This window comes from Variovorax sp. Varisp36 (assembly GCF_047304235.1).
Taxonomy (GTDB): domain Bacteria; phylum Pseudomonadota; class Gammaproteobacteria; order Burkholderiales; family Burkholderiaceae_C; genus Variovorax.
Genome location: NZ_JBGLYU010000023.1, coordinates 1 through 92,252, shown reverse-complemented (window position 1 = coordinate 92,252; position 92,252 = coordinate 1). Strand labels below are relative to the sequence as shown.

At 66.5% G+C, this 92,252-nt stretch carries 90 protein-coding genes, 2 tRNA genes and 1 pseudogene; 44 read left to right on the top strand and 49 right to left on the bottom strand.

The genetic code is table 11. From position 1 onward, the window contains the following. Nucleotides 1-111 precede the first annotated feature (111 nt). The 6 genes from ACCD11_RS15710 to ACCD11_RS15685 form a co-directional block, all read right to left on the bottom strand. On the bottom strand, nucleotides 112-1,665 hold the full coding sequence (locus ACCD11_RS15710; RefSeq protein ID WP_413314573.1) for a glycine betaine ABC transporter substrate-binding protein: 1,554 nt from the start codon (nucleotides 1,663-1,665) through the stop codon (nucleotides 112-114). A 48-nt stretch (nucleotides 1,666-1,713) separates the two neighbouring features. Beyond that, nucleotides 1,714-4,542, bottom strand: coding sequence for an efflux transporter outer membrane subunit (locus tag ACCD11_RS15705; protein ID WP_413314572.1), 2,829 nt, complete (start codon nucleotides 4,540-4,542; stop codon nucleotides 1,714-1,716). A gap of 15 nt (nucleotides 4,543-4,557) precedes the next feature. Then, nucleotides 4,558-5,676 carry an ABC transporter permease gene (locus ACCD11_RS15700; protein WP_413314570.1) on the bottom strand — a complete coding sequence of 373 codons (1,119 nt, stop codon included), beginning with the start codon at nucleotides 5,674-5,676 and terminating at the stop codon, nucleotides 4,558-4,560. 11 nt (nucleotides 5,677-5,687) lie between these two features. Continuing rightward, nucleotides 5,688-6,818: an ABC transporter permease gene (locus tag ACCD11_RS15695; protein WP_413314568.1), complete on the bottom strand. Its 1,131-nt coding sequence runs from the start codon at nucleotides 6,816-6,818 to the stop codon at nucleotides 5,688-5,690. Beyond that, complete coding sequence (locus ACCD11_RS15690) at nucleotides 6,815-8,581, bottom strand: ATP-binding cassette domain-containing protein (RefSeq protein WP_413314567.1); 1,767 nt, start codon at nucleotides 8,579-8,581, stop codon at nucleotides 6,815-6,817. The genes ACCD11_RS15695 and ACCD11_RS15690 overlap by 4 nt, the downstream gene beginning before the upstream one ends. A 153-nt stretch (nucleotides 8,582-8,734) precedes the next feature. After that, entirely contained in the window at nucleotides 8,735-9,745 is a 1,011-nt protein-coding gene (locus ACCD11_RS15685) for an HlyD family efflux transporter periplasmic adaptor subunit (RefSeq protein WP_413314565.1), read from the bottom strand. Between the two features lie 103 nt (nucleotides 9,746-9,848). Here ACCD11_RS15685 and ACCD11_RS15680 point away from each other — a divergent pair, with 103 nt between their 5' ends. Then, the gene (locus ACCD11_RS15680) at nucleotides 9,849-10,520 is read left to right on the top strand and encodes a TetR/AcrR family transcriptional regulator (RefSeq protein WP_413314564.1); all 672 of its coding nucleotides are present in this window, start codon (nucleotides 9,849-9,851) and stop codon (nucleotides 10,518-10,520) included. Here ACCD11_RS15680 and ACCD11_RS15675 read toward each other — a convergent pair. Genes ACCD11_RS15675 through ACCD11_RS15665 form a run of 3 tightly spaced genes read right to left on the bottom strand, consistent with a single transcriptional unit; the run spans nucleotide 10,498 to nucleotide 13,732 of the window. Continuing rightward, complete coding sequence (locus ACCD11_RS15675) at nucleotides 10,498-11,877, bottom strand: phospholipase D-like domain-containing protein (RefSeq protein WP_413314563.1); 1,380 nt, start codon at nucleotides 11,875-11,877, stop codon at nucleotides 10,498-10,500. The genes ACCD11_RS15680 and ACCD11_RS15675 overlap by 23 nt on opposite strands. Before the next feature lie 30 nt (nucleotides 11,878-11,907). Beyond that, on the bottom strand, nucleotides 11,908-12,582 hold the full coding sequence (locus ACCD11_RS15670) for a glutathione S-transferase family protein (protein ID WP_413314562.1): 675 nt from the start codon (nucleotides 12,580-12,582) through the stop codon (nucleotides 11,908-11,910). Nucleotides 12,583-12,610: 28 nt separating this feature from the next. Then, nucleotides 12,611-13,732 (bottom strand): 5-methyltetrahydropteroyltriglutamate--homocysteine S-methyltransferase, encoded by a 1,122-nt coding sequence (locus tag ACCD11_RS15665; protein WP_413314561.1) that lies wholly within the window; start codon nucleotides 13,730-13,732, stop codon nucleotides 12,611-12,613. A gap of 277 nt (nucleotides 13,733-14,009) precedes the next feature. On the opposite strand from ACCD11_RS15665, the gene ACCD11_RS15660 reads away from it, so the two are divergent. The 5 genes from ACCD11_RS15660 (at nucleotide 14,010) to ACCD11_RS15640 (ending at nucleotide 18,647) form a co-directional block, all read left to right on the top strand. Beyond that, the gene (locus ACCD11_RS15660; protein WP_413314560.1) at nucleotides 14,010-15,182 is read left to right on the top strand and encodes an ABC transporter substrate-binding protein; all 1,173 of its coding nucleotides are present in this window, start codon (nucleotides 14,010-14,012) and stop codon (nucleotides 15,180-15,182) included. Between the two features lie 138 nt (nucleotides 15,183-15,320). Beyond that, a complete protein-coding gene (locus tag ACCD11_RS15655; RefSeq protein WP_413314558.1) occupies nucleotides 15,321-16,193 on the top strand; it encodes a branched-chain amino acid ABC transporter permease in 873 nt (290 codons plus the stop codon). Next, nucleotides 16,194-17,192 (top strand): branched-chain amino acid ABC transporter permease, encoded by a 999-nt coding sequence (locus tag ACCD11_RS15650; protein WP_413314557.1) that lies wholly within the window; start codon nucleotides 16,194-16,196, stop codon nucleotides 17,190-17,192. It abuts the gene before it with no gap. Further along, a complete protein-coding gene (locus tag ACCD11_RS15645) occupies nucleotides 17,189-17,950 on the top strand; it encodes an ABC transporter ATP-binding protein (RefSeq protein ID WP_007830634.1) in 762 nt (253 codons plus the stop codon). Before ACCD11_RS15650 ends, ACCD11_RS15645 begins: the two co-directional genes overlap by 4 nt. Continuing rightward, on the top strand, nucleotides 17,943-18,647 hold the full coding sequence (locus ACCD11_RS15640; protein ID WP_007830636.1) for an ABC transporter ATP-binding protein: 705 nt from the start codon (nucleotides 17,943-17,945) through the stop codon (nucleotides 18,645-18,647). The genes ACCD11_RS15645 and ACCD11_RS15640 overlap by 8 nt, the downstream gene beginning before the upstream one ends. Here ACCD11_RS15640 and ACCD11_RS15635 read toward each other — a convergent pair. The 3 genes and pseudogenes from ACCD11_RS15635 to ACCD11_RS15625 form a co-directional block, all read right to left on the bottom strand. Further along, nucleotides 18,644-19,300 (bottom strand): DsbA family protein, encoded by a 657-nt coding sequence (locus ACCD11_RS15635; RefSeq protein ID WP_413314556.1) that lies wholly within the window; start codon nucleotides 19,298-19,300, stop codon nucleotides 18,644-18,646. The genes ACCD11_RS15640 and ACCD11_RS15635 overlap by 4 nt on opposite strands. Then, nucleotides 19,294-20,187, bottom strand: a pseudogene (locus tag ACCD11_RS15630) (MBL fold metallo-hydrolase); the annotation flags it as partial. The gene ACCD11_RS15635 and the pseudogene ACCD11_RS15630, both read right to left, overlap by 7 nt. Nucleotides 20,188-20,327: 140 nt before the next feature. Continuing rightward, nucleotides 20,328-21,230 carry a LysR family transcriptional regulator gene (locus ACCD11_RS15625; protein WP_413314555.1) on the bottom strand — a complete coding sequence of 301 codons (903 nt, stop codon included), beginning with the start codon at nucleotides 21,228-21,230 and terminating at the stop codon, nucleotides 20,328-20,330. A 100-nt stretch (nucleotides 21,231-21,330) separates the two neighbouring features. Here ACCD11_RS15625 and ACCD11_RS15620 point away from each other — a divergent pair, with 100 nt between their 5' ends. From ACCD11_RS15620 to ACCD11_RS15610, 3 genes are read left to right on the top strand one after another with little or no spacing between them, the layout of a single operon-like run. Continuing rightward, nucleotides 21,331-22,278 (top strand): hydroxymethylglutaryl-CoA lyase, encoded by a 948-nt coding sequence (locus tag ACCD11_RS15620; protein WP_413314554.1) that lies wholly within the window; start codon nucleotides 21,331-21,333, stop codon nucleotides 22,276-22,278. Further along, entirely contained in the window at nucleotides 22,275-23,483 is a 1,209-nt protein-coding gene (locus ACCD11_RS15615) for a CaiB/BaiF CoA transferase family protein (protein WP_413314553.1), read from the top strand. The genes ACCD11_RS15620 and ACCD11_RS15615 overlap by 4 nt, the downstream gene beginning before the upstream one ends. A gap of 41 nt (nucleotides 23,484-23,524) precedes the next feature. Then, nucleotides 23,525-24,535 (top strand): tripartite tricarboxylate transporter substrate binding protein, encoded by a 1,011-nt coding sequence (locus tag ACCD11_RS15610; protein ID WP_413314552.1) that lies wholly within the window; start codon nucleotides 23,525-23,527, stop codon nucleotides 24,533-24,535. Between the two features lie 129 nt (nucleotides 24,536-24,664). On the opposite strand, the gene ACCD11_RS15605 is transcribed toward ACCD11_RS15610, so the two are convergent. The 3 genes from ACCD11_RS15605 to rpoD all read right to left on the bottom strand — a co-directional run bounded on the left by ACCD11_RS15605 (nucleotide 24,665) and on the right by rpoD (nucleotide 29,330). Beyond that, nucleotides 24,665-25,792 (bottom strand): HPP family protein, encoded by a 1,128-nt coding sequence (locus ACCD11_RS15605; protein WP_413314550.1) that lies wholly within the window; start codon nucleotides 25,790-25,792, stop codon nucleotides 24,665-24,667. Between the two features lie 14 nt (nucleotides 25,793-25,806). Further along, entirely contained in the window at nucleotides 25,807-27,042 is a 1,236-nt protein-coding gene (locus tag ACCD11_RS15600; protein ID WP_413314549.1) for a multidrug effflux MFS transporter, read from the bottom strand. A gap of 101 nt (nucleotides 27,043-27,143) precedes the next feature. Beyond that, a complete protein-coding gene (rpoD, locus tag ACCD11_RS15595) occupies nucleotides 27,144-29,330 on the bottom strand; it encodes an RNA polymerase sigma factor RpoD (protein WP_235507900.1) in 2,187 nt (728 codons plus the stop codon). Here rpoD and ACCD11_RS15590 point away from each other — a divergent pair. Further along, nucleotides 29,323-29,655: a hypothetical protein gene (locus ACCD11_RS15590; RefSeq protein ID WP_235507901.1), complete on the top strand. Its 333-nt coding sequence runs from the start codon at nucleotides 29,323-29,325 to the stop codon at nucleotides 29,653-29,655. The two genes, rpoD and ACCD11_RS15590, sit on opposite strands and share 8 nt — an antisense overlap. Nucleotides 29,656-29,778: 123 nt before the next feature. On the opposite strand, the gene dnaG is transcribed toward ACCD11_RS15590, so the two are convergent. After that, on the bottom strand, nucleotides 29,779-31,803 hold the full coding sequence (dnaG, locus tag ACCD11_RS15585) for a DNA primase (protein WP_413314547.1): 2,025 nt from the start codon (nucleotides 31,801-31,803) through the stop codon (nucleotides 29,779-29,781). An 80-nt stretch (nucleotides 31,804-31,883) separates the two neighbouring features. Here dnaG and ACCD11_RS15580 point away from each other — a divergent pair, with 80 nt between their 5' ends. Beyond that, on the top strand, nucleotides 31,884-32,831 hold the full coding sequence (locus tag ACCD11_RS15580) for a YihY/virulence factor BrkB family protein (RefSeq protein WP_007830662.1): 948 nt from the start codon (nucleotides 31,884-31,886) through the stop codon (nucleotides 32,829-32,831). Here ACCD11_RS15580 and ACCD11_RS15575 read toward each other — a convergent pair. Together ACCD11_RS15575 and ACCD11_RS15570 are read right to left on the bottom strand one after the other, a co-directional pair. Then, nucleotides 32,779-33,537 carry a 3-hydroxyacyl-CoA dehydrogenase gene (locus tag ACCD11_RS15575; RefSeq protein ID WP_413314544.1) on the bottom strand — a complete coding sequence of 253 codons (759 nt, stop codon included), beginning with the start codon at nucleotides 33,535-33,537 and terminating at the stop codon, nucleotides 32,779-32,781. The genes ACCD11_RS15580 and ACCD11_RS15575 overlap by 53 nt on opposite strands. Nucleotides 33,538-33,667: 130 nt before the next feature. After that, nucleotides 33,668-34,219 carry a phasin family protein gene (locus ACCD11_RS15570; protein WP_007830664.1) on the bottom strand — a complete coding sequence of 184 codons (552 nt, stop codon included), beginning with the start codon at nucleotides 34,217-34,219 and terminating at the stop codon, nucleotides 33,668-33,670. Nucleotides 34,220-34,405: 186 nt separating this feature from the next. On the opposite strand from ACCD11_RS15570, the gene ACCD11_RS15565 reads away from it, so the two are divergent. Further along, a complete protein-coding gene (locus ACCD11_RS15565) occupies nucleotides 34,406-34,849 on the top strand; it encodes an acyl-CoA thioesterase (protein WP_413314542.1) in 444 nt (147 codons plus the stop codon). Here ACCD11_RS15565 and ACCD11_RS15560 read toward each other — a convergent pair. Both ACCD11_RS15560 and ACCD11_RS15555 read right to left on the bottom strand, forming a co-directional pair. Further along, the gene (locus tag ACCD11_RS15560; RefSeq protein ID WP_007830666.1) at nucleotides 34,839-35,273 is read right to left on the bottom strand and encodes a hypothetical protein; all 435 of its coding nucleotides are present in this window, start codon (nucleotides 35,271-35,273) and stop codon (nucleotides 34,839-34,841) included. The genes ACCD11_RS15565 and ACCD11_RS15560 overlap by 11 nt on opposite strands. A gap of 41 nt (nucleotides 35,274-35,314) precedes the next feature. After that, nucleotides 35,315-35,548, bottom strand: coding sequence for a CsbD family protein (locus ACCD11_RS15555; protein WP_007830667.1), 234 nt, complete (start codon nucleotides 35,546-35,548; stop codon nucleotides 35,315-35,317). Nucleotides 35,549-35,726: 178 nt separating this feature from the next. Here ACCD11_RS15555 and pncB point away from each other — a divergent pair, with 178 nt between their 5' ends. From pncB to ACCD11_RS15530, 5 genes are read left to right on the top strand one after another with little or no spacing between them, the layout of a single operon-like run. Then, the gene (gene pncB / locus ACCD11_RS15550; RefSeq protein ID WP_007830668.1) at nucleotides 35,727-36,947 is read left to right on the top strand and encodes a nicotinate phosphoribosyltransferase; all 1,221 of its coding nucleotides are present in this window, start codon (nucleotides 35,727-35,729) and stop codon (nucleotides 36,945-36,947) included. Between the two features lie 35 nt (nucleotides 36,948-36,982). Then, on the top strand, nucleotides 36,983-38,395 hold the full coding sequence (locus ACCD11_RS15545; RefSeq protein ID WP_413314540.1) for a sodium:proton antiporter: 1,413 nt from the start codon (nucleotides 36,983-36,985) through the stop codon (nucleotides 38,393-38,395). Nucleotides 38,396-38,406: 11 nt separating this feature from the next. Beyond that, nucleotides 38,407-39,393 (top strand): 2-hydroxyacid dehydrogenase, encoded by a 987-nt coding sequence (locus tag ACCD11_RS15540; protein ID WP_413314539.1) that lies wholly within the window; start codon nucleotides 38,407-38,409, stop codon nucleotides 39,391-39,393. A gap of 20 nt (nucleotides 39,394-39,413) precedes the next feature. Further along, on the top strand, nucleotides 39,414-40,781 hold the full coding sequence (locus ACCD11_RS15535; RefSeq protein ID WP_413314538.1) for a DNA recombination protein RmuC: 1,368 nt from the start codon (nucleotides 39,414-39,416) through the stop codon (nucleotides 40,779-40,781). After that, entirely contained in the window at nucleotides 40,778-41,941 is a 1,164-nt protein-coding gene (locus ACCD11_RS15530; RefSeq protein ID WP_413314537.1) for an MFS transporter, read from the top strand. The genes ACCD11_RS15535 and ACCD11_RS15530 overlap by 4 nt, the downstream gene beginning before the upstream one ends. Here the strand turns inward: ACCD11_RS15530 and ACCD11_RS15525 are convergent. From ACCD11_RS15525 to earP, 3 genes are all read right to left on the bottom strand, one after another. Beyond that, nucleotides 41,938-42,801: a TIGR00730 family Rossman fold protein gene (locus ACCD11_RS15525; RefSeq protein ID WP_007830686.1), complete on the bottom strand. Its 864-nt coding sequence runs from the start codon at nucleotides 42,799-42,801 to the stop codon at nucleotides 41,938-41,940. The genes ACCD11_RS15530 and ACCD11_RS15525 overlap by 4 nt on opposite strands. Before the next feature lie 119 nt (nucleotides 42,802-42,920). Further along, entirely contained in the window at nucleotides 42,921-43,475 is a 555-nt protein-coding gene (gene efp, locus ACCD11_RS15520; RefSeq protein WP_007830687.1) for an elongation factor P, read from the bottom strand. 153 nt (nucleotides 43,476-43,628) lie between these two features. Then, nucleotides 43,629-44,717: an elongation factor P maturation arginine rhamnosyltransferase EarP gene (earP, locus tag ACCD11_RS15515; protein WP_413314536.1), complete on the bottom strand. Its 1,089-nt coding sequence runs from the start codon at nucleotides 44,715-44,717 to the stop codon at nucleotides 43,629-43,631. Nucleotides 44,718-44,792: 75 nt separating this feature from the next. Between earP and ACCD11_RS15510 the strand changes: the two genes are divergently transcribed. Beyond that, the gene (locus tag ACCD11_RS15510; protein WP_413314535.1) at nucleotides 44,793-46,217 is read left to right on the top strand and encodes a M20/M25/M40 family metallo-hydrolase; all 1,425 of its coding nucleotides are present in this window, start codon (nucleotides 44,793-44,795) and stop codon (nucleotides 46,215-46,217) included. 51 nt (nucleotides 46,218-46,268) lie between these two features. Here the strand turns inward: ACCD11_RS15510 and ggt are convergent, their stop codons facing one another. Beyond that, nucleotides 46,269-48,326: a gamma-glutamyltransferase gene (gene ggt / locus ACCD11_RS15505; RefSeq protein ID WP_413314534.1), complete on the bottom strand. Its 2,058-nt coding sequence runs from the start codon at nucleotides 48,324-48,326 to the stop codon at nucleotides 46,269-46,271. Nucleotides 48,327-48,467: 141 nt separating this feature from the next. On the opposite strand from ggt, the gene uvrC reads away from it, so the two are divergent. The 3 genes from uvrC to ACCD11_RS15490 are packed head-to-tail and all read left to right on the top strand — an operon-like array spanning nucleotide 48,468 to nucleotide 51,931. Further along, nucleotides 48,468-50,432: an excinuclease ABC subunit UvrC gene (uvrC, locus tag ACCD11_RS15500; RefSeq protein ID WP_413314533.1), complete on the top strand. Its 1,965-nt coding sequence runs from the start codon at nucleotides 48,468-48,470 to the stop codon at nucleotides 50,430-50,432. Nucleotides 50,433-50,480: 48 nt separating this feature from the next. Further along, nucleotides 50,481-51,047, top strand: coding sequence for a CDP-diacylglycerol--glycerol-3-phosphate 3-phosphatidyltransferase (gene pgsA / locus ACCD11_RS15495; RefSeq protein ID WP_007830693.1), 567 nt, complete (start codon nucleotides 50,481-50,483; stop codon nucleotides 51,045-51,047). Then, nucleotides 51,044-51,931, top strand: a complete 888-nt coding sequence (locus ACCD11_RS15490) for a DMT family transporter (protein ID WP_007830697.1) — start codon at nucleotides 51,044-51,046, stop codon at nucleotides 51,929-51,931. Before pgsA ends, ACCD11_RS15490 begins: the two co-directional genes overlap by 4 nt. 18 nt (nucleotides 51,932-51,949) lie before the next feature. Here the strand turns inward: ACCD11_RS15490 and ACCD11_RS15485 are convergent, their stop codons facing one another. After that, on the bottom strand, nucleotides 51,950-52,909 hold the full coding sequence (locus ACCD11_RS15485) for a LysR family transcriptional regulator (protein ID WP_413314532.1): 960 nt from the start codon (nucleotides 52,907-52,909) through the stop codon (nucleotides 51,950-51,952). Between the two features lie 71 nt (nucleotides 52,910-52,980). On the opposite strand from ACCD11_RS15485, the gene ACCD11_RS15480 reads away from it, so the two are divergent. The 6 genes from ACCD11_RS15480 (at nucleotide 52,981) to ACCD11_RS15455 (ending at nucleotide 58,367) form a co-directional block, all read left to right on the top strand. Then, nucleotides 52,981-53,901, top strand: a complete 921-nt coding sequence (locus ACCD11_RS15480; RefSeq protein ID WP_413314531.1) for an alpha/beta fold hydrolase — start codon at nucleotides 52,981-52,983, stop codon at nucleotides 53,899-53,901. Next, complete coding sequence (locus ACCD11_RS15475; protein ID WP_413314530.1) at nucleotides 53,898-54,983, top strand: tartrate dehydrogenase; 1,086 nt, start codon at nucleotides 53,898-53,900, stop codon at nucleotides 54,981-54,983. Before ACCD11_RS15480 ends, ACCD11_RS15475 begins: the two co-directional genes overlap by 4 nt. Before the next feature lie 219 nt (nucleotides 54,984-55,202). Beyond that, nucleotides 55,203-55,475 (top strand): HU family DNA-binding protein, encoded by a 273-nt coding sequence (locus ACCD11_RS15470; protein WP_007830705.1) that lies wholly within the window; start codon nucleotides 55,203-55,205, stop codon nucleotides 55,473-55,475. Between the two features lie 29 nt (nucleotides 55,476-55,504). Next, nucleotides 55,505-55,580 (top strand) — tRNA-Val (locus tag ACCD11_RS15465). Between the two features lie 78 nt (nucleotides 55,581-55,658). Continuing rightward, nucleotides 55,659-57,575: a SurA N-terminal domain-containing protein gene (locus ACCD11_RS15460; protein ID WP_413314529.1), complete on the top strand. Its 1,917-nt coding sequence runs from the start codon at nucleotides 55,659-55,661 to the stop codon at nucleotides 57,573-57,575. Between the two features lie 117 nt (nucleotides 57,576-57,692). Further along, complete coding sequence (locus tag ACCD11_RS15455; protein ID WP_007830713.1) at nucleotides 57,693-58,367, top strand: histidine phosphatase family protein; 675 nt, start codon at nucleotides 57,693-57,695, stop codon at nucleotides 58,365-58,367. Between the two features lie 16 nt (nucleotides 58,368-58,383). Here the strand turns inward: ACCD11_RS15455 and ACCD11_RS15450 are convergent, their stop codons facing one another. Both ACCD11_RS15450 and ACCD11_RS15445 read right to left on the bottom strand, forming a co-directional pair. Then, entirely contained in the window at nucleotides 58,384-58,719 is a 336-nt protein-coding gene (locus ACCD11_RS15450; protein WP_007830714.1) for a hypothetical protein, read from the bottom strand. Between the two features lie 40 nt (nucleotides 58,720-58,759). Then, nucleotides 58,760-59,008, bottom strand: coding sequence for a GlsB/YeaQ/YmgE family stress response membrane protein (locus ACCD11_RS15445; protein ID WP_007830716.1), 249 nt, complete (start codon nucleotides 59,006-59,008; stop codon nucleotides 58,760-58,762). A gap of 275 nt (nucleotides 59,009-59,283) precedes the next feature. Between ACCD11_RS15445 and ACCD11_RS15440 the strand changes: the two genes are divergently transcribed. Further along, nucleotides 59,284-59,359 (top strand) — tRNA-His (locus ACCD11_RS15440). Between the two features lie 289 nt (nucleotides 59,360-59,648). Then, nucleotides 59,649-59,993 (top strand): H-NS family nucleoid-associated regulatory protein, encoded by a 345-nt coding sequence (locus tag ACCD11_RS15435; RefSeq protein ID WP_007830718.1) that lies wholly within the window; start codon nucleotides 59,649-59,651, stop codon nucleotides 59,991-59,993. 85 nt (nucleotides 59,994-60,078) lie between these two features. Here the strand turns inward: ACCD11_RS15435 and ACCD11_RS15430 are convergent, their stop codons facing one another. After that, a complete protein-coding gene (locus ACCD11_RS15430) occupies nucleotides 60,079-61,065 on the bottom strand; it encodes an NADPH:quinone oxidoreductase family protein (RefSeq protein ID WP_007830720.1) in 987 nt (328 codons plus the stop codon). A 127-nt stretch (nucleotides 61,066-61,192) separates the two neighbouring features. Between ACCD11_RS15430 and surE the strand changes: the two genes are divergently transcribed. Genes surE through rlmD form a run of 5 tightly spaced genes read left to right on the top strand, consistent with a single transcriptional unit; the run spans nucleotide 61,193 to nucleotide 66,179 of the window. Further along, nucleotides 61,193-61,951, top strand: a complete 759-nt coding sequence (gene surE, locus ACCD11_RS15425; protein ID WP_413314528.1) for a 5'/3'-nucleotidase SurE — start codon at nucleotides 61,193-61,195, stop codon at nucleotides 61,949-61,951. Between the two features lies 1 nt (nucleotide 61,952). Further along, nucleotides 61,953-62,726, top strand: coding sequence for a protein-L-isoaspartate(D-aspartate) O-methyltransferase (locus tag ACCD11_RS15420; RefSeq protein ID WP_413314527.1), 774 nt, complete (start codon nucleotides 61,953-61,955; stop codon nucleotides 62,724-62,726). An 11-nt stretch (nucleotides 62,727-62,737) separates the two neighbouring features. Then, nucleotides 62,738-63,649: a peptidoglycan DD-metalloendopeptidase family protein gene (locus ACCD11_RS15415; RefSeq protein ID WP_413314526.1), complete on the top strand. Its 912-nt coding sequence runs from the start codon at nucleotides 62,738-62,740 to the stop codon at nucleotides 63,647-63,649. 4 nt (nucleotides 63,650-63,653) lie between these two features. After that, on the top strand, nucleotides 63,654-64,700 hold the full coding sequence (locus ACCD11_RS15410) for a sigma-70 family RNA polymerase sigma factor (RefSeq protein ID WP_413314525.1): 1,047 nt from the start codon (nucleotides 63,654-63,656) through the stop codon (nucleotides 64,698-64,700). A 30-nt stretch (nucleotides 64,701-64,730) separates the two neighbouring features. Next, a complete protein-coding gene (rlmD, locus tag ACCD11_RS15405; RefSeq protein ID WP_413314523.1) occupies nucleotides 64,731-66,179 on the top strand; it encodes a 23S rRNA (uracil(1939)-C(5))-methyltransferase RlmD in 1,449 nt (482 codons plus the stop codon). A 45-nt stretch (nucleotides 66,180-66,224) separates the two neighbouring features. Here rlmD and ACCD11_RS15400 read toward each other — a convergent pair whose 3' ends face one another. Next, the gene (locus tag ACCD11_RS15400; protein WP_007830734.1) at nucleotides 66,225-66,926 is read right to left on the bottom strand and encodes a Bax inhibitor-1/YccA family protein; all 702 of its coding nucleotides are present in this window, start codon (nucleotides 66,924-66,926) and stop codon (nucleotides 66,225-66,227) included. 165 nt (nucleotides 66,927-67,091) lie between these two features. Here ACCD11_RS15400 and ACCD11_RS15395 point away from each other — a divergent pair, with 165 nt between their 5' ends. Continuing rightward, nucleotides 67,092-67,499 carry a GlcG/HbpS family heme-binding protein gene (locus ACCD11_RS15395; protein ID WP_007830736.1) on the top strand — a complete coding sequence of 136 codons (408 nt, stop codon included), beginning with the start codon at nucleotides 67,092-67,094 and terminating at the stop codon, nucleotides 67,497-67,499. Nucleotides 67,500-67,680: 181 nt separating this feature from the next. Here the strand turns inward: ACCD11_RS15395 and hemP are convergent, their stop codons facing one another. From hemP to bfr, 13 genes are all read right to left on the bottom strand, one after another. Further along, complete coding sequence (gene hemP, locus ACCD11_RS15390) at nucleotides 67,681-67,893, bottom strand: hemin uptake protein HemP (RefSeq protein ID WP_007830738.1); 213 nt, start codon at nucleotides 67,891-67,893, stop codon at nucleotides 67,681-67,683. Between the two features lie 93 nt (nucleotides 67,894-67,986). After that, a complete protein-coding gene (locus ACCD11_RS15385; RefSeq protein WP_413314522.1) occupies nucleotides 67,987-68,400 on the bottom strand; it encodes an ExbD/TolR family protein in 414 nt (137 codons plus the stop codon). Nucleotides 68,401-68,405: 5 nt separating this feature from the next. Beyond that, nucleotides 68,406-69,119, bottom strand: a complete 714-nt coding sequence (locus ACCD11_RS15380) for a MotA/TolQ/ExbB proton channel family protein (protein WP_007830742.1) — start codon at nucleotides 69,117-69,119, stop codon at nucleotides 68,406-68,408. Between the two features lie 22 nt (nucleotides 69,120-69,141). Then, nucleotides 69,142-69,780, bottom strand: coding sequence for an energy transducer TonB (locus tag ACCD11_RS15375; RefSeq protein ID WP_413314521.1), 639 nt, complete (start codon nucleotides 69,778-69,780; stop codon nucleotides 69,142-69,144). Between the two features lie 125 nt (nucleotides 69,781-69,905). Further along, nucleotides 69,906-70,178 carry a bacterioferritin-associated ferredoxin gene (locus ACCD11_RS15370; protein ID WP_413314520.1) on the bottom strand — a complete coding sequence of 91 codons (273 nt, stop codon included), beginning with the start codon at nucleotides 70,176-70,178 and terminating at the stop codon, nucleotides 69,906-69,908. 116 nt (nucleotides 70,179-70,294) lie between these two features. Further along, nucleotides 70,295-70,975: a Fe2+-dependent dioxygenase gene (locus ACCD11_RS15365; protein WP_413314519.1), complete on the bottom strand. Its 681-nt coding sequence runs from the start codon at nucleotides 70,973-70,975 to the stop codon at nucleotides 70,295-70,297. A 47-nt stretch (nucleotides 70,976-71,022) separates the two neighbouring features. Beyond that, complete coding sequence (locus ACCD11_RS15360; protein WP_413314518.1) at nucleotides 71,023-73,419, bottom strand: catecholate siderophore receptor Fiu; 2,397 nt, start codon at nucleotides 73,417-73,419, stop codon at nucleotides 71,023-71,025. Nucleotides 73,420-73,650: 231 nt separating this feature from the next. Further along, on the bottom strand, nucleotides 73,651-75,012 hold the full coding sequence (locus tag ACCD11_RS15355; RefSeq protein ID WP_413314517.1) for a sulfite reductase subunit alpha: 1,362 nt from the start codon (nucleotides 75,010-75,012) through the stop codon (nucleotides 73,651-73,653). Further along, on the bottom strand, nucleotides 75,009-76,013 hold the full coding sequence (locus ACCD11_RS15350; RefSeq protein ID WP_413314516.1) for an FAD:protein FMN transferase: 1,005 nt from the start codon (nucleotides 76,011-76,013) through the stop codon (nucleotides 75,009-75,011). The genes ACCD11_RS15355 and ACCD11_RS15350 overlap by 4 nt, the downstream gene beginning before the upstream one ends. 17 nt (nucleotides 76,014-76,030) lie before the next feature. Continuing rightward, complete coding sequence (locus ACCD11_RS15345; RefSeq protein ID WP_413314515.1) at nucleotides 76,031-76,840, bottom strand: DUF4198 domain-containing protein; 810 nt, start codon at nucleotides 76,838-76,840, stop codon at nucleotides 76,031-76,033. Between the two features lie 51 nt (nucleotides 76,841-76,891). After that, a complete protein-coding gene (locus tag ACCD11_RS15340) occupies nucleotides 76,892-77,392 on the bottom strand; it encodes a DUF2271 domain-containing protein (RefSeq protein WP_371127353.1) in 501 nt (166 codons plus the stop codon). A gap of 65 nt (nucleotides 77,393-77,457) precedes the next feature. Next, nucleotides 77,458-78,102, bottom strand: coding sequence for a PepSY-associated TM helix domain-containing protein (locus tag ACCD11_RS15335; protein WP_413314574.1), 645 nt, complete (start codon nucleotides 78,100-78,102; stop codon nucleotides 77,458-77,460). A gap of 124 nt (nucleotides 78,103-78,226) precedes the next feature. Then, nucleotides 78,227-78,703, bottom strand: coding sequence for a bacterioferritin (bfr, locus tag ACCD11_RS15330; protein ID WP_007830763.1), 477 nt, complete (start codon nucleotides 78,701-78,703; stop codon nucleotides 78,227-78,229). Between the two features lie 262 nt (nucleotides 78,704-78,965). Here bfr and ahpC point away from each other — a divergent pair, with 262 nt between their 5' ends. Then, nucleotides 78,966-79,529, top strand: a complete 564-nt coding sequence (ahpC, locus tag ACCD11_RS15325) for an alkyl hydroperoxide reductase subunit C (protein ID WP_007830764.1) — start codon at nucleotides 78,966-78,968, stop codon at nucleotides 79,527-79,529. Between the two features lie 89 nt (nucleotides 79,530-79,618). Then, nucleotides 79,619-81,190 carry an alkyl hydroperoxide reductase subunit F gene (ahpF, locus tag ACCD11_RS15320; protein ID WP_413314514.1) on the top strand — a complete coding sequence of 524 codons (1,572 nt, stop codon included), beginning with the start codon at nucleotides 79,619-79,621 and terminating at the stop codon, nucleotides 81,188-81,190. Between the two features lie 60 nt (nucleotides 81,191-81,250). Here the strand turns inward: ahpF and ACCD11_RS15315 are convergent, their stop codons facing one another. Beyond that, the gene (locus tag ACCD11_RS15315; RefSeq protein WP_007830768.1) at nucleotides 81,251-82,072 is read right to left on the bottom strand and encodes a pyruvate, water dikinase regulatory protein; all 822 of its coding nucleotides are present in this window, start codon (nucleotides 82,070-82,072) and stop codon (nucleotides 81,251-81,253) included. A 184-nt stretch (nucleotides 82,073-82,256) separates the two neighbouring features. Here ACCD11_RS15315 and ppsA point away from each other — a divergent pair, with 184 nt between their 5' ends. From ppsA to dnaB, 7 genes are all read left to right on the top strand, one after another. Next, nucleotides 82,257-84,650 carry a phosphoenolpyruvate synthase gene (gene ppsA / locus ACCD11_RS15310; RefSeq protein WP_007830770.1) on the top strand — a complete coding sequence of 798 codons (2,394 nt, stop codon included), beginning with the start codon at nucleotides 82,257-82,259 and terminating at the stop codon, nucleotides 84,648-84,650. Nucleotides 84,651-84,815: 165 nt separating this feature from the next. Beyond that, nucleotides 84,816-85,292: a hypothetical protein gene (locus ACCD11_RS15305; protein ID WP_413314513.1), complete on the top strand. Its 477-nt coding sequence runs from the start codon at nucleotides 84,816-84,818 to the stop codon at nucleotides 85,290-85,292. A gap of 114 nt (nucleotides 85,293-85,406) precedes the next feature. Continuing rightward, nucleotides 85,407-85,781, top strand: coding sequence for a 30S ribosomal protein S6 (gene rpsF / locus ACCD11_RS15300; RefSeq protein ID WP_007830775.1), 375 nt, complete (start codon nucleotides 85,407-85,409; stop codon nucleotides 85,779-85,781). A gap of 4 nt (nucleotides 85,782-85,785) precedes the next feature. After that, nucleotides 85,786-86,100: a primosomal replication protein N gene (gene priB, locus ACCD11_RS15295; protein ID WP_007830777.1), complete on the top strand. Its 315-nt coding sequence runs from the start codon at nucleotides 85,786-85,788 to the stop codon at nucleotides 86,098-86,100. Nucleotides 86,101-86,121: 21 nt separating this feature from the next. Next, the gene (gene rpsR, locus ACCD11_RS15290) at nucleotides 86,122-86,403 is read left to right on the top strand and encodes a 30S ribosomal protein S18 (RefSeq protein ID WP_007830781.1); all 282 of its coding nucleotides are present in this window, start codon (nucleotides 86,122-86,124) and stop codon (nucleotides 86,401-86,403) included. A 12-nt stretch (nucleotides 86,404-86,415) separates the two neighbouring features. Continuing rightward, nucleotides 86,416-86,868, top strand: coding sequence for a 50S ribosomal protein L9 (gene rplI / locus ACCD11_RS15285; RefSeq protein ID WP_007830783.1), 453 nt, complete (start codon nucleotides 86,416-86,418; stop codon nucleotides 86,866-86,868). Between the two features lie 171 nt (nucleotides 86,869-87,039). After that, a complete protein-coding gene (gene dnaB, locus ACCD11_RS15280; RefSeq protein WP_007830785.1) occupies nucleotides 87,040-88,446 on the top strand; it encodes a replicative DNA helicase in 1,407 nt (468 codons plus the stop codon). Between the two features lie 9 nt (nucleotides 88,447-88,455). Here the strand turns inward: dnaB and ACCD11_RS15275 are convergent, their stop codons facing one another. The 6 genes from ACCD11_RS15275 to ACCD11_RS15250 all read right to left on the bottom strand — a co-directional run. Beyond that, nucleotides 88,456-89,205 (bottom strand): helix-turn-helix transcriptional regulator, encoded by a 750-nt coding sequence (locus ACCD11_RS15275; protein ID WP_413314512.1) that lies wholly within the window; start codon nucleotides 89,203-89,205, stop codon nucleotides 88,456-88,458. Continuing rightward, nucleotides 89,205-89,336, bottom strand: a complete 132-nt coding sequence (locus tag ACCD11_RS15270; RefSeq protein ID WP_413314511.1) for a hypothetical protein — start codon at nucleotides 89,334-89,336, stop codon at nucleotides 89,205-89,207. Before ACCD11_RS15270 ends, ACCD11_RS15275 begins: the two co-directional genes overlap by 1 nt. Further along, nucleotides 89,333-89,782 carry a GyrI-like domain-containing protein gene (locus ACCD11_RS15265; protein WP_413314510.1) on the bottom strand — a complete coding sequence of 150 codons (450 nt, stop codon included), beginning with the start codon at nucleotides 89,780-89,782 and terminating at the stop codon, nucleotides 89,333-89,335. Before ACCD11_RS15265 ends, ACCD11_RS15270 begins: the two co-directional genes overlap by 4 nt. A gap of 11 nt (nucleotides 89,783-89,793) precedes the next feature. Continuing rightward, nucleotides 89,794-90,243 (bottom strand): EVE domain-containing protein, encoded by a 450-nt coding sequence (locus ACCD11_RS15260; RefSeq protein WP_413314508.1) that lies wholly within the window; start codon nucleotides 90,241-90,243, stop codon nucleotides 89,794-89,796. A 7-nt stretch (nucleotides 90,244-90,250) separates the two neighbouring features. Beyond that, a complete protein-coding gene (locus ACCD11_RS15255; protein ID WP_413314507.1) occupies nucleotides 90,251-90,628 on the bottom strand; it encodes a VOC family protein in 378 nt (125 codons plus the stop codon). 147 nt (nucleotides 90,629-90,775) lie between these two features. Beyond that, nucleotides 90,776-92,252: PhoH family protein (locus tag ACCD11_RS15250; RefSeq protein ID WP_413314506.1), on the bottom strand; the 1,477-nt coding region annotated here is incomplete at its 5' end.

The following is a 92,252-nucleotide window of genomic DNA, read 5'->3' as shown; positions in this document are numbered from 1 at the left end:
GCACCGGGTGGCTCCCGCAGCGAAATAAAGGAGGAGCCGAAGGCGGGGGACATTCGCGGAGGGAGCCACCCGGTGCCCTTCGCACACACCCCGAAAGAAAGCCCCCCGAATTCAGGAAGGTGGCGAAGACGGCGGCACACGACGCCGCCGCCGCATCAAGTACTCCACGAGTTCGAACAGGCCCTCGCTCAGCAACGCCAGCGCAGCCGCCGGCAATGCACCCGCAACGAGCAGTTCGCGGTCGTTGAGCGCCAGCCCCGTCACGATGCGCTCGCCGAAGCCGCCCGCACCGATGAAGGCCGCGATGGTCGCCGTGCCGATGGCAATCGAGGTCGCGGTGCGCACGCCCGCCAGCAGCGTGGGCAGTGCCAGCGGCAGCAGCACCAGCCGAAGGCTCTGCGGCGGCGTCATGCCGAGTGCGGTGCCGGCCATCCGCAGGCCGTTGGGCACCTCGGCCAGGCCCGTCACCGTGTTGCGCATGATCGGCAGCAGCGAATAGAGCGTCAGCGCGATCAGCGCGGGCAGCGCGCCGATGGCGCCCAGCATCGAGATCAGCACGGCCAGCAGCGCCAGCGACGGCACTGTCTGCAGCAGGCTCGCGAAACCCAGCACCACCGCGCGCAGCCGCACATGCGCAAACACCAGGATCGCCAGCGGCACGCCGATGAGAATCGCGACGCCGACCGACACCGCCACCAACAGAAGATGCTGCCGCGCGAGCTTCCACAGGTCCGGCCCGAACAGCTTGGCCATGAAGCCGCGCCGCGCTTCCCGCGGCTGCGCCTTCGCGCCCTTGCCCGTGCTCGCGAGGAAGTCGCGCGCGATGGTGTCGAAGGGCACGCTCTCTAGCTCGGCCCGCGCATTCATCGTGATCATCGCGCGCTCGTCGACGCGACCTTCGAGCGTCTTCAACGCGGCCCAGGCCAGCGGCAGCCGCGTGGGCAGGTCGAGCTTGTAGAGCACCACCGCGTCGTAGCGCGGAAAGTATTTCCTGTCGTCTTCCAGCACGCGCAGGCCGAGGTGGTCGATCTTGGCGTCGGTGGTGTAGATGTCGATCACGTCGATCTGCTTCGCGGCCACCGCGTCGTAGGCCAACCCGTGGTCGAGCCCGGTGGGCATCTGCGTGAAGCCGTAGCGCCCGGCCAGGCCCTTCCAGCCGTCCGCGCGGCCGATGAATTCGTTCGACAGGCCGAACTTCAGCTCGGGGTGCTTCGCCAGGTCGCTCAGCGTGCGCAGGCCCAGCCGCTCGGCGTCGGCGGCGCGCACCGCGAGCGCATAGCCGTCGTTGAAGCCCAGCGGAATGGCCACGCCCAGGCCCATCGGCGCGAGCGCCGCGTTCATGGCCTCGCGCGTGTCCGCCGGCGAGCCCTTGAGGATTTCGAGCGCGATGGTGCCGGTGTATTCGGCGTACAGGTCGATGGCGCCCGAGCGCAGCGCCTCGTACACGATGGCCGTGTTGCCCAGGCCTTGCCGCACGACGGGCGGCGAGACGGTGTGCGGTGCGGCCGTCTGCGCCAGCAGTTCGGCCAGGATGTACGACTCGGTGAAGCGCTTGGAGCCCACGCGCAGCGTCTCGTCCGCGGCTCGTGCGGGGGCGGGCGCGACGGCAAGCCATGCGAGGGCGTACAGCAGGGCGGCGCGCCAGAAACAGCGGGGCAGATGCATCCGGGCCAGTGTATAGACATCGTTCCGTTTGGCGCACCCGCCGCTCTCCTACACGCCGTGGTGCGCGGTGCCGATGGGGCGGGCCGCTGATCGGGCCCACAGTCGGTTGCCATGAAGACCCGCTCCATGAAGAACGAACACCCCGGCCCCGACGTCCACGGCCTGCGGGAGCTGCCGGGCGTGCAGGTCGACGGCTACAGCCTGCAGCTGCGCGACAAGGACGGTTTCGTCGGCGACCAGGCCAGCCAGACGGCCTTTCGCGAACTGCTCGAACGCTGGCGCAAGCGCCGCCGCAGGAAGGGAAAGGACCCGCTGGGCGGCTCGCATTCGCGCGACCTCGGCAAGGGGGAACTCGACCGCGCGCTGCAGGGAGGAAAGGCGTCCGAGGCCTCCGATGTGATGCATGGCGCCATCGAGGAGTTCGCGCAGGAGCTGGCCCTGGTGATCCAGCGCTTCATGCGCCAGCCCTCGTGGCGGAAGGTGCAGCGCATCGTGGTCGGCGGCGGCTTTCCCGAGAGCGACGTGGGCGAGCGCGCCATCCTGCAGACTGGGGCCATCCTCGAGGAGATGGGCCTGCACGTGCAGATCGGCCGCCTCTCGCACGACGTGGACGACGGCGGACTGATCGGCTGGGCGCACCTTGTGCCGCGCGCCATGCTGAAGAAGCACGACGCGATCCTCGCGGTGGACATCGGCGGCACCAACGTGCGCTGCGGCATCGTGAAAACACGCCACCGCAAGGCGCGCGACTTCTCGCTCGCCAAGGTGGTGCGCCGCGAGAAGTGGCGCCATGCGGACGATGCGCCCGACCGCGGCGGCATGGTCGAGCACATCGCCGACATGCTGGAAGACATGGTGCGCTACAGCGAGCGCAGGAAGATCCGGCTCGCGCCCTTCGTCGGCGTTGGCTGCCCGGGCCTGATTCGGCCGGACGGTTTCATAGCGCGCGGCGCGCAGAACCTGCCCGGCGACTGGGACAGCCACGCCTTCCACCTGCCGAGCCAGCTGTGGCAGCGCATGCCGATGCTGGGCTCGGGCCCGACGCTGGTGCTGATGCACAACGACGCAGTGGTGCAGGGCCTGAGCGAACTGCCCTTCATGCGCGACGTGCGGCACTGGGGCGTGCTGACCATCGGCACGGGGCTGGGCAACGCGAGCTTTACCAACAGGGCTTGAATCAGTCTTCGGGTCGCAGGCCTTCGACGCGCATGCTGGCCGACGCCACGGCCTCGCCGCCCAGCGCCTTGTAGACGGCCACCAGCCCGACCGCGAGCCGGCTGGCGCTCTGCGCCTGGTCGCCGGGGGGCCCGCGGCGGGGGGGGGGGGCGGGGGGGGGGGGGGGGGCGCGGGGGGGGGGGGCGCGGGGGGGGGGGCGGCGCGCCCCCCCCCCCCCCGCGCTTTGTCCCCCCCCCCCCCCCCGCCCCCGCGCGGGGGGGCGCTGGGCGCGGGGGCGCGCCGCGCCGCCCGCGGGGGGCGGCCCGCGTCGAGCTCGACGCCCAGGTCGGTGAGGCCGCCCTTGTAGCGGGCAGCCGCCAGCACCAGCGCGTCGCGGCCGCGGCGCTCGCGCTCGGCCAGTTCGGTCTGCCGCTGCCGCTCGGCGGCGTAGGCGGTGAGCGCCGAGTCGATCTCGTGCCAGGCCTTGAGCACGGTCTGCTGAAAGGCCACGGCCGCTTCCTGCTGCTGCAGCTCGCGCAGTTCGACGGTGCCGCGGCGGCGTCCGTTGTCGAAGATCGGCAGGCTGATCGACGGGCCCACGTGCCATTGCCGGCTGCCCCATTCACCGAAACGCTCGCTGCCTACCGATTCGTAGCCGAAGCCGGCGCCCAGCGTCACGCGAGGATAGAGATCGGCCACGGCCACGCCGATGCGGGCCGTGGCGGCATGCAGCTGCGCCTCGGCCGCCGCGATGTCGGGGCGGCGGCGCGCGAGTTCGGCGGGCTGGCCCAGCGCGAGGGCGGGGAGCGCCGGGGCGTCGAGTGCGTCGCCGGTGGCGGTGTCGGCCAGCTCGGCGTTCAGCGCGCCGGGCGCGGCACCGGCCAGCAGCGTGATGCGGTTCGTCGCATCGGCCTCCTGCAGCAGCAGCGCGGGATTGCGCGCGCGCAGTTCGGCGACCAGCGCGCGCTGGCGCACCGGGTCCAGGTCGGTGACGAGGCCGCCGTCGGCGCGCGCCTGCACCAGTTCGAGCGACTCGGCGGCTGCGGCGATGTCGGCGCGCGCGATGCGCAGTTCGCGTTGCGTGCCGCGCAGCTCGAAGTAGTTGCGCGCCAGCTCGGCCTGCACGCTGAGCCGGGCCTGCCGCAGCAGCGCGGACGAGGCGCTCGCGTCGGCATCGGCCGCCTCGATGGTCCGGCGCACGCGGCCCCACAGGTCGATCTCCCACGAGGCATCGAAGCCGGCCTGGTAGAGGTTGTAGGGCTCGCTGAGCGTGTGAATGAGCTGGTCGCGGTTGGAGGCCGACGAGCCGAGCGCATCGATCATCCGCGTGGCGGCACCGCTTTCGCTCTGGCGCTGCCGGGTGACGCCGGCGCTCGCGTTCACCTGCGGCCCCTGCTGCGCCGCCGTGGTGGTGCGCTGCACGCGGCTTTGTGCGAAGCGCAGGGCGGCAGTCTGAAGGTCGGGGTTGCTTGCGAGCACCATGGCTTCGAGGCGATCGAGCACCGGATCGTCGAAGGCCTTCCAGTCGCCGGATGCGATGCCGCCGGTGGAAGCGCCTTGCCGTTCCGCGCCCAGCAGCGCGGGCGAGCCGCCGTGCCAGGCAGTCCAGTCGGCGGGCGTGCGCACCTCGGCCGGCTTGTGGTCGGGTCCTACGGCGCAGCCGGAGACCAACAGGGAGAAGGCGAACGCGGTCGCGGCGCGAGGAGCGGACAGAAGAGGCATGGCGTGCTCCCGGTTTCAGACAAGACGGTTGCGGAACAGCCAGGCCGCCAGCGGCAGCGTGATGGCGGCGATGACGGCGAGCGGAATCAGGTTGTGCCAGACCGTGCCCAGCCCCACGCCTTCGAGGTACACGCGCTGCACGAGATCGATGGCAAAGCGCAGCGGGTTGGCCAGCGTGGCCACCTGCAGCACGTGCGGCATGTTGCGCACCGGCGTGGTCAGGCCCGACAGCAGCATCAGCGGCATGAGCAGCACGAATGCGTAGAGCATGGCCTGCTGCATGTTGGCCGACACGGCCGAGATCGACAGGCCGATGCCCACGCTCGCGACCGTGAAGAACACCAGCCCCGTGTACAGAGTGACGAGCGAGCCCGCCATCGGAATGCGGAACCAGAACAGCGCCACAAGCAGGATCAGCGACGACTGCACCAGCCCCACCAGCACCGGCGGCAGTGCCTTGCCGATCATGATCTCGAGCGGCGACATCGGCGTGACCAGCAGCTGGTCGAAGGTGCCTTGCTCGCGCTCGCGCGCCACCGACAGCGCGGTGAGCAGCAGCGTCTGCAGCATGCTGAGCGCAGCGATCATGCCGGGCAGCAGGTTCCAGCGCGTCTCGAGATTCGGGTTGAACCATGCGCGCGATTCGATGACCAGCGGTGAGGGCGGGGCGCCCGCGCGCGCGCGCAGTTCCGCGTTGTAGCGTTCGACCACCGCGCTCACGTAGCCCGCCGCCGAGCCCGCGGTGTTGGAGTTGCGCGCATCGAGGATCAGCTGGATCGTCGTGGTCTGCCCCGCGCTGAGCTGCTGCTCGAAGTTGGCGGGAATCTGGATGACGAGCAGCGCCTGCTCGGTGTCGACCACCTCGCGGATGTCGGCCTGCGAGCGCAGCGTGGCCACGCGGTGGAAGACGCCCGTGCTGTCCAGGTGCGCGATGAGTTCGGACGAGGCGCCGTTGCGGCTCTGGTCGAGCAACGCATAGGGCACGTTGGTGAGATCGTAGGTCGCGCCGTAGCCGAAGACCAGGCTCTGCAGCAATGCCGGCGCGACCAGGATGGCGCGCGTGGCCGGGTCCTTGAGGATCGTCAGCAGCTCCTTGCGGCAGAGGTTGGCGATGCGCATGAGGAAATCGATCATGGCTTCGGCCCTCAGTCGAGGCTCTTGCGAGTTACCGCGCGCGCCACCAGCAGCAGGCCCACCGCGTACGCCAGCAGGATCGCGCAGTTGCGCCAGATCAGCGGCCACACGTCACCGGCGAGGAACAGCGTCTTGATCAGATCCATGAAATAGGTGGCCGGCAGCAGGTGCCCCACCACCCGAACGGCAGTGGGCACGTTGCGCAGATCGAACAGGAAGCCCGACAGCATCATCGAAGGCATGAAGGTCGCGATCAGAGCCACCTGGCTCGCGAGGAACTGGTTGCGCGTGACCGACGAGATCACGAGACCCAGGCTCACGGCCACGATCAGGTACAGCATCGAGCTGAACACCACCACCAGCAGCGAGCCGTACATGGGCACGGCGAACAGGTAGCGCGCGGAGAGCAGGCACAGCGTAAGGCCCAGCATGCCGACCGCGAAGTACGGAATGATCTTGGCCAGCAGGATCTCGACCGGCCGCACCGGTGTGACGAACAGCGCCTCCAGCGTGCCGCGCTCCCATTCGCGCGCCATCACCAGCGCCGTGAGGAAGGCGCCGACCAGCGTCATGATGAGCACGATCAAGCCCGGCACCAGATACCAGGTGCTGGTGTTCGCGGCGTTGAACCACATGCGCTGCTCGACGGCGACGCTGCCTGCGGCCGCGGCGCCGGCAGCGTCGCCGCTGCGGTCCGCCTGCCGCACGCCCGCTTGCGCGAGGGCGCCGCTCACGTAGGCCTTGATGATGCTCGCGCGCCCCGCGTCCGAGCCGTGCACGATGAGCTGCACGCGTGCGTTGCCGGCGGCGAGCGCGCGGGAGAAATCGGCCGGCACGCGCACGATGCCGTCGACCTTGCGCTCGCGCATCAGTTCCTCGGCGTCGTGCATCGAGCCCAGCAGGACCGGCGCAATGGTGGGCGAGAGCTGCAGCCCGGCAACGGCTTCGTGCGCGGTCGGCGAGGCGTCTTCCATGACCACGGCCACGGGCGCGTTCTTCACGTCGAGCGACATGCCGTAGCCGAAGATCAGGATCAGCACCATCGGCAGCAGGATGCCGATGGCGAGGTTGCTGCGGTCGCGCAGCAGCTGGCGGAACTCCTTGCGCGTGAGGGAGACCAGGCGGGACCGGAAGCCGTTCATGCCGCCACCTCTTCCGTGCTCTTGTGCCGCGCCTTCTCGACGATGCCGATGAAGGCCTGTTCCATGTCGATGCGTCTCCCGCTGTCTTCCTCGCCCAGCGCCTGCGCGCGCACCTCCTGCGGCGTGCCGATGGCCAGCACCTTGCCTGCGTCCTGGATCACGATGCGGTCGCAGTACTCCGCCTCTTCCATGAAGTGCGTGGTGATGACGACCGTGGTGCCGCCTTCCGACAGCGCCGTGATGCGGCGCCAGAACTCGCGGCGCGCGAGCGGGTCGGCGCCGCTGGTGGGTTCGTCGAGGAACAGGATCTCGGGCTCGTGCAGCAGGCCGGTGGCCATCGCCAGGCGCTGCCTGTAGCCGCCGGCCAGTTGGCCGCTGGGCGTGTCGAGTGCCTGGGCAAGGTCGAACTGGTGCAGCACCGTGTCCATCCGCTCGCGCAGCTTCGCGCCGCGCAGGCCGTAGGCCCCCCCGAAGAACGAGAGGTTCTCGCGCACCGTGAGGTTGCCGTAGAGCGCGAACTTCTGCGAGACGTAGCCGATGCGCTGGCGCGCCTGTGCGCGTGCATGCCGCAGGTCGACGCCGGCCACGCGCAACTGGCCGCCGCTGGCGGGCAGCAGGCCGCAGAGCATGCGGAAGGTGGTGGTCTTGCCCGCGCCGTTGGGGCCGAGCAGGCCGAAGATTTCGCCGCGGCGAACCGAGAAGCTGGTGTTGGCCACGGCGACGAAATCACCGAAGCGGCGTACGAGGTCCTTGACCTCGATGACCACCTCGCCGGATTGGCCGTCGGGCGTCGCCATGGCGGCTGGCGGAATGGTGTCGCTGGCGGGCGATGGCTGCGTTCGCAGCAGCATCATGAAGCCGTCTTCGAGGCGCGGCGCGACGGGCTCGGTGTGCGCGCCGTCGAGCAGCGCGTCGAGCCGCGCGCCGTCTGCTTCCTCGCGGCGGATGAAGCGCACCTCGCCGCCCTGCGGCACTGCATCGACGATGTCCTGCCGCGCGTCGAGCAGGCGAGCCTGAAGCAATCGCGGCGGCTCGCTGTCGGACGGCGTTGCGACAAAGCACAGGCCGCGCGCCCGGTCGCGCAGTTCGCCGGGCGCGCCCTGCGCCAGCAGCTTGCCGCCGCGCAGCACGAACACATGGCTGCAGCGCTCGGCCTCGTCGAGGTAGGCGGTGCTGACGATGACCGAGAGCTTTTCGTCGTCGACCAGTTGCTGCACGATCTCCCACAGCTCGCGGCGCGAGAGCGGGTCCACGCCCACAGTCGGCTCGTCGAGCAGCAGCAGGTCGGGCGAGCGCACCAGCGTGCAGGCCAGGCCGAGCTTCTGCTTCATGCCGCCCGAGAGCTTGCCGGCGGGGCGGGTGGTGAAGCGGCCGAGGTCGGTCATTTCCATCAGCCGTGCGTAGCGCTCGCGCCGCTGCGTGCGCGGCACGCCGTGCAGATCGGCGTAGAGGTCGAGGTTCTCCTGCACGCTGAGGTCGTCGTAGAGGCCGAAGCGCTGCGGCATGTAGCTGATGCGGTCCTGCACCGCCTGCGGGTCGGCCGACACGTCGATGCCGAGCACGCGAAGCTCGCCCTGGTCGGCGCGCATCAGGCCGGCCATGAGGCGCAGCAGCGTGGTCTTGCCTGCGCCGTCGGGACCGACCAGCGCGGTGAGCGTGCCGGCGGGTACTTCGAGCGACACGTCGTCGAGCGCGTGCACGGCCGCGGCCGGCGCCTTCGGCACGAAGCGCTTGTGCAGCGAGCGCCCGGCCACGGCTTGCATTCAACAGCCCTCCGTGTGGGAAGTCTTGCTCCTTCCCCCGCTGGGGGAAGGCTGGGATGGGGGCAGGCAGAGCGCTCGATGGCCGCACCGCCTGCCCTCACCCCGGTCCTCCCCCGAAAGGGGAGGGAGCCATGCATGAAGAGAGGCGGTCATTCAGGGCCCGCCCGTCGAAGCCAGCTGCAGCCGCACGGTCGCCGGCATGCCGAGCCGCAGCCGATCCTCCTTGTCGTCGACCATCACGCGGATCTCGTAGACGAGGCTGCTGCGCAGCTCCTCCGTCTGCACCGTCTTGGGCGTGAACTCGGCCACCGACGAGATGTAGCCGACCTTGCCCGCGATGGCCTCGCCGGGTTGGCTGTCGGTGCTCACGCGGGCCTCCTGCCCGGCGCGCACGCGGCCGAGGTCGGGTTCGGCCACGTAGGCGCGCACCCACTTGGGATCGGTGATGGCGAGCGTGAAGGCCGGGCGCTGCGGCGAGGCCATCTCGCCCGGTTCGAGCAGCCGGGCGCGCACGACGGCGTCGATGGGCGCCTTGAGCTCGGCCTCCGCGAGCTGGTGGTTCATGAGTGCGAGTTCGGCGCGGGCCGATTCGAGCTGGGCCTGCGCCTGCCCGATGTCTTCCTTGCGCGGCCCGGTGACAACCAGCTGCTGCGCCTTGTGCGCGTTGTCGAGCTGCGCCAGCGCCACCTTGCGCCTGGCCTGCGCGTTGTCGAGATCCTGCTGGCTCACCGCGCGGCCGGCCGTGGTGGCGCCGATGGCCTGCAGGCGCGCGAGCTGCTGCTGCGCCAGATCGGCATCGGCCTGCGCGGCGGCCACCTGGGCGCCGGCCTGCGCCACTTCCTCGGGGCGGCTGCCGGTCTTCAGGCGCAGCAGGACCTGCTCCTGCACGCCGATGCGCGCCTGCGACTGCGCCGCGCGCAGCACCAGCGAGCGGGTGTCGAGCCGGCCCAGTACCTGCCCGGCGCGCACGCGGTCGCCTTCGCGCACCGTCAGCTCGGCCACGCGCTCGTTGGCGTTGAAGGCCAGCGAGACCTGGCGCAGGTCGACGTTGCCGTACAGCACGAGCTGGTCGGAGGGCGCGGCCGAGCGGTGCGCGTACCACCAGCCGCCCGCTGCCGCGATGACTGCCACGGCGGCGATGGCGATAAGCGGTTTCCTGTTCATGGTGTGTGTCCTGACGAGGCTGCTTCTGTCCCCGGCCCTGTGTGATGTTATCAAATTGAAATTTGAATTTGAAGTATTTTTTCGTTTGGGTTAGCCTCGAGGCATGGCAACCCGCACTCCGCGCACCGACGGCAACACCACGCGCCTGCACATCCTCGAGACCGCGGGGCGGCTGTTCGCGGCGCAGGGTTTCGCGCAGAGCACCAGCAAGGAAATCTGCACCCGCGCGGGCACCAACATGGCCGCGATCAACTACCACTTCGGCGGCCGCGACGGGCTCTACGAGGCGGTGCTGATCGAGGCGCACCGGCAACTGGTGAGCCTCGACGAGCTGATGGCGCTGTCCATGGCGTCCACCGATGCGCGGCTCAAGCTGCGCGCCTTCCTCACGCACATGGTCGAGATGAGCGCGCAGCCGAAGGCGCCGTGGGGCTTCCGGGTGGTGCTGCGCGAGGCGCTGTCGCCGTCGCCGGCCATGCCGGCGATGATCCAGCGGGCGGTGCTGCCCAAGGCCAAGCTGCTGCGCGGCATCATCGGCGAGATCATGGGCTTGCCCGGCGACCATCCCTCGGTGCAGCGCAGCCTGCTGCTCACGGTGCTGCCGTGCCTGGTGATGACGGTGGCGCCCAAGGACCTGAGCAGCAAGGTGCTGCCGGCCCTGAAAGACACGCAGGCGCTGGCGGACGACCTGATGCGCTACGTGCTCGCCGGGCTCGACGCCGTGGCAAAGGACGCCAAGGCCGCCGAGCCGACTACAGCTGGAAAGCGACGGTAAGCAGCAGCCCCTCGGCCACGTCGCGCAGCAGCCCCGGTCGCCGCGCGCGGTAGGGTTCGCCGGCCGACGCGGTGGTCTCGATCCACTCGGCCAGCCAGTCAATGTGGTCCTGGCCGTAGAACACCACGGCGGCCTCGTGGTTCAGCAGCAGGCTGCGCAGGTCGAGGTTGATGGAGCCGCAGATGGCGAGTTCGTCGTCCACCACCACGGCCTTGGCGTGCGCCATGAACGGGAGCATGCGAAAGCTCACGCCCGCGCGTGCCAGGTCGCGCATGGCGCGTGCGCGCACGAAGTCGGCCAGGCGGTGGTTCGACTTCGCCGGCATCGCGATGGTCACCTGCACGCCGCGCCGCGCGGCCAGCCGCAGTGCGTCGCGCAGGCCGTCGCCGGGCACGAAGTAGGGCGTGATCGCGAGGATGCGGTGCTCGGCGCGGAAGCACGCGTCGATCAGCAAGGCATGCGCCGTGTCCTCGGTCTGGTCGGGGCCGCTCGGCAGGAACTGGGCCATGGCCGTGCCCGGGCCCTCGGCAACGTCGTCGCACGTGATGGCGCGGGCCTTGCGGGTGCGCACCGAGGTCCAGTCGTGGTCGAACTGGCGCGCCGCCGCCGCGGCCACGCTGCCGCGCAGATCGAACGACAGGTCGTACCAGGCCTCGGGATGCTTGTCGCTGCCGGTGAAATACTCGCCCGCGAGGTTGCGCCCGCCCGACCAGAGCCAGCTGTCGTCGGCAATGGTGAACTTGCGGTGGTTGCGCAGGTTGCGCGGCCCGATGCGGCGCAGGCTGAAGAAGGGGCGGAACACCGCCACCTCGCCGCCCGCCGCGCGCAGCCGGTCGAAGTGATGGCGCGGCAGCGACAGCGCGCCGAAGCCGTCGAGCAGCACCCGCACCTTGAGCCCCTCGCGCGCCCGCCTGGCGAGCCGCTCGATCACCGCATGGCCGAGCGGGTCGTCGCCGATGATGAAGGTGCACACGTCGATGCGCTCGCGCGCGCCGTCGATCACCTGCCACAGCGCCTCGCGCGCGGCCTCGCCGTCGGCATGCATGCGGATCGCGCAGCGCCCCGGCGGAGCGAGGCCGAAGCTCTCGATCAGGTCGGCCGCCCAGTGGCCCGGCGGCACCGAGCGCGGCGGCCGCGGCGAGCCCGCCGGGCGCAGCTTGCGCTGGCCGAACAGCAGGTACATGGGCAGGATGAAATAGGGCATCAGCACCAGCCCCATGACCCAGGCGATGGCCGTGGTGGGTGCGCGCTGCTCGCGGCGCGCGCGCGTGGTCAGGACGTAGACCAGCAATGCGAAAGTGACGACGAGGAAATGCTGCGAAGGGGAGGGCAGCCAGTCGAACCCTGTGATCGGCATGGAGCGATGATGCCTCAGCGCCGCCGGCCTTCAGCGTTGAAGGAAGGCCGGCACGCCGCGCCCCTGCGAGGCCAGGAACCGCATCATCGGGTCGACCACCGCGCGCACCGCGGGGCGGTCGCCCACGCGTGTGCGCCAGGCCAGCAGGCGCGGCGTGGTGTCGGTCATGCCGGCGCCCTTGCGGTCGGCGAACACGCAGGCCATGTAGAAGGCGATGTCGGCGAAGGAGTAGGGGCCGGCGAGGTACTCGCGCGTGGCCAGCAGGCCTTCCATTTCTTCATAGAAGCGCGCGCAGCCGGCGCAGGCCGCGATCGCCGCGGCGCTGTGCATGTCGTGCTGCAGGCCGAAGAGCTTGATGACGTTGGGAAAGAAGACCTCGTCGGACTTCTGCTCCAGCTGCCGTGCGCGGGCCCGTTCGGCGATGCCCTCGGGCCACAGCGCAGGGGCGGGGTAGCGGTCTTCGAGGTATTCGAAGATCTGCGTCGAGTCGAACAGCTCGACCCCGCCGTCGATCTCGTCGGTCAGCACGGGCACCTGCTGCTTGACCGGGTTGACCCGCAGCACCACCGGGTGCTTGGGCTCGTAGGCGTCGCCCTCGATGAACGGCACCATGACCAGTTCGAAGGCAAGGCCTTTTTCGCGCGCCGCGATCTCGACCTTGGCGCCGAACATGCTGAGGGGGCCGGAGTAGATGTGAATCGTCATGGGCCCCGACTTCAACAGAAATGGCGCTTCAGGTCGAGCCCCAGACTTCCTGTGCAGTCTCGACCACGAGGCGCAGCTTGGCGCGCTGCGCTTCCACGGCGATGTTGTTGCCGTGCACCGTGCTGGAGAAGCCGCATTGCGGCGATAGCGCGAGCTGTTCGAGCGGGGCGTACTTGGCGGCATCTTCGATCCGACGCTTGAGTTCGTCCTTGTCCTCCATCTCGCCGAACTTGGTGGTCACGAGGCCGAGCACCACGGTCTTGCCCTTGGGCAGGTAGCGCAGCGGCTTGAAGTCGCCCGAGCGGGCGTCGTCGTATTCCATGAAGTAGGCGTCGAGATCCATCTCTTTCAGCAGCGCCTCGGCCACCGGTTCGTAGTTGCCGGCCGCTGCGTGCGTGCTCTTGAAGTTGCCGCGGCACAGGTGCATGGCCAGCAGCATGCCCGGCGGCTTCTGCGCGACCACCTTGTTGATGAAGGCGGCGTAGCGGTGCGGCAGCTCGTTGGGGTCGTCGCCGCGCTTGCGGGCGGCTTCGCGCATGTGCTCGTCGCACAGGTAGGCCAGGTTGGTGTCGTCCATCTGCACGTAGGTGCAGCCGGCTGCAGCCAGCGAGCGCAGCTCGTCGCCATAGGCCTTGGCCACGTCGTCGTAGAACACCGGGTCGAGCTCGGGATAGTGTTCCTTGCTGATGCCGGCGCGGCCGCCGCGGAAGTGCAGCATGGTCGGCGAGGGGATGGTCACCTTCGGCGTGCGGCCCGCCGTAACCTGGCTCTTGAGGTACTGGAAGTCGGCGAGCTGGATGTCCTTCACGTGGCGCACCTTGTCGATCACGCGCATCGCCGGCGGCGCCAGTTCCTCGGTGCCGTCGGGCTTGCGGATGGTGACCGGAATGTCGGTCTTCACGCCGCCGAGCTGGTCGAGGAAATCGATGTGGAAGTAGGTGCGGCGGAACTCGCCGTCGGTGATGCTCTTCAGGCCGATGTCTTCCTGGAAGCGGACGATCTCGGTGATGGCCTTGTCTTCGACCAGGCGAAGCTGCTCGGGCGTGATCTCGCCCTTGGCCTTCTGCTCGCGCGCTTCGAGCAGGTACTTGGGGCGCAGGAAACTGCCCACGTGGTCGTAGCGGGCGGGCAAGGCGGCGTGCTGGGACATGGATGACTCCGTCGTGATGGGGGAACGAGCGGAACATCGTATCGCCTTCGAAACATCGGCGGCTTGGATCAAACGACCCGGCCCGGCTGCGCCTACTGCGCCGACAGCCGGCACGCACGCAGGCGGAAGCTGCCATGCGCGATGATCGCGCGGTTCATCTGGTTATCGCGCAACAAAGAATCCCGTCGGAGGCCGCTAGGTGATTGCCAGCTCCGCCGGGTGTTGCAAAGTGTTGAAAATAGCCCGGGTTCGCGTTCCGCCCCTCAAAGGAAAAACCATGCAAAGACGCCATCTCATCCAGACCGCCGCCCTGTCGGCGCTAGCGCTTTCAATGTCGCTGGCCAGCGCCCAGGACAACAAGTTCAAGATCGGCCTGATCCTGCCGATGACGGGCCAGTCGGCCTCCACCGGCCGCCAGATCGAAGCTGCCGCGCGCCTCTACATGGCCCAGAACGGCGACACCGTGGCCGGCAAGAAGGTCGAGCTGATCGTCAAGGACGACACCGGCCTGCCCGACGTCACCAAGCGCCTGGCTCAGGAACTGGTGGTGAACGACAAGGTCAACGTGCTGGCCGGCTTCGGCCTCACGCCGCTGGCGCTGGCCGTGGCGCCGATCGCCACGCAGTCGAAGACGCCTGAAGTGGTGATGGCCGCTGCCACGTCGAGCATCACCGAAGCTTCGCCCTACGTCATCCGTTCGAGCTTCACGCTGCCGCAGGTGTCGGTGGCCATGGGCGACTGGGCGCCGAAGAACGGCGTGAAGACAGTCGTCACGCTGGTGGCGGACTACGGTCCCGGCAACGACGCCGAGAAGTTCTTCAGCGAGCGCTTCCAGCTCAACGGCGGCAAGGTGCTCGAGAAGCTGCGCGTGCCGCTGCGCAACCCCGACTTCGCCCCGTTCCTGCAGAAGGTGCGCGACGCCAAGCCCGACGCGCTGTTCGTCTTCGTGCCCTCGGGCGCGGGCGCGGCCGTGATGAAGCAGTTCCTCGAGCGCGGCATGGACAAGGCCGGCATCAAGATGATCGCCACCGGCGACGTGACGGACGACGACCAGCTCAACGACATGGGCGACGGCGCGCTGGGCGTGGTCACCTCGCACCACTACTCGGCCGCGCACCCCTCGGCGATGAACAAGAAGTTCGTCGAGGCCTTCCAGAAGGCCAACCCCAAGATGCGCCCCAACTTCATGGCCGTGGGCGGCTATGACGGCATGCGCGTGATCTACGAAGCGCTCAAGACCACCAAGGGCCAGGGCGGCGGCGAAGCGCTGCTGGCGGCCATGAAGGGCCAGGTCTTCGAGAGCCCGCGCGGCCCGGTTCTGATCGATGCGCAGACGCGCGACATCGTGCAGGACGTGTACCTGCGCAAGGTCGAGAAGAAGGACGGACAGCTCTACAACGTCGAGTTCGACGTGATCAAGGGCGTGAAGGACCCGGGTAAAGCTAAATAATGCTCGCCCCCAGGCTGCGCGCACTTCGTGTCGCTTCGCCTTCCCCCTACCGGGGGCAACACCGGAGGCCCGGCAAAGCCGGTTCCTCGGTGTTTCCCGAAGAGACCGCAGCGCGCGGCAAGCTGGTGAATCGCTGATATGTTGACCATTCTTTTCGACGGCATCGCCTACGGCATGCTGCTCTTCGTGCTCGCCGTCGGCTTGGCCGTGACGCTCGGGCTGATGAACTTCATCAACCTCGCGCACGGCGCCTTCGCCATGGCGGGCGGGTACCTCACGGTGTTCGCGATGCAGAAGCTGGGCCTGCCGTTCCTGGCCTGCCTGCCGTTCGCGTTCATCGTCGTCGCGTTGGCCGGGGCGTTGCTCGAACGCACGCTCTATCGGCCGATGTACGGCAAGCCGCACCTCGATCAGGTGCTTTTTTCCATCGGCCTCGCCTTCATGGCCGTGGCGGCCGTCGACTACTTCGTGGGATCGTCGCAGCAGAACGTGCAGCTGCCCGAGTGGCTGCGCGGCCGTACCGAAATCGGGGACGGCGCGCTGCTGCTGGGCATGGGGCACTACCGGCTCTTCATCATCGGCGTGTGCGCCGTGCTCACGGTGGTGCTTCAGCTCATCCTGTCGAAGACGCGCTTCGGCAGCCGGCTGCGCGCGGCGGTCGACGACCCGCGCGTGGCGGCGGGGCTGGGCATCAACGTGAACATCGTGTTCCTGCTGACCTTCGCCGTGGGCTCCGGGCTCGCGGGGTTGGGCGGTGCGCTGGGCGCGGAAATTCTCGGGCTCGACCCGACCTTCCCGCTCAAGTACATGATCTATTTCCTGATCGTGGTGTCGGTCGGCGGCACCTCGTCGATCACCGGGCCGCTCGCGGCGGCGCTGCTGCTGGGCATCGCCGACGTGGCGGGCAAGTACTTCATTCCGAAGATGGGTGCGTTCACCGTCTACCTGCTGATGATCCTCATATTGATGTGGCGGCCCCAGGGCCTGTTCACCCGCAAAGGGGGGCGCTGAATGAGCACGCCTTCTTCTGCGACCGATTTCCAGTCGGCCCTGCTGCGCAAGGCGCGCTGGCACCCGCTCGAGTTCGTCGTCTGGGCCGCGGCCTTCGCGCTGCCGCTCGTGATGCCTTCGCACTCGCTGCTGATCAACGAGATCGCCATCGTCGCGCTGTTTGCGATGTCGCTCGACCTGATCCTCGGCTACACCGGCATCGTGTCGCTGGGCCATGCCGCCTTCTTCGGCTTCGGCGCGTATGCGGCGGCGCTGTTCGCCAAGCTCGTGATGCCCGACCCGACCGTGGGGCTCGTGGTCGCCACCGTGCTCTCCGCGCTGCTGGGCCTCGTCGCCAGCGTGACGATCTTGCGCGGCAGCGACCTCACGCGCCTGATGGTCACGCTCGGCACCGCGCTGCTGCTGCTCGAACTCGCCAACAAGCTCGACTGGCTGACCGGCGGTGCCGACGGCCTGCAGGGCGTGGTGATGGGACCGGTGCTCGGCCTGTTCGACTTCGACCTGTACGGCCGCACGGCCGCCTGGTATTCGCTGGCCGTGATGCTGCTGCTGTTCCTGCTGATGCGCCGGCTGGTGCATTCGCCGTTCGGCGCGACGCTCAAGGCCATCCGCGACAACCGGCTGCGTGCCATGGCCATCGGCATCCCGGTGGTGTCGCGCCTTGCGGTCATCTACACCGTGGCAGCCGGCATCGCCGGCGCCGCGGGCGCGCTGCTGGCGCAGACCACCGGCTTCGCCTCGCTCGACGTGCTGGCCTTCGACCGCTCGGCCGACGTGCTGCTGATGCTCGTCATCGGCGGCGTGGGCTGGCTCTATGGCGGCGTGGCGGGCGCCATCGTGTTCAAGCTGCTGCAGACCTGGCTGTCGGCCGTGACGCCGCAGTACTGGATGTTCTGGATCGGCCTGATCCTGGTGCTGCTGGTGCTGGTCGGGCGCGACCGGCTGCTGAAGCCCTGGACGTGGTTCGGCGCCGGCAAGAAGAAGGGGGGAGCGGCATGAGCGACACCGTTCTTTCCACCCACGGCCTCGTGATGCGCTTCGGCGGCATCACGGCCACCAACAACGTGTCGATGGAGCTCAAGCGCGGCGCGCGCCATGCGCTGATCGGCCCCAACGGCGCGGGCAAGACCACGCTGATCAACCAGCTCACGGGCGTGCTCACGCCGACCGAAGGCCGCATCACGCTGCTGGGCGAAGACATCACGACGCTCGCGCCGCACAAGCGCGTGGCGCGCGGGTTGGTGCGCACGTTCCAGATCAACCAGTTGTTCGATTCGATGACGCCGCTCGAAACGCTGGCGCTCGTGGTGTCGCAGCACCAGGGCATCGGCGCGCAATGGTGGCGTCCGCTGGGCGCCAGCAAGGCGATCGCCGAGCGCGCGACGCAACTGCTCGAGCAATTCCACCTGAGCGACGTGGCACAACAGCAGGTGAAGCACCTGGCTTATGGCAAGCGCCGCCTGCTGGAGATCGCCATCGCGCTGGCCTGCGAGCCGCGCGTGCTGCTGCTCGACGAGCCGGTGGCGGGCGTGCCCGCCGGCGAGCGCGAGGAGCTGCTGCAAACCGTGGCCGCGCTGCCGGCCGACGTGTCGGTGCTGCTCATCGAGCACGACATGGACCTGGTGTTCAGCTTTGCCGACCGCATGACGGTGCTGGTCAACGGCACGCTGCTGACCGAGGGCGACCCTGAAACCATCGCCAACGATCCCAAGGTGAAAGAGGTCTATCTGGGCCACGGAGAAACCGCCCATGTCTGAGCTGCTGCGCATCGAGAACCTGAGTGCCGGCTACGGCGAGGCCGTGGTGCTGCACGACGTGGCGTTCGCGCTCGGCGAGGGCCAGACGCTGGCGCTGCTGGGCCGCAATGGCACGGGCAAGACCACGCTGATCAATACGCTCGCGGGCGCCACGCGCCAGCATGGCGGCAGCATCGCGCTGAGCGGACAGGCGCTGCACAAGCTGGCGCCGCACCAGCGCGCGGCAGCCGGCATCGGCTGGGTGCCGCAGGAGCGCAACATCTTCAAGTCGCTCACCGTGCACGAGAACCTCACGGCCGTGGAACGGCCGGGCAAGTGGAATCCGCAACGGGTCTACGAGATGTTCCCGCGTCTCGCAGAGCGCAAGACCAACCTCGGCACGCAGCTGTCGGGCGGCGAGCAGCAGATGCTGGCCGTGGGCCGCGCGCTGGTGCTGAACCCCAAGCTGCTGCTGCTCGACGAGCCACTCGAAGGGCTCGCGCCGATCATTGTGGAAGAGCTGCTGCGCGCCATCCGCCGCATCACGCAGGACGAGGGGCTGGCCGCGATCATCGTGGAGCAGCATCCGCAGGCGATCCTCGCGATCTCCGACGAAGCAGTGGTGTTGGACCACGGCACCATCGTGCACAAGGACAGCGCCGCGGCGCTGCGCACCCAGCCGCAGGTGCTGGACCGGCTGCTGGGCGTGGCGCGCTAGACGAGTTCCGCGAGGCGCGCCTTCCAGTCTTCGGTACGGCCCAGCCACGGGCCGATCTCGATGCGGCTGGCGCTGCCATCGGCCCGCGTCAGCACGAAGGTCGGGAATCCCTGGCCGCCCGCACGTTGCAGCAGCTGGCGGCTTTCGGCGATGTGCTGCGCGGTCGCTTCTCCCGCCAGGCGCTCGACGGCTGCAGCAAAGGCTTCGGTATCGAAACCGAGTTCCGCGGCCACCGCCTTCAGCACTTGCGCGTCGGCGATGCGTCGGCCTTCGACATAGTGCGCACGCTGCAGGCGATGCACCATGTCCAGCCCACCGCCTGAGCGCAGCGATTCGGCCGCGAGGATGGCGGTGATCGGCGGCTCGGAATCCATCACCGCGCCGGTGTCGCGCAGCAGTCCTTCGAAGTAGCCTTCGCCGAAGGGCTGGCCCGTCATCTCGGCGATGCGCCGGTCGTGCGGTATCACGTACTCGCGCCACTGCGGCGTGATTGCGCGGCGGTTGGCGCCGGTCATCATGCCGCCGCCATGGAACGCGACCTGCAGGCCCGGCACGTTGCGCGCCGCGTCGACCAGCGGCGCCGCGGCGTAGCACCAGCCGCACAGCGGGTCGAAGATGTAGTGCAGGGTGATGGTGTCGTTCACTGCGGCCATTTCATTTCTCCCTTGATGACCTTGGCGCCGAGTTCCAGCGACGAAGTGCCTTCCAGCTTCGGGTAGCGCTTCTTCATCGCGGCGATCAGCGCGACCGAGTCCTTGGCCTTGGCGGCTTCGACTTCGAAGGCCTTCAGGTAGTCGCGCGTGAACTTCACAGAGGCCAGCGTGTACGGCGCCGAGCCGTTGGTATTCGGCAGGTAGTGGCCGGGCACCACGGTCTTCGGGTGCAGTGCCTTGATGCGGCCGAGCGTCTTGATCCATTCCTGGCGCGATTCGGGCGTCTGCGTGTCGGCCACCCACACGTGGATGTTGGCCGAGACGGGGATGCCGCCGACCACGGCCTTCAGCGAAGGAATCCAGCCGAAGGTGCGTTCGGGCGTGGGGCCGTCGAGGCCGACGACCTGGATCTTGCGGCCTTCGAGCGTGAGGCTGTCACCGGCCAGCGGCTCGGGCACGAGCAGCGCCTTGGGCGCGTTGTCCTTGAGGATCGGGCCCCAGTGCGCGAGCTTGCCGTCCTTCGAGGCCTGGATCGCGGCCACGGTCTGCGGCGTGGCGACGATCTTTGCGTCGGGGAAGGCGGCCTGGATCACGTCGAGGCCGAAGTAGTAGTCGGGATCGCTGTGGCTGATGTAGACCGTGGTGAGCTTCTTGCCCGTGGCCTTGATCTTCTGCACCAGCGCCTCGGCGTCGTTGCGCTGGAACTGGGCGTCGATCAGCACGGCGTCGGTCTGGCCCGTGACGATTTCCGAAGAGACCGGGAACATCGATTTCGTGCCGGGGTTGTAGACGTCGAGCTTGAGCGGCTGGGCCGCCTGCGCGGCAAGCGGGGCGAGGCTCAGCGTGGTGGCGAGGGCAGCGGCGGAGAGGAGGGCTCTGCGGAACATGGCGGCGATCTTTCTGAATGTGTGATGCGAAGAGGTGACAGCGCTGAATGCCCCGAATGTTAGGTTGCGAGAATCGAAACAAAAACCTGATGATTCACAACGAATAGTTTCGGATTTCGGCCGAATGAGCTTCCGGGTCGTCAGTCCGTGGCGCATCTCTCGAGGTGCGCGACCAGCAGTTGCGCCGACGGCGACAGCGCCGCCTCGCCGCGAAAGCAGATCGCGAAACGCCGCCGCGCCCACGCGTCGGTGAGCGGCATCAGCCGCAGGCCGAAGGCATCGGTGAAGGGCCGCGCCACCTCCGCCGGCACCACGCTGATCGCCAGTCCGGCCCGCACCACCCGCAGTGCCGCGTCGAAGTTGGAGACCAGGACGCGGTACACCAGCGGCTTGCCCGCCACCGCCGCCTCGCGCGCCAGCATCAACTGCACGGCGCTCAGCGCCGGCATGCCGACGAATTCGTGGTCGAGCACCTGCTCGAAGCGCACCTGCTCGTGCCTTGCGACGGGATGCGACGGGTGCGCGACGATGGCGAGGTGGTCGGAGCGGTAGTTGCGCCGTTCCAGGCCGTCGAGGTCGGCGGCATCCCAGCACAGGCCAATGGAAGCGCTGCCCTCGCGGATGCCGCGCACGATCTCGGGGCTTACGCGCTCTTCCATGTCGACGCGGATGTTGCGGTGGGCCGGGTCCTTCAGAAAGCCCGCCACGTCTTCCGCCAGCGACTCGGCCATGACCGAGGCCGAGGCCAGGATGCGCACGTGCCCGCGAGCGCCGCCCGCGTAGGCGGCCATGTCGCGCTCGATGCGGTTCACGCTGCCGAGCATCGCGCGGGCGTGCTCCAGCAGGGTTTCGCCGGCCGGCGTGGGCACCACGCCGCGGCGCTTGCGCAGCAGCAGCGGCGTGCCCACCGCTTCTTCGAGCTGGGCCAGCCGCTTGCTGATGGCCGAGCCGACGATGCTGGCCTGCTCGCCGGCGCGCGCGATGCTGCGCGTTTCGCAGACGGCGACGAACAGGCGCAGGGTGGTGAGGTCGAGGTCTCTCATGGTGTTCCGCTTCGGAAGCAAATGGCTTCCAAAATATACCTTCTGGGTCGAATCGGAACTTCTAATATTCACGTCGTACCCTCACGACGGAGACAAAGTCTTGATTCACCCCTTCCTGCCGCCATGCGCGGTCGTTCGCGAAGTGGGCCTGCGCGACGGCCTGCAGAGCATTGCCCGTGTGCTGCCCACCGCACGCAAGCTCGAATGGATCCGCGACGCGCATGCGGCCGGCCAGCGCGAGATCGAAGTCGGCTCCTTCGTGCCGGCGCACCTGCTGCCGCAGCTGGCGGACACGGCCGAGCTGCTGGCCTATGCGAAGACCTTGCCCGGGCTCTTCGCCTCGGTGCTGGTGCCCAACCTGAAGGGCGCGGAGCGCGCCATCGCGGGCGGGGCCGACCTGATGATCGTGCCGCTCTCGGCCAGCCACGCACACAGCCTCGCCAACCTGCGCAAGACGCCCGACGAGGTGGTGGCCGAGGTGGGCCGCATCCGCGCCGCGCGCGATGCGGCGGGCTCGAAGACGCTCATCGACGGCGGCGTGGGCACGGCCTTCGGCTGCACGCTCCAGGGCCATGTCGACGCCGACGAAGTGCTGCGGCTGATGCAGGCGCTGCTCGACGCGGGCGCCGACCGCGTGAGCCTTGCCGACACCGTCGGCTATGCCGATCCGGCGATGGTCCGTAGCCTGTTCGAGCGCGCGCTGCGCATTGCGGGCGACCGGCTGTGGTGCGGCCACTTCCATGACACGCGCGGCCTCGGGCTGGCCAATGTCTACGCGGCGCTGGAAGTCGGCGTGACGCGCTTCGACGCCTGCCTCGCCGGCATCGGCGGCTGCCCGCATGCGCCCGGGGCCAGCGGCAACGTCGACACCGAAGACCTCGTCTTCATGCTCGAGAGCATGGGCGTCGCGACGGGCGTCGATCTGCCGAAGCTGCTCGAGCTGCGCAAGCGCGTGGCAGGCTGGCTCGAAGGCGAAACGCTGCAGGGCACGGTATGGCGCGCGGGCTTTCCAAAGACCTTCGCGGCCACGGCGGGGGTCGCGGCATGAGCACCGCAGGCACCGAAGAAAAGCGCCTGCCGCTGGCTGGCATCCGCGTGGTCGAGTTCACGCACATGGTCATGGGGCCGACCTGCGGAATGGTGCTCGCGGACCTGGGCGCCGAGGTCATCAAGGTCGAGCCGATCGAGGGCGACCGCACGCGGCACCTGCTGGGCGCGGGGGCTGGCTTCTTTCCCATGTTCAACCGCAACAAGAAGAGCATTGCGCTCGACCTCAAGAAGCTCGAGGGGCTCGAGGCCGCGCTGCGCCTGTGCGCCACGGCCGACGTGGTGGCGCAGAACTTCAAGCCAGGCACCATGGACAAGTACGGCCTGGGCTATGCCGCCCTCGGCAAGCTCAACCCGCGCCTCGTGTACGTGAACCACACCGGCTTCCTGCCCGGCCCGTACGAGCACCGCACTGCGCTCGACGAGGTGGTGCAGATGATGGGCGGCCTCGCCTACATGACCGGCCGCCCCGGCGACCCGCTGCGCGCGGGCACGAGCGTGAACGACATCATGGGCGGCATGTTCGGCGCCATCGGCGCGATCGCCGCGCTGATGCAGCGCGCCGAGACCGGCAAGGGGCAGGAGGTGCAGTCTGCGCTGTTCGAGAACAACGTGTTCCTGGTCGGCCAGCACATGCTGCAGTACGCGATCACCGGGCAGGCCGCCGCGCCGATGCCCGAGCGCATCTCGGCGTGGGCGCTGTACGACGTGTTCACTGTGAAGGACGGCGAGCAGATCTTTCTGGCCGCGGTGAGCGACGCGCAGTGGAAGACCTTCTGTGACGCGCTCGGCTTCGACGACCTGAAGGCCGACCCGGCCCTGCGCACCAACAACGACCGGGTGCGTTTGCGGCCCACGCTGCTGGCCGATCTGCGCCAGCGCCTGGCTGATCGTTCGGCAGCGGATCTGTCGGCGATCTTCGAGGCCAGGGGCCTGCCGTTCGCGCCGATCACGCGGCCGGAAGACCTGTACGAAGACCCGCACCTGAAGGCCACCGGCGGGCTCGTGGACATCCGCCTGCCCGACGGCGAGCGTGCCGGCGAAACGGCGCAGACGACACTGTTCCCGATCACGCTCGGCGGCGAGCGCCTCGGCGTGCGCCTGAATCCACCCACGCTCGGCGAGCACACGCGCGAACTGCTGGCCGAACTGGGCTATGCAAGCGAGCAGGTGGACGCCCTGCTCGCCGATTCGGCAGTGGCCTGATCCTGCGATCCTTTTTCGAAGACATAAAGAGAGACAAGACCATGACGAAGACACTTCCCTCGACGAACCTGGATCGCCTGAACCGCCGCGCGGTGCTCGGCCTCGGCGCGTGCGCCGCCGCGGTGGCCGCGATGGGTGCGCGCCCGGCGCTCGCGCAGGGCTCCGACAAGCCCGTCCGCTTCATCCTGCCGATCAGCGCCGGCTCGGGCGTCGACACCATCGTGCGCGCGGCGGCGCCCGCGCTCGGCAAGGCCTTCGGCCAGCCGGTGGTGATCGAGAACCTGCCGGGTGCGGGCGGCATCACCGGCGCGGCGGCCATCGTCAAGGCCGCGCCCGACGGACTCACGCTGGGCATGGTGTCGAACAACCACGTCATCAATCCGGCGGTGTTCAAGAAGATGCCCTTCGACGCGATCAACGACGTCACGCCGATCAGCGTGGTGGGCGCGACGCCGCTGGTGCTGCTGGTGAACCCGAAGGTGCCCGCGAAGAACGTGAAGGAACTGGTGGCGCTGCTGCGCGCCAAACCCGAGGGCTACAACTACGCCTCGTCGGGCAACGGCACCATCATCCATCTTGCCGGCGAGATGTTCATGGACGAGGCCGGCGTGAAGGCGCGGCACATCCCCTACAAGGGCACCGGGCCGATGGTGACCGACATGATCGGCGGGCAGGTCGAGATGGGCGTGGTCGCGCTGCCGGCCGTGCAGCAGCACATCCGGAGCGGTGCGCTGCGCGCCATCGGCCTGTGCGGCGCGACGCGCTCGCCGGCAGCGCCGGAGATTCCGACCATCGCGGAGCAGGGGCTGCCGAACTACGTGGTCGAAGGCTGGTTCGCGGTGATCGGCCCGCCGAAGATGCAGGCGGCCGACGTGCAGCGCGTGCACGATGCGGTGGCCGCCGCTTTCGCGAGCCCCGAAGTGCGCGAGGCGATGGACAAGCAGGGCAACGTCGTCAGGCCCACGACGCCCGAGCAGGCCGCGAGCTACTTCCGCAGCGAGGCCGCGCGCTATGCGGCGCTGGTGAAGAAAGCGAACGTGGTGCTGGAGTAAGGGCCTTGCTCCTTCCCCTTCTGGGGAAGGCTGGGATGGGGGCTGGCGGCCGTCGACGAGGCGCTGCGTCGTGGTCGATGCCGTCGTGCCCCCCACCCCGACCCTCCCCCGGCAGGGGAGGAGGAAAAATCAAGCCGGCCCGACGGCGCGGTACAACGCCCGCACGAAGTCCGACTGCGTGATCATCCCCGTCAACCGCTTCTCGCCGTCGATGATCGGGATATGGTGATGCCCGCCCTCGGAGAACAGCGGCACCAGGTCGACCACGGGCCGGTCGGCGCTGGCCACGCGCACCTGGCGCGTCATGATCTGGCCAACCACCTCGGGCTTGTTCGACATCACCGTGCGCGTGGCGCGGATCAGGTCGCGCAGCTTGCCGGCGATGCCGTCATGGTGCTGCAGGTCGAGCTGGCGGAAGAAGTCGGCCTGCGTGACGATGCCGACCACGCGGCGCGTGCGGTCGGTGACGGGCAGGGCCTTGATGTGTCGTTCGTGCATCAGCGCCCAGGCTTCCTGCAGCGGCGTGCCGAACTCCACCGAGATGGGCACGCTGGACATGATGTCGGCGCAGGTCAGCGTACCGAGGCGCCGCTTGTACGACTCGAGCTCGGTTTCGCGGATCAGCGATTCGAGGTCGTCGCGGCTGATGTCGAGCACCTGGTTGTAGCGGGCCAGCACCGCGTCGATGTCGGCCTGGCTGAAGCGCGCATCGGCCGCGGGCGGACGCACCACCTGCACGTGCGGGTAGCGCCGCCCGGTGAGCGTGTTGTAGGCCACGCCGGCCAGCACCAGCAGCAGCGAGTTGGTGAAGAAGGGGAAGAGGGCGGACGAGAAATGCGTGGTGTGCGTCAGCACCGCCAGCAGCGCCGCGGCGCCGCCGGGCGGATGCAGGCAGCGCGCGCTGAACATCAGGCCGATGGCGCCCGCCACGGCCACGGCGGCGGCCAGCGCGGAGTCGGGAATCCAGTTGACGGCCGCGATGCCGACCACCGCCGACAGCGTGTTGCCGCCGATGACCGACCACGGCTGCGCCAACGGGCTCGCCGGCACCGCGAACACCAGCACGGCGCTGGCGCCCAGCGGTGCGATCAGCCAGACGGTCGCGGCCAGCGGGCCGGCCAGCCAGCGGCACAGCAGCGCCGTGACCAGCAGCCCGAGGCCGGCGCCCGCAACCGCGCGCAGCCGCTCGCGCGCATCGACGGTGGTGCGGCCCGGCAGCCAGGCGCGCGCATGATTCAGGAGTGCCTCGAACCGCATCGCAGCCTCCGTCCTCAGCCTTCGTGAGCCACCAGGCGCCCGATCTCGGGCCAGCGGCCATGCAGCCACACCCATGCGATCAGGCCGATGCCGAGCATGCCCATGGAGGTCAGCGCCAGCGCGAGCGTCGAGTGCATCACCAGCGGCGCCACCGCGCCGGCCACCACGCCGTTGGCGGTGGAGCCGATCACCGCCTGCAGCGACGAGGCCATGCCGCGGCGCTCCGGGTGCAGGTCGAGCACCAGCAACGTGACCACCGGCACCATCAGCGCCCAGCCGAAGGCGAACACCGCGAGCGGCCACAGCGCCCAGGCCACGTGCGCCTCGAAGAAGGTGTTGGCCACCACGTTGACCACCGAGGTCGCCAGCATGATGACGAAGCCGTCGCGGATCTGCCGCTTGGGCGCCACCTTGCCGGCCATGCGGCCGCTGGCGCGCGCGCCGAGCATGATGCCGCCGATCGTCAGCAGGAAGAACCAGAAGAACTGCTGCGGCTGCAGCGCGAGGTGGTCGCCCAGGAACGCGGGCGCGGCCAGCACGTAGAGGAACATGCCGTTGAAGGGCACGCCGCTGGCAAAGGCCAGCAGCAGGAAACGCGGATCGGAGCACAGGTCCCAGTAGCCGCGCAGCAGGTGCCGCACCTGGAAGGGCTGGCGGTGGTCCTTGTGCAGCGTCTCGGGCAGCAGCTTGTAGTTGGCGGCGAACAGCACCACGCCCACCGCCACCAGGAACCAGAACACCGCATGCCAGCCCGCGTGCACGAACAGGAAGCCGCCGATGATCGGTGCGATGGCCGGGGCCACGCCGAAGTAGATCGTCACCTGGCTCATCACCCGCTGCGCCTCGGCCGGCGGGAACATGTCGCGGATCACCGCGCGCGAGACCACGATGCCGGCTCCGGTCGAGAGGCCCTGCAGCCCTCGGAACAGCACGAGCTGCGTGATGTTCTGCGACAGCGCGCAGCCCAGCGAGGCGAGCGTGAACACGGCCAGTCCCCACAGCACCACAGGCCGGCGGCCGAAGCTGTCCGACAGCGCACCGTGGAACAGGTTCATGAACGCGAAGCCGAACAGGTAGGCCGAGAGCGTCTGCTGCATCTCGGCCGGCGTGGCACCGATGGAGCGCGCAATGCCCGAGAAGGCCGGGATGTAGGTGTCGATGGAGAAGGGCCCGAGCATGCCGAGCACTGCGAGCAGCACGGCAAGCGCCCAGCGCGGGGCCTGCCAGAGTTTGTCTGCATCGGGATTCATGGAAGTTGCTCCATTCTTCTTGTCGTGTGCGGCTCCCAAAAGAGAGCGCCCGCCGCCCGGTGAGGGGCGAGGCGGGCGCTTGTGGCTTCAGGGAACCCGGATTACAGAGTATCGATGAAGCTGCGCAGCTTGTCGGAGCGGCTCGGGTGCTTCAGCTTGCGCAGCGCCTTGGCCTCGATCTGGCGGATGCGCTCACGCGTCACGTCGAACTGCTTGCCGACTTCTTCCAGCGTGTGGTCCGTGCTCATCTCGATGCCGAAGCGCATGCGCAGCACCTTGGCTTCGCGCGGCGTGAGCGAGTCCAGGATGTCCTTCACCACGTCGCGCAGGCCGGCTTGCATGGCGGCCTCGATGGGCGCCGTGTTGCTGCTGTCCTCGATGAAGTCGCCCAGATGCGAATCGTCGTCGTCGCCGATGGGGGTTTCCATCGAGATCGGCTCCTTCGCGATCTTCATGATCTTGCGGATCTTGTCTTCCGGGATCTCCATCTTCGCGGCCAGGATGCCGGCGTCGGGCTCGAAGCCGAACTCCTGCAAGTGCTGGCGCGAGATGCGGTTCATCTTGTTGATCGTCTCGATCATGTGCACCGGGATGCGGATGGTGCGCGCCTGGTCGGCGATCGAGCGCGTGATGGCCTGGCGGATCCACCACGTGGCATAGGTCGAGAACTTGTAGCCGCGGCGGTATTCGAACTTGTCGACCGCCTTCATGAGGCCGATGTTGCCTTCCTGGATCAGGTCCAGGAACTGCAGGCCGCGGTTGGTGTACTTCTTGGCGATGGAAATCACGAGGCGCAGGTTGGCTTCGATCATTTCCTTCTTGGCATCGCGCGAAGACGATTCGCCTTCGTTCATGCGCTTGTTGATGTCCTTGAGCTGGGTCAGCGGCACCACCACGCGCGACTGGATGTCGGTCAGGCGTTGCTGCAGTTCCTGCACCGGCGGAATGTTGCGCGCGAGCACGGCGCTCCAGGGCTTGCCGGCGGCGGCCTGCTTCTCGACCCACTTGAGGTTCAGGAGGTTCGACGCGATGCGGTTGCCGTTCTTGTCGTAGCCGCTGAAGTCGCGGATGAACTCGTCCTGCGGGAAGCCGCACTTGTCCACGATGATGCGGCGAAGCTCGCGCTCCTTCTTGCGCACGTCGTCGACCTGCGTGCGCACCAGGTCGCACAGCTTCTCGATGGTCTTGGCCGTGAAGCGGATGGTCATCAGCTCTGCGGACAGGGCCTCCTGGGCCTTGACGTACGCGGGGGTGCCGTAGCCTTCCTTGTCGTAGATCTTGTGGACCTTCTCGAACATTCCGGCGATGCGGTCGAAGCGCTCGAGCGCTTCGCGCTTGAGTTCCTCGAGCTTCTTGGTCAGGGCCTTGGAGCCGCCCTTGCCGTCATCGTCGTCTTCCTCGTCGAATTCGTCGAAGTCTTCTTCGGCCACGTAGTCGTCGGCCTCGTTGGGATTCGAGAAGCCGTCGACGATGGTCGAGATGACGACCTTGCCTTCGCGGATCTCGGCGGCCAGGCGCAGGATCTCGGCGATGGTGGCAGGGGAGGCCGAGATGGCCTCCATCATGGCCATCAGGCCGCCTTCGATGCGCTTGGCGATTTCGATTTCGCCTTCGCGCGTCAGCAGCTCGACCGTGCCCATTTCGCGCATGTACATGCGAACCGGGTCGGTGGTGCGGCCGAATTCGCTGTCCACCGTGGACAGAGCCGCTTCGGCTTCTTCCTCGGCTTCTTCCACCGTGGTGGCGGTGGGCGCGGTGTTGTTCAGCAGCAGGGTTTCGGCGTCGGGCGTCTGCTCGTACACCGCCACGCCCATGTCGTTGAGCATGGTGACCACGACTTCCATGGTCTCGGCGTCGACCAGCTTGTCGGGCAGGTGGTCGGAGATTTCGCCGTGCGTGAGGTAGCCGCGGGTCTTGCCCAGCGTGATCAGGGTCTTCAGGCGCGAACGGCGCTTGGCCAGGTCTTCTTCGGAGAGCACGGTCTCGTCGAGGCCGAATTCCTTCATCAAGGCGCGTTCCTTCGCCTTGCTGATCTTCATGCGCAGCGGCTTGACCTTTTCTTCGGTGGTCGTGGCAGCCGCGGGCTCGTCGCCGGCCAGATCTTCCTCGATGTCCGACAGGTCGATGTCGTTCTCGGGCGCATCCTTGTCAGCCTTGGGCTTGCGGCCGCGCTTGGCGCCGGTGGCAGGCGTGGCGGCGCCGGCGGCCTTGGGCGGGCGGCCGACTTTCTTGGCTGCCGGGGCGGCTGCTTTTTTGGGATCGTCGAGAGAGGTCGATTTCGTGGGCACGGTTTTCACTTTCGTTGCGGCTGCCGATCTGGATGCGGCGGCGGCCGTCTTGGTTGCCGGCTTCGCGCCGGCTTTCAACGGTTTCTCTGCTGCGGGCTTGGTGGCGACGCTTTTGGCAAGTGAAGGAGCAGGCTTCTTTGAACTGGGCATACGACCTCGTTACGGCAAGAAAGAACAAGCGAAATCACAGGCGCACCGTCACACGGACAGCGCCACCACAGCCCGTGCACAGGCACGGACTAAAAACAATTGGGAAAGAGGAATGAATTCCTCAGCAGGCAAGATGTCGGGCGAACATTTGGTATGCAGTCCTTGCGGTTATTGACCCTTTCCGCCGGAATTTACCGTTGGAGTGCGTTGCGCTAGGGGTCGGCCCGGAGGTGCTGCTGTCGCTCTTGCCTAATTTCGCCAGTTGCGAAGCCCTACATTATAGCGTGTTGCGCAAATTTCAAGCAGTTTCTGAACCCGAGGCGCGCAGGCGGGCGCGCAATTCGAGCCGCCGGGTCTCCAGCGCCTTGTAGCGCTCCAGGGCTTTCGGGTCTTTCCCGACGGCCGCGATGGCTTCGCTCTGCTGGGCCTTGAGGCGGTCGTCGAGCATGAAATCGAGCACGCTGGCGAGTTCGCGGGCGGCGTCGGCCAGGTGCTGCGCTTCTTCGCCCTCGGGGATGGGACCGGCTTCGGAGACGGACATCAACCGCTCGGCCAGCGGCTCGAAGCCGAGTCCGCGCAGGCCTTCGCGCAGGGCTGCCCAGGGCTGGACACCGTGCTCGTGCAGCTGGCTGTCGAGCCAGGTGAAGAGGGCACCGTGATGGCCGGGCAGTTCGCAGAGCATCAGGTGAAGCTCGTGCGACAGGGCTTCCCACTGCGCCATGTTCGACAACAGCAGCCGCACCGCCACGTCGGGGCGGCTGGGCGGGGCGCCGCGTCCGCGCAGGGGCTCGATGGGTTCCTCGAATTTGCCGCCCCAGCGCTTGCCCTTGGTGAACTTGCCGCGCTGCTGGAACTTGGGCTTGCTATCGCTTTCATAGCGAGGCGGTTCGTAGTCCTGGGGCGGGGGCATGTCCGGGTAGTAGTCATCACTGCCGCCACCGCTGAAGCCCGAGGGCTCGCTGGGGCGCTGCGGCGCCGGTGCGCCCCCGGCCTTGCGCGGGCCGGGTGTGGAGGCCCAGAGATCCGACAGCGCCGCCGCATCGAGCTGCACCAGCGTTGCGATCTCGCTCAGCAACTGGCGCTTGAGTGCGCCGTCGGGCATGGCGCTCCAAAGCGGGCGCACGTTGCTCGTCATGTGGGCGCGGCCCTCGGCGGAAGTCAGGTCGCAGCCTTCGCGGGCGGCTTCGAGCATGAAGCGCGACAGCGGCGTTGCCTCGTTCACGAAGCGGGCGAAAGCCTCGGCGCCGTGCTCGCGGATGAAGCTGTCGGGGTCGTGCTCGGCCGGCAGGAACAGGAACTTGATGCTGCGCACATCGGTGGCGTAGGGCAGCGCGCCGTCGAGCGCCTTGCGCGCAGCGCGCCGGCCCGCGGCGTCGCCGTCGAAGCTGAACACCACCGATTCGGTGAAGCGGAAGAGCTTCTGCACGTGCTCCGTGGTGCAGGCCGTGCCGAGCGTGGCCACCGCGTTCGGAAAACCGAGCTGCGCCAGCGCCACCACGTCCATGTAGCCTTCGGTGACCAGCGCATAGCCGCGGTCGCGGAAGGCGGCGCGGGCTTCGTAGAGCCCGTAGAGCTCGCGGCCCTTGCTGAAAACGGGCGTTTCGGGCGAGTTCAGGTACTTGGGCTTCTCGTCGCCCAGCACCCGGCCGCCGAAGCCGATGCATTCGCCCTTCACATTGCGGATGGGGAACATCACGCGGTCGCGGAAGCGGTCGTAGCGCTTGGCCTCGGCCTCGCTGAGCTGGCCTTCCTCGTTGTTGACGATCACCAGCCCGCTCTCGGCGAGCAGGGGGTCGTCATAGTCGGGAAACACGCTGGCGAGCGCGCGCCAGCCGGCCGGCGCATAGCCGATGCCGAACTGCTTGGCCACTTCGCCCGACACCCCCCGGCCCTTGAGGTATTCGATGGCGCCGGGCGCCTGCCGCAGGTGCTTGCGGTAGGCGTCGCCGGCCTTTTCGAGCACGTCGCTCAGCGTGGCCTGCTTCTGGCGCTGGCTGGCGGCGCGGGCGCGCTCGGCGGGGGAGGCGTCGTCTTCCGGCACCTGCAGGCCGTACTGGCCGGCCAGGTCGTGCACCGCCTCGACGAAGCCCATGCCGGCATGCTCCATCAGAAAGCCGATGGCGTTGCCATGCACCCCGCAGCCGAAGCAGTGATAGAACTGCTTGGTCGGGCTGACGGAGAAGGAGGGCGATTTCTCGCCGTGGAACGGGCACAGGCCCATGAAATTGGCGCCGGCCTTCTTGAGCTGCACATAGCGGCCGACGATCTCGACCACATCGGCGCGTGCGATGAGTTCCTGGATGAATGAAGCGGGGATGGTCATGTAGGCGAAGAGCGGCAAATCATACGCAAGCGGGCGAAGCCTCGCGCCCCGGCGGCATACTGAAAGCGACCGGATCACGCATGACGATGCCCAAACCCCTGCAACACATCGCGCCGCTGCTGCGCCACCCCCTGCGGTTCGCCTGGGACGCGCTCAAGGAATTTCGCGCCAACCAGGGCCTGCTGCTCGCGGGGGCTGTGGCGTACTACGCCTTGCTGTCCATCGTGCCGCTGCTGATCGTGAGCGTGATCGCCCTGTCGCACGTCATCGAGCAGGCCGAGCTGCTGCGCACCATCGGGCGGTACCTCGAATGGCTGCTTCCGGGGCAGTCGAAAGCCATCGTGGCCGAGCTGTCGAGCTTCCTGGACCATCGCGACGTGCTGGGGCCGGTGTTGCTGGTGACGATGATCTTCTTCAGCTCCCTGGCCTTCAGCGTGCTCGAAAGTGCCATGGCGGTGATCTTTCACCACCGCAAGGCGGACCACAAGCGCCATTTCCTGGTATCGGTGGCCATGCCCTATGTCTACATCCTGTGCCTGTGCGTCGGGTTGCTGCTCGTCACGCTGGTGTCGGGCGCGCTGCAGCTGGTGGGGCAGGAAAGCGTCGACCTGCTGGGGCGCAGCTGGTCGCTGTCGGGTGTTTCGGGGCTGCTGCTGTACCTGCTGGGGCTGGGCGGCGAGATCTTCATGCTGACTTCGCTCTACCTCGTGATGCCGGCCGGGCGCATGTCGCTGCGCCATGCGCTGCTGGGCGGCGTGACGGCCGCGCTGCTGTGGGAGGCCACGCGGCGCGTGCTGATCTGGTACTTCTCGACGCTGTCGCAGGTGAATGTGGTCTACGGCTCGCTCACCACGGCCATCGTGGTGCTGCTGAGCCTGGAGATCGCCGCCACGCTGGTGCTGCTGGGCGCCCAGGTGATCGCGAACTACGAGCGCCTGGACCGCACCGGCAGCACGAAGCCGCCCAAATCCGCTCTCAGCGGGGAGCCAATCGAATCGCTCCGTCCAGACGAATCACCTCGCCGTTGAGCATGTCGTTCTCGATGATGTGCTTCGCCAGCTTGGCGTAGTCCTCGGGCGTGCCCAGGCGGGAAGGGAAGGGCACGCTGGCGGCCAGGGCATCCTGCACTTCCTGCGGCATGCCGAACAGCATGGGCGTGCCGAAGATGCCGGGGGCGATGGTCATGTTGCGGATGCCGCTGCGCGCGAGGTCGCGGGCAATGGGCAGCGTCATGCCGACCACGCCGCCTTTCGAGGCGCTGTAGGCGGCCTGGCCGATCTGGCCGTCGTAGGCCGCGACCGAGGCGGTCGAGATCAGCACGCCGCGCTCGCCGGTGGCTTCGGGCTCGTTCCTGCCCATGGCGTCGGCCGCCAGGCGGATCATGTTGAAGCTGCCGATCAGGTTGACCGTGACGGTCTTGCTGAACACGGCCAGCGCGTGCGGGCCGTTCTTGCCCACCGTCTTCTCGGCCGGTGCGATGCCGGCGCAATTGACGAGGCCGACCAGCTTGCCGAGCTTGAGCGCGGCGGCCACCACGGCCTGGCCGTCGGCTTCCTGGCTCACGTCGCACTTGACGAACACGCCGCCGATTTCCCTGGCAACGGCTTCGCCCTTGTCAGCCTGCATGTCGGCGATCACCACCTTGGCGCCGTTGGCCGCCAGCATGCGCGCCGTGCCTTCGCCGAGGCCCGAAGCGCCACCGGTCACGATAAAAACCTTGCCGTCGATCTGCATGGAGAGTCTCCTGAAATGAGACCCGCATTATCGAAGAGGCCGCCAGACGAAAAAAAAGGCCTCGTCGTGAGACGAGGCCCTGAATTGGATCCGTGAGGACCCAAGGAGACAACTGGTGGTGGTCGCCAGCTTAGCGCTTGCGCGAAGCGGTTGCGGTCTTTGCGGCGGCAACGGCTTGCGTCGACACGGCATTGAAGTTGGCTTCGGCGACGTCCGATGCTTGCTTGACGGCCTTCTGGACCGATTCGAAAGCGTTGTTGGCGGCGGCCACGGCGCTCTTCAGCACGGCAACAGCGGTTTCCGAACCAGCGGGGGCGTTCTTGGAAGCGCTGTCGACCAGGCCGACGAAGGCTTGCTGGGCTTCGGCAGCCTTGGCTTCGAAGGCCTTGCCGAATTCGGCGCCGGTGCCTTGGGCGATGTCGTACAGGTGACGGCTGTAGGCAGCGGTCTTTTCAGCCAGGGGCTGGAACAGGCTGGCTTGCAGCGTCAGCAGCTCTTGGGCGTCCTTGACGCTCAGGGCGGCCTGGGCGGTGCTCTGGGCTTCGACCAGGGCTGCCTTCGAGGCGGTCACGTTCAGTTCGACGAGCTTCTCGACGCCTTCGAAAGCCTTGGTGGTCAGGCCGAAGAGGGTTTCGAGGTTTGCCTTTTGGGCGGCGAGGATTTGGTCAGCGGTCAGGGCCATTTGGGAAATCTCCAGAAGGGGATGATTGAGTGGTCGGTTCACGTTGCGCTGTCTCGCCGTCTATGTTGCGGTGCAGCATGGCCTCAAGTATAGGCAGCTGAGTTTTGCGATCAAGGGGTTTTTGCTGCCATGCAGCAATTTAGAAGCCATCTTCTAAATTCGGCTTCCCGGGCAAAATGCCGCGCGATGAGCGCCCCGACCAAACCAATCCCCCAGACGCGCGGCAGCTACCGCGCTTTCCGCAGCATTCCCACGCGCTGGGCCGACAACGACATGTACGGCCACGTCAACAACGTCGTCTACTACAGCTGGTTCGACACCGCGGTGAATGCACTGCTGATCGAGCGCGGCGCGCTCGATATCCACCAGGGCTCCACGATCGGCTTCGTGGTGGAGACGCAGTGCAACTATTTCGCGCCCATCGCGTTCCCGCAAACCGTCGAGGCGGGCATCCGGGTGGCACAGGCGGGCCGGTCGAGCGTGCGGTATGAAATCGCGCTGTTCGCCGAGGGCGCGGACAGCGCTGCAGCACAGGGCCACTTCATCCACGTCTACGTGGACCGCGTCACGCAGCGCCCGGTACCGCTACCCGAGGCGCTGCAACGCGTGGTCGATTCGCTCAAGGCTTGACCGGCGCGGTCCGTTCTGAAGCGGTCTTCTTCATCGCCTTGATGTCGGCCTTGCCCTGGGCTTCGTCGGCCTTGGCCTGCTTCACGCAGGCGGCCTTCGCATCGCCCTTCTGGTCGTCGCACTTTTCCTTCGCGACTTCGTAGGTGGCCTTCACCTTCTCTTCAGCCACGTTGCGGGCGTGGCTGTCGCTCGGCTGGTACTGCTGCTCCAGCTCGGCCTTGGCGACGTTTTCCTTGCCCTTGGCTTCCTTCTGGCAGACGTCCTTGGCGTTGTCCTTCATCGTGTCGCACTGGGCCTTCGCGACCTTGTAGTCGGCCTCGATCTTTTCCTTGGCGACCTTGTATTCATCCTTGGTCATGGCGCTGGCCTGCGTGGCCACGAAGCAGGTGGAGGCGAGGGCCAGCATGAGGAGATGCTTTTTCATGGGATGTTTTCCTTCGGGAGTGGATGAAATTCGGGGGCTGCTCAATAGCGTTCGAACCAGAGCGCGTCCGGCGTGCGGCCGTCGCGCGATTCCCAGTCCTTGACCTGCTTCTCGGCTTCTTCGCGGCTGATGCCGTGGCGCTCCTGGATGCGGCCGAGCAGCTGGTCGCGCTTGCCCGCGATGACGTCGAAGTCGTCGTCGGTCAGCTTCCCCCATTGCTCCTTGACCTTGCCCTTGAGCTGTTTCCAGTTGCCTTTGACGGTGTCCTTGTTCATGCGAACCTCCTTTGAGCCAGGTTGATCCGGCGGGCCGTGTGCTTCGCCGTGGAGTCACTGTCATCGGGGGGATTCACCCTCACGGTAGGACGTGCAGTTCAGGCCCCGTAGGCAGAGGCCGACTCACCCCGTGATAATCGAACGGACGCCGAAAGTTTGAGACACCGCGCACAGCACCATGATCATTCACAGCCTGCTCGACACCGACCTCTACAAGTTCACGATGATGCAGGTGGTCCTGCATCACTTCCCCGGGGCCCGGGTCGAGTACCGCTTCAAGTGCCGCAACCCCGGCGTCGACCTGGCGCAGTTCGCGGGACAGATCCGGGACGAGGTGCGCAGCCTGTGCTCGCTGCAGTTCCGCGACGCCGAGCTGGCCTACCTGCGCTCGATGCGTTTCATCAAGAGCGACTTCGTCGACTTCCTCGGGCTCTTCCGGCTCAATGAGAAGTACATCAACATCGTTCCCCAGCCCTCGGGCGAGCTCGAGATCCGCATCAAGGGGCCATGGCTGCACACCATCCTGTTCGAGATCCCGGTGCTGGCCATCGTCAACGAGGTGTACTTCCGCAATACGCAGAAGAAGCCCGACTTCGAGGAAGGCCGCCGCCGGCTCGAAACCAAGATCACCCAGCTGCAGGACGCAGGCCTCGCCGACCTGAAGATCGCCGACTACGGCACGCGCCGCCGCTTCTCCAAGGACTGGCACGAAGAGGTGCTGCGCACGCTGACCGCCCGACTCGGCGCCGTCACCTCGCCGCCGGTGCAGGCGCCGCCCGGGACGCGGCTGCCGCAGCTCGCGGGCACCAGCAACGTGCTGTACGCGATGAAGCTGGGCCTGATCCCGCTGGGCACCATGGCCCACGAATACCTGCAGGCCTGCCAGGCGCTCGGCCCGCGGCTGCGTGACAGCCAGATCTTCGGCTTCGAGAGCTGGGCGCGCGAGTACCGCGGCGACCTGGGCATCGCGCTGTCCGACGTTTACGGCATGAACGCGTTCCTGCGCGACTTCGACATGTATTTCTGCAAGCTCTTCGACGGCGCCCGCCACGACAGCGGCGACCCGTTCCAGTGGGGCGAGCGCATGCTGGCGCACTACGTCGCCAACCGGGTCGATCCGCGCACCAAGACGCTGATCTTCAGCGACGGCCTCACGGTGCCGCGCACCATCGAGCTCTACCAGCAGTTCCGCGGCCGCTGCCAGCTGGCCTTCGGCATCGGCACCAACCTCACCAACGATCTGGGCTACGAGCCGCTGCAGATCGTCATCAAGATGATCCACTGCAACGACCAGCCGGTGGCCAAGCTGTCGGACACGCCATCCAAGAACATGTGCGAGGACGAAAAATACCTGGCCTACCTGCGCCAGGTCTTCGAGATCGAACAACCCCCGGCTTGAAGGCTGTACTGACCCCTCTGGTACGGTACGGCCCCATGAAAAACCCCCTTCGCCTTGCGGCGGCCGCGGTGCTGCCGCTGACGTTTCCCGCCCTGGCGATGGCTGCCGACTTCGACGGCGCCACGCTCTCGCCGCTGTGGGGCGTGCCATTCGCCGGCATCCTGTTGTCGATCGCGCTGTTCCCGCTGCTGGCGCCGGGCTTCTGGCACCACCACTACGGCAAGGTCTCGGCGGCCTGGGCGCTGGCCTTCCTGCTGCCCCTTGCCGCCACCTTCGGCGTTTCGCTGGCCGGCGCCCAGCTCGTGCATGCGCTGGTGGAGGAGTACATCCCCTTCATCATCCTGCTCACGGCGCTGTTCACCGTGGCGGGCGGCATCCACATCCGGGGCAACCTGCATGGGGCGCCTGGCCTCAACACCGGGCTGCTCGCCATCGGCGCGGTGCTCGCGAGCTTCATGGGAACCACCGGCGCGTCGATGCTGCTGATCCGGCCGCTCATTCGTGCCAACGACAACCGCAGGCACCGGGTCCACGTGGTCGTGTTCTTCATCTTCATCGTTTCCAACGTGGGTGGCTCGCTCACGCCGCTGGGCGATCCGCCGCTGTTCCTCGGCTTCCTGAAGGGCGTCGACTTCTTCTGGACCGCGAAGAACATCCTGCCCGACACGCTCTTCCTCCTGGCCGTGCTGCTCGCGCTGTTCTACGCCATCGACCGCCACTACTATCGCAAGGAGGGCGTGCTGCCGGTCGACCCGACGCCCGACACGAAGCGCATCGGCTTCGATGGCGCCGTCAACTTCTGGCTGCTGGGCGGCGTGGTCGCCTTCGTGCTGCTCAGCGGCTTCTGGAAGTCGCCCGTCGGCTTCGACGTCTTCGGCACCCGGGTGGGCCTGCCGGGCCTGGTGCGCGACGCGGGCCTGGTCGCCATCACGCTGCTCTCGCTGAAGATCACGCCGGCCAAGGTGCATGCCGACAACCAGTTCGAGTGGGGCCCCATGGCCGAGGTGGCCAAGCTGTTCGCGGGCATCTTCCTGACCATCATCCCGGTGATCGCGATGCTCAAGGCCGGCACTCAAGGCCCGTTCGGTGCCGTCGTCTCGGCCGTGACGCGCGCTGACGGCCAGCCCGATCCGGCGATGTATTTCTGGGCCACCGGCATGCTGAGCTCCTTCCTCGACAACGCGCCCACCTATCTCGTGTTCTTCAACACCGCGGGCGGCGACCCGGCCGCGCTGATGACCACCTATGCCACCACGCTGGCCGCCATCTCGGCTGGTGCCGTGTTCATGGGCGCCAACACCTACATCGGCAACGCGCCCAACCTCATGGTCAAGGCCATCGCCGAGAGCCGCGGCGTGCGCATGCCGAGCTTCTTCGGCTACATGGCGTGGTCGGTGGCCATCCTGGTTCCGCTGTTCGTTCTTTCCACCTTCATCTTCTTTCGCTGAGTGCAAACATCATGAGCAAGCCCAAGATACTGGTCGCGCGCGCGATCTTTCCCGAAACCATCGAGCGCCTCTCGCAGCACTTCGAGGTCGAGTCGAACCAGTCCGACGAGAGCTGGAGCAAGGAACAGCTGATCGCGAAGCTGCAGGGCAAGCAGGGCGCCTTCACCACCGGCAGTGAGCGCATCGACGCCGCGGTGCTCGATGCCTGCCCCGGCCTGAAGATCTGCGCCAATATGGCGGTGGGCTACAACAACTTCGACGTCGACGCGATGGCCGCGCACGGCGTGCTCGGCACCAACGCGCCCGACGTGCTGACCGAGACCACGGCCGACTTCGGCTTTGCGCTGCTGATGGCCACGGCGCGCCGCATCACGGAGAGCGAACACTTTCTGCGCGCGGGCAAGTGGCAGAAGTGGAGCTACGACATGTTCGCCGGCTCCGACATCCACGGTTCCACGCTCGGCATCATCGGCATGGGCCGCATCGGGCAGGGCATCGCGAAGCGCGGCGCGCACGGCTTCGGCATGAAGGTGGTCTATCACAACCGCTCCAGGCTCGACGCCGCGCTCGAGGCCGAATGCAAGGCCAGCTACCTGAGCAAGGAGGAGTTGCTCAGGACGGCGGACCACGTGGTGCTTGTGGTGCCTTATTCGCCGGCCTCGCACCACACGATCGGCGCGGCCGAGATCGCGCTGATGAAGCCGACCGCCACGCTCGTCAACATCGCGCGCGGCGGCATCGTCGACGACGCGGCATTGGCCGTGGCCTTGCGCGAGAAACGCATCACCGCCGCGGGCCTCGACGTGTTCGAGGGCGAGCCCAAGGTGCACCCCGACCTGCTGACCGTGCCCAATGTGGTGCTGACGCCGCACATCGCCAGCGCCACCGTACCCACGCGCCGCGCCATGGCCGACCTTGCGGCGGACAACCTCATCGCGTACTTCGGCGGCAAGGGACCGCTGACGCCCGTGACGCCCGTTCCTCCGGCAAGCAAATAGGCAGAGGCAGTACCGCACCCTTGGACACCTCGCTGATCCTCATCGGACTGGCCGTACTCGCGGTCGTCCAGCTCGTGCTGGTGATCTGGCTGCTGGCCCGCCGGCAGCCCTCGTCCGACCACGGCGACGTGCTGCGCGTGCTGGCCGCCCTGGGCTCGGCCAACGAACGCACCGAGCGCGAACTGCGCCACGACATCGGCGAAAGCTCGCGCGGCGTGCGGCAGGAAACCGCGCAGGCCTTCGCCACTTTCCAGCAGGCGCTGGTGCAGCAGGGCGCCGAAGCCACGCGCACGCAGAATGCGCAGCTCGACGCGTTCTCCCTGCAGCTCGCGTCCTTGCAGAAGACGTTGGCCGACACGCTCAGCACGCAGCTGCAGGGTTTGAGCGAATCGAATGCGCGCCGCCTGTCCGAAGTGCGCGCGACCATGGAAACGCAGCTCGCGCAGCTGCAGCAGACCAACGCCGTCAAGCTCGACGAGATGCGCAAGACGGTCGACGAGAAGCTGCAGAGCACGCTTGAGGCGCGCCTCGGCGAAAGCTTCAAGCAGGTAGCCGACCGGCTCGAACAGGTGCACAAGGGACTCGGCGAAATGCAGACGCTGGCCGTGGGCGTGGGCAGCTTGCAGCGCGTGCTGACCAACGTGAAGACACGCGGCGTGTTCGGCGAAGTGCAGCTCGAGGCGCTGCTCGAACAGGTGCTCACGCCCGACCAGTACGCCAAGCAGATCGAGACCAAGCCGCGCAGCGGGCAGCGTGTCGATTTCGCGATCCGCTTTCCGGGGCGGGGCGAGGACGGTGCGCCGGTGTGGCTGCCCATCGACGCCAAGTTCCCGCGCGACGACTACGAGCGGCTCATCGACGCGCACGAACGCGCCGATGCCGTGGGTGCCGACCTGGCGGCCAAGGCGCTCGAAGCGCGCATCCGCACCGAGGCCAGGTCGATCGCCGACAACTACCTCGCCGCGCCGCACACCACCGATTTCGCCATCCTCTTCCTCCCGGTCGAGAGCCTCTATGCCGAGGTGCTGCGCCGGCCGGGCCTGATGGATGTCATCCAGCGCCAGCACCGCGTGACGCTGGCGGGCCCGACCACCTTGCTCGCGATGCTCAACAGCCTGCACATGGGCTTTCGCACGCTGGCGCTGGAGCAGCAGGCCTCCGAAGTCTGGAAGGTGCTGGGCGCAGTGAAGACCGAGTTCGAGCGTTACGGCGAATGGGTTGCGCGCGTCAAGGAGCAGGTGGCCAAGGCTTCCGACACGCTCGACAAGGCCGACACGCGCGCCAAGCAGATGCGCCTGGCGCTGCGCAAGGTGGAGGCGCTGCCCGAGGCGCAGTCGCAGGCGCTTCTGCTGCCCACCGCCGACAGCGAGGCCGAAGACACCCCGTGAAAGGTTCCGAACTGCTGCGCGTGATCGGGGCCCAGGTGTGCCTGCACGCGACCATGGCCGGCATGCGGCTCGCCACGCCGCTGCTGGCGCTGCAGCAGGGCTACAGCGCCGCGGCGGTCGGCCTGCTGATCTCGCTGTTTGCGCTGACGCAGGTCTTCCTTGCATTGCCTGCCGGACGCTTTGCCGACCGCTACGGTTTCAAGCGGCCGCTGTGGCTGTCGGTCATTGCGGCAGTCGTCGGTGCGGGGCTCGTGGTGATCCTTCCGATCTTTCCGGTGATGTGCATTGCCGCCCTGCTGACAGGCGGCGCCACGGGCGCGACGGTCATCGCACTGCAGCGGCACGTCGGCCGCTCGGCCACTGACGCGACGCAGCTCAAGCGCGTGTTCAGCTGGCTCGCCATCGCGCCGGCCGTGGCCAATTTCGTCGGGCCCTTCCTGGCCGGCATGCTGATCGACCATGCAGGCCGCTCGCCCGCGGACATGCTTGCGTTCCGCATCTGCTTCGCGGTGATGGCGGTGCTGCCCATCCTCTGCTGGATGCTCGCGCGCGGCGCGCACGAGCCACCGCCCGCCGCGCCCGTGCCGGGCGCCACGCCGACCCGCGCCTGGGACCTGCTGCGCGAACCGATGTTCCGCCGCCTGCTGTTCGTGAACTGGCTGCAGTCGTCGAGCTGGGACGTGCACGCCTTCGTGCTGCCGGTGCTGGGGCACGACCGGGGCATCAGCGCCTCGGTGATCGGCTCGATCCTCGGCGCCTTCGCGATCGCGGCGGCGGTCGTTCGCGTGGTGCTGCCGGTGATCGCCTCGCGCGCTTCGGAGCGCAGCGTGATCCTCAGTTCCACGGCGGTCACTGCGATGGTGTTCGCGGTCTATCCGCTGCTGGACTCGGCACTGAGCATGGGAGTGTGCTCGGTGGTGCTCGGCTTCGCGCTGGGCGCGGTGCAGCCGATGGTGATGAGCATGCTCCACCAGATCACGCCGCACACCCGCCACGGCGAGGCGCTGGGCCTGCGGCTCATGACCATCAACGCGTCGAGCGTGGCGATGCCAATGCTGTTCGGCTCGCTCGGTGCACTGATCGGCATCGGCGGCGTGTTCTGGGTAGTGGGAGGCGTGGTGGCGCTCGGCGCGCGCGCCACCTGGGGCCTCAAGGTCTAGAGCTTGTAGAAGCGCTTGATCGCGCTCCATGCGTCTTCGGGCGCGTCGACGTATTCGAAGAGCTTCACGTCGCCCGGCGAGATCACGCCTTCGTCGACCAGAAAGTCGAAATCGATCAGCCGCTTCCAGTAGTCCGAGCCGAACAGCACGATCGGCACCGGCTTCGACTTCTTCGTCTGCACCAGCGTGATCACCTCGAACAGCTCGTCGAGCGTGCCGAAGCCGCCCGGAAACGCCACCAGCGCCTTCGCACGCATCATGAAATGCATCTTGCGGATGGCGAAGTAATGGAACTTGAAGCTCAGTGCCGGCGTGACGTAGGGGTTGGCCTCTTCTTCCATCGGCAGCGCGATGGCCAGGCCGACCGAGAGGCCGCCGCCTTCGTGCGCGCCGCGGTTGGCCGCCTGCATGATGCCGGGGCCGCCGCCGGTGCAGACGAAGAGCTTGTCCTGCGGTTCCTTGTCGTTGCTGTACTGCGCGACCATCTTGCCGAAGGCGCGCGCCTTCTCGTAGTAGTGCGAATTGCGCGCCAGCCGGCGCCAGCGCTCGGATGCCGCGGCGTCGCCAGCGGCGTCGGCCTGCGCGATCATGGCGGAGGCGTCTTCCTCGCTGCGAAAGCGTGCGCTGCCGAACACCACCACCGTGTTCTCGATGCCATGGGCACGCTGCTCGAGATCGGGCTTCATCAGCTCGAGCTGCATGCGGATGCCGCGCGTCTCGCGGCGCAGCAGGAACTCGGGGTCGGCGAAGGCGATGCGCGAGGGATCGGGGTCGAGCGGCAGGCCCTTGTCCGCATGGGACTGGAGCGTGGCCCAGGCATCGGCCAGGCGTTTGTCGTGAATGTTGTGCGTGTTGTTCATGAGGAAACCAGACGGAAGGACCTTGGGAGATTGTGCAGCGTTGCAACTGCCATGCCCATCAACAAAAAAAGCTCCTTGCGGAGCTTTTTTCGAGGGTGGCGGTCAGCCGGGAAAGAGGCTCAGACGCGCTTGCGGTATTCGCCGGTGCGCGTGTCGATTTCGATCTTGTCGCCTTGCGACACGAAGAGGGGCACGGGCACTTCGAAGCCGGTGGCGATCTTGGCGGGCTTGAGCACCTTGCCCGAGGTATCGCCCTTGACGGCGGGTTCGGTCCAGGTGATTTCGCGCTCGACGCTGGTCGGCAGTTCGACCGAGATGGCCTTGCCGTCGTAGAACACCACTTCGACGGCCATGCCGTCTTCGAGGTAGTTCAGGGCGTCGCCCATGTTTTCGGCTTCGACTTCGTACTGGTTGTAGTCGGCGTCCATGCAGACGTACATCGGGTCGGCGAAGTAGGAGTAGGTGCAATCCTTCTTCTCGAGCACGATCTGGTCGATCTTGTCGTCGGCCTTGAAGACCACTTCGGTGTTGAAGTTGGCGATCAGGCTTTTCATCTTCATGCGCACGGTGGCGGAGTTGCGGCCGCCGCGGCTGTATTCGGTCTTGAGGACGACCATCGGGTCCTTGCCGTGCATGATGACGTTGCCGGCGCGGATTTCTTGAGCGATTTTCATAACAGGGTCTCTGGATGTTGGCCGCTCGGTGCACGGGGCTGCCGGCGACGCTTGCCGGCATTGTTGGCCCCGCGGTACAGGTCCCGCGGCAGGTTTAGCGGAGAGCATCTCGAATCGTTGAGATCCGGGCCGAAATCCGCAAAGCCCGCTATTTTAGCTTTTTTGGCCGATCAGTTTCCGCAGTTGCGTGACCAGATCGTCCTGGGCGAGCAGCCGCGTGCGGGCGTCCAGTGTTGTTTCGAGCCACGGGCCCTGTGTTTCAGGCAGCGGCAGGGCACCGTCGACGAAGCCGTTCCAGGCGTGGTGGAAAAGCCGCAGCGAGGGCGGGGCGCCGAGCCAGTCCAGCCAGGCGTTCAGCTTGACGTGGTGGGCATCGTCGTCCTGCGGGTAGATCTGCCAGACCAGCGGCGCGCCGGCCCAGAGGGCGCGCACCAGCGAATCCTCGCCGCGCACGAAATTCAACTCGCAGGCCCAGAGCAGGTGATCGAAATCGGGCTGCGTGAGATAGGGGAGATATGAAATTGATAGCGCACCGCGCTCGTGGGTCGATGGGGCGCCCCCAAAACAAGCCTGGACCGCCTGGGTGGCGCGGCCCGCCGTCACCAGCAGGCGCGTGGGTTCGGGGCCTTCCGCCAGCCGGGCGAGCAAGGCGGCCAGTGCAGGCGGCTCGTAGCAGAAGAGGGAGAGCAGGCGTTCGTCGGCTCGCCACGGGATCTGCCGTTCGGCCAGCCACTGCACCCGGTCGAAGCGCGCCCGGCGTTCCATCAGGTCGGGCTCGCGCAGCAGCCCGCCCGTGGCTGGCGTGAAGCCTGGATAGAAGAAGCGCTTGGTCAACCCGGCGCCGGGACCCCTGAACACCGGCGACGGCAGCCCATGCAGCCGCTCCACGTACGGTTCGGCCGACAGGTATTCGAGGTTGATCCACGCACTGCCCGGCCCTTCGGCGAAACGGGCGATCGATTCCGGCGCCGGCTCGCAGCCGAAGGCTTCTATCAATACGTCGGGCGCCGGCCCCGCTACGGCAGCCTGAAGCGCAGCGGCGTCGAGCCAGTCGATCACCTCCACGCCGTCGCGACCAGTGCGAGCCTCGGGCGCCATCCAGCGCAGCGCCGCCGCATCGTCGATCCACAGCCGCACGCGTTCGCCGAGCGCGGCCAGCTGGCGGGCCAGCCGCCAGCAGACGCCGAGGTCGCCGTGATTGTCGATGACCTTGCAGAAGATGTCCCATTGCCTCGATTGCATGGGCGCGAGTGTGCCCGTGTTCGCGGGCGGTGCTTGCTATGCTGTCCGGCACAACCACCACCGGAGAGAGAACCCATGAGGATGAAGACCTTCCGTGCCGCGAGAACCGTGCTCGCCGCCTCGCTGGCCCTGTGCGGCATGACCGCGGCCATGGCGCAGACGCAGACCCCGCCGGCCCTCACGCCGCAGCAGCAGCGCTTTCACGACATCTACAAGGAGTTGATCGAGATCAACACCAGCCATTCGGTGGGCGACAACACGGTGGCCGCGCGCGCCATGGAAAAGCGCTTGATCGAATCGGGCTTCGCGCCCGGCGACATCCAGATCTTCGAACCCTTCCCGAAGAAGGGTAACCTGGTGCTGCGCTTCAAGGGCGACGGCAGCAAGAAGCCGCTGCTGCTGCTGGCCCACATCGACGTGGTCGAGGCCCGGCGCGAAGACTGGAAGACCGACCCCTTCAAGCTGCAGGAAACCGGCGGCTACTTCACCGCGCGCGGCGCCATCGACGACAAGGCGATGGCCTCGGCGCTGGTCTCGGTGATGGGGCAGCTGAAGCAGGAGGGCTTCAAGCCCAAGCGCGACATCATCCTGGCGCTGACGGCCGACGAAGAGCGCGGCGATGCGCTCAGCAACGGCGCCTTCTGGCTCATCAACAACAAGCCCGAGCTCCTGCAGGCGGAGTTCGGCATCAACGAAGGCGGCGGCGGCGAGCTGCGCGGCGGCAAGCCCAACCTGCACCGCATGCAGGTGGCCGAGAAGATGTACACCACCTACATGCTGGAGGCGCGCGACGTGGGTGGCCACAGCTCGGTGCCGACCAAGACCAACCCGATCTATGCGCTGTCCGCCGGCCTGGAACGGCTGGGCAACTTCAGCTTTCCGGTGAAGCTCGCGGAGGTCACGAAGACTTACTTCGCGCGCAGCGCACCGTTCGCCACCGGCCAACTGGCCGACGACATGCGCGCGGTAGGCGCGGGCAACCCCGACGCAGCGGTCATCGAGCGCATGTCGGCCAACCCGGCCTACAGCGCGCAGTTCCGCACCACCTGCGTCGCGACGATGGTGCAGGCCGGCCATGCCGAGAACGCGCTGCCGCAATCGGCCAAGGCCACGGTCAACTGCCGCATCCTGCCGCACGACGATCCCGAGGAAGTGGAGCGCCTGCTGACCCAGGCGGTCGGCAACGACAAGATCGTGGTGCGCAACATGGGCAAGCCGCTGCGCAGCCCGGCGTCGCCGCTGAACGGCGACCTTGTGAAGACCGTGGAGTCGCTCACGCAGCAGATGTGGCCCGGCGTGCCCGTGGTTCCTGCGATGAGCACAGGCGCCACCGACAGCCGCTTCATGCGCAACGCGGGCATTCCGATGTACGGCGTGAGCGGCATTTTCCTGGAGCCGTCCGATGCGCGCGCGCACGGGCTCGACGAGCGCATCGAGATCCAGCGGCTTTATGACGGCCGCGAGTTCCTGTACCGGCTGGTGTCGGAGCTGGCGAAGTAGGCGTGCCGATGAGCGGCGCCTGCGAGCACCAGTTCGTCCAGGCCAACGCCCTCAGGGCGTGAAGGTATCGCCCAGCACGATGCCTTCGCGCCGCGGGTCGGCGCCGCCTGTCAGCACGGTCTTGCCGCCGACGCTGGTGCGGATGATGGTGCTCACGCCGCTGGACTGCGCCGAGACCGACACCTTGTGACCCAGTCCGATCAGCCCGGCGACCAGCGAGTCGTTGAGGCCCGAGTTCGTCGCGTCGATGTTCGGATGCTCGCCGCCGACATTGGTGGTCACGCTGTTGGAGGCACCGAAGTCGACCAGTGACGTGGCCTGCTGGGCGTCGAGCCCCCAGTCGAGCGCGCCGACCAGCGTCTTCACGACGTACTGGATGATGGTGCCGCCGCCCGGCGAACCGGTGCCCATGACGAACTCGCCCATGCTGCCATCGGCCTGCTTCCTGAATACCAGCGTCGGCGCCATCGTGCTGCGCGGGCGCTTGCCGGGTGCGACGCGGTTGGCCACCTTGATGCTCGGATCGACCGTGTCGTTCGGGTTGGCCGAGAAGTCGGTCAGCTGGTTGTTCAGCATGAAGCCCTGTGTCATGTGGAACGAGCCGAGCGTACTTTCCACCGTGGTGGTCATCACCACCACGTTGCCCTGCTTGTCGACGATGGTGAAGTGCGTGGTGCCATGCTCCTCGGTCTTGTCGATGCCCAGCGGCACCGCGCCCAGGTTGCCGGCCTGGGCAACGCCCATGCTCTTCGCCAGGCTGATGAGGCTGGCGCGGCTCTGCAGATAGGGCTTGTTGATCATGGTGTCGACCGAGCCGCCCGGCAGCGGAACGAAGTCGGTGTCGGCCACGTACTTGTCGCGGTCTGCATAGGCCAGGCGCTCGGCCTCGCTCACCAGGTGCACGCCCATCACGGTCGGCTTGCCTCCCTCGATGCCGATGGCGGTCGGCTTGTACAGGCCCATGTTGAAGGTCTCGAGGATGCCCAGGCTCGCCACCACCGCGATGCCGCCAGAGGACGGCGGCGACATGCTGCACACGTAGTAGTCGCGATAGGTGCCGCAGACCGGGTCGCGCCGCTTGGCCTTGTAGTTGGCCAGGTCGGCCAGCGTGGTCTTGCCGGGCGTGATGGCCGAGCCGTCGTTCGCGGCGACCGTGACGCCGATCTTGTCGACGATGCCCTGGGCGATGTCGCCCGTGTAGAAGGCGTTGGCGCCTTGCGTCGCGATGGTGGTCAGCGTCTTGGCGTAGGCCGGGTTCTGCAGGCGGGTGCCCAGCGCCTTCGGCGTGCCGTCGGCGTTGAAGAAGTAGGCCGTGGCCTCGGCGTCGCGCTTGAGGCTGGCGGCCGACGACGAGATGGCGGCGGTCATGCGCCCGCCGATCAGGAAGCCGTCGGAGGCCAGCGTGATGCCGTAGCTGAAGAGGTCTTTCCAGGGCAGCTTGCCGTGGTCCTGGTAGGCGATGTCGAGCATGCGCACCGCGCCGGGCGTGCCGATCGAGCGGCCGCTGGCGCGCGCGCCGCCGGGCTTGGGCAGGCTGGTGTCGGTGGCGTCGTCCACGTAGCGCAGGTAGTTCTCGGTGGCCGCGGCGGGCGCGGTCTCACGGCCGTCGTAGGCCTGCACCTTCTTCGTCGCGGCGTCGTAATAGAGCATGAAGGCGCCGCCGCCCAGACCGCTCGATTGCGGCTCGACCAGCCCCAGCACGGCCTGCACGGCCACCGCCGCATCGACTGCGCTGCCGCCGGCCTTCAGCACGTCGCAGCCGGCGCGCGTGGCCAACGGGTGGTTGGCGACGACCATGTAATTCTTCGCGTAGACCAGCTTGTGCCCCGGCGCGTAGCCCGAGGCCGCCTCGGGCGCGGCCGGATCGCCGGCATCCCCCGAGCCGACCACCACGGAGGAGTTGCCGGTCGAGGTGAGGCAGCCGTTGTCGGGTGCGCTCGGGGCAGGCTGCTGGGCCGGCTGGTTGGCCGCGTTGATCGCGGCGATGGTTGCAAGAATCGTTGTCGTGTCTTGCGCGTCATTGCGGGAGGCGCCGCCGCAGCCCGCGAGGCTCAGCGAGAGCGCGATGGGTGAGAGCGCCCACCAAGCGCGCCTGTTGTTCTTGTTCATGCAGATTTCCCGAATAGGTATGTTGAAAAAACCGGGCGCTCCTCGCGCCCGTGGCTATCTTCAGCAGGTTTCATTCCAGCTGCGTCGGGGTTTGCGCGCAGGCGGGCGCCGGGCCGCGTGCCGCGCGCCACAATAGCCGCCATGTCAGACGTGCATTCCGATCAATTGCTCAGCGAAGTCGCGGCCCTGCCGCAGCTGCCGGGCGTCTACCGCTACTTCGACGCGGCCGGCGCCGTGCTCTATGTGGGCAAGGCGCGCAACCTCAAGAAGCGGGTCGCCAACTACTTCCAGAAGAACCACGGCGGCACCCGCATCGGCCACATGATCTCGAAGATCGTGCGCATGGAGACCACGGTGGTGCGCTCCGAGGCCGAGGCGCTGCTGCTCGAGAACAACCTGATCAAGACGCTCAAGCCGCGCTACAACATCCTGTTTCGCGACGACAAGAGCTACCCCTATCTCAAGATCGCGTCGCACCAGTTCCCCCGGCTGGCGTACTACCGCGGTGCGGTCGACAAGAAGCACCGCTACTTCGGGCCGTACCCGAGCGCCTGGGCGGTGAAGGAATCGATCCAGCTGCTGCAGAAGGTGTTCCGCCTGCGCACCTGCGAAGACACGGTGTACGCCAACCGCACGCGGCCTTGCCTGCTGTACCAGATCAAGCGCTGCAGCGGGCCGTGCGTCGGCTACGTCGCACCCGATGTCTATGCGCAGGACGTGGCCAGCGCCGAGGCCTTCCTGATGGGCGATACGCAGCTCGTGCTCTCCAAGCTCGAACAGCGCATGACTGCGCACGCCGAGAAGCTCGAGTTCGAGCAGGCGGCCGAGCTGCGCAACCAGATGTCCGCCATCTCGCGCGTGCTGCACCAGCAGTCGATCGAGATCGCGTCCGACAAGGACGTGGACATCCTGGCCGTGAAGGTGCAAGGCGGCAAGGCCTGCGTGAACCTGGCGATGGTGCGCGGCGGCCGCCACCTGGGCGACCGGCCGTACTTTCCCGTGCATGTGGAAGACGCGGCGCAGATCCACCACGGTGAACTCGACGATGAAGAAGAGGGTGGTCCGCCCGCCGCGACCGACCCGATCGAGGTGCAGGTGCTCGAGGCCTTCATCGCCCAGCACTACATCGACGTGCCGGTGCCGGCCACGCTGGTGCTGAGCGAGCAGGTGGGCCGCGAGCTGATCGAGGCGATTTCGCTGCAGGCCGGCACGCGCGTGACGGCGGTGTTCCAGCCGCGCGAGCAGCGCCGGCACTGGCTCGAAATGGCCGAGACCAACGCCAAGCTGCAGCTGGCCCGGCTGCTCGCCGAGGAGGGCTCGCAGCAGGCGCGCACGCGCGCGCTGGCCGATGCGCTGGAGCTGGCATCGGACGATCTCGACAATTTCCGCGTCGAATGCTTCGACATCTCGCACACCGCGGGTGAGGCGACGCAGGCTTCATGCGTGGTGTTCGAGCACCACGCCATGCAGAACAAGGAGTACCGCCGCTACAACATCGAGGGCATCACGCCCGGCGACGACTACGCGGCCATGCGCCAGGTGCTGCACCGCCGCTATGGCAAGCTGGCCGAGGCGATGGCGGCCGAGACCGACGCCCTGCCTCCGGGCGATGCCGAGAGCGACGGCAGCGAGGCGCCGGTGAAGATCAAGGCCGCGCGCATGCCCGACCTGGTGCTGGTCGACGGCGGCAAGGGGCAGGTGTCGATGGCGCGCGAGGTGTTCAGCGAACTGGGCCTGCCGCTGTCGCTGATCGTCGGGGTCGAGAAGGGCGAGGGCCGCAAGGTCGGGCTCGAGGAACTCGTGTTCGCCGACGGCCGCGAGAAGGTCTACCTGGGCAAGGACTCGGCCGCGCTGATGCTGGTGGCCCAGATCCGCGACGAGGCGCATCGCTTCGCCATCACCGGCATGCGGGCCAAGCGCGCCAAGGTGCGGGTCGGCGGCAGCCAGCTCGAGGACATTCCGGGCATCGGACCGAAGCGGCGCGCGCGGCTGCTGCAGCGCTTCGGCGGCATCCGCGGCGTGGCGGCGGCGAGCGTGGAGGACATCGCGTCGGTCGAGGGGATCGCCTCCGACCTGGCGGAGGAAATCTACAAGGCGCTGCACTGAGGGCGCGACCCCCGTTGGGGGTTAATGCCGCCATGACACAATCAAGCGATGTTCTGGACCCTGCCGACCATCATGACCTGGACGCGCATCGTCGCGATCCCCCTGATCGTCGGCGTGTTCTACCTTCCGATCAGCGAGCCGATGCGCAACCTGATCGCCACGGTGATGTTCATCGTCTTCGCCGCCACCGACTGGCTCGACGGCTTCCTGGCGCGCCGGCTCAACCAGACCTCGGCTTTCGGCGCCTTCCTCGATCCGGTGGCCGACAAGTTCCTGGTGTGCGCCTCGCTGCTGGTGCTGGTGCACCTGAACCGGGCCGACGTGTTCGTGGCGCTGATCATCATCGGCCGCGAGATCGCCATCTCGGCGCTGCGCGAATGGATGGCACAGATCGGCGCAAGCAAGAGCGTGGCGGTCCACATGATCGGCAAGGTCAAGACGACCGTGCAGATGATCGCCATTCCGTTCCTGCTTTTTGACGGGCACCTGTTCCGGGTGATCGACACCGGCGTCTGGGGCCAGTGGCTGATCTGGATCTCGGCCGTGCTCACGATCTGGTCGATGGTGTACTACTTGCAGAAGGCCATTCCCGAAATCCGGGCCCGCACCAAATGACCGCGGCAGCCGCGGCCCGCAACGCGGGCTGGCTGCGGGCAATGCCGGCGGTCTTCGTGTTGATCTGGAGCACGGGCTTCATCGTCGCGCGCTACGGCATGCCGTATGCGCCACCCCTCAAGTTCCTGGCCGTGCGCTATGCGTTGTCGCTGGCTTGCTTCGGCGTGTGGGTCGCGCTCGCGCGGGTCGCGTGGCCAAAGCAGCGCGCGCAGTGGGGGCACCTGGCGGCCACGGGCATCCTGATGCAGGCCGGTTACCTGGGCGGTGTGTGGGCCGCGGTGCGGGAAGGCATGGGCGCGGGGCTGGTGGCGCTGCTGGTCGGCATCCAGCCGGTGCTGACGGCGGTCTGGCTGTCTTTCCACGGCGGCCGCATCTCGCAGCGGCAGTGGGTCGGGCTGGGGCTTGGTTTCGCGGGCCTGGTGCTCGTGGTGCTGCGCAAGCTCGGGCAGGGCGGCGAGGTGAGCGTGCTGACGATGGGGCTCACGCTGATGGCGCTGGTCTCGATCACGGCGGGAACGCTGTACCAGAAGCGCTTTGTCGCGCCCTGCGACGTGCGCAGTGCAAGCGCGGTGCAGATGGCGGCCGCGCTGCTTGTCACATTGCCTTTCGCGGCGTTGGAGTCGGAGAGCATCCAGTGGAACCTGCACTCCGGCGGCGCGATGGCGTGGTCGGTGCTGGCGCTGTCGCTGGGCGGCAGTTCGCTGCTCTACATGCTGATCCAGCGCGGCACGGCCACGGCCGTCACGAGCCTGCTGTACCTGGTGCCGCCCTGCACGGCCGTGATGGCGTGGCTGTTGTTCTCCGAGCCGATCACGCTGGTGACGGTGCTGGGCATTGCGCTCACTGCGGTGGGCGTGAGCCTCGTGGTGCGCAACGGCCGCTGAGCGCCGGCGCTTTTCTCTTCAGCGCGTATCGGCCTTGCCCGGCTTCCAGGGCTCGCCGCGGAACTGTTCCACCAGGTGATCGACCAGCAGGCGCACCCGCCGAGGCGTCTTCGGCCGCCAGGGCGCGATCCAGTGGATGTCCGCTTCCGCCATCGCGTATTGCGGCAGCACGCGCACCAATTCGCCGCTCGCGAGTTGGGGTGCGATGTCCCACAGGCTGCGCAGCATGACGCCATGCCCGGCCACGCACCAGTCGCGCACCATCTCGCCCGAGTTGCTGGCCAGCGGCCCCTGCACACGCACGCGCGCCGTGCTGCCGTCGCGCACATGGCGCAGGGTCCAGAGTGCGTACTGGCGCTGGCTGGCATCGCCGTTCTCGCGCGCGACCAGGCAATCGTGCGAAGCCAGCGCCTCGACGGTGCCGGGCGTGCCGCGGCGCTTCAGGTAGGCGGGCGAGGCGGCCAGCACGCGCTGGTTGCGCGCGATGCGCCGCGAGATCCAGTCGGCCGCACGGCGCTGCTGCACCGCCCAGAGCCAGACCGCGCCGTCGTAACCCTCGGCGCCGAGGTCCGGCAGTTGCTCGGTCAGCAGCAGTTCGATCTGCAGTGCAGGGTGCCGCGCCTGGAAAGTGGCCAGCGCCGGCCCCAGCCAGCGGCGGCCGAAGCCGAAGGTCGCGGCCAGGCGGACGGTGCCGGTCAGTTCGTTCTGGCGTTCTCCGAGTTCGCTTTCGAGGGCGGCGAAGCCGTCAAGCAGCGCTCGCGCATGCAGGCAGACCGCCTCGCCCTCGGCCGTGACGCTGAGCCGCCGGGTGGTGCGCTCGAAAAGGCGCTGGCCCAGGCGCGCCTCCAGCGCGCCCAGCCGTTTGGTGATGACCGAGGGCACGACGTTGAGCGTGGCCGCAGCGCCCGCCAGGCTGCCCTGGTCGCGAATGGCCAGCACCAGTGCCAGGTCGCCACGATCCATCGAGAGAGGATTCATGCCATATCGGAAAGTATGAATTGGCTGATTGTTGCTTGATGATCGTCCGGGCGCAACGCACAATCGTTTGCGTGACAGCCTCCTTCCTTTCCTTTCCCACTTTCGATATTGAGCGCGATAGCGTGCGCATCCACGGGCGCATCGGCGGGCGCGGTGCTCCCTTGCTGCTGCTGCACGGCCATCCGCAGACGCATGCGATCTGGCATCGCGTGGCTCCGGCGCTGGCCGAGCGGTTCACCGTGGTCGCCGTCGACCTGCGCGGGTATGGCGATTCGGGCCGGCCTGCAGTTGATGCCGAACACGTGGTCTACAGCAAGCGTGAGATGGCGCTCGACGCGCTCGCCGCCATGCGGCACCACGGCTTCGAACATTTCGGCGTGCTGGCCCATGACCGCGGCGCGCGCGTGGCGCACCGGCTCGCCGCGGACCACCCCGACGCAGTCGAGCGGATGCTGCTGCTGGACATCGCACCCACGCTCGCGATGTACGAGCACACCTCCGAAGCCTTCGCCAAGGCCTACTGGCACTGGTTCTTCCTGATCCAGCCGCCGCCGCTGCCCGAGGCGCTGATCGCATCCGACCCTGTGCGCTACGTGCGCAGCGTGATGGGCGGGCGGCATGCCGGCCTCGCGCCCTTCGCGCCCGAGGTGCTGGCCGAATACGAGCGCTGCGCCGGCATCGCGGGCACGGCCGAATCCATCTGCGAGGACTATCGCGCCTCCGCCACCATCGATCTCGTGCACGACCGCGCCGACATCGCCGCCGGCCAGCGCCTGGCACAGCCGCTGCGCGTGCTGTGGGGCGAGCACGGCGCGGTCGGCAAGGCCTTCGACGTGCTCGCGCTGTGGCGCGAACGCGCGGCCGAAGTGTCGGGCCGCGCGTTGCCGTGCGGTCATTACGTTCCCGAAGAAGCGCCGGGCGAGTTGCTCGCCGAGGCGCAGGCATTCTTTTCGCCTTTCACCCATCTCGAACGAGCAGGAGCCACACCATGAGCACCCACAGAATCGCAGTCATCGCCGGTGACGGCATCGGCAAGGAAACCATGCCCGAGGGCCTGCGCGTGCTCGATGCTGCGGCGCGCAAGTTCGGCATCGACCTGAAATTCGACCACTTCGACTTCTCGAGCTGGGACTACTACGAGAAGCATGGCCAGATGCTGCCCGACAACTGGAAGGACCAGATCGGCGGGCACGACGCCATCTTCTTCGGCGCGGTCGGCTGGCCCGAGAAGATCGCCGACCACGTTTCCCTGTGGGGCTCGCTGCTGATGTTCCGCCGCGAGTTCGACCAGTACATCAACCTGCGTCCCGCGCGCCTGATGCCCGGCATCATCGCGCCCGTGGTGCGGCGCGACGGCACGCCGCGCGAGCCCGGCGAGATCGACATGTACATCGTGCGGGAGAACACCGAGGGCGAGTACTCCAGCATCGGCGGGCGCATGTACCAAGGCACGCCGCGCGAGATCGTGGTGCAGGAAACCGTGATGTCGCGCATCGGCGTCGATCGGGTGCTGAAGTTCGCCTTCGAGCTCGCGCAGTCGCGGCCGAAGAAGCACCTGACCAGCGCCACCAAGTCGAACGGCATCTCGATCACCATGCCGTACTGGGACGAGCGCGTGGCCGCGATGGGCAAGAACTACCCGGGCGTCAAGCTCGACAAGTTCCACATCGACATCCTCACGGCGCACTTCGTGCAGCGGCCCGACTTCTTCGACGTGGTGGTGGCGAGCAACCTGTTCGGCGACATCCTGTCGGACCTGGGGCCGGCCTGCACCGGCACCATCGGCATCGCGCCGAGCGCCAACCTGAATCCCGATCGCACCGCGCCGTCGCTGTTCGAGCCGGTGCATGGCTCGGCGCCCGACATCGCCGGCAAGGGCATCGCCAACCCGATCGGGCAGATCTGGTGCGGCGCGATGATGCTGGAGTTCCTGGGCCACAAGCAGGCGCACGACGCCATTCTTTCGACCATCGAAAAGGTGCTTGCGCCCCAAAGCGGAGCGCCGCGCACCCCCGACATCGGCGGAACGGGCAGCACCAGCGACGTGGGCAAGGCGATCGCCGCCGCCCTTTGAGCCGCCCTGAAAAAGGGCTTCACGAAAGGCCTCTAAAATCGCGCGCTCCGCTGATCGGCATGGCTTCGCGTCTTATTGACACCCTGCAGACCAGTGGTTGTAATCCTCGCTGGCAGCGCGCTGCCGAGGCGTCAGTCTTGCCAGGCTCTGGGGTCGCATCGTTTGCGGCCAGGTCGCAGCTGACGGAAGCCGACCAACTTTTTCCTACAAGGGGCCCTTGTGAACAAGACCGAACTGATTGAGCACATCGCAAAGAACGCCGATATTTCCAAAGCCGCAGCGACGCGTGCACTCGAATCCACTATTGGCGCCATTCGCACCACGCTCAAGAAAGGCGGCTCCGTTTCGCTCGTCGGTTTCGGCACTTTTGCAGTAGGCAAGCGCGCGGCCCGCACCGGCCGAAATCCCCGCACCGGCGACGCGATTAAAATCAAGGCAGCCAAGATCCCGAAGTTCCGTCCGGGCAAGGCGCTGAAAGACGCGCTGAACTAAGACGTTAGACTCGGAAAGTATTCCCGGTGGGGTGCTTAGCTCAGTTGGTAGAGCGGCGCCCTTACAAGGCGTAGGTCGGGGGTTCGAGCCCCTCAGCACCCACCACCCACCCGATGCAAAGGCGAACCGCAAGTTCGCCTTTTTTATTGCCGTCCGACAGCCGTCGAAAAAGAGTGTTCAAGCATGTTTGATACCTTCCGCAAGTACAACAAGGTCGTCATGATTTTCTTGTTCTTGCTGATCATTCCCTCGTTCGTGTTCTTCGGCGTCGAGCGCTATCAGGGATTCGGGCGCGACGAGAAGGTCGCCCGCATCGAAGGGCACGACATCACGAAGCCCGAATGGGATCAGCAGCACCGCGTTGAGACGGACCGTATTCGCCAGCAGTCGCCCAACGTCGACCCGACCTTGCTCGAGTCGGATGCATTGCGCTACGCCACGCTGGAGCGCATGGTGCGCGACCGCGTGCTGGCCGCCGCGGCGGCCAAGGTCAACATGACGGTGTCCGAAGAGCGCCTGTCGCGCATCTTCGCGCAGGACCCGGGCCTGGCCGCGTTCCGTACACCCGACGGCAAGTTCGACCGCGAGGCCTTCCAGCGCGTGACCGGCCGCACGCCGGAGCAGTACGAAGCTTCGGTGCGCTCCGACATGGCAACGCAGCAGGTGCTGCTGGGCGTCTCCGGCACGGCCTTCACGCCGCCTGCATTGGCCGCCACGACCATCAATGCCTTCTACGACAGCCGCGAAATCCAGGTGGCGCGCTTCGGCCCCGACAGCTTTGCTTCGAAGGTGACGGTGAGCGATGCCGACATCGAGGCCTACTACAAGGGCCACACGGCGCAGTTCCAGGCGCCCGAGCAGGCCAGCATCGAATACCTCGTGCTCAACCTCGACGCGGCCAAGAAGAACGTCGTCGTGAACGAGGCCGACCTCAAGACCTACTACGAACAGAATGCCGCGCGCTTCGGCACCAAGGAAGAGCGCCGTGCAAGCCACATCCTGATCACCGCGCCGTCCAGCATGCCCGCGGCGGATCGCGAAAAGGCCAAGGCCAAGGCCGAGCAGTTGCTGGCCGAAGTGAAGAAGTCGCCTGCCAGCTTCGCCGACGTTGCACGCAAGAATTCGCAGGACCCGGGTTCGGCGGAGAAGGGCGGCGACCTCGACTTCGTGACGAAGGGCGCCATGGTCAAGCCTTTCGAAGACGCGATGTTCGCGCTCAAGAAGGGCGAAACCAGCGGCGTCGTCGAAACCGAATTCGGCTATCACATCATTCGCCTGACCGACATCAAGCCGGCCGTGGTGCCGCCTTTCGAGCAGGTGCGCGCGACCATCGAGAACGACATGCGCTCGCAGCAGGCCACGCAGGAGTTCGCGAAGGCCGCCGAAGCATTCACCGACGCCGTCTACCAGTCGCCCGACAGCCTCAAGCCCGCTGCCGAGAAGCTGAAGCTCACGATCCAGACGGCCAACAATGTTGCGCGCGTGCCCGCACCGGGCAGCACCGGCCCGATGGCCAGCCGCAATTTCCTGAGCGCGCTTTTCGCAACCGATTCGCTTGAACGCAAGCAGAACACCGAGGCGATCGAAGTCGGCCCGAGCCAACTCGCATCGGGCCGCGTGACGAAGTACACGCCTGCACATCCGGTGCCGCTGGCCGACGTCAAGGACAAGATCCGTGCGCAACTCATTGCCGAACGCGCCTCGGTGCTCGCCAAGACCGAAGGCGAAGCCAAGCTCGCCGCGTGGACTGCCAAGGCGGACGGTGCGACTTTCGGCGCGCCTCTGACCGTTTCGCGCCGCGAAGCGCAGTCGCAGCCACTGCCGGTCATCGATGCCGCGTTGCGTGCCGACCCTTCCAAGCTGCCCGCACTCGTGGGCGTGGACCTCGGCGCGCAGGGCTATGCCGTGGTCCGCGTGACCAAGGTCGTTCCGCGCACGCCGCCGGCGCCCGAACTCGCGAAGCAGGAACAGGCACAGGTCGGCCAGTCCGTGGCTGCCGCAGAAGACGCCGCGTACTACAACCTGCTGAAGGACCGTTTCAAGGCCGAGATCCTGGTGCCGAAGCCGACGGAGCCGCTGCCGCCCGCCGCGGGCCGCTGACGTACACAGCGTTGCCAGAGACAGCCCGAGCCGACCGCTCGGGCTTTTTTTTTGGCCCCCATGAATCGGTCGCCCGAGGGACAAGCTGCGGCTCGGCTTCTTGCCAGAATCCCGTGCATGGGAACCCTCTATCTCGTGCGCCACGGACAGGCCAGTTTTGGCGCTGCCGACTATGACAACCTGAGCGAACTCGGGCACCGGCAGTCCGTTCGCCTCGGCGAGTACTGGCGCGAGCGCGGCATGAAGTTCGATGCCGTCATCACCGGCACGTTGAAGCGCCATCGCCAGACTTGGGAGGGCATCGCCAAGGGCCTCGGCCTGGAGCGCGACGACGTGCTGCCGTGGCCCGGCCTCAACGAATACGACAGCGAGGCGGTCATCGCCACCATCCACGAAGGCAAGCTGGAGAAGCCCGATTCGCCTGAGATGTACCGCCATCACTTTCGCCTGTTGCGCGAGGGGCTGGGCGCGTGGATGCAGGGCAGGACGACGCCGGCCGGAATGCCGAGCTATGTCGACTTCATGGCGGGCGTGACGACGGCGCTCGACCATGTCCGCGGTAAGCACCATGGCGCAAAGGTGCTGGTGGTGTCGAGCGGGGGGCCGATCAGCACGGCGGTGGGCCATGTGTTGGGGACGAGCGCGGAGACGACGATCGAACTCAACCTGCGTATTCGCAACACGTCGGTGACCGAGTTCGCCTTTACACCCAAGCGGCACATGCTCGTGACCTACAACACGCTGCCGCATCTGGACGGCCCTGCCTACGAAAGTTGGGTCACCTACTCCTGAAGTCCTTGCCGCCGCGTCAGGCCTGCCACACGCCGTAGCCGGCCTTGCGCAGCGCGATGCCGAGATCGACCTCCATCAGGCGCGCGTCCTCGTAGGTCATGGGGTTGTAGCGTTCGTAGAGCGCCGGCAGCAGGTGCAGGCCGAACTCCTGTACGAAGCTGTTGGCCTGGATGCCGGCCTTGTGCTTGTCGAAGCGGATATCGGGGTCCAGGCCGGTCATGCCGACATAGACGAAGGGCTTGCCGAGTTGGTAGTCGGGGTTGGCCCGCCTGAAGCGGCGGTTGTTCCATACGCGGTCATCGAGCTCGACCACGTAGACATGATGCTTGGCGCGCGCTTTGCGGGGCATCATGATGGCCGTGCGCGTGAGGCGGCACGGCCCATTCTTCGCATCAGCTCTTGCGCTTGATCAGGCCGTAGATGATGAGCAGCACGATCGCGCCCAGCACCGATGCGATGAAACCCGCGCCCTGGCCGGCGGTGTACCAGCCCAGCGATTGGCCGACGTAGGTGACGATCAGCGAACCGGCGACGCCGATGATGGTCGTGACGATGAAGCCGGCAGAGTCATCGCCTGGCTTGACGGCCCGCGCCACAAGACCCACGACGAACCCGATCAGGATGGTCCAGACGATGCTCATGAAGAAATTCCTTTGAGATGTGATGAAGTGGAGATGGCCAGAAGCCATGCCCGTCGGCGCGGGTCGCATTCATGATAGCGGAGCGATATGCCTGTCGGTGCCGGTGATGAAGATCGGACAGGCGGGCGAGAATTTTTGCCGATCACCGCGATCGCGACAGGCATCGAAGCGCCGGCGCCGATCCCGGCGGGGAGGCGAAATGTAGCTTTCGAGCCTCGCCATTGATTGCCTTCGTCAAAACAGCGATTTTTAACGCTACAATCGTAGGCTCTACGGTGGCTGTAGCTCAGCTGGTAGAGTCCCAGATTGTGATTCTGGTCGTCGTGGGTTCGAGTCCCATCAGCCACCCCAAAATATCTCCTTTGTGCTATTGCGCAATAGCGCTCAAAAAGGACCACAACGCCGGGTTTACCCGGCGTTGTCATTTCCGGCCGCCGCATCTTCTTCTGCCCGCGCGCCGCTCCCCTTTCTCTCTTTTTTCTCGTCTTGCCCGTATATAAAGCGCCCGTCGCGGATGGCTTTATGTTGCGAGTTGTTGCAATGACGCAATGCGCCGCCGTTTTTTTCGCCCGGCAGGATGCTTGTGGCAAATGTAAACTGAATTAAAATCCACCCGTTTTCAATTTTCAGGAGTCCAACAATGGCTTCGACCCTCGCCGATATCAATTCCCAGATCAAGAAGCATGACGAGCAGATTGCGCAATTGCGCAAGCAGGCCGAAGACCTGCGCAACCAGGAACGCGCGGGCGTGGTCGAAGAGTTGCGCAAGAAGATCGCCGAATACGGTTTGACGGCCTCCGATCTGAAACTCACCGGCCGTGCGGGCGCCGTCAAGCGCAGTGCAGGCGTCGCGCCCGCCAAGGCTGCCGCCAAATACCGTGGCCCGACGGGCGAAACCTGGTCGGGTGGCCGGGGCCGCAAGCCGCGCTGGGTGACCGAGGCATTGGCTGCGGGCAAGTCGCTTTCCGAGTACGAGATCAAGTAAGCGCCCCCCGGCTTCTCCGGGCTGTGGCCCAATAAAAAAGCCCGCATGCGCGGGCTTTTTTATTGGGCGTTCGTGGGCGGTGCGCTCAGTTCACCATCACCAGTTTTCCTTTGACGCCGCGCGAGCCCATGTGGGCGTAGGCAGCCTTCAATTCCGCCATGGGCATCGTGCTGTCGATCACCGGCTTGATCTTTCCCTGGCCGTACCACTGCGCCAATTCGGCCATCATCTGTGCATTGGCCTTGGGCTCGCGCCTGGCGAAATCACCCCAGAACACGCCGACCAGCGAAGCGCCTTTCAGCAGTGTCAGGTTCAATGGCAGTGATGGAATCGGGCCGGACGCAAAACCGACAACCAAATAACGGCCGCGCCACCCAATGGAGCGAAAGGCGGGCTCTGCAAAATCACCCCCCACCGGGTCGTAAATGACATCCGGTCCTTTACCGTCGGTGGCGGCCTTGACGGCATCGCGAAAACCGTTGGGCAGTGCATGCGTCGTGTAGTTGATCGTCGCGTCGGCGCCGATGGAGCGGCAAAGCTCGCATTTTTCATCGGTGGAGGCTGCTGCAATCACTCTGGCCCCGGCAGCCTTTGCGATCTGGATGGCCGCCGTGCCCACGCCGCCTGCCGCGCCGAGCACCAGCACGGTTTCGCCGGCCTTGAGTTGCGCTCGGTCCATCAGTGCGTGCCACGAGGTGGCGTAGATCATGATGAAAGCCGCGGCATCGACGTGGCCGAAACCTTCGGGCAACGGCATGCACAAGGCCGCGGGTGCCAGTGTGTGGGTGCCAAAGCCGCCCGTGCCCGACAGGCAGGCCACGTTCTGCCCGACCTTGAGGTGTGTGACGCCGTCGCCGACCGCCTGGACCACGCCAGCGTATTCGGAGCCCGGCACGAAGGGCAGGGGCGGCTTCATCTGGTATTTGTTCTGCACGATCAGCAGATCGGGGAAATTCAGGCTCGCTGCCTTGATTTCGATCAGCACCTGGCCCGGGCCCGGGGTCGGGGTCGGCAGTTCCTTCCAGGTCAGCGCGTCGACGCCGGTGGGGTTTTCGCAAAGCCATGCGTGCATGCTCGAGTCTCCTTCGTGTGAGTCGGATGGGTCCAAAGAATGCGGGCGATGATAGGCGGCGCGGCAGGGTGGGCTTGTCCCTGCTGCGACGCACCCGGCGCCTACAATCCCGGGCATCCAGGACACCATGAAGATACTAATTTCCAACGACGATGGCTTTCAGGCGCCGGGCATCGTCGCGCTGCATGACGCGCTCAAGGACATCGCCGATGTCGAGGTGGTCGCGCCCGAGCACAACAACAGTGCCAAATCGAACGCGCTGACCCTGGCGGCACCGCTCTATGTGCGCGAGGCGCACAACGGCTTTCGCTACGTGACGGGCACGCCGGCCGATTGCGTGCACATCGCGCTCAAGGGTCTGCTCGACTACCGGCCCGACCTGGTGGTCTCCGGCATCAACAACGGCGCCAACATGGGCGACGACACCATTTATTCGGGCACGGTCGGCGCGGCGATGGAGGCCTACCTGTTCGGCATTCCGGCCATCGCGTTCTCGCAGATCGAAAAGGGCTGGGCGCATGTGGATGCGGCCGCCCAGGTGGCGCGGCGGCTGGTGCAGCAGATCGAGCGCGAGCGCATGCTGGGAGGCGCCGCCTTCCTGCTCAACGTGAACGTGCCGAACCTGCCTTTCGACGAGCTGAAGCCCGTCAAGGTCTGCAGGCTCGGCCGCCGCCATGCGGCGGAGAAGGTAATCACCCAGGACAGCCCGCGAGGCGAAACCATGTACTGGATCGCCGGCGCAGGCGGCGCCAAGGACAGCGGCGAAGGCACCGACTTCCATGCCACCGCAGCCGGCCACATCGCGCTGACACCGCTGCAGATCGACCTGACCGACCACGCCAACCTTGGCCAATGGCGCGAGACGGTGGCCCGTCTCGGCAGTTGACATGGCCACGCAGCGGCCGAGTTTCCCCGTTCGCCTGACACCCACCGCTTCGGCCGCCACGCGAGGGCGCATGCCCGCCGTGCCGGCCAAGCCCATGGTGCCGTCCACGCCTTCGATGGCTTCCGATGCCGTGCGCGCGCGCATGGTGCAGAGGCTCGCGGCGCAGGGCATCTCCGATCCGCGGGTGCTGCGCGCAATGGGCGCCGTGGAGCGGCATCGCTTTGTCGACAGTGCGCTGGTCAACCAGGCCTACGAAGACACGAGCCTGCCGATCGGGTTGGGACAGACCATTTCGAAGCCCAACGTGGTGGCCCGCATGATCGAGCTGCTGATGGGCGCACCCGCGCTGGCTGGAAAGCCGCAGGACAAGCTCGGCCGCGTGCTCGAGATCGGCACCGGTTGCGGCTATCAGGCTGCGGTGCTGAATCATGTGGCCACCGAGGTCTACAGCATCGAGCGCCTGCGCGGCCTGCACGAACGCGCGCGCGCCAATCTGCGGCACTTCCGGCTGGCCACAGTACACCTGATGCTGGGCGACGGGATGATCGGCTATGCCAAGGGCGCGCCCTACGCCGGCATCATTGCCGCGGCTGGCGGCGAAGCCGTGCCCGAGGCCTGGATTGCGCAGCTCGCGGTGGGTGGTCGCATCGTGGCACCGACCCAGTCCGCAAGTGGTGGCCAGGCCCTTGTCGTCATCGACAAGACCCCGCGGGGACTGGAGCGCCTCATTCTTGAGGCGGTTCACTTTGTCCCCCTAAAATCAGGCATCGCTTGAAGGAATAACAAATGCAGGGTTTTGGCAATCGGAGTTGGTTCGCTGGCGTCACGTTGGCCTTTGTGCTCGTGATCGCGGGCTGTTCCACACCGCGCGGGCCGGCGCCGGTCGAAGACCGCGGCACTATGTCGCGCGCGCCTAGCGCAGCAGTGCCCGGCGGCCCGCCCATCACCACCGACGCCAACGGCAAGCCGCTCGCCGGCATCGAAAACTATGGCAAGCCCGGCTACTACGCCGTGCGTCCCGGCGACACCATTCGCCGCATCGGTGCCGACACCGGCCAGCGCTGGCAGGACATCGTTCGCTGGAACAACATCGAGAACCCTGACCTGATCGAAGTCGGCCAGGTGCTGCGCGTGATTCCGCCGGCAGGTTCGGGAACGGTCGTCGCGGCCGCGCCTGCAACACCGCCCGCCGCTTCGCCCGAAGGTGTGGTCACGAAGCCCGTGACGCCGCAGCCTGCGGTGGTGCCCTCGGCGCCCGCCAGCAGCGCGACGACCAAGCCGCCGGTCACGGCTTCGCCGGCCGGTCCCGGCAGCGGAAATGTGGGTGATGAAGACATCGGCTGGATCTGGCCTGCGAGCGGTTCGCTGATCGCGGGCTTCGATGAGGCCAAGAACAAGGGCTACGACATCAGCGGCAAGGCGGGCGACCCTGTGCTGGCCGCCGCCGACGGTCGCGTGGTCTATGCGGGCGCAGGCCTGCGTGGCTACGGCAACCTGATCATCCTGAAGCACAACAACACCTACCTCACGGCGTATGCCCACAACCAGACGCTGCTCGTGAAGGAAGACCAGTCGGTTCAGAAGGGCCAGAAGATCGCCGAAATGGGCAACAGCGACGCCGATCGCGTGAAGCTGCATTTCGAGATCCGCCGCCAGGGCAAGCCCGTCGATCCTTCGCGCTACCTGCCCGGCCGGTGATGCCATGGCTGCCTCCCGCCCCCGCCGCACGCTGTTGCCCGTGCGCGGGTTGGCGGGCAGGGGCAGCCCATCTCCCGACAACGGTCGGCATGAGTTCGTCGGTGAGAGCGTTTACCCGCCACCGGAAGATGGCTTAGAACCACCAACGGCAGACGGCGTGCTGCCTGCAGGCACTGCGAGCGAACAAATCGGCGGCGAGGGCGCGGATGCGTTGACCATCTACCTGCGCCAGGTCCGTCGCACCGAACTCTTCACGCCTGCGCAGGAGTACCAGACCGCATGCGCCGCGCGGGCCGGCGACTTCGCGGCGCGGCAGTCGATGATCGAGCACAACCTGCGGCTCGTGGTCAATATCGCCAAGAGCTACCTGGGCCGTGGCGTGCCGCTGTCGGACCTCATCGAGGAAGGCAATCTCGGCCTGATGCACGCCATCACCAAGTTCGAGCCCGAACGCGGTTTTCGCTTTTCCACTTACGCGACCTGGTGGATCCGCCAGTCCGTCGAGCGTGCGGTCATGACGCAGGCGCGCGCGATCCGGTTGCCGGTGCATGTGGTGCGTGAGCTGCAGCAGGTGCTGCGGGCCCGCCGCACACTCGAAGGCGACGCCGAATTCCTCGCGCACCGGCCCGATGGCGTGCGTGTGGAAGACATCGCCGCGCTGCTCGGCCGCGAGGTGCAGGCGGTGGCCGACCTGCTGGCCCTGTCTGAAGCCCCGCGCTCGCTGGACGCGGGTGACGCGCGCGGGGACGAGGGCTTCACGCTGGCCGACACCGTGGCTTCCGAGGACGGGCAGGGCAGCCCGACCGACGTGACGCACATGCACGAGGTGGAGCGCCTGCTCGATCAGTGGGTGCTCGCCCTCGATGCGCGCGAACGCGAGGTGCTGGAGGGGCGTTATGGCCTGCACGACCGCGAGCCCGAAACGCTGGAGGTGCTGAGTGTGCGCCTCGGCCTCACGCGCGAGCGCGTCAGGCAGATCCAGAACGAGGCGCTGGCCAAGATGCGCCGCCAACTGGCCCGCGCTGGCGTCGAGCGCGACGCGCTGTTCTAGCTGTCTCGGCCACGCTGAGACAATCAGGGGATGACGGAATCCATCGAAGAAAACAAAGCCCCCGCGAAAGTCCCCACGAATCCCGGTGAAGAGTGGCTGCAGGTCGAGTCTCTCGACCTCGACGCGCAGGGCGTATCGCACAAGGCCGACGGCATGGTCGTGTTCATCGAAGGCGCATTGCCTTTCGAGGAAGTGCAGTTCAATGTCCATCGCCGCAAGAACAACTGGGAGCAGGGCACGGTCACGGCCATCCGCCGCGAATCGTCGCAGCGCGTGCGCCCGGGCTGTCCCCATTTCGGCCTGCACACGGGCGCTTGCGGCGGCTGCAAGATGCAGCACCTGGATGCGGCCGCCCAGGTGGCCGTGAAGCAGCGCGCACTGGAAGACAACCTTTGGCACCTCGGCAAGGTCAAGCCCGAGAACCTGCTGCGGCCGCTCGAAGGGCCGACCTGGCACTACCGCTACCGCGCGCGCCTCTCGGTACGCCACGTGGTCAAGAAGGGCACGGTGCTGATCGGTTTCCACGAGCGCAAGAGCCGCTACCTGGCCGACATGCAGGTGTGCCCCGTGCTGCCGAAGCAGGTCAGCGACATGCTGATGCCGCTGCGCGCGCTCATCGGTTCGATGGACGCGCGCGAAACCTGCCCGCAGATCGAACTGGCCTGCGGCGACGCCCCCGACTCAACGCGGCTCGGCACCATCGCGCTGGTGCTGCGGCATCTTGAACCGCTCTCGCGCGCAGACATCGATCGGCTGAAGGCCTTTGCTGAGAAGAACGAGGGCGTTCAATGGTGGCTGCAGGCCAAGGGGCCGGACACCGTGAAGCTGCTGGAAGAGGGCGGCACGCCGCTGGCATACCGGCTGCCCGAGTTCGACGTCACGATGCCATTCAAGCCTACTGACTTCACGCAGGTCAATCCGCACATCAATCGGGCGCTGGTGGGCAAGGCACTGCGTTTGCTCGACGTGCAGCCCGAAGAGCGCGTGATCGACTGGTTCTGCGGCCTCGGCAACTTCACCTTGCCGTTGGCGAGCCGGGCCCGCGAGGTGCTGGGCATCGAGGGCAGCGACACGCTGGTGGCACGCGCAACCGACAACTTCAACAGGAATCAGCCAGCGACGTCGGCCCGGCGGGCACTGTCGCCCGCCACTTTCGTGGCGCGCAACCTGTTCGACATGACGCCGGAAATGCTTGTGGCCGACGGCAGTGCCGACAAGTGGCTGGTCGATCCGCCGCGGGGGGGGGCCGGGGCGCGGGGCGCGGGCCAGGGCGCGCGGCAAGAGCAGCCCGAACTGCGAACCGATGGCTGGACACCCCCGAAGCGCATCGTGTACGTGAGCTGCAATCCGTCGACGCTTGCGCGCGATGCCGGCTTGCTGGTGCACCAGGCGGGCTACCGCTGCACCTTCGCGGGGGTGGTCAACATGTTCCCGCACACCGCGCACGTCGAGTCGATTGCAGTCTTCGAGCTGGAATGAAAAAAGGGCCCTTCCGGGCCCTTTTTCTTGCTGCGCGTGATTCGCTCAATCGCGTTCGCCGCCGAAGATGCCCAGCAGCGCCAGCAGGCTCTGGAACACATTGAACAGGTCGAGGTACAGCGCGAGCGTGGCGCTGATGTAGTTGGTTTCGCCGCCGTCCATGATCTGCTTCAGGTCATAGAGCATGTAGGCCGAGAAGATGCCGATGGCGGCCACCGAGATGACCAGCATGCCCGTGGTCGAACCGACGAACACGTTGATGATCGCGCCGAACATCAGCACCAGCGCGCCGACGAACAGGAACTTACCCATGCCCGACAGGTCGCGCTTGATGATCGTTGCCAGCGAGGCCATCACGAGGAACACGCCGGCGGTGCCGCCGAAGGCCGTCATGACGAGTTCGGAGCCGTTTTTGAAGCCCAGCACCATCGCGATCAGGCGCGACAGCATCAGGCCCATGAAGAAGGTGAAGCCCAGCAGCACGGGCACGCCGGCGGCGGAGTTCTTGGTCTTTTCGATGGCGAACATGAAGCCGAACGCGCCGCCGAGGAAAACCATGAGGCCCAGCCCACCCGTGAGCGAGCGGGTGATGCCGGTGCTGACGCCGATCCATGCGCCCAGCACGGTGGGCAGCATGCTCAGCGCGAGCAGCCAGTAGGTGTTGCGCAGCACGCGCTGGCGTTCAGCCTGCGCCAACGGCTGGCCATAGCCAGCGGAAGTGTCTAGGGTGGTGACGCGGTCGTTCATGGCCGGAGCTCCTGTGGTTGCTGCAGTGACGCAGTTTGGGCGCATTCTAGGGGGCTGCAAGAGGGGGTGTCGAAAAGACCGTATGCGGGGTGTTCCCAAGCCCAGAAGACACCCCTGGCGGCATGGCCGTTATGCTGTCGGGTTTTCACGAAACCAGAGCCCATCATGAAGACCAAGTCATTCCTCGAACTCGCCGACGTCAAGGCCGTGGCCGCAGCGGCCGAAGCCGAGGCCCTCAAGAACAACTGGGCGGTGACCATCGCCATATCCGACGACGCGGGCAACCTGCTCTGGCTGCAGCGGCTGGATGGCGCCGCGGCATTGTCTTCGCACATTGCGCCTGCCAAGGCCCACACGGCAGCCATGGGCCGGCGCGAAAGCAAGGTCTATGAAGACATCATCAACGGCGGCCGCACGGCGTTCCTGACGGCGCCTGAAGTGCAGGGCCTGCTCGAAGGCGGCGTGCCGATCGTCAAGGACGGCCACGTGATCGGCGCCGTCGGCGTGAGCGGCGTGAAGTCGAACGAAGACGCGCAGATCGCCAAGGCGGGCATCGCCGCCCTCGGCCTCTGAGTTTTTCTTCTGCACAAAGCAAAACGCCGACTTCGAGGTCGGCGTTTTCTTTTGGGTGCTTCAGCGTGAAAAAAAGCTTGGCTAGTCGGCGAACCGTTGGCTAGCAAAAAACGACCCTTCGGAGATGAATCTCCTCGAGTCGCCCCACGATGAAACTTGCGCGAAGGGCGGACTGGACGACCTACTTGGTCAGGATCAGCTTGCCGAGTTTGGTGGCTTGAAGCCGGTAGAGCGAGCCGTTATGCATGATGCCCACGGTCTTGCTTCCCTTCAGAAGCTCGGTGCTCTCGACCACTGGCGCCGGACGCATTGCCTGGATGGACGCATGACCGCCACCCGACTGGTCGAGCGAAGGATGGTTCAGGACAGAAAAGGCATTCGGTGTGGCTGGCATCTGGGTTTCCCTATCGAAGCGATGAGTTAATGATAATGATTCGCAATAAAAAGTCAATCGTCGCGATCGACTTTTTTGGCTTGCGATGTCAGATCACTTCGCTTCAGGCTCCGTGATGAAGCCAATCTTGCGCACGCCGGCTTCGCGGGCCTCCGACATCGCCTTGGCCACGCGCTCGTAGCGCACGGCCTTGTCGCCGCGGATGTGCAGCTCGGGCTGCGGTTCCTTGGCGGCTTCGGCGGCGAGGCGGTTGGGCAGCTCGCTGTCGTCGATCTTCTGTTCGTTCCAGTAGTACGAGCCGTCGGCCGTCACGCTGAACAGGATGTTCTGCGGCTTCGGCTGCTCGGGTTCGCTCGTGGCGCGCGGCAGGTCGATGTTGACCGCGTGCTTCATCACCGGCACGGTGATGATGAAGATGATGAGGAGCACCAGCATGACGTCGACCAGCGGCGTCATGTTGATCTCGTTCATCACCTCATCGGGTTCGTCTTGTGTACCGAAGGCCATGGCACTCAGCCCTTCTTGAGCGGAACCACGACGGCCTCGCTGCCGCTTTGAACGCGGGCGCCGGTCACGAAGTAGGCATGCAGGTCGTGCGCGAAGGCGTTGAGCTTGGTCAGCACGAACTTGTTGCCGCGCACCAGGGCGTTGTAGCCCAGCACCGCGGGGATGGCCACGGCCAGGCCCAGGGCCGTCATGATCAGCGCCTCACCGATCGGGCCGGCCACCTTGTCGATGGTTGCCTGGCCGACCGAGCTGATGCTCATGAGCGCGTGATAGATGCCCCAGACCGTGCCGAACAGGCCGATGAAGGGGGCGGTCGAGCCAACCGATGCCAGCACGGCCAGGCCGGTCTGCAGGCGGGCAGTGAAGGCGTCGATGCCGTTGCGCAGGGCGCGCGTGATCCAGTCGCTCACGTCGAGCGCGTCATGCAGATGGGCCTTGGTGTTGCGGTGGTGCGCTGCTGCCTCTCGGCCTTCGAGGGCAAGCGCACGGAACGGGTTGCTATCGTCCTTGCCGAGCTTGTTCAGCGCGGTGGCGAAGTCTTCGCTGTGCCAGAAGTCTTGCGAATGCTTGGCGAGGCGCTTGTATTTGATGACGTCGAGCGCCTTGACGATGATGACGATCCACGACGCGAGCGACATGCCGATCAACAGTACCGCGACGGCCTTGGTGACGAAGTCGCCCTGATGCCAGACGTTCATCAGGCCAAATTGGGAATCCATACGAAGTTGCTCCAGAGAAAAATTAGTTCAGGACGTAGTTGACGGGGGCGTCATAGGACATGGCCTGCACCACGCCGTTGATCTTGCCGGGCACGAAGCGGCATTTCATGATGTATTCGACCGCGGCTTCGTCGAGGCGATCGAAACCGCTGGATTTCTTGACCTCGGCACTCTTGGGCAGGCCGTCGACGCCGACGAGCACCCGCACGATGACCTTGCCCTGCTCGCCGAGACGCTTGCTCATGGCGGGGTAGGTTGCCTTGGGGTTTTGAAGGTAGTCGGCGTTGCTCGAGGGCATCTGCACGGCTGGAGGCGCAGGGGGCGCAGGTGGTGGCGCGAGCGGCGTCGGCGGAGCGGGAGGTGCCGGCGGCGTTGCCGGAGGCGGTGGTTCCGTGGTGCCAACGGGCGCCTGGGGCGCCGGCGTGGGCTTCGGCTCGCGGATCGCCTGGGGCCGCGGCGGAGGCGGATCTGACTTCGGCTTCGGCGGCTCGACGAACTGGCTCAGTATTTCGACTGGAATCACCACCTCGGCGGCGCGGCGGAGCAACCCGCTCTGCAGCGCCCAGAGCGCAGCCGCGTGGAACAGGATGACACCGCCGGCAATGACGACATTGCGCGAAAGGCCGAGGACGGAAGGGGGGGGAGCAAAGCGGTCAGACACGATCAACCATTCGAATACGGGCACCGCGAAAGGTGCCCCGATTTCAGCAAAACCGCTACGAAGACAACACTTGCGCCAGTTGCGCTACTTGCGAAAGATCCACCAGACCGAGCCTGCAACCAGGATCAGGCTGCCACCGAGTGTCGAGAAGAGTTCCATGCCTTGCTTTCCTTGATGGAGTTGGCAAGCTGGATCGCCCTCGGACCTGATTCGCAGCTCAGCGCGGCGACCGGATGCGAAGCGCTGCACTGCGCGACGATATCTCGCGCACACCCCTCACATTGGCCACACTGGGTGGCCACGCCAAGTTCGAACTGAACCTCGTCGAAAGTCATGCCGGCCCGCACGTGGCGTGCGATTTCTCGGTCGGAGACTCGGCGGCAGACGCAAACGATCATGGCTGTGAAAGCGGCAGTTGGCTGGCTGTTGGATTTGCTTGATTATAAATAAGAATCCGTCGCATTCACAATAACCATGTGTTACTGATTCATGCAAGTGAGCCAGATCCCTGGATTCAGACTTCGGACCAGAGCCGAAGCAGGTTGTGGTAGTGGCCGGTCAGCGCCACGGTTTCCTCGCCTTCGCCGAAGCGCGCACGAAGTTTCTGGATGTTCTGGTCGAGTTCGAACAGCATGCCGCGCTGCTGGTCGCTGCGCACCATGCTCTGCAGCCAGAAAAACGAACAGATCCGCGCCCCCCGGGTCACGGGGTGGACGCGGTGCAGGCTGCTGGCCGGATAAAGAATGAGGTCGCCGGCCGGCAGCTTCACTTCGTGCGAGCCATAGGTGTCGATGACCTCCAGCTCGCCGCCGTCGTAGTCCTCGGGGTCGCACAGGAAAAGCGTGCACGACAAGTCGGTGCGCAGTTGCTGGTTGACGCCGGGCAAGGCCCGCACCGCACCGTCGACATGAACGCCGTAGTGCTCGCCGCCCTCATAGCGGTTGAACAGCGGCGGCACGAAGCGCAACGGCAGCGCGGCCGAGAAGAACAGAGCGTGCCGGGCCAGCGCGGCCAGAACCGTGTTGCCGAGCTGCCGGCCCACGGGGGACTGCTCCGGCAGCTGGCGGTTGCGCTTGACCTGTGCGCCTTGTGCTCCGACCGTCTCGCGGCCGTCGGTCCATTGCGTGGCGTCGAGAGCGGAGCGCATTTCGCGCACCTGATCGGGACTCAGCACATCGGGCACATGCAGCATCATTTTTCCGGATCTCCGCAATGAGAAAAGCCTCGGCGCGCGCAGGACTGTCAGAACGCGAAGTTCGCGGTGATCTTCGCCGAGCGCGGCGTGCCCGGCGTGTAGCGGTAGCCGCTCTTGTTGATGGCCGCCACGTAGTCCTTGTCGAACAGGTTGTACAGGTTCAGCTGGATGTCGATGTTCTTGTTGATGCGATAGGACGCCATCGCATCGACCACCCAGTATGAATCGACGTAGGCCGGCGTTCCCACCGCGCTGTCGGCGCCGCGCTGCAGCTTGCCGTTGTAGCGCGCGCCGCCGCCGATGGTCAGGCCGAACGGAAACTGGTAGGTGGTCCAGAGCGTGAAGGCCTTCTTCGGCGTGTAGGCGAGGGCGGTCGATCCATCCGCCAGCACCGAGGCGCCGCTCAGCACGCGGGTGTTCATGGTGGTGAAGCCCGAGCTCACGCCCCAGTTGTCGGTCAGTGCGCCCGACAGGCCCAGCTCGGCGCCCTGCACGCGCTTCTTGCCGGTCTGGAAGTACTGCTGCGAGACCGTGTCCTGCACGACTTCGTTGCTCACGTCGGTGCGGTACAGCGCTGCAGTCAGCGCCACGCGCTTGTTCATCACGTCCCACTTGGTGCCGACCTCGTAGGTCTTGGCCTTCTGCGGCAGGAAGTCGGTTCGCCCGGCGCTGTTGCCGGTGCCGCCGGCGGCCAACTGGAAGTTGGCGCCGCCCGGCGGCTGCGCGGCGGTGCCGTAGGCTGCGTAGATGCTGCTGTTTGCGGTCGGCTTGTAGACCAGGCCGATCTTGCCGGAGAGCAGGTTGTCCGACAGTTTCAGGTTGGTCGGCGTGATCGTCGAGGTCTGAGGGTCGTTGCCGGTGCGCGCCAACGTCAGCGCGGTGGCGTTGTATGTGGTCGAGTAGTGGTCGTAGCGCAGGCCGGCGGTCAGCTGCCACTGCTCGTTGAACTTGAGCGTGTCGAAGGCGTAGAGGCCGATGGTGTCGGTGCTGCCGTCGGCCCCCGTTCCGTTGGCGATGCGGTTGTAGCCGCTCACGTACGGATTCGGGTTGTACAGGTTGGCGACAGGCCACGAGCCGGCCGCGGCCAGCGTGGTGCCCACGCTCGGGTAGCCCGCGGCGTAATAGTTGTTGGCGCGCTGCGTCTCGCGGACGAACTCGAGGCCGCCATTGAACGAGTGGCCGATGCTGCCCGTGTTGAACTTGGCCGACACGCTCGTCTGGTTCGTGAAGATCGTGTTTTCCTGGTCCTTGTTGGTGGGCAGGTTGCGCGTGATGGTCCAGCTGGCGGGAATCGTCGGGATGACCGTGTTGATGAAGCCCGCGTTCGCGGCCGGCAGCTGGCCGCCGCCGCTTGCCGATGCCGTGAGGCCGCCGCCCGTGAACGACGTCAGCATGTAGTCCTGCGAGGTCTTGCCGTAGCGGGTGGTGTTGCGGATGGTGATGTCCGGCGTCAGGTCGTGCTCGATGCGCGCGGTGAACATGTCGGCCTTCACGTTGTCGAAGTCCGAGCTGGTGCCGTAGAAGTTGCTCGAATCCACGCGTGCGGCGGAGTTCAGGTAGGTGCGGCGCGCCAGGCCTCGCGTGATCGCGGTGGCATCCGGCGTGCTGTAGCCCGGCAGGCCGATGGTGGGTACGCCGCCGTCGGGAATGTTGTTCTGCTCGACGTGCAGGTAGTCGAGGAAGATGCGCGTCGGGCTGTTCAACCCGAGGGCCAGCGACGGAGCGATGGCCGTGCGCTTGTTCTTGACGAAATCGCGCCCGGCAACGCCGCCGTCTTCGGTCACCGCGTTCAGGCGGAAGGCCGCGCCGATGCCGTTGGCACTGCTCAGCGACTTGTTCCAGTCGACGCTGCCGCGCTTGAAGTCTGCGCTGCCGAAACTCATCGAACCCAGGAAGCTGTCTTCGAGCTTGGGCTTCTTCGTGACGAGATTGATGTAGCCGGTAGGCGAGGTGCGGCCTACGTCGGTGCCCGATGGGCCCTTCACGACCTCCAGCTGTTCGATGTTGAACACGTCGCGCGACACCGAGCCCAGGTCGCGGATGCCGTCCACGAAGATCGCGCTCGAGCTGTCGAAGCCGCGCATGAAGACGGCGTCTCCCGTGTTGGTGTTGCCGTTTTCCCCGAGGAAGAAGGTGCCCACGCCGGGCGTGTTGCGCAGCGCCTCGGTCAGCGTGGTTGCGCCTTGTTCGCGGATGATCTGTTCCTTGATGACCTGGATGGTCTGGGGCGTGTTCACCAGCGGGGCCGTGAACTTGGGATTCGACGAGTTGTCGGCCTTGTAGTCGGCGGCGGTGGTGTCCTGCACCCGGACTTCAGGCAGTGCACCGCTCGACTGGGCGAGGGCCGCCGGGGCTGCGATGGCTATCAGTGTGGCGGCGGCAGCGCTCGAAAGGTGTGGAACGGCGCGCACAACGGTGTGTTTGCGGCTCTTGATGTAGGCCATGAAGTTTTCTCCGGAAAGGACGGGCGTCAGGACTCGACTGGCGATGTCTTGGCGGCCTGCGTTCTCCGGGAGAAGCGGGGCGGACTGGCTGGGTGAGTCGATTTGCAAAGTGCTTGTAAATCGTCTTAAATGATATTGCTTCTCAATACGGAAGTACGCAACCAAAACCGTATTAATTCAAAAGTCATCTCGGTTTGTTGCTGACATGCAACTGGTGCGGCCGCGAGGGGCTCAGTAGACATCGCGGCGATAGCGTCCGCTTGCCGCCAGCTCGCTCATCAGCGTCTCGCCAGCGACCTGCCGCAATGCGGCGTCGACACCGGACGCCATGCCCTGCAGGCTTCCGCAGACGTAGACAGCCGCGCCGCCGTGCAGCCACCGCAGCAGGGTGTCGGCCGACCGCAGCAACCGGTGCTGGACGTAGAAGCGCTCCGCCTGATCGCGCGAGAACACCATGTCGAGCCGCTGCAGCACGCCGCCGGCCTGCCAGGCTTCGATTTCTTCTCGGTACAGGAAATCGTGCGCGGCTTGGCGTTCGCCGAACACCAGCCAGTTGTCGTGCCTGCCCGCGGCGGCACGGGCTCGCAGATGGGCGCGCAGTCCGGCCAGCCCGGTGCCGTTGCCGATGAGGATCAGGGGTCGCGTCTCGTTGCCGTCCAGGCGGAAACCCCGATGGGGCCGCAAACGCAGCGCGACCGTGTCGCCAACGCTGAGGGTGGAGGTGAGCAGCCCCGATGCCGCTCCCAGCGTGCCGTCGGGATGCTGCTCCTGTCGGACGAGCAACTGCAATTCGCCGTCGGCGTGCACGGATGCGATCGAGTAGTCGCGCGGGCGTGCCGGATCGCTCGCCGTGGCCACCTGCGCCAGGTCGCCCGACATCCAATGCGGCATCGCACCCATCTGCGGAACCAGTCCGAGATGGAACACCGGCGCACCGACGCTACCAAGATTGAGCCGCTCGCGCGCAATGAGTCGCCACTGCGTGAAGCCGGTTGCCGCCCCTTCGATGCCTGCCGCCGGCGCGTCGCCCCATTGCGCGTGCCACGCAGCCAGCGCGGCAGGCTCGCTGTTGTCGACCTCGATGCGATCGAATTCGCGCGTGGCGCCCGTTGCAAGAAGCCACTCGTCGAGCGCGCGACCGAAGCCGCAGAAGCTGGCGTATTGACGATCGCCCAGGGCCAGTACGGCGTAGCGCAGCGAGGACAGCGCGGGCGGTGAATGCATGACGCGTTCGGCGAACACGCTGGCGCCATCGGGAGCATCGCCTTCGCCGTAGGTGCTGGCGATGAAAAGCGCGCGCCGCGCGGCGGTCAGCGTCGGGGCATCGAGCGCGTTGAGTTCCATCACGCGTGCCGGCGTGCCCGCCGCGCTCAATTGCCGTGCGGTCTGCCAGGCGATGGTTTCGGCCTGGCCGGTCTGGCTCGCGAACAGTACGAGGACGGGGGGCTCGCCGCTGCCTTCCGAAAGCGCTACCGCATCGCGCACGGCGGCCGCTTGCCGCCTGCGCTCGCGCAGGTAGACCGATGCGCAGAGCGCCGCATACGCAGCCACGGTGGAACCCGCGCCAAGTGCGCGCCAGCCAACGTCGTTCATGTCCCGGCCGGTGCGGGCCACGCGCGCGTAGCCCGCACAGCGGGCGATGCGTCGCCGCGGCTCACGAGCAGCGCGGCAATGTCGTGCCGCTGCGCGAAATCGAATCCTTCGTCCGGCCCCAGTACCGTCAGCACGGTGGCCAGTGCGTCGGCCTGCATGCATTCGGCGTGCAGCACGGTGACGCTGGCCAATGCATGGGCGGCCGGTTCACCGGTGCGCGGATCGATGGTGTGCGACCAGTTGCGCCCCTGGTGCGTGCGGCGGTGCCACCGATCGCCCGAAGTAGCGATCGCCATGTCGGCCAGCGCCACGCGCTGCGCCACGGCCGGGTCGCCGTCGACAAGCACCTGCCAAGGCTGGCCGCCGGGGCGTCGTCCGATGCCTCGCAGTTCGCCGCCGACTTCAAGGAGAAGGTCCGCAAGGCCGAGCGCGCGCAAGGCTTCGACGCCACAGTCGACCGCGAAGCCCTTGGCGATACCCGAAAGATCGAGCGCAACGCCACCCGGCTGCAGCAGCGAGCCATCAGCCGCATCGAACGCCAGCCGCGGCCAGCCGACGCGCGCACGCGCATCGGCCAGGACCTGCGCAGAAGGCAGGCCGCTTTCGTGTGCTTCAGGGCCGAAACCCCAGCAGGCGGCCAGCGGACCGATCGTCGGATCGATCGCGCCACCGCTGGCCGTTGCCCATCGGTCCGCACAGCGCATCACCTCGGCGAACTCCGCGGGCAGCACGTGGCGTGATCCGGCTGGCGCGCGGTTGAACCGGCTGATGTCGGAGTCCGGCTCCCAGTTGCTCATCTGCGTGACCACGCGGCCAAGCGCCGACTCGACCGCCGCGCGAACCTCCGCCAACGGCAGCATCCGCGGATTGTCGAAGCGCAGCGACCAGGTGGTGCCCATGGTCTGCCCGCCCGACTGCTGGAGCGTGGCGGGATCGGCGGCGCGTGGGACGGCCGCGTTGGCGTAGCCGCCAGCGCGCCAGGTGCTGAACGAAAGGCCCAAGGTGGTCGGCTGCCGCGTCAGGGCATCACTTCAAGGGTCGCCGCGTAGCTCAGGCGGCGTTCCTTGGCTTGCGGCACCGTGGTCTTGGTGTCCTTGGTGCTGGCGTCGAGCCAGTACATCCCGGCGGCTGGCCAGGTCACGCTGAACTGGCCCTTGTCGTCGGTCTTGAGCTTGATTTCCTCGAGCTTGTCGCGGTACTGGGTATTGCCTGCCGTCACGGTCACTTCGAGGCCCTTGGCGGGCTGGCCGTCGAGGTTCAGCGTGAAGGCGGCCTTCTCGCCCTTGACCAGGTCGGTCGGGCTGCCGGTGGAGATCAGTTCCAGCCCCTGGCCGACCGGCTTGAGCGCCGAAGGCTTGCCGACCGTCACGAAGGTCTCGATGCGGCCGGACGATTGGGTGATCGTCACCTCCTGGGCGTCGGCCGGGATCTCCTTGCCGATGCTTTCGGCCGTGCCGCGTGCGCGCTTGGCCTGGCCCGTGGCCTTGTCCTTCCAGCTCGCGAAGGCGCCGGCGTTGACCACCGCGATGCGGTAGGTCCCCGGTTGCGCCACGCTCACGTCGAATACGTTGCGCAGCTTGAGCCTGGCTTCGGTTTCGGGCTTGACGGTGCCGCCGTCGGGCGCGGTGATCTGCAGGCCATCGAGCCGCAGCGGCGCGTGGTTCGCGACGAACAGGTCGTTCGACACCGCGGCATCGACGGTCACGGTGTCGGCCTTGGAAAACACGGTGGACGAGGGCAGCAGCCAGGCGTTGTGCGCGTGGGCAAGCGAGGCGGCAGCCGCCAGGGCGATGGCGAGGGCGGCGGCGCGCAGTGTGAAGCGGGGCATGGCGGTTCCTTGATGTGGGCTGGCGGTGAGGCGGTAAAAAGGGGGCGCCGGTCAGGGCTTGAGTTCGAGCTTGATCTCGCCGAGCTCTTCCTTGCCCGTGGCGGTCGGTTGCGCCGCTGCCGTCGGGGGCCACTGGAAGGGAATGCTCACGACCTCGCGTCCGCCGACTTCGCGTGCGGCTTCCACCACGAGCTTGTAGGCACCCGGCGCGAGCTTGGGCATGGGGGCCGTGCCTTCCGTGAAGCTCAGCTGGTGCTTGCCGGCCGGCTTGGTCGCGCCCGTCACGCCATCGACCGGCACCGCGAGTTCGCGGCCGCCCCGGCGCCACCACTGGCGCATGTCCTTCAACCACTTCGTGCCTTCGCCCTCGGGGTTGTTGGTCTTGGTGCGCACGTCGTACCAGACGGCCAGCGTACCGGCAACGGTGTTGTCGGCGCGCTCGATCCAGGTCGCCACGTAGGGACGGTGGTACTCGGACACGTTCAGCCGCGGGATCTCGATGTTGACGGCCAGCCCCGACGCGAAGGCCGGGGCCGCGAACAGCGCCGACATGGCCAGCGGCGCGAGTGAATAGCGAACGTGCACGGGAAACCTCTTTTCCTGGATCGTTGAATGAATCAGTGAATGAACAGCAGCGCGAGCAGCGCCGGCACGACGAGCCCCATGCCCACCATCGGCCATGTGAACGGCCGGTTGCCCGCATGCATCTTGAGAATGAACAGGCCGGTGATCGAGAAGACCAGTGCGGCGCCCGCGAAGATGTCGATGAACCAGCTCCACGCGGCACCGGTGTTGCGGCCCTTGTGGAGGTCGTTGAAGTAGGAGAGCCAGCCGCGGTCGGTGCGCTCGTACTCGATCTCGCCGTCGGCCAGGCTCAGGCGCAGCCAGGCGTCGCCGCCAGGGCGGGGGAGCGAGAGATAAATTTCGTCGTCCGACCACTCGGCCTCGCGGCCCGCGGTACCGATGTCCCAGTGCTTCTGCACCCAGGCCTGCAGTTCGGCGGGCAAGGGCGCCTTTCCCTTGAGGGCCTTGGCGGCTGGCAACTGCTTTTCGAGTTGCGTGCGCAGGACTTCATCGACCGAACCGCTCAGCTTCGTGACGGCCGGCCGGGCCTCGATCTGCCCCGCGTGATTGAGCGTGAAGCCCGTGACGCTGAACAGAATCATGCCAATCAGGCAGATCGCCGAGCTCACCCAATGCCATTCGTGCAGGGTCTTGAGCCAGTAGGCTCGTCGGCGGGTGTCGGGGCGGGCGGCAGTCATCATCGAAGGCGCGGATTCTATCCGTGCAAATGAGAATGACTGCTATTCGCGATTGGTTAAGTTGCGTAAAGCAATAAAAAAACGGGACCGAAGTCCCGTTGATCGGCAGGCGCGAAAGCCTCGCTTATTCGAGTTCGCCCATCTGCGATTGCAGGTAGTTCTGCACCCCGACCTTGTCGATCAGGTCGATCTGGGTTTCGAGGAAGTCGATGTGCTCTTCCGTGTCGTCCAGGATTTCCTGCAACAGGTCGCGCGAGACATAGTCGCGCACCGATTCGCAATGCGCGATGCCGTCCTTGATGGTCGCTTGCGCGCCGGTTTCGGCGCCGAGGTCGCAGCGCAGCAGTTCCGGCACGTCTTCGCCAATGTTCAGCTTGCCCAGGTCCTGCAGGTTCGGCAGGCCGTCGAGCATGAAGATGCGGTCCATCAGCTTGTCGGCATGCTTCATCTCGCCGATCGATTCCTCGTATTCCTTCTTCGCCAGCTTGTCCAGGCCCCAGTGCTTGAGCATGCGGTAGTGGAGGAAGTACTGGTTGATTGCAGTGAGCTCGTTCTTGAGCTGCGCCTGCAGATGTTCGATGACCTTGGGGTCGCCCTTCATGATCGTTTTCCTTGTTCTGAAAGAGGGGATTGTCCGGTTCCTCTGAGGGCCCGCGCAAGCATTCCCCTGCGCAGTCGGTCTGCATGCGTACGAGGGTGATAGGCGTTCGTATTCGGGCGGGCAACGAAGGCGAGGACACCTTTGTTTTTCATAGGCCGCACCGATGTTGTTGATAGCTCAATGCTATTAATGTGTCTTATTTGGTAGTTATACTCATGACTCGCACTTAATTTTGTCCACCCGAAGCATCCAAGGAATCACCATGTCCCTGATCAACACCCAAGTCCAACCCTTCAAGACCCAGGCCTACCTCAACGGCAAGTTCATCGATGTGTCCGACGAGACGCTCAAGGGCAAGTGGTCCGTGCTGATCTTCATGCCGGCGGCCTTCACCTTCAACTGCCCGACCGAAGTCGAAGACGCGGCCGACAACTACCCCGAGTTCCAGAAGCTGGGTGCCGAGGTCTACATCGTGACCACCGACACGCACTTCTCGCACAAGGTCTGGCACGACACGTCGCCGGCCGTCGGCAAGGCCAAGTTCCCGCTGGTGGGCGACCCGACCCACACGCTGACCAACGCTTTCGGCGTGCACATCCCCGAAGAAGGCCTGGCACTGCGCGGCACCTTCGTGATCAACCCCGAGGGCATCATCAAGACCGCCGAAGTGCACTCCAACGAAATCGCCCGCGACGTCAAGGAAACCCTGCGCAAGCTCAAGGCAGCGGTCTACACCGCCGCCCACCCGAACGAAGTCTGCCCGGCCAAGTGGAATGAAGGCGACAAGACCATCGCACCGTCGTTCGACCTCGTCGGCAAGATCTAAGCGTCCCGCGCGAAAGCCCGGGCGCTCACGAGGCCCCGGGCTTTTTCGTCCCCAGTTGATAGTTTTCAGTTATCGAAAGAGAGTCCCTCATGCTCGACGCCAGCACCAAAGCCCAATTGAAGAGTTACCTCGAACGCGCCACGCAGCCGATCGAGATCGTTGCCTCGCTCGACGACGGCAAGGCCTCGGGCGAGATGCTGTCGCTGCTGAAGGACGTCGCCGAAGCCTCGCCCCTGGTCAAGCTGACCGAAAGCCGAGACGACAACCACCGCAAGCCCTCGTTCTCGGTCAATCGCCCGAGCGAAAACCACGGTCCGCGTTTTGCCGGCCTGCCAATGGGCCATGAATTCACTTCGCTGATCCTTGCCTTGCTGCAGATCGGCGGCTATCCCCCGAAGGTCGAGCAGGCAGTGCTCGACCAGATCAAGGCGCTCGACGGCGATTTCGAGTTCGAGATCTACGTCTCGCTCACCTGCCACAACTGCCCCGACGTGGTCCAGGCGCTGAACCTGATGGCAGTGCAGAACCCGCGCATCCGCACCACCATGATCGAAGGCGGCACCTTCCAGGACGAAGTGAAGGAACGGCAGGTGATGGCCGTGCCGACCGTGTTCCTCAACGGCACCGAGTTCGGCCAGGGCCGCATGAGCCTGGAGGAAATCCTCGCCAAGATCGACACCAGCGGCGTCGAGCGCGAAGCGAAGAAGATTGCCGCCAAGGATCCGTTCGACGTGCTGATCGTCGGCGGCGGTCCTGCCGGCGCCGCTGCGGCTGTGTACGCGGCGCGCAAGGGCATCCGCACCGGCGTGGCCTCGGAGCGCTTCGGCGGCCAGGTGCTAGACACGCTGGGCATCGAGAACTTCATCTCGATCAAGGAAACCGAAGGACCGAAGTTCGCGCATGCGCTCGAGGAACATGTGCGCGACTACGACGTCGACATCATGAATCTGCAGCGTGCCAAGGCGCTGGTGCCCGGCAACGGCCTGATCGAAGTGCAGCTCGAAAGCGGCGCCTCGCTCAAGAGCAAGTCGGTCATCATCTCGACCGGCGCGCGCTGGCGCAACATCAACGTGCCCGGCGAGCACGAGTTCAAGAACAAGGGCGTGGCCTATTGCCCCCACTGCGACGGCCCGCTGTTCAAGGGCAAGCGCGTCGCGGTGATCGGCGGCGGCAACTCGGGCGTCGAAGCGGCAATCGACCTGGCCGGCATCGTGGGCCACGTCACGCTGATCGAGTTCGACACGGCCCTGCGCGCCGACGCCGTGCTGCAGCGCAAGCTCCAGAGCCTGAAGAACGTCGACGTCTTCACCAACGCGCAGACCACCGAGATCACCGGCGACCAGAAGGTCAACGGCCTGGTCTACAAGGACCGTGCGACGGGCGAGCTGAAGAAGGTCGAGCTTGAAGGCGTGTTCATCCAGATCGGCCTCGTGCCCAATACCGACTGGCTCAAGGGCACGGTCGAGTTGTCGAAGCACGGCGAGATCCTCGTCGACGCGCGCGGCCAGACCTCGGTGCCCGGCGTGTTCGCGGCAGGCGATGTGACGACCGTGCCGTTCAAGCAGATCATCATCGCGGCCGGCGACGGCGCGAAGGCGGCGCTCGGTGCGTTCGACCACCTGATCCGCACTTCGGCGCCCGCCGCGCCGGCGGCTGCCTGACCGGCTGCCCGATGCAAGAAGGGGGCATCGCAAGTCGATGGCCCCCTTTTCTTTGAAGTCTCAGTAGTTCAGCCGCTCCGGCCGCAGTTCCTGCAGGATCGTCGTCGCGATCTCCTCGATCGACTTGGTGGTGGTCGACAGCCAGCGGATGCCGGCGCGTCGCATCATCGCCTCAGCCTCGCTCACCTCGTGGCGGCAGTTCTCGAGGCTGGCATAGCGCGAATCGGGGCGCCGCTCGTTGCGGATCTCGCTCAGGCGCTCGGGCTGGATCGTCAGGCCGAAGATTTTCTTGCGGTGCGGCATCAGGGCCGGCGGCAGCTGGCGGCGGTCGAAATCCTCCGGAATCAGCGGGTAGTTGGCGGCCTTGAGGCCGTGCTGCATCGCCAGGTAGAGCGAGGTGGGCGTCTTGCCGCTGCGGCTCACGCCAACCAGGATCACGTCGGCGCCCTGCAGGTCGCGGTTGCTCTGGCCATCGTCGTGCGCCAGGCTGAAGTCGATGGCCGCGATGCGGGCGTTGTATTCCTTGCTCTTGCTGACGTCGCTGAAGCGGCCGATGCGGTGGTTCGACTTCACGGCCAGTTCGATTTCCAGGGGCCGCACGAAGGTGCCGAACATGTCGAGCAGCATGCCCTTGCAGCCGGTTTCGATCACTTCCAGCACGTCCATGTTGGCCAGCGTGGTGAAGACGATGGGGCGGACACCCTCGATTTCGGCGGTGTGATTGATCTGCCGCACCGCCTGGTGTGCCTTGTCGACCGTGTCGGTGAAAGGCAGCCGGACATGGCGCGGTTTCATCTCGAACTGGGCCAGAACGGCGTTGCCGAAGGTCTCGGCGGTGATGCCGGTGCCGTCGGAAATGAAGAAAACAGTGCGTGTATGCATGGTCTTGCGGCCTTGTCCTGCGGCGCGCGCGACCTTGCCACGCCTACAATCCGGGCCATTATCGGGAATCCGCTTTCCCAACCCCAATTCTTTCCATGCACACCGCGCCCGCACCCAAAGCAACGACAACGATCGTGCCGCGCCGTCTGCATGCGGCACCGGTTTCAACTTCTGGAGCTTTCCCATGTCTGCACTTTTCGACGCGACCGCCCTGGTCGTACCGTTTGAAAACCTGAGAATGACCGACGTCGAGGCGGTTGGCGGCAAGAACGCCAGCCTCGGCGAAATGATCTCGCAGCTGCCGCAGGGCGTGCGGGTGCCGACCGGTTTCGCGACCACGGCCCACGCATTCCGACAGTTCCTGGCCCACGACGGCCTGGCCGACAAGATCAGCAAGCGCCTCGCCGCGCTCGACACCGAAGACGTGCGCGCGCTGGCCGCCGCCGGCGCCGAGATTCGCGCCATGGTCGAGGCCCAGCCTTTCCCGGCCGACCTGCAAAAAGCCATCGGCGAGGCCTTCGCCACGCTGAGCGCCGGTAACCCCGCCGCCTCATTTGCCGTGCGTTCCTCGGCCACCGCCGAAGACCTGCCCGACGCCTCGTTCGCCGGCCAGCAAGAGACCTTCCTGAACGTCGTCGGCATCGACGACGTACTGCACAAGATGAAGGAGGTGTTCGCCTCCCTCTACAACGATCGCGCCATCAGCTACCGCGTGCACAAGGGCTTCGAGCACGACGTGGTCGCGCTGTCGGCCGGCGTGCAGCGTATGGTGCGTTCCGACCTCGGCGCCGCCGGCGTGATGTTCACCATCGACACCGAATCGGGCTTCGAAGACGTGGTGTTCATCACCTCCAGCTACGGCCTCGGCGAAACGGTGGTGCAGGGCGCCGTGAATCCTGACGAGTTCTACGTCCACAAGCCGACCCTCAAGGCCGGCAAGAAGGCCGTGATCCGCCGCAACCTCGGCTCCAAGCTGATCCAGATGGAATTCGCCACGCCTGAAGAGAAAAAGGCGAGCGGCAAGCTGGTGAAGACCACCGACGTCAAGGCGGAGCAGCGCAACCGCTATTCGCTGAGCGACGCCGACGTCGAGCAGCTCGCCAGGTACGCGCTGGTCATCGAAGAACACTATGGCCGTCCGATGGACATCGAGTGGGGGAAGGACGGCACCGACGGCCAGCTCTACATCCTGCAGGCGCGCCCCGAGACGGTGAAGAGCCAGCAGCAAGGCAAGGCCGAGCAGCGCTACAAGCTGCTGGGCAAGGGTGCCGTGCTGGCCGAAGGCCGTGCCATCGGCCAGAAGATCGGCACCGGCCCCGTGAGGCTCGTGCACAGCATCAGCGAAATGGACAAGGTACAGGCCGGCGACGTGCTCGTCACCGACATGACCGATCCCAACTGGGAGCCTGTGATGAAGCGCGCCGCCGCCATCGTCACCAACCGTGGCGGGCGCACCTGCCACGCGGCCATCATCGCGCGCGAACTGGGCATTCCGGCCGTGGTCGGCTGCGGCGACGCGACCGATCTGCTGAAGGACGGCACGCTGGTGACCGTGAGCTGCGCCGAGGGTGACACCGGCTTCATCTACGACGGCCTGCTCGAGACCGAAGTGACCGAAGTGCAGCGCGGCGTGATGCCCGAGATCGACCTCAAGATCATGATGAACGTGGGCAACCCGCAGCTCGCCTTCGACTTCGCGCAGTTGCCGAACCACGGCGTGGGCCTGGCCCGCCTGGAGTTCATCATCAACAACAATATCGGCGTGCATCCGAAGGCAATCCTCGACTATCCGAACGTCGACAACGACCTGAAGAAGGCCGTCGAGTCGGTGGCGCGCGGCCACGCCTCGCCGCGCGCGTTCTACGTCGACAAGGTGGCCGAAGGCATCGCGACCATCGCGGCCGCGTTCTGGCCAAAGCCCGTCATCGTGCGCCTGTCCGACTTCAAGTCGAACGAGTACCGCAAGCTGATCGGCGGCAGCCGCTACGAGCCGGAAGAAGAAAACCCGATGCTGGGCTTCCGCGGCGCCGCGCGCTACCTGAGCGCCGATTTCGGCGAAGCCTTCGCGATGGAATGCGAAGCGCTCAAGCGCGTGCGCAACGACATGGGCCTGACCAACGTTCAGATCATGGTGCCCTTCGTGCGCACGCTGGGCCAGGCCGAGCGCGTGACCGGCCTGCTCGCCGAGCACGGCCTGAAGCGCGGCGAGAACGAACTCAAGCTGATCATGATGTGCGAGGTGCCGAGCAATGCCATCCTGGCGGATGAGTTCCTGCAGTACTTCGACGGCTTTTCGATCGGCTCGAACGACCTGACCCAGCTCACGCTGGGCCTGGACCGCGACTCGGGCCTCGAACTTCTGGCCGCCGACTTCGACGAGCGCGACCCGGCCGTCAAGGCGATGCTGAGCCGTGCCATCAAGGCCTGCAAGGATCAGGGCAAGTACGTCGGTATCTGCGGCCAGGGCCCCAGCGACCATCCGGACTTCGCACTGTGGCTGGCGGAGCAGGGGATCGAATCGATCTCGCTGAATCCCGACAGTGTGATCGACACCTGGCAGCAGCTCGCCAAGCGCTGACCCGCAAAAGGCATTGGGCCATGTGCCCGCCGCGCGACAGACTGCGGGAATCCCCACAGGGGGATTTCCCGCGTCTGCTTGGTGTCATTGAAACAAGATGCGTTTCCGATGTCAGACTTGCGGCTTAACGGGGGCGCATCCCGGCAGCTCGCGGGGGACACCATCATGATTCTTGTAAAGACAGACGCCGGCCAGCAGGTTCTCAAGGATCGCTCGGTGCCGCTCACGCCGCGCCAGCGATCGGCGTTCATCCTGTTCGACGGCAAGCGCTCGGTGGATGACGTGATCGCCGCCGGCATGGGCATCACCGCGGAGGACATCAACCAGATGATGGAACTGGGCGTGCTGGCGCCGGTGGGCGGCAAGCCTGCGGCGACGCCGGCCGGGGAGGCCGCGGCCCCCGAAGTTCCGAAGCCGGCTGCGGATGCTGCTGGCTCCGGGCGCAGCAAGCAGCAGCGGTACAAGGACGCCTATCCGATCGCCACGCAACTCACCGGCAGCCTGGGCCTGATGGGTTTCCGGCTCAACCTGCAGGTCGAGGGCACCACCAGCTACGAGGACCTCGTGGCGCTGGCGCCGAAGATCCGAGCCGCCGTCGGCCCTGAGAAGGCCGCGGCGCTCGACAAGGCCCTCAACGACTGAATTCTTGCCGGGATGGCCGATACAGGGCTATAATCGCCGGCTTTGCCTTGCCACACTGCGCCCGACGCTGCAGGTGGCTTTTCCTCTTCTTCGGAAGAATCCACAAGGAGTGCCATGCGTCACTACGAAATCATTTTGCTGATCCACCCGGATCAGAGCGAACAAGTTCCGGCCATGCTGGAGCGTTACAAGGGCCTGATCACGGCCGGCGGTGGCAAGGTCCACCGCGTTGAAGACTGGGGCCGCCGTCAGCTGGCCTACCAGATCAACAAGCTCAACAAGGCTCACTACCTGTGCGTCAACATCGAAGCTGAACAAGCCGTGATGGGCGAACTGGAACACGCGTTCAAGTTCAACGATGCCGTGCTGCGTCACCTCACCGTCCAGAAGAAGAAGGCTGAAACCGGTCCTTCGTCGATGATGAAGACGGTCGAGCGCGAAGAAGCCCGCAAGGCCCAGCAGGCCGAATACGCCGCCAACAACAACTGATGGCGTGACTGCTGCCGCTACGGCAACCGGGGTCAACCAGCTTCTGCTGACCGCCTCCGTTGCCGAACTCGGAGCCCTGCGATACACGCCAGCCGGCTTGCCCGCCATCGATCTGAAGCTCGAACACGAGTCGACGCTCCAGGAGGCAGGCAAACCCAGGCAGGTGAAGACGGCCCTCAAGGCCGTTGCCTTCGGCGCCATCGCCGAACGGCTCGCAAGACAGTCGATGGGAAGTCTCTGGCGTTTTCAGGGCTTCCTGGCGACACCGGGCAACGGCAAGCATCCGGTCCTGCATATCCAGGATTTTCAGCAAGATTAATTTTCGACAAGAGGTCCCCAAATGGCCACGTTCAAGAAATTCAACAAAGACAAGCGCCCGAAGCGCAACACCCAGTCGCTGCTGTTCAAGCGCAAGCGCTTCTGCCGCTTCACCGTCGCTGGCGTCGAAGAAATCGACTACAAGGACATCGACACGCTGCGTGACTTCATCAGCGAAAACGGCAAGATCATCCCCGCACGCCTGACCGGCACGCGCGCGATCTACCAACGCCAGCTGAACACCGCCATCAAGCGCGCGCGCTTCCTGGCCATGGTGCCGTACAGCGACCAGCACCGCGTCTAAGGAGCCGAGACCATGCAAATCATTCTTCTGGACAAGGTTCTCAACGTCGGCGGCCTGGGCGATATCGTCAAGGTCAAGGACGGCTATGCACGCAACTTCCTGATCCCGACGGGCCGCGCCCGCCGTGCTACCGCCGCCAACAAGGCTGAATTCGAAGCCAAGCGCGTCGAACTCGAAAAGGCTGCGGCTGCCAAGCTGGCCGAATCGCAAGCCCAAGGCGAAAAGCTCGGTGGCACGACCGTCAAGCTGACGCAAAAGGCTGGCGTCGACGGCCGTCTGTTCGGCTCGGTCACCAACGGCGACATCGCCGAAGAACTGGGCAAGCAAGGCTACAAGGTCGCCAAGTCGCAAGTGCGCCTGCCCAATGGCCCGATCAAGGTTGTTGGCGACAGCACCGTGAGCGTTGCGCTGCACACCGACGTGGTGGTCGACATCACCGTGACGGTCTACGGCGAAACCGCCTGATCGTCCACGGCGCCTCAGTGCGCTGCAGCAAAAGCCGCCTTCGGGCGGCTTTTCTTTTTCTGCGCTCGGGTTATCCAGTCGATTGCACTGGAAGATCACTGTTTATTCACAACCTTGTCCACACGCGCATCCGCGTGCGCGGCTTAGCATGCAGGGTTGCAAGGGAAGTCCATGTCCGCCGTTTTCTCCTATGCCGACAATGACCCGTCGGCCGATCGCCAAGTCGCTCAACTGCGCATTCCGCCTCACTCCATCGAGGCCGAATCGAGCGTGCTCGGCGGCCTGCTGCTCGACAACGGCGCCTGGGACCGAATGGGCGACCTGCTGGTCGACGGCGACTTCTATCGCCACGAGCACAAGCTGATCTATGCCGCCATCGGTGGGCTGATCAATGCCAGCAAGCCGGCCGATGTGATCACGGTCTACGAGCAACTGCAGAACCTCGGCAAGGCCGACGAGATCGGCGGGCTGGTGTATTTGAACTCGCTCGCGCAGTACGTGCCCAGCGCGAGCAACATCCGCCGCTATGCAGAAATCGTGCGCGAGCGCTCGATCCTGCGCAAACTTGTCACCGCCAGCGACGAGATTGCGACCAACGCTTTCAACCCGCAGGGCAAGGCGGTCGACAAGATCCTCGACGAGGCCGAGCAGAAGATCTTCAACATCGGCGAAGAAGGCACGCGGATGAAGCAGGGCTTCCAGAGCATGGATTCCCTGGTGGTCGAGCTGCTCGACCGCGTGACCGAAATGGCCGAGAACCCGAACGACATCACGGGCATTCGCACCGGCTTCCACGACTTCGACAAGATGACCTCCGGCCTGCAGCCGGGCGACATGATCGTGCTGGCTGCGCGTCCATCGATGGGCAAGACCTCGCTCGCGATCAACATCGCCGAGCACGTGGCGCTCGAGGAGGGTCTGCCGGTGGCGGTGTTCTCGATGGAAATGGGTGCCTCGCAGCTCGCGGTGCGTATCGTCGGCTCCATCGGGCGCATCGACCAGGGTCACCTGCGCACCGGCAAGCTCAGCGACGAGGAATGGCCGCGCCTCACCGAAGCCATCGAGAAGCTTCGCACCGTGTCGCTGCACATCGACGAAACGCCGGGCCTGTCGACCAGCGAACTGCGTGCCAACGCGCGCCGGCTTGCGCGCCAGTACGGGCGCCTTGGCCTGATCGTGGTCGACTACCTGCAGTTGATGTCGACCAGCAGCTCGGGCGACGAGAACCGCGCCACGGCCGTGGGCGAAATCTCGCGCGGCCTGAAGATGCTGGCCAAGGAACTCAAGTGCCCGGTGATCGCGCTGTCGCAGCTCAGCCGAGGCGTGGAAAGCCGCACCGACAAGCGCCCCATGATGAGCGACCTGCGCGAATCCGGCGCCATCGAGCAGGACGCGGACATCATCATGTTCATCTACCGCGACGACTACTACAACAAGGAGTCGAAGGAGCCGGGTGTGGCCGAGGTGATCATCAGCAAGCACCGCAACGGCCCGACCGGCACCGTCAAACTGGCCTTCCTGAAGCCGATCACCAAGTTCGAGAACCTCGTGGGCTACAGCAACAACGACCAGTATTGACGCAGCGCGTCAGCCAACGTTGCCGCCAGGCCGGGGCAGCGAGGCCGGCGGCTTCTGCTCTATCGTCTTGCCGTGCGCCGTCTCGGCCTTCACCTGGCGCAGCAGGTCGGCCAGCGTCTTGCCGGGTTCGTCGCGAAAGCGCTCGGGCAGCATTTCGATCGTGTCCATGCGGTCCAGGCGAAAGCCGCGGAAGTCGTTGCGCAGCTCGCACCAGGTCGAGAGCGTCCAGACCTTGCCCCAATAGAAGCAGCCGAGCGGCCGAACCGTGCGTTCGCTCGCATCGCCCGACACATCGTGGTAGCTCAATCGCAACTTGTTGTGCGACTGCACCGCCTCGCGCAACGTCTGCAGCCGCGTGCGCAGCGTGTCGTCCAGGCCCATCGCAGGGGCATAGAGTGCCAGCGCCTCGGCCGAGACGCGTGCCGCCGGTGGCAGCACCGACAGGATCTTGCCCAGCCCGCTCTCGATGTCGCGCGCCAGCGCCGGATCGACCCAGCTCTGCGCGAGCCGCGCCGCGGCCATCAGTGCCGAGGCTTCGTCCTGCGTGAACATCAGCGGCGGCAGTTCGAAGCCCGCGCCCAGCCGATAACCCACGCCGGCCTCGCCCTCTATGGGCACGCCTTGGTGCTGCAGGTCGGCCACGTCGCGGTACACCGTGCGCTCCGACACCTCGAGGCGCTGCGCCAGGAACGCAGCCGTGGTGAGCCGGCGTCCGCGGATGAGCTGCACGAGTTGGAAGAGGCGGTCGGCGCGGCGCATCAGCGGGTTTCGGTGAGCTTTTTCGCGAAGCCTTCGACGAAGCAGCGCTTGCCGCGCTGTACGGCCGCCCCGACGTTCAGCAGATGAAGGCGGCCGGCCAGCCGGGTGCGCCGGTTTTTCCTGATGCTCATGAAACTCCGATGTGGACCGCCACCCTGTCTGGCCCTTCGTAGGCTTCGAAATCGCTGCGGTAGCTGCGCGCGATTTCCGGGTGAGCCTCGAAATACTGCCAGATGCGCTGCCAGGTGGCGATGATCATCTGCGGCATCTTGCCCTGGCCGGTGAACACGAGGTAGTCGCCGGCCTCGATGGCAAGGCTGCCTTCGCCGCCCGAGACGGCGACGCCCGTCGTCACGTCGAAGGCGCCGCGGGCGTCCGACTCGTAGGCCGAATAGACGCCGAAGAGGCGGACGTCAGCGGTGCGGTGCGGCGTCGACTCGTATGTCTGTTCGCCGAAGAACCGATCCCACAGTGCGCCGATGCGGGCCGTTGCGGGATCGTTCTCTTCATGGTTGGTAGTGCGGGCGGTGAGGCCCGCGACGCGGAAGGCGTCCAGGTGTTGGCGGATGGGTTCCATGGGGCTTGTTCTCAAAGTGCCAGCGTCTTCGGATCGGCCTTCATGGCCCGGGCGATCAGCTTCATGTCGGCATCGGTGACGTCGAACATGCCAAAGCGAAACTTGTAGCCCCATTGCCTGGGGCTCTCGATGAAGGCCAGGCGCTCGATCAATGGCGCGATCGGCGCCTCCTGCCCGGCCGTGTAGGCCACGTCGCGGCGCCACGGCACGAAGCCGTCGCCCATGTCGAACTCGTAAGGTTCGCCGGGCTGCACGACGCCGATCGACACGAAGCTCTGCAGCTTGTCCGTGCCGCCGAACACTGTGGCCGGCGAGTAGTAGACAACGCGGTCGCCCGCCGCAACCCGCTTGAGCGGCGCATGCTTGCCATGGCCGACCTGCATGAAGCCGAGCGGCCGGTGGTCGCGGCCGCGCCGTGCATGCTCGGCGCTGGCCACGGCGATCCAGTTGCGTTGCGTCATGGCGGAATCACTCCAGGGAGTGCAGGCCGACTTCGTTGCCTTCGGTGTCGCGCAGGTGGGCGATGAAGCCCATGCCAGGCGGCAAAGCGGACTTGGGCGCCACGATCTGGCCGCCGGCCGCCTCGACCCGCGCGAGCACGGCGTCGATGCTGGGCATGCAGTCGAGGTAGATGCGGATGCCTGTGCCGGCGCGCGCGCTTGCGTTGGCGCCGGCCTGCAGGGCGCCGCCGGTGGCGGGATCGTCGTAGGGGAACACGGCCAATGTCTGGCCGCCGAAGTTCTCGCGGCGCAGCTTGCGGGCCAGCACGGTTTCGTAGAAGGTTTGCGCACGGTCCATGTCGACGACGGGGATCTCGAACCAGCTGATGGCGTTCTGCTTGTACATGGGTGTTCTTTCGCGTGGTTGAAGGAGCCCCGATGGTGCGGACCGGCTCCTGACAGCGTCTTGTCAGTAGGCTGTCATCGCAGGCGAAAAAATGCCCGCGATGCCCCTGGGGGCACACGCGGGCTCTTGTCGGCCAGGAGTCGCGGCTTAGAGCACGTCGCTCGCGAAATCCGCCAGCCGCGAGCGTTCGCCGCGCGCCAGCGTGATGTGCCCGCCGTGCGGCCAGCCCTTGAACTTGTCGACTGCGAAGGTGAGGCCCGAGGAGCCTTCCGTGAGGTACGGCGTGTCGATCTGAGCGAGATTGCCCATGCAGATGATCTTGGTGCCTGGGCCGGCACGGGTGATCAGCGTTTTCATCTGCTTGGGCGTGAGGTTCTGCGCCTCGTCGATGATCACGTACTTGTTGAGGAAGGTGCGCCCGCGCATGAAGTTCATGCTCTTGACCTTGATGCGGCTGCGGATCAGCTCGTTGGTGGCCGCGCGGCCCCACTCGCCGGCGCCGCCGCCGTCGCCCTTGGCCAGGAACTCGAGGTTGTCGTCGAGCGCCCCCATCCAGGGGCCCATCTTTTCTTCTTCGGTGCCGGGCAGGAAGCCGATGTCTTCACCCACGCTCACGGTGGCACGGGTCATGATGATCTCGGTGTAGCGGCGGTCGTCGAGCACCTGCGTGAGGCCGGAGGCCAGCGCCATCAGGGTCTTGCCGGTGCCGGCGGTGCCGGTCAGCGTGACGAAGTCGATCTCCGGGTCCATCAGCAGGTTCATCGCGAAGTTCTGCTCGCGGTTGCGCGTGTTCACGCCCCAGACCGCGTTCTTGCCCGAGCTGTAGTCCTTCAGCGTCTTGAGTACCGCGGTCTTGTCGCGGATCTCGGTGACGCGCGCGTACATGCTCGGCTCGCCCGGTGCCTCGAAGAAGACAAACTGGTTGATGTACAGGTTGGGCACCAGCGGACCGCTGATCCTGTAGAAGGTGTTGCTGCCGCTCTGCCAGCTTTCGACCGTCTTGCTCTGGCGGGTCCAGAAGTCGGGCGGCAGCGCCAGCGAGCCGGCGTACAGCAGGTCGCCGTCTTCCAGCGTCTTGTCGTTCTGGTAGTCGTCGGCGGCCAGGCCCAGCGCACGCGCCTTGACGCGCATGTTGATGTCCTTCGACACCAGCACCACTTCCTGCTTCGGCTTGCCCGGCCGGTCCTTGGCGTACTCGTCGCGCAGCGCGTGCACCACACCGAGGATCTGGTTGTCGGCCTTGCCTTGGGGCAGGCTGATCGGCAGCGAGTAGTCGAGCGGAGCGGTCTGGAAGAACAGCCGGCCGCCGGCTTCGCGGTGGCCGGTGGTGTCGAGCTTCAGGCCCTTGTCGATGTCGGCATCCTGGGCGCCAGCGAGCGCGTCGAGCGTGCGGCTGGTCTGGCGGCCGTTGCGCGCGACTTCGGTGGTGCCTTTCTTGTGGCCGTCCAGCTCTTCCAGCACGATCATCGGCAGGAAGATGTCGTGCTCCTCGAAGCGGAACAGGCACATCGGGTCATGCAGCAGCACGTTCGTGTCGAGCACGAACAGCTTGGCGGGGCCGGTGGACTTGCTGCGTTTGGGCCGTGCCGGTGCCTGTGCCTGTGGCGCCGGGGCGGGGGCAGGG

Excerpts from the sequence above, each read along its gene's own strand:
- ACCD11_RS15605 (WP_413314550.1), bottom strand. The coding sequence starts at position 25,792 with ATGCGGTTCGAGGCACTCCTGAATCATGCGCGCGCCTGGCTGCCGGGC.
- ACCD11_RS15510 (WP_413314535.1), top strand. The coding sequence starts at position 44,793 with ATGAGGATGAAGACCTTCCGTGCCGCGAGAACCGTGCTCGCCGCCTCG.
- ACCD11_RS15415 (WP_413314526.1), top strand. The coding sequence starts at position 62,738 with ATGCAGGGTTTTGGCAATCGGAGTTGGTTCGCTGGCGTCACGTTGGCC.
- ACCD11_RS15710 (WP_413314573.1), bottom strand. The coding sequence starts at position 1,665 with ATGCATCTGCCCCGCTGTTTCTGGCGCGCCGCCCTGCTGTACGCCCTC.
- surE (WP_413314528.1), top strand. The coding sequence starts at position 61,193 with ATGAAGATACTAATTTCCAACGACGATGGCTTTCAGGCGCCGGGCATC.
- dnaG (WP_413314547.1), bottom strand. The coding sequence starts at position 31,803 with ATGACCATCCCCGCTTCATTCATCCAGGAACTCATCGCACGCGCCGAT.
- ACCD11_RS15665 (WP_413314561.1), bottom strand. The coding sequence starts at position 13,732 with ATGTCCCAGCACGCCGCCTTGCCCGCCCGCTACGACCACGTGGGCAGT.
- ggt (WP_413314534.1), bottom strand. The coding sequence starts at position 48,326 with ATGAACAAGAACAACAGGCGCGCTTGGTGGGCGCTCTCACCCATCGCG.
- ACCD11_RS15640 (WP_007830636.1), top strand. The coding sequence starts at position 17,943 with ATGTCTGAGCTGCTGCGCATCGAGAACCTGAGTGCCGGCTACGGCGAG.
- hemP (WP_007830738.1), bottom strand. The coding sequence starts at position 67,893 with ATGCCAGCCACACCGAATGCCTTTTCTGTCCTGAACCATCCTTCGCTC.
- ACCD11_RS15435 (WP_007830718.1), top strand. The coding sequence starts at position 59,649 with ATGGCTTCGACCCTCGCCGATATCAATTCCCAGATCAAGAAGCATGAC.
- ACCD11_RS15270 (WP_413314511.1), bottom strand. The coding sequence starts at position 89,336 with ATGAGCATCAGGAAAAACCGGCGCACCCGGCTGGCCGGCCGCCTTCAT.
- ACCD11_RS15615 (WP_413314553.1), top strand. The coding sequence starts at position 22,275 with ATGAGCACCGCAGGCACCGAAGAAAAGCGCCTGCCGCTGGCTGGCATC.
- ACCD11_RS15705 (WP_413314572.1), bottom strand. The coding sequence starts at position 4,542 with ATGCCTCTTCTGTCCGCTCCTCGCGCCGCGACCGCGTTCGCCTTCTCC.
- ACCD11_RS15565 (WP_413314542.1), top strand. The coding sequence starts at position 34,406 with ATGAGCGCCCCGACCAAACCAATCCCCCAGACGCGCGGCAGCTACCGC.
- uvrC (WP_413314533.1), top strand. The coding sequence starts at position 48,468 with ATGTCAGACGTGCATTCCGATCAATTGCTCAGCGAAGTCGCGGCCCTG.
- ACCD11_RS15380 (WP_007830742.1), bottom strand. The coding sequence starts at position 69,119 with ATGGATTCCCAATTTGGCCTGATGAACGTCTGGCATCAGGGCGACTTC.
- ACCD11_RS15400 (WP_007830734.1), bottom strand. The coding sequence starts at position 66,926 with ATGAACGACCGCGTCACCACCCTAGACACTTCCGCTGGCTATGGCCAG.
- ACCD11_RS15540 (WP_413314539.1), top strand. The coding sequence starts at position 38,407 with ATGAGCAAGCCCAAGATACTGGTCGCGCGCGCGATCTTTCCCGAAACC.
- ACCD11_RS15260 (WP_413314508.1), bottom strand. The coding sequence starts at position 90,243 with ATGACGCAACGCAACTGGATCGCCGTGGCCAGCGCCGAGCATGCACGG.
- ACCD11_RS15355 (WP_413314517.1), bottom strand. The coding sequence starts at position 75,012 with ATGAACGACGTTGGCTGGCGCGCACTTGGCGCGGGTTCCACCGTGGCT.
- ACCD11_RS15455 (WP_007830713.1), top strand. The coding sequence starts at position 57,693 with ATGGGAACCCTCTATCTCGTGCGCCACGGACAGGCCAGTTTTGGCGCT.
- ACCD11_RS15700 (WP_413314570.1), bottom strand. The coding sequence starts at position 5,676 with ATGATCGATTTCCTCATGCGCATCGCCAACCTCTGCCGCAAGGAGCTG.
- ACCD11_RS15460 (WP_413314529.1), top strand. The coding sequence starts at position 55,659 with ATGTTTGATACCTTCCGCAAGTACAACAAGGTCGTCATGATTTTCTTG.
- ACCD11_RS15420 (WP_413314527.1), top strand. The coding sequence starts at position 61,953 with ATGGCCACGCAGCGGCCGAGTTTCCCCGTTCGCCTGACACCCACCGCT.
- rlmD (WP_413314523.1), top strand. The coding sequence starts at position 64,731 with ATGACGGAATCCATCGAAGAAAACAAAGCCCCCGCGAAAGTCCCCACG.
- rplI (WP_007830783.1), top strand. The coding sequence starts at position 86,416 with ATGCAAATCATTCTTCTGGACAAGGTTCTCAACGTCGGCGGCCTGGGC.
- rpsR (WP_007830781.1), top strand. The coding sequence starts at position 86,122 with ATGGCCACGTTCAAGAAATTCAACAAAGACAAGCGCCCGAAGCGCAAC.
- ACCD11_RS15525 (WP_007830686.1), bottom strand. The coding sequence starts at position 42,801 with ATGAACAACACGCACAACATTCACGACAAACGCCTGGCCGATGCCTGG.
- ACCD11_RS15600 (WP_413314549.1), bottom strand. The coding sequence starts at position 27,042 with ATGAATCCCGATGCAGACAAACTCTGGCAGGCCCCGCGCTGGGCGCTT.
- ACCD11_RS15685 (WP_413314565.1), bottom strand. The coding sequence starts at position 9,745 with ATGAACAGGAAACCGCTTATCGCCATCGCCGCCGTGGCAGTCATCGCG.
- ACCD11_RS15430 (WP_007830720.1), bottom strand. The coding sequence starts at position 61,065 with ATGCACGCATGGCTTTGCGAAAACCCCACCGGCGTCGACGCGCTGACC.
- ACCD11_RS15680 (WP_413314564.1), top strand. The coding sequence starts at position 9,849 with ATGGCAACCCGCACTCCGCGCACCGACGGCAACACCACGCGCCTGCAC.
- ACCD11_RS15275 (WP_413314512.1), bottom strand. The coding sequence starts at position 89,205 with ATGCGCCGCGCCGACCGCCTCTTCCAACTCGTGCAGCTCATCCGCGGA.
- ACCD11_RS15555 (WP_007830667.1), bottom strand. The coding sequence starts at position 35,548 with ATGAACAAGGACACCGTCAAAGGCAACTGGAAACAGCTCAAGGGCAAG.
- pgsA (WP_007830693.1), top strand. The coding sequence starts at position 50,481 with ATGTTCTGGACCCTGCCGACCATCATGACCTGGACGCGCATCGTCGCG.
- ACCD11_RS15485 (WP_413314532.1), bottom strand. The coding sequence starts at position 52,909 with ATGAATCCTCTCTCGATGGATCGTGGCGACCTGGCACTGGTGCTGGCC.
- ACCD11_RS15445 (WP_007830716.1), bottom strand. The coding sequence starts at position 59,008 with ATGAGCATCGTCTGGACCATCCTGATCGGGTTCGTCGTGGGTCTTGTG.
- ahpC (WP_007830764.1), top strand. The coding sequence starts at position 78,966 with ATGTCCCTGATCAACACCCAAGTCCAACCCTTCAAGACCCAGGCCTAC.
- ACCD11_RS15625 (WP_413314555.1), bottom strand. The coding sequence starts at position 21,230 with ATGAGAGACCTCGACCTCACCACCCTGCGCCTGTTCGTCGCCGTCTGC.
- efp (WP_007830687.1), bottom strand. The coding sequence starts at position 43,475 with ATGAAAATCGCTCAAGAAATCCGCGCCGGCAACGTCATCATGCACGGC.
- ACCD11_RS15575 (WP_413314544.1), bottom strand. The coding sequence starts at position 33,537 with ATGCAGATCGACGGCAAGGTTTTTATCGTGACCGGTGGCGCTTCGGGC.
- dnaB (WP_007830785.1), top strand. The coding sequence starts at position 87,040 with ATGTCCGCCGTTTTCTCCTATGCCGACAATGACCCGTCGGCCGATCGC.
- ACCD11_RS15410 (WP_413314525.1), top strand. The coding sequence starts at position 63,654 with ATGGCTGCCTCCCGCCCCCGCCGCACGCTGTTGCCCGTGCGCGGGTTG.
- ACCD11_RS15315 (WP_007830768.1), bottom strand. The coding sequence starts at position 82,072 with ATGCATACACGCACTGTTTTCTTCATTTCCGACGGCACCGGCATCACC.
- ACCD11_RS15570 (WP_007830664.1), bottom strand. The coding sequence starts at position 34,219 with ATGGCCCTGACCGCTGACCAAATCCTCGCCGCCCAAAAGGCAAACCTC.
- ACCD11_RS15385 (WP_413314522.1), bottom strand. The coding sequence starts at position 68,400 with ATGGCCTTCGGTACACAAGACGAACCCGATGAGGTGATGAACGAGATC.
- ACCD11_RS15335 (WP_413314574.1), bottom strand. The coding sequence starts at position 78,102 with ATGACTGCCGCCCGCCCCGACACCCGCCGACGAGCCTACTGGCTCAAG.
- ACCD11_RS15660 (WP_413314560.1), top strand. The coding sequence starts at position 14,010 with ATGCAAAGACGCCATCTCATCCAGACCGCCGCCCTGTCGGCGCTAGCG.
- ACCD11_RS15360 (WP_413314518.1), bottom strand. The coding sequence starts at position 73,419 with ATGGCCTACATCAAGAGCCGCAAACACACCGTTGTGCGCGCCGTTCCA.
- ACCD11_RS15255 (WP_413314507.1), bottom strand. The coding sequence starts at position 90,628 with ATGTACAAGCAGAACGCCATCAGCTGGTTCGAGATCCCCGTCGTCGAC.
- ACCD11_RS15645 (WP_007830634.1), top strand. The coding sequence starts at position 17,189 with ATGAGCGACACCGTTCTTTCCACCCACGGCCTCGTGATGCGCTTCGGC.
- ACCD11_RS15475 (WP_413314530.1), top strand. The coding sequence starts at position 53,898 with ATGAGCACCCACAGAATCGCAGTCATCGCCGGTGACGGCATCGGCAAG.
- ACCD11_RS15580 (WP_007830662.1), top strand. The coding sequence starts at position 31,884 with ATGACGATGCCCAAACCCCTGCAACACATCGCGCCGCTGCTGCGCCAC.
- ACCD11_RS15450 (WP_007830714.1), bottom strand. The coding sequence starts at position 58,719 with ATGATGCCCCGCAAAGCGCGCGCCAAGCATCATGTCTACGTGGTCGAG.
- ACCD11_RS15650 (WP_413314557.1), top strand. The coding sequence starts at position 16,194 with ATGAGCACGCCTTCTTCTGCGACCGATTTCCAGTCGGCCCTGCTGCGC.
- ACCD11_RS15345 (WP_413314515.1), bottom strand. The coding sequence starts at position 76,840 with ATGCCCCGCTTCACACTGCGCGCCGCCGCCCTCGCCATCGCCCTGGCG.
- ACCD11_RS15395 (WP_007830736.1), top strand. The coding sequence starts at position 67,092 with ATGAAGACCAAGTCATTCCTCGAACTCGCCGACGTCAAGGCCGTGGCC.
- ACCD11_RS15675 (WP_413314563.1), bottom strand. The coding sequence starts at position 11,877 with ATGCCGATCACAGGGTTCGACTGGCTGCCCTCCCCTTCGCAGCATTTC.
- ACCD11_RS15340 (WP_371127353.1), bottom strand. The coding sequence starts at position 77,392 with ATGTCGGCGCTGTTCGCGGCCCCGGCCTTCGCGTCGGGGCTGGCCGTC.
- ACCD11_RS15490 (WP_007830697.1), top strand. The coding sequence starts at position 51,044 with ATGACCGCGGCAGCCGCGGCCCGCAACGCGGGCTGGCTGCGGGCAATG.
- ACCD11_RS15560 (WP_007830666.1), bottom strand. The coding sequence starts at position 35,273 with ATGAAAAAGCATCTCCTCATGCTGGCCCTCGCCTCCACCTGCTTCGTG.
- rpsF (WP_007830775.1), top strand. The coding sequence starts at position 85,407 with ATGCGTCACTACGAAATCATTTTGCTGATCCACCCGGATCAGAGCGAA.
- ACCD11_RS15365 (WP_413314519.1), bottom strand. The coding sequence starts at position 70,975 with ATGATGCTGCATGTGCCCGATGTGCTGAGTCCCGATCAGGTGCGCGAA.
- ahpF (WP_413314514.1), top strand. The coding sequence starts at position 79,619 with ATGCTCGACGCCAGCACCAAAGCCCAATTGAAGAGTTACCTCGAACGC.
- bfr (WP_007830763.1), bottom strand. The coding sequence starts at position 78,703 with ATGAAGGGCGACCCCAAGGTCATCGAACATCTGCAGGCGCAGCTCAAG.
- earP (WP_413314536.1), bottom strand. The coding sequence starts at position 44,717 with ATGCAATCGAGGCAATGGGACATCTTCTGCAAGGTCATCGACAATCAC.
- ACCD11_RS15655 (WP_413314558.1), top strand. The coding sequence starts at position 15,321 with ATGTTGACCATTCTTTTCGACGGCATCGCCTACGGCATGCTGCTCTTC.
- ACCD11_RS15690 (WP_413314567.1), bottom strand. The coding sequence starts at position 8,581 with ATGCAAGCCGTGGCCGGGCGCTCGCTGCACAAGCGCTTCGTGCCGAAG.
- ACCD11_RS15265 (WP_413314510.1), bottom strand. The coding sequence starts at position 89,782 with ATGGAACCCATCCGCCAACACCTGGACGCCTTCCGCGTCGCGGGCCTC.
- ACCD11_RS15695 (WP_413314568.1), bottom strand. The coding sequence starts at position 6,818 with ATGAACGGCTTCCGGTCCCGCCTGGTCTCCCTCACGCGCAAGGAGTTC.
- ACCD11_RS15370 (WP_413314520.1), bottom strand. The coding sequence starts at position 70,178 with ATGATCGTTTGCGTCTGCCGCCGAGTCTCCGACCGAGAAATCGCACGC.
- ACCD11_RS15670 (WP_413314562.1), bottom strand. The coding sequence starts at position 12,582 with ATGACGATTCACATCTACTCCGGCCCCCTCAGCATGTTCGGCGCCAAG.
- ACCD11_RS15635 (WP_413314556.1), bottom strand. The coding sequence starts at position 19,300 with ATGGCCGCAGTGAACGACACCATCACCCTGCACTACATCTTCGACCCG.
- ACCD11_RS15545 (WP_413314540.1), top strand. The coding sequence starts at position 36,983 with ATGAAAAACCCCCTTCGCCTTGCGGCGGCCGCGGTGCTGCCGCTGACG.
- ACCD11_RS15610 (WP_413314552.1), top strand. The coding sequence starts at position 23,525 with ATGACGAAGACACTTCCCTCGACGAACCTGGATCGCCTGAACCGCCGC.
- pncB (WP_007830668.1), top strand. The coding sequence starts at position 35,727 with ATGATCATTCACAGCCTGCTCGACACCGACCTCTACAAGTTCACGATG.
- ppsA (WP_007830770.1), top strand. The coding sequence starts at position 82,257 with ATGTCTGCACTTTTCGACGCGACCGCCCTGGTCGTACCGTTTGAAAAC.
- ACCD11_RS15305 (WP_413314513.1), top strand. The coding sequence starts at position 84,816 with ATGATTCTTGTAAAGACAGACGCCGGCCAGCAGGTTCTCAAGGATCGC.